The following is a 115,343-nucleotide window of genomic DNA, read 5'->3' as shown; positions in this document are numbered from 1 at the left end:
GATCGATGTAGAACAAGACCAAGCACCAACAGAAAAACACGCAGTGTCTGCTATTCTGAAACACATCAACCAATGGGCTGCAGACAAACTAGCATCTCATCCTGAGATTGAAACAGGCTCTATTGAAGCTGAAATCAATCTGAAAAAGTAATTTGATTTAAAGTAGGTCGCGAACTCAATCACTCGCGACTTGAGTCAAATATACCGACTGAATAGCCTCGAACCTCGACCGAGGCTATTCAAGTATCTTCATAAAAATGCGTTAATAACCCTCACCTAGCTAACAAATCTCTAACACAAACCAGTTTCTTGTATCAATCCACGAAAGCTATCGATAGAATTTCCGGTCTTATTCACGTCAGTTATACTAATCATTCGTAATTCTAAAGTCGTGAATCTAATAAGAATGAGAACAAAGGCTTTTCGATGGATACTTCAAATTACAATCAATCGCTAACGACTAAGTTATACGTCATTGCTGGCGTACTGTTTGGCACCTACGGCAGCCGGGTATGCCCTATGCTCGAGAGCTTAACGACGTTAGAGATTTTCACACAAGTCAGTATTGTGTTTGCCTTATTATGGATCGCGCGTCGTTATTTATTAGCGCAACATACATTAGTTAAACAAGGTCGATTCGCGCAGCTTGATACCCTTCTATTTTTTGCCGCAAGTATCCCGTTCGCGCTCTACTACAACTTAAGCTACGAATTCACTATAGATAGCAATTTGAAGGTGTTGTTTGGCATGAGTCTATTCGGCTTCTTTACCGGAAGCATTCTCCAATTGAACGCTAAGCTCAGCCAAATGGATAAAATGGAGACGACTGGACAATTTGACTTCCAACTGGTTGGTGAAAGGAGTTCGCTGGTCAAGCAAATGATTGGTTTAGTTATCGTGCTTCTGGTAACACTAACCACCATGCTAACTATGATTGCCGTCAAGGACATCTTTTGGCTAGAACATAACCCAGATCGCTTATTGGATGGCACAGGGAAGATCAGCGTGATCAAAGAGTTTATTTATTTGGCGGTGGTGCTGGGTGGATATGCGATAGCCATCATGACGCTTTGGAGCAAACTAATTAAGCGCATTCTCCTAAGCCAAGAGTGTGCCTTGAACAAGGTGACCAATGGCGAGCAAGGCGTTCGCTTACCTATTTTCGGCTACAACGAGCTTGGTTCAATGGCCTCAATGACCAACACTATGCTTGATAGCCTCGAAACCGCGCAAAACGAAGTTAAAACCACACGTGACGTTGCGATTGTTAGCCTATCTGCGCTGGCCGAATCGAGAGACAATGAAACGGGCGCACACATCCTTAGAACTCAAGAATACGTTAAGGTGCTCGCACAAGAACTCAGCAAATCAGAAATCCACTCAAGCTTGTTAACACCAAACTACATCGAGTTGCTCTACAAATCTGCGCCTTTGCACGACGTAGGCAAAGTGGGTGTGCCTGATAGCGTGTTATTGAAACCGGGTAAATTGACGGACGAAGAGTTTGAGATAATGAAAGGTCACCCCGCGATTGGTGCTGAAGCGTTATCTATTGCAGAAAAGCAGTTGGGAAGTAGCTCTTTCTTAAGAGTTGCAAAGGAGATATCTCTGACTCACCACGAGAAATGGAATGGCAGTGGTTATCCCAATCAGTTGTCTGGTGAAGATATCCCGTTATCTGGCCGTTTAATGGCATTGGCCGATGTTTATGATGCTCTCATTTCGAAGCGAGTCTATAAACCAGCCTTTACTCATGAGCAAGCTAAACAGATCATTTTAGAAGGCAATGGGACGCATTTTGATCCGCAAGTTGTCGACGCATTTCTAGCGGTTGAACAAGCGTTTATTTCGATCGCAGCAACCTACAAAGATGGCAAAAATATCGCTAGTGAACTCGAATGCGAAAGCCTTGTAGCTCAGCCCGCATAATCTATTCAAAAACCACTAACTTCTTGCACCCTATAGGTTAATCCGTAGGGTGTTTTGTTATCAAATACCCTCTTTAGTCAATAAATCTGATTGAAATGGATTTTTTTTAGCCTTTCTGTTCACTTCGTATTGTCTTAAAAATTCCATACAGGTATAACTACCCATAGATACTATCCCCTCTCAATTGACATGGATGAAGATTATGTTTGAAAAAGTGTTAGCTGCTCCCGCCGATCCTATCCTCGGCCTTACTGAAGAGTTTAAAAAAGACTCTCGTGCAGAGAAAATCAACCTTGGTGTTGGCATCTACAAAAATGAAGATGGTCAAACGCCTGTACTTAAAACAGTAAAGAAAGCAGAAGCTGCACTTCTTGAAAACGAAAAAACCAAATCTTACCTAACGATTGAAGGTACCGCTGAATACGGTCTAGCGGTTCAAAAACTGCTTTTCGGTTCAGACGCAGAGATCGTAACGTCTCAACGTGCTAAAACAGCACAAGCGCCAGGTGGTACAGGTGCACTTCGCGTAGCGGGTGAATTCATCAAGCGCCAACTGGGTGACGTAAAAATCTGGATAAGTAACCCAACTTGGGCTAACCACAACGGCGTTTTCGCTGCTGCGGGTATCGAGACGGCTCAATACAGCTACTACAACGCTGAAACAAAAGATAAAGACTTCGCAGGCATGTTTGCTGACCTAGAGAAAGCTTCTGCAGGCGACATCGTACTTCTTCACGGCTGCTGTCATAACCCAACAGGTATCGACCCAACGGCTGAAGAGTGGGAAGTACTGGCTAAGCTGGTTGCTGAAAAGAAACTACTTCCTCTATTCGACTTTGCTTACCAAGGTTTTGCGAAAGGCGTTGAAGAAGATGCTGCTGGCCTACGTGTTTTTGCTAAATACAACAAAGAAATCCTTGTTGCTAGCTCATTCTCTAAGAACTTCGGCTTGTACAACGAGCGTGTTGGTGCATTCACACTGGTTGCGGAATCTGCAGACGTAGCAACAACAGCGTTCTCTCAAGTTAAGAGCATTATCCGCTCTATCTACTCTAACCCACCAGCGCACGGTAGCGCTGTCGTTACTCACATCCTTGGTGATGCTGATCTACGTGCTGAATGGGAAGCAGAAGTAGCAGAAATGCGTGACCGTATCCAAGAGATGCGCGAGCTATTCGTAACAACACTAAAATCAGAAGGTGTTGATGCAGACTTCACATTCATCGAACGTCAAAACGGCATGTTCTCTTTCTCTGGTCTAAGCAAAGAGCAAGTAACTCGCCTAAAAGACGAATTCGCAATCTACATTGTTGGTTCTGGCCGTATCAGTGTTGCTGGTATGACTAAGTCAAACATGGGTCCTCTATGTAAAGGTATCGCTGCGGTTCTTTAATCGTAAAGTGAAACCTGTATTTGCAGACCAGAAACCTGCACTTACAGACCGATAGATATGCAAAAGCCAGCGATTAAGCTGGCTTTTTTGTATCTCGACTTTCAGTTTTAGATACTTTGTAAGTTAATACTCTAAGAAAAACTCCACGCCCAGCTCATTGGTTCGTTCGCTACGAATCTTACCTTCACCATCTCGATGTTGGTATGAGCCACCAATCGCAAACTTGTTGGTCACGAGATAACGTAAACCTAAGTGATAAATCTCTTCATCAAACAGATCACTTCGATTCACTTGCACACTACCGTTGGCAATCCAACGTTTCGCAAAACCATAGTTAAGCTCAGCTTTTACCCCTTGGATGACCTCAGTATCTGAAGATTCAGTTCGGTTGGTGTCATTATCTTCAACCTTACCTTTAGTGATACCAAGCAGGTAGTAAGCCACTATATCTAAATCTTTCTTGATGCTGTAACGGTAACCAACACCCGGCATAAGTGTATCAATTCGAGTCGTGGTGTCGTCAGGGTGAATGAAGCGTGCACTGTAGTCGCCCAGCAACAACCAATCATCCGTCATCGCGTAACTGACGCCTAATCCATACGACGAGGCATTGTTATTACTGCCTGCATCTTCATTTAAACTGCCCGAATGCGCTGTGGCATAAACGTGGTCATAATCAAGAATATCCACCGCGTTAGTGTCCGCCCACAAACTTGGAGAAAACGCTAAAACCGCAGAGACAAAACTAAGCTTCCACTTCGACATTCCTATCATCCTTAAACTGTCACTCCATTAATTGAAAGGTTAGTCTATCCATAAGACTTTAAAAAGGTTTTAGCTCACAGATTGATTTGTGACGGCAAAATATTATCAAATGTTGTACCATGAAATCATACAAACCAATGGATGATCATTATGGATGCTGAGTTATTAGAGATTCAAAACTTTCTGGCACAATACCCCCCTTTCACAGAACTCCCTGAAGAGATGTTGGCGAAAGTGACCAGTAGCGTGGAAATTTCTTATTACCGCCAAGATACCCCTATCATTCACTTTGGTGACCAAATTCATGATCTTTATATGGTTCGAAGCGGCGAAGTCGAAGTCTATCGTCGTAAAGGTGAACTGTATAACCGCCTTGATGAAGGCCATCTTTTTGGTCAAATGGGCCTACTGACCAACAACAAGGTGCGTTTCCCAGTCAAAGCGACTGAAGACACCCTGCTCTACTGCATTCCTGAACCTATCTTCCAAGAGCTTTACGACAACTACGATTCATTCGCCGACTTTGTCGAAGTAGAAGATAATGCGCGACTGCGCCAAGCCAATTCAGACAGCAACGACGCTAACGACCTGACCACATCAAAGGTAAAAACGCTGCTCACCAGCGAAGCGCCAATGATCGAAAAAACGCGCACCATTCAACAAGCCGCGACCATGATGGCAGAAGACAACGTCTCGTCCCTACTGATTATCGATCCAGATATCGTTGAAGATGATGAAGATGACTCAACACCCGTGATCGGCATCATCACCGACCGAGATTTATGTACGCGTGTTCTCGCCGAAGGTCTCGATCCATCGGATGAAGTGTCCAGCGTGATGACACCCGAGGTTATCTCACTCGATCACAACGCCTATGTATATGAAGCCATGATGACCATGCTTCGCTACAACGTGCACCACTTACCTGTGCTTAAAGATAAGAAGCCTATCGGTATTATCGAAGCGACTGATATTGTCCGTTACGAATCTCAAAACTCGCTGTTGCTTGTAAGTAGTATCTTCCAGCAACAAAGCATTGAAGATCTAAAGGTGCTTTCTGAGCAAGTAAAAGACAGCTTTGTACGCTTAGTTAACGAAGACGCCAACGCCCACATGGTGGGTACTGCAATGTCGGTAATTGGCCGTAGCTTTAAGCAACGTATTATCGAACTGGGTGAAGAGAAATTGGGTAAGGCGCCTATTCCTTACTGTTTCCTCGCACTTGGCTCGATGGGGCGTGATGAGCAGCTGCTCGTTACTGACCAAGATAACGCCATTATTCTTGATGATACTTACGACGAGAAAAAACACGGTAAATACTTTGAAGAGCTATCGACCTTCATTTGTGATGGCTTAGACCAATGTGGCTATGTGTACTGTACTGGCGACATCATGGCGACTAACCCAACGTGGCGTATGACTCGTCGCCAGTGGGAAGAGTGCTTTGCCGATTGGATTGATGATCCAAACCCGAAAGCACTGTTGAATGCTTCAATCTTCTTCGACTTAGATGGCGTTTATGGTCGTCTGAAATGGGCTGAGCAATTGAACAGCTTTATTGTTCGACGCGCACGCAAGAACAACCGCTTCTTGGCGTGTCTTGCACGTAACGCACTCAACCGCACACCGCCGCTCGGTTTCTTCAAAGATTTCGTGATGGAGAAAGATGGCCGTCACAACAACTCAATCAACCTTAAGCGTCGTGGTACTGCGCCTCTGGCCGATTTGATTCGTGTTCACTCGTTGGCGGTTGGCTCTCGCTCTAAGAACTCATTCGAACGTTTAGATGACATTATCGACGCAGGTATTCTGCCAAAAGGCCGAGCTCAAGATTTGAAAGATGCGATGGAGTTTATCTCTCTAGTTCGTATTCGCCACCAAGCACACGATGTCGACAACAACATCGAGCCTGATAACAACATCGAGCCTGAGAACCTGTCTGACTTCGAGCGACGTAACCTAAAGGATGCATTCCAAATATTAAGTAATGCGCAAAACTTCCTTAAGTTCCGTTATCAAGCCAGCAACAAGTTTAAGTAGGGCCTATGAACAAACTATTCAGATCACCTGCGGTCGATTGGCCATTTAAGTTTGCTCAGAAGCTAGAACGAGCGAAAGACGAGCGCTTAAAGCACTTTTATACCCAGCCTCTTCCAGCGCCTGATACGCCACTTTCAGAAGTGATGTTCTTGGCTGTCGACTTTGAGACAACGGGATTAAACCCAAACAAAGACGGCATTATTACTATTGGTTTAGTGCCATTTACGCTCAATCGCATCTACTTGCGACAAGCCAAACACTGGACTCTAAGACCAAAACAGAAGCTCGAAGAAGAGTCTGTCGTGATTCATGGTATCACTCACAATGACATCATTGATGCGCCAGACCTTAGCGAAGTGTTGGGTGAGATCTTAGAATCAATGGCAGGGCATATCCCAGTGGTTCACTATCGTCGAATCGAGCGTGACTTCTTGGACAATGCATTGAAGGTGCGACTCGGAGAAGGCATTGAGTTCCCAGTTCTCGATACGCTCGAGATTGAATCCCAGATCCAGAACAAACTGGCCGGTGGCCTATGGAATAAGCTAAAAGGCAAAAAACCAGCATCAGTGAGGCTTGGTCAGAGCCGTCGTCGATACCACCTACCCGACTACACGCCGCATCATGCATTAACTGACGCGATTGCGACCGCTGAGCTTCTCCAAGCGCAGATTGCTCATCACTTTGACGCAGAGATGCCTTTGAAGAATTTCTGGCTATAATTGAGTTTCGTAAGCTAAACATAAACACAAAGTCCACTAACTTCCATTAGTGGGCTTTGCTATTTTTTATCATCTAAGCTTATGCTGCTGTTGGCCCAACCAATCTCATTTCCCAATCTTCAACTTCACCCGTTTCTAGGCGTCGTTCAACCAACTTGCCCCAAGACTCTACGAGTGGCAGTTCAGCCATCTGACTCAGTTCTTCTCGATCCAGGCTTCCCGTAAAAACGGCACTCATAATACGAGCGAGCGACCAATCTGGGTATGGTCTTTCACAAAGAACAATCTCGTCACCTTCACCAATGTCGCCTTCCTCTAATACACGGAAGTACCAACCCGTTCGAAGCGTGTCTTGCAACCTTCTCGCCATGTCATTTTGGTCGAATCGTACGTTAAGCTTCCAACAAGGCATGCGCCCTTGTGAGACTTCCAACAATGTTGAGCCGATACGAATCTTATCTTTCAAGCAAATCGATTCTTCGGTTATGCCCATTGAGCTAATGTTCTCACCAAAGGCGCCTGCAGATTGGAAGATCGCTTTGTCGCCCAGTTCTTGTTTCCAAATTGGGTAGTGCTCACTTGGATAGATATGAAGCGCTTTTTGAATGCCACCATGAAAGCGAGGGTCGCCTTGTTCATCATTTGTGAAACCTAGCTCTGTGGCGTGCTGACGCTCTGAGAAAACCTGCTTATCAATGGCACTTTTTGCTCCATGTGCAAAAGCTACGGTCTTACCTGCCAAGACACTGTTTACTACGCCTAACTTCTTCATATCCCTTCCTTCTTACCTGAAACTTATTTGGTGTGTTATACAAGCTAAAGCCAACTTATTGCTCGCCTAGTGATTCAAATACCGGAATCGCCGCCAGTACTTCCATGGTGTGTTCTGTGCTTTTTAAGTAACGTGTTTCGCTGTCGGAAACCAATACATGACGCTGATAACCTTCAGTTTTCGGAAACTTAGTTAACACGGTTTCGAGCGATGTTTCGCACTTGCTTTGGTTAATGCCTTCAATATCAACTTTGAATAGTAGTTGGTTTTCTTTTGATATTTCAACTTGATATCGCATACGTGCCCCCTAATTACTTCATTCACTCTGCTGGGCATGATAGCCTAGTCCCGAAACGTCAGAATAGGGGCATAAAGACACTTAACCATGCTAACCCGCCAAATAGATTCTCACTCCGGAATCATCACCTCAAATGAGATGATGGTCGCTAATCCTAATTCACCAGCGTTAGTGAAGACCATCGATATGCCCAAGGGCTACGTCGATACAATGCACAAACATACGTGGCATCAAGTGATCTTCCCACTCAAAGGCCTATTGCAAACGAAAACCGAGCACTACCAGCATCTTGTGCCCCATACTTCTGCTTTGTTTGTGCCTGCAGGGATTCAACATGAATCTATCGCATTGAGCCATACGACGTTTGTCGGTATTTACCTTAATCCAGCCTTTGGTATTAAGTATGAGCCTCATGTGCGAACCATTACCCTGACGCCGTTTTTGAATGAGTTATTGCAGGAAATTCGCAGACAATGCGAAGGATTAGTGAGTGATGAAGAGGTATCGCGATTGCTCTCGGTATTGCACGATCAGATCATGAAAGACAACGTTCAGACCTATCAATTGTTGCTACCCGAAGACCGACGTTTGAAGCTTATATTTGAAGCGCTGACAGAGGCACCAACGTTGGACTTTTCGTTGAAGGAATGGGGAGAGAAAGTCGGTGCATCAGAGCGAACCTTATCGCGCTTATTCTCAAAAGAGTTCAACACGTCATTTCAGTTATGGCGACAACAAATCCGCCTGATTTACTCGTTGTCTTTGTTGGATGAAGAGTTCTCAATCCAAAGTATTGCTGACCAAGTCGGTTATCAAAACGACTCGTCTTACATTAAAGCCTTCAAGGCGTCTTTTGATGTAACGCCACAACAGTTTCGTTTTAATGGCCGAAGAAGGTAATTAGGTCTCTATATTTTCACCTTCTATGGGAAACAAAAAGAGGAGCCTAAGCTCCTCTTTTCATTGGTAAACATCGAACTCGCTTATTAAGCGTATTTCTCTTCGAAGTCTTTCATAAAGCTAACCAGTGCTTGAACGCCTTCCAAAGACATTGCGTTGTAAAGTGAAGCTCTCATTCCACCTACTGCTCTATGGCCTTTTAGTGATTTCAGACCTGCAGCATCAGCCAACTCTAAAAACTTACCATCTAACTCAGGTTTCACCAGTTGGAACGGCACGTTCATTCTAGAACGGTTTGCAGTGTGAACATCGTTTTTGTAGAAAGCTGAACTATCGATGGCGCCGTAAAGCAACGCTGCTTTCTCTTTATTCACCAATTCCATCGCTTCAACGCCACCTTGAGCTTTCAGCCACTTGAACACAAGGCCTGATAGGTACCAAGCGTACGTTGGCGGTGTGTTGAACATTGAGTCTTTTTCAGCAAGTACTTTGTAGTTGAGAATACTCGGCAACACATCGTTTGCGAGTTCAAGTAGGTCATCGCGCACGATGGCAATACAGATACCAGCCGGGCCGATATTCTTTTGCGCACCCGCATAGATAACACCGTACTGAGACACATCAATCTTACGAGACAGAATGTTAGATGACATATCCGCTACGATTGGCTTATCTGTTTGAGGAAGCTCGCTGATTTCAATGCCATCGATGGTTTCGTTTGGACAGAAATGTACATACGCTGCTTCTGGGTCAATTTTCCAATCTTTAGCCGGAACAACAGCCGCTTTGCCATCAACTGACGTCTTCGCGTTGAATACATCAATTTCGCAATATTTGCTCGCTTCAGTCACTGCGCTTTCTGCCCAGTAACCCGCATCGATGTAAGTCGCTTTTGTTGCGTCACCTAAAAGGTTTAGAGGAACAGCTGCGAATTGAGCACGAGCGCCCCCCTGACAAAAAAGAACTTTGTAGTTGTCTGGGATGTTCAGAAGATCACGTAAGTCCTGTTCGGACTCGTCAGCAACTTGAATAAATTCCTTACTGCGATGGCTGATTTCCATCACGGAAGTCCCTAAACCATTCCAATCAATGAAGTCCGCTTGAGCTTGTTTCATTACTGGTTTAGGCAGCGCAGCTGGGCCTGCACTGAAGTTGAATACGTTATCTAATGTAAGTTCCATGGGGATGATTGCTCCTGCTAAATAATAACTATGCAAGTAATACCATGTTTTACCCAACATAAAAACAACAAAAGAGGTCTTAAGACCTCTTTTGTTTTGTACCGTATAAAATGTTTAAGCTTAACCTGCTAAATCACCCTATCAGTATTCAAGCTTGCTCTGTTTATTGAACAAAAACCGGCATAAGTAGAGCGATTAATGGAATTTCTTGTCCATTTTCGAACACTAGGTTTCCATTTTCTAAGTCAGCGCTGATTTCATAACCACTTTCTGTTTCCTTGATCATTTCCATCACAAGCAATTCATCGATTCCTTCACGGATGAATGGGTACTCTTCAACAAGCTCATTTGAGAAGCTAGAGTGAACGTTGCCCGTTAATGCAGGCATGATCATCGAAGGGTTGCTGCTGATATTTTCTGTCCCTTCCGGTACGCTCACCAACCACTTAGATTCGAATTGGCCCTTACCCAGTTCTAGCGACATGTTGTTCATTGAAAGGTCAAAGCCTTTAGCAAACAGGATATCGATAAATGGAATGATCTCTGCGACGTCTTCTTGCGTCAACACTGGATTAGTTTGGTAAATCTCAAAGACTTTCTCGAACGATTCGCTATCGAGTTTCGATATTTCAAAATCAACGTTTAAGTTGTTCAACTGACCTTCATTAGTCTCGATATTTGCGATATCCAATTTGAGATTGCTGCGCAGACGCTTAGTCGCTTCATCTAGGTGCGATTCAAAATCGTACTTAGAGTTTTCAATGGTCATGAAAGGCTGCATTGCAGAATCTGAAACCAAGAAGCTATCGATAGTAAAATTCTGGGTTCCTAACCAGTAGCCTTTCGCTTGTTGGCCTGAACCTACACCTTTCAAGTTAGACAGCGTTACCTCTTCACCGGTTTCGAAATCAATTTGAACAGAAGGAATAGAAAGCTCGTAATCAACCTGCCCTAAAACAGTAGCATGGCCAGAAAGATTCGATTTAGTGATAGATACCGAAGTACCATTCTCATCAGAGCCTTGATGATTGAACTGGCTTAACTCGAAGTTGAAATCCGTGTTGCCGTTCAGCTCAGTGCTAGTCGTCAGAGTTAGAGGCAGAATATCGGTATTTTCAAACGTCGACAGAGCATTTAGGCTCACCAAGCCATGGCTAACCGCACTATTAATAACAAACTCACTCGGCAGCCCATCAATCGCAAGTTGCTCTTTCAGGTTTTCATCCGTCACAGTTACACGAGTGATTACGTTGGAAGAGAGGTAACCTCTATCGTATTCCACGATCTCAGCTTGAATGCTTGAATTGTTAAGCTTTGCAACGCCATCAGTAATCGCATTTTGTCCAATCTGCCCTACCGCTAACGGCCAACAAAGCGCCAATGAGATTGCTCCGCCAATTGCACCAATTTTTCTTAACTGTTCCATGAGTTCTCTTTCTACACGAGTCTATTTTTTTTAGTCTAACCCATCAGTAGCAAACAAGAAACATTGAGTTAAATCAGTCTATTGCTCGATACTTCGATTGCCTCAACAAATTAACGGTTAGCTCTCATCCTTATTCAGCGGTTCTTGCTAGGCTAGAAGCGTCGCTACTATTAAGGTTAAGCTGTGAATCAATACGCTGTTATCTGTTTGGACAATAATCCGGTTAGCATTGAAAGAATACGTTCGGAGCTGGCTCCGTTGGCTTCTGTATTCGATATTTATACTGCCGAGAACATAGAAGACGCACATCACGCATTAGAAGATATCCATGATCACCACCAAACTGTTGCCTTGGTGATCACTCATCATCATTCTCAATTTAATGGTGTGCAATTTCTAATTGAACTTGAACAGCTGCCCCATAGTAATACCGCAAGAACGATATTAGTCAGCGCTTCGTCAGACATTCAATCCATTCTAACCGCAGTGAATGAAGGTCGACTCAATCACTGCCTAACCAAACCAGTTCAAGATCAGGTTCTATTCAAGTCAGCGCAAAAAGAGCTAACGTCTTTTGTCATTCAATACGACTCAGAAAACCTACTCTCTTACAGTGATGCATTGGATCAACAGCGCTTACTCAGAGCACACATCGAGCAAAAGATTCATTCGTTCCAGTCTGGTTTCATTCATGATTACCATCAGCTTTCTGATAATGCTCTTGCCGAGCGTGTCGTCAATGCATTGCAGGAGGTATTCTCTAAAGATGACAAATCCAAGGCCATTCGAGATTACTCGCCAGAACACTTACTAACGGTTGAAGGTGAAGACAATCGCTTCCTATGGTTAATCATTGAAGGTGAAGTGGCACTCTACAAAAAGGATGAATTGGGGCAACAAAGAGAGGTAGTGCGTCACTCTAAAGGAAACATTGTTGGTGGGATGTCATTCGTAACAGGCGAGCCTTCATTCTCTACTGGTATCACTCTTACCCAAACGCGAGTGATTAAGCTGGATAAGGACAGTTTTGCGCAGGTAATGCATTCCAACAATACCTTGCTGCCGCTATTCACCAATCTACTGCTCCGTCATTTCAATCGACGTTTGCAACGTAGCATCACCAATAAGATCAAACTTCAGCAAACACTCGAGTCACTGGAATCAGCCCACCAGCAATTGATCGAAAAAGAAAAGATGGCGATGTTAGGTCAGCTGGTAGCTGGCGTTGCTCACGAACTGAATAATCCGATTGCAGCTATATTGCGTAGTATTGAAACTCTATCTGAACACCTAGACCAGATACTTGAGAACTCGTCACTCCCTGAATCAAACAAAGGGACTGACGTATTAGCGCATTCAAAACTAGCGAAGCCGCTATCCACGGCACAAGAAAGACAGCTGGTAAAACACCTTACATCGACCATCGATGATCGTGCTCTGGCCAAAAAAGCGGTGAGGCTCAACCTAAGCCAAGACGCTGCGGTTTTAGATACCTTAAAAGACTCCCCTGTCGCAGGCAAAGAGCTGCTCAATGACTTAGAGCATTACCATTATGTGGGGAACTCTATCTGCTCAATTCAAGTGTGCAGCAAGCGTATTGCCGATATGGTCAAAAGCCTAAAAAGCTATGCCCGAGAAGATGAAGAAGTTCGCCACTACACAGATATCCACGAAGGGCTTGAAGATACTTTAGTGATCTTTGAAAACAGACTCAAACATCACCAACTCGAGAAGCATTACGACACCAACTTACCGCCTTTATTGTGCCAGTCACTCTCTCTGCAACAAGTGTGGACCAATCTTCTTTCCAATGCGCTCGATGCCCTTTCTGAACGAGGCAAAGTGTCCATTACTACCTCTCAACATACAAAAGGTGACGACACGTTTCTTGTGGTGCAAATCTCCGATACTGGCCACGGCATTGCCAAAGAAGACATCAACACCATTTTCAACCCAAATTTCACGACCAAAAAAGAAGGTAACTTTGGTTTAGGGATTGGGCTATCCATTTCTCAACAAATCGTTTCGGCTCATCAAGGATTTATTTTGGTGGAGTCAGAGGTAGGCAGTCATACAAACATGCAAGTGTGGCTTCCATTCAAACAAGAAGGAGCACCTCATGAATAAGTACCTAATTTTATGTGTCGATGATGAACCTGAAGTTCTCAATAGTGTCCTTCAGGACTTGGCGATATTTGAAGAGAACTTTCTGGTTGAAGGTGCTGAATCGGTCGATGAAGCCATGCAAGTAATCAAAGAAATGGGACAAGATGGTATTAAGCTCGCGTTAATCTTGTGCGACCACATCATGCCAGAAAAAACCGGCATCGATTTTCTGATCGAACTCAACCAACACGACGCGACCAAGCCAACGCGTAAACTGCTACTCACAGGGCAAGCTGGGCTTGAAGATACCGTCACGGCCATTAACAACGCTGCACTTGATTTCTATATTTCAAAACCTTGGCAAGGCGACCAACTGAGAGACACGATTACTCAACAATTGACTGACTATGTCATTGCCAACGACAAACAATTGCTTAACTGGACTTCCATCTTAGATACCGAGCGTATACTGACTTCCATGGCGGATAAACGCACCAGTTTTGGTGAATAACACTAATTGCTGAATAGATACTGAGAAAAGCGGCATCCGATATAAGAACCGTCCGAAAACATACAAATTTTGGATAATTCGTTCATCTATTTTTCTCATTCGCTCTAAAACATGAGATCTCCGTTACAGACTGATCCTTAATTTGCTTGTTTTTTAACTAAATGAGTAAGGTTTTACATTTTAAAGGATTACTTTTCCGTGAGTTAGATTAAACTGTCTCAATGTTTATGGTTTGCCGATTTGTCTCAAACCAAAGGAATTAACACTAATATAGGTTTACGGTCGTTATGCGCAAAATTCTACTTACTACCGCTATGCTATTGGCTTCTGGTCAAGCACTAGCTGTTGATGAACAACCACAGGTAATGAGCAACTTTAACTATGATTACTTTGAAGCACGCATCGGTGCTAGCCCAGTAACATTTGGTGGTGCGTTCAGTAAGTCAATTCACCCGAACGCTCATGCTGTAGCACGTATCGATTCAGAATTTGAAGGCGATTACGACTCAGCTGTAGGTCTTGGTTTCCACGCTCCACTAAACAACTGGGCAGACCTAACAGGTGAAATGCTAGCTCGTATCGTTCAGCCAGAGAACTCAAGCTCTACTGATATCGGTATGGAAATCAACGTTGGTGTTCGCCAATGGCTTGGTCCACAACTAGAAGTTGGTGGTAAAGGTGGTTACGTTTCTATCGATGACAACGATGATTGGACAGGTTCTGTTTACGCGCGTTTCCACTCTACAGAGCTTTTCTCTCTAGGTGCTGAAGCTCGTATTAACGACTTCTACGGTGACCAACTTATGTTCACTGCTCGTTTCAAGTACTAGTACTTAACGTTAAAGCCCGAACAGATAAGCTCTTAGCCTCTCAAACTTGCTAAGACAAAAACAAAAAAACCGAGGACATTCCTCGGTTTTTATTTATTAACAGTAATCTTAAGCATATAAGGCAAACTTCTTTAGTGGCAGCTCTTTAGTAATTGCTGCTTGCGTGGCTCTTGTAATAGTTTCCAGTGAATACCATCAATTGCACCCGCAAATTTCCAAAGTAGTTTTAGGTCAACATCGTTTCCGTACGCTTCGCGAACCTTATTAAACACTTCAGGCGCGCCCAACTGCATAAACATTGAAACATCATCCACACCCGCCTTTTTAACCATGCGTTCTAACGTAAGTTGCATGTTTGGTAGATCTCTTAATCTGCGGCTAGCTGATGATTTCTTGAAGCTACGTTGCTGAATTGAGTTATCGATTGAAGTACGAATAATACTATCCAATTCAGGATGTTCACATGTAAACAGATCCGTAATATCGTAGTAATTTACGGTAGCTGTTGTCTGTTTTTTTACATGACGATACTTTTCACAATCAAGATCGGTCAGTTTTTTATCTAATGATTTTCCACCTCTAATGAATAAACAACCTTCACTCAATAAAGCGAACATAGCGTCATTTTGAAAGAGGCCAATACCTCCGAACATAGAACGTTTTTGATGCTCACCAAATTGATTCACGTAATTAATAAATGCTGTCTCGGTCATATCCGTTGATCCTTAATCAAATTACCCCGATTAGGTTGATCACCAGACAAGCAGCTTGTTATGCGAAAAATTTTAAATCTATTTTGTTATTCTATAGGTGAATATTATGGTTTTGTTTTCCACCTTTAAATAAATCATACTTCGAAAAGAAAAATAAGTCTGGACATAGTTCACATCAATCAATTGAGTATTCTGGTTTTTCATGATTGACGTCACAGTAAACTATCAAACCATGCTTGAATTTGGACACCTAGTGATACACCGGTTCAAATTATTAAAGGTTATGTGGACGGATGAGTATTGCCTCGCAGCATCGTGGCTTGTAAAATGGCAGGACATACATGTTTTTACTTTTTATATGAATCATTTATCGTTTTTCTGGCTACCACAAAATAAGACTCTTCTCTTAAAGGGTCTAGAATCAGAGTTTGCCCAACTTGTTGGCCATTCTATCTCAGCGGGAAAAATAACACTTCCTCCTATCCCTAACGTTGTACTGAAAATTCAAAAGCTCTGTACCCTTGAGTCAACCGGGATTGCCGAAGTTGCCGAGTGCCTACTCGAAGATCCAGGCCTCACTGCTATCGTCATTCGTGTGGCTAACTCTGTCGTCTTTAACCGACGTAATATTACTTGTGTTGATATCATGACAGCCGTGTCCCGCCTTGGCATATTAAGAGTTCGTGACATCGTGACAGCTCAAGCCATAGAGCAACTCAAACATTCAGTGAACCTAAGCAGAGAATGTAATGAGTTATTGATTAATAGCGCTTCTGTATCCAAAGAGCTGGGCGCCACCATGGTATTGGTTACCAACGGCTTCAAAGAGCTCTCTCCTATTGAATACCGCTACCTTGAACATGAAAAATCACTGCTTGTTGGATTGCTGGCTGATATTGGCTTGTTCTGTTTGGTTAGCGAATACCACCTCTACCTCGAAAATGGCAATTACCTAGACCACGACATTGCTCTACAAATCTTCCAAGGCCAATGTTCTGCTACCAGTAAATTGGTGCTTAATCGTTGGGGCTTCGACAGCGACTTTATTGATGTGTGCAGCAATACCATCAATAACCTCGAACAACGTGAAGTGTCTTACTTAGATATCGCTCGAATCGCTAACCACCTACTAATGTTCAGAAACAAGGATGAGAATATCGATGAACACGAAGTTGAACTTAATGTGACAGGTGCAGAGGTGCTCTATAAATTAAGCAACTTGAGCAAACATGATTTTAATGCAAAGCTAAGCGACGTGATCAATACTAGCGGCTTCTAAGTCACTGTTAAGTGACAAGTAAATGTAATATGAAGTAAATGCAATGGGGAAAGCATGTTTACAGGGATGATCTTTATATTTGCGCCACTCGTCGTGGGGTATCTTTTTTCTATTTCGAACGCTCAGACGCTAGAATTCATCAACCGCTCGACATCGCGGTTGATCTACGTGATTCTGGCGTTAATGGGACTCAGCTTAGCCGCTCTCGATAACTTAGGCAGTAATCTACAGACAATTCTTCTTTACACCGCCACTTTCTTCGTCTGTTTAAGCGTTTGTAACCTGATGGCGCTGCCCGCTATTGATAAGTTACTGCCACTCAAGACTGACAGCAGTAACAAGAAGCTTCCCCTTTCTTCTATGGCAATGGAATCTGCCAAGCTGATCCTAGTGGTGGGTTCAGGCCTTATCGCTGGCTTAGCACTGCCTATTGGCCTCGATTGGGTTGATACCGCAAGCGAATGGATTCTGTTTGTTCTTCTCTTCTTTATCGGTATTCAACTGCGTAATAGCGGGCTGACACTTCGTCAGATCCTGCTCAACAAACACGGCATGGTTATCGCAATCACGATCATCACGACCTCAATGTTAGGCGGTGTGATCGCTGCTTACATCCTTGATATCCCTCTTTTCAAAGCCCTAGCTATGTCTTCTGGATTTGGCTGGTACTCGCTGGCAGGTATCTTGATGGGTGACGCCTTTGGCCCTGTCTATGGCGGCGCATCGTTCATGCTTGAGCTATTAAGAGAGTTGGTTGCTTTGGTACTGATTCCAGTGCTGATCCGCAGCTATCCATGTACCTCTATTGGTTATGCTGGTGCTACTGCGATGGACTTCACCTTACCGGTTATTCAAACAACAGGCGGCGTTCGATGTGTGCCTATCGCTATCGTCAGTGGCTTTATCCTAAGCTTGCTTGTTCCGATATTGATGTTGTTCTTTGTATCTCTTGCTAACTAGATCGCAGGAATAGCGTTTGTTTTAGATTAGAATGCAACTCGAATACCAATGCCCAAGACACCGATACAGTTACCGAAATAAAAAGACACTAAGTGTCATTGCTCAACAAATAATGATCACGGTAATCTGTAACGACAAAGTTATAAAAAGAATAAACTTACAAAAGGAACCACTATGAAACGCCTTTGCGTCGCATTACTGCTAGCTTCAACTTCTACCTTCTCTTTTGCAGCAGATTCAATGTCTGAGACAAACCAATGCCAAGCAAAAAAATATGATGCGTACATTGATGCATCTTTGAATTGGTATGCCGACCTTGCTGCATTAACCTCTGAACAATATCCAGAGCTAACAGAAGTCAGTGAGTGGTTCCTAGAAGGCCGTAAACACCACTTTGAGCTTAACCGTGCAGCGGTAAACTACTACCTTGTGAACGATTCAAGTAAAGTAGCAACTGAACAACCGGTGGAAGCTTGGCTGCAACTTGAGCAACACGACATTAAAACGTTATCAACACGTGATGATGAGCTTGGCAAAATCGCGAAAACAACGTTCGACGACCGCCAATCAACGCCTCATGCTCAAAACTACGAGCTACGTTCTGCGTTTGCAGAGCTGCTTAGCCACCCTAAGCAAATCGACACAGCGCTGCAGCGTTACAACCAGTCGATTAGTAAACTTGAAGCGATTAAGTGTAAATAACCCTTGGTTTAATGCGCTTTTATGAGAAGTTGGATTTCATAATTAAGACGGGACATTGTTCCCGTTTTCGTTTAGATTGTCCCGCTCGCGTCAATATAAAAAAAAATAACTCGCTTGCTATGGTTACGGAACAAAAAACAGCAGATGTTAGCTTCGACAGTCTTTTACGTATCTTCACGGTACCGGAAGGCCCAGATTCAACACTCACTCAAATTGAAGACAAACTTTCACGAAACCTGAATCAATTCTTACGTGAACACATTGTGGCTGAAGAAAAGCCACTGCGTGAAATTGAGAAAGATTTTTCAAATGCTCATATCCCAGAGCAGCCTGAGTTTGTTTCTGAACATACTGAGCATCTCCTCGATTCTCTCGTGTCTCATTCGGTTCATACGTCTTCGCCAAGTTTTATTGGTCACATGACGTCTGCCCTGCCGTACTTTCTGATGCCGCTTTCTAAGATCATGATTGCGTTGAATCAGAATCTAGTAAAAATCGAGACTTCCAAAGCTTTCACTCCCTTAGAACGTCAAGTTCTGGGCATGTTACATCGCCTGATTTATCAAGATAGCGACCAGTTTTATTCTCGTTGGATGCACAGTGCAAACCACTCATTAGGTGCGTTTTGTTCTGGTGGTACCATTGCGAACATTACCGCGCTGTGGGTTGCACGCAACAATGCCCTAAAAGCCCAAGGTTCGTTCAAAGGTGTAGAAAAAGAGGGCTTGTTTAAAGCCATGAAGCACTACGACTACGAAGGCCTAGCCATCTTAGTCTCTGAACGTGGTCACTACTCTTTGAAAAAAGCCGCAGATGTCCTTGGCATTGGTCAAGAAGGTCTAGTGTCTGTTAAAACGGATAACGACAACCGCATTTGCACTGACGATCTAAGACTCAAAATCGAGCAGCTTAAGCAGAACAAGATTAAGCCTTTCGCCGTGATCGGTGTGGCTGGTACAACCGAAACCGGTAATATCGACCCGTTAAGGGACATTGCAAAGGTGTGTGCCGAAACAGATTGTCATTTCCACGTTGATGCAGCTTGGGGCGGTGCGACCTTGATGTCTAACAATCACCGTCACCTACTTGATGGTATTGAGCTAGCCGATTCAGTCACCATTGACGCACACAAACAGCTTTATATCCCTATGGGTGCGGGCATGGTTCTGTTTAAGAAGCCAGATGCGATGACAGCGATTGAACATCACGCTCAATACATACTTCGTAAAGGCTCAAAAGATTTAGGCAGTCATACGCTTGAAGGCTCTCGTTCAGGCATGGCAATGCTGGTTTACGCCGCAATGCACATCATTAGCCGTCCAGGCTATGAACTACTGATCGATCAGAGCATCAACAAAGCGCGCTACTTCGCCGACCTAATTAAAGATCAGAGCGACTTCGAACTGGTTTCTGAACCTGAGCTTTGCCTACTGACCTATCGCTACGTTCCTGAAGCTGTAAAGGCAGCATTGCTTAAGGCTGATCCTGAACAACGCGTAGAGCTAAATGAACTTCTTAACGAACTCACTAAGTTTATTCAGAAAAAACAGCGTGAAACGGGTAAGTCGTTCGTATCTCGTACTCGCTTAAACCCTGAAGCGTGGGCACATCAGCCAATCATCGTTTTCCGCGTGGTGTTAGCAAACCCACTAACGGGCAATGATATTCTCTCTTCAGTGCTTGAAGAACAGCGTGAGATCTCTAAACTAGCACCTAACTTGATGGGCAAAATCACCAAACTGGTTACGCAAATCAACGCATAGTCATTCAATTTTAGTTGCATCAAATTGAAAATTTCTTTCTTTTTGATGTAACTAAGCTGTCAGTTCATACTCAATTTGCATTCTTTTTGCTCAAACCCTCTTCCAGTTCTGTAGTTTTCTAAAATTTTGTTGAGGTTTGTCATATTCTTAAGCATTCATGCCGTGTTTTTGTATTAGTAAATAGTATGTTGGGTTTATACTGACTCTATGGTGCTAGTTAGCTTGATATCTATTTGATGCAGCAGTATTTACGATACCCAATCTAAGTTTGGTTTTGTACTTATTGATATTTGTTTCAGCCATACCCCCTGGTAAAAGATATTAACTAGCAAGTTGTTCTCTATACCCTTGTGAACACTATGAATACATTAGAAAAAATACAAAAAAACCTGGAAAATTTCAGCAAGTCTGAGCGTAAGGTAGCCGAAGTAATCATGGCTTCCCCTCAAACTGCAATTCATTCTAGCATTGCTACCTTAGCTAAAATGGCTGACGTGAGTGAGCCTACAGTTAACCGCTTCTGTCGTCGTTTAGACACAAAGGGCTTTCCTGACTTCAAACTTCACCTAGCTCAAAGCTTGGCGAACGGTACACCTTACGTGAACCGTAATGTTGAAGAAGATGATGGTCCGGATGCTTATACGCATAAGATTTTCGAATCAACTATGGCATGTCTAGACGTTGCAAAAAACAGTCTAGATGCGATGCAAGTGAACCGAGCGGTTGACTTGCTGACTCAAGCAAAACGCATTTCATTCTTCGGACTGGGTGCCTCTTCTGCTGTCGCCAAAGACGCTCAAAACAAGTTTATTCGTTTTAATATCCCAATCACGTGTTTCGAAGACATCGTGATGCAACGAATGAGCTGCATTAACTGCAGTGATAATGACGTTATTGTTCTTATCTCTCACACTGGTCGCACTAAGAGCCAAGTAGAGATTGCAAACCTAGCGCGTGAAAACGGCGCAACGGTTATCGCTATCACAGCAAAAGACTCTCCATTAGATAAAGCAAGTTCGCTTTCTATCTCATTGGATGTACCGGAAGACACAGACGTTTATATGCCAATGGCAAGCCGAGTTGTTCAAATGACGGTGATTGATGTGTTAGCGACAGGCTTTACACTGCGTCGTGGTTCTGGTTTCAGAGAGAACCTAAAGCGTGTTAAAGAGTCTCTTCGTGATTCACGTTACGAGAAATACTCTCAGTTCTAACCTTCTAGGGTTCGAACAAAGAGCCCTTAGGATACGAACCAAAATATAGCTATTAAAAAACGGAGCCTAGTGCTCCGTTTTTGTTTGTCTGTTTTAAATGCTTTATGCAGCGAACAGGTCGAAGGCCGTTAAATAGTCCAACTGTTGCCTTTCTCTACCACGCTGTTCTCGGACGCATAAGAGTTAATAATGGTAAAGCTAGACTCTACTGCAGATTCTTCAAATTGGTTCATTGAAGCCGCCTCATGATCCCCTTCTCCACAACTGCACTCCTCGCAAACCTGTTTCAGAATATGCACTAGCCTCTCTTGGTTTAACGGCAAAGGGTTTCCTTTGATAGCCACTGACTTGAGCGCATCGGCAGAAACCTCATCAAACTGAGCTTCACAGACGCCAAATTCCTGCAAATTGGGGAACTTAAGCGTATCCAGCACTTCAGATAACCAAGAAATCGCCTCTTCTTCTTTTGCTTCGGAGTTACCTATCACTATCTGAGCGATTTGCTGATAACGCGCTAAGATGTCTAATCTTTTCTCTTCTCTCGCAACCGCAATATTTTCCAGCATCACGAACGGGGCTAAGCGCGCGGTAATCACACTGTGAGGCGCTGAAATCTTGCCTCCTAATGCAGAAGCCAAACCATGGGCAGCACCAAGCTTGGCGTTTGTTATCGCCATACCACCAAGCATAGAAGCAAAAGCAAGATCAGAACGTGCTTGAGGCTCGTCATAAACACACGCCCGAACCACAGAACTACTCAACTTGCGCAGCCCTTCTTCACAGATCATATCGGTTAACGGGTTGGGTTCACCACACACGTAGGCTTCCATTAGATGAGTAAATGCATCCATCGCACCTCGTCCAGATAGATACAGATTAGTTCCATGAGTTAGGGTTGGGTCGACAATCGCAACGTCAGCCAGCATGTCTGGGTTTCTAAGGCTTACTTTCACTTGGTCTTGCCCTGATTTCAGCACCGCGTTTTTAGTGACCTCCGCGCCGGTGCTCGCAGTGGTTGGAATAGCAATAAATGGCAGAGGTTTAGTTTTAAGAGGTACATTACGCCCGACGACTTCAACATAGTCGTATAAATTGCCTTGATTAGGTAAAACCGCAGCTAACGCTTTTCCCATATCGATGGCACTGCCTCCACCCATCGCGACTACCATATCTGGCTTAAATCGACGGGCAGAAATAGCGGCCTCTTCGACCATTTTAATATTAGGTTCTCCGGAAACGGCAATGTGTTGATAACGCATACTCTGCGCATCGAGATAGTCAGTAACAACTGAAGTGCGCTCTAATGTATTGCCTGTAACCAATAGCACGCTATAGCCGTATTGATTAAAGAGAGACAATGAAGCGGAAAGTGCTCCATCACCAAAGATGATCTTTGTAGATGTCATAAATTGAAACATGGTGCCTCCTGCGCCTATGACTGAACAAAACTGCGAACTCTTGGTTGTTGGAATTTAGTCTTTGTATCGTGCATCAGTATTAAGATGCCTCGTTCTGTATGAGCTTTTTTTGACGAAGTGCAACTTGTCGCATTAAAGATGGATTAAAGTCGTATTCTTAGGGGTAATTCACACTCTTAAATTAAGGGTAATCAATCTAGATACCTATCAGAAATCAACATGGATCCTTTTTGTGACCATTATTTGCTCTGATAGACAAAACCTATTGTATTAAGAGGTAATTCCATCTTTATTTCCCCATGGCATTGAGGCATAGTTGGTTTTAAGAAATTTTGAGTGGCATTCACTAAAGAATAGTTAACATAATCGAGTTAACGAGCCTCATCCCGTATTTAGGAGAAATTAAATGTTTGTAGTTATTTTTGGTCGCCCTGCTTGCCCATTCTGTGTTCGTGCAAAAGAGCATGCTGAAACTCTTAAAGCTAAACGCGATGACTTCAACTACCGTTACGTTGACATCCACGCTGAAGGCATCAGCAAAGCTGACCTAGAAAAGACTGTTGGTAAGCCTGTAGACACAGTGCCACAAATCTTCATCGACCAAGACCACATCGGCGGCTGCACAGAATTTGAAGCATACGCAAAAGAAAACCTAGGTCTTTTCGACTAAGCTAGGATTTCTCACAAGAGAATCGAGGCTAAGACCTTAAACAACTGACCAATTTATGCGTTGGACTGTACGATTTATAGAAAGCCCGCTCATTGTAGCGGGCTTTTTTTATGACCAGTTTTCATACGGAATAAGAATAAGGTCAAAATCAAGTAAATTAGCAAAATATCGCTTATAATTTATTTATATTTAGATACAATTCACCTCTCAAACTTACCCTGTGTTTCACGCCAATTATTGAGCGACCACTGTGAATATCGACGTTGTTTTTCTGTTAGAACAAAACCCCATTCTCCTCATCTTTGTTGTTTTATCGATTGGATTAGCCATTGGTAAAATTCGTTTCGGTAGTCTCCAACTCGGCAATTCAATCGGTGTTCTGATTACTTCCCTCGTTATGGGACATCTTGGCTTCTCTTTTAATGCAGATGCACTCACCATTGGCTTCATGCTGTTTATTTACTGTGTTGGAATTGAAGCGGGTCCAAACTTCTTCGGTATCTTCTTCAGAGACGGTAAGCACTACCTCATTCTGAGCCTTGTGGTACTTTCTACAGCGATTGCCCTAACCTATTTCAGTAGTCATTACCTTGGTTTAGGCTTTGGCTTGTCTGCCGGCATGATGGCGGGTGCGCTTACAGCAACCCCAATTTTGGTAGGCGCACAAGACGCGCTCAACTCAGGCTTAGCAGAAGTACCAAGAAATATGGATTTGAGCCTGATTATCGAAAACCTATCGGTGGGTTACGCGATGGCTTACTTGGTTGGCTTAATCAGCATGATCATGTTCGCTCGCCTGATTCCAAAGCTGCAAAAAGTAAACCTGCACGACTCAGCTGAACAGATTGCTCAAGAACGCGGTTTAGGTGCTTCTGGTCAACGTAAGGTTTACCTTCCTATCATTCGTGCTTATCGTGTGGGACCAGAGCTTATCTCTTGGACTGACGGTAAGAACCTGCGTGAATTGGGTATCTATCGCCAAACAGGTTGTTACATCGAGCGTATTCGTCGTAATGGTATTCTTGCCCACCCAGATGGTGATGCTATTCTGCAAGAAGGCGATGAGATCGCATTGGTTGGTTTCCCAGATAGCCACGCTCGTCTAGACCCAAGCTTCCGTAACGGGAAAGAGGTTTTCGACCGTAACTTACTCGATCTACGCATAGTGGAAGAAGAGATTGTCGTTAAAAGTGACAATATCGCAGGTAAACGCCTTTCAGACTTAAACCTGTCTGAGTACGGCTGTTTTCTTAACCGCGTAGTACGTGCTCAGATTGAAATGCCGATGGACTTAAACATTGTGCTTTCTAAAGGTGATGTACTGCAAGTGAGTGGCGAAAAGAGCCGTGTCCACGGCCTAGCAGAAAAAATTGGTTTCATCTCAATTCACAGTCAAATGGCAGATTTGATGGCCTTCTGTAGCTTCTTCATTCTGGGTATTTTGTTTGGTTTGATCACCATGACATTCGGTCAGGTTTCATTTGGACTAGGTAACGCAGTTGGCCTGCTTCTATCGGGTATCATGCTGGGCTTCTTACGAGCAAACCACCCTACTTTCGGTTATGTACCTCAGGGTGCGTTGAATATGGTCAAAGACCTCGGCTTGATGTTCTTTATGGTCGGTATCGGATTAAGCGCCGGTGGTAAGATATTCGAGCACTTAACCCAAGTCGGCCCTCAGGTCATTGGTATTGCTCTCGTAGTGAGTGTGCTGCCTGTATTCTTCGCTTACTTGGTTGGTGCTTATGTTTTGAAGATGAACCGAGCGCTGCTGTTTGGTGCAATCATTGGTGCGCGAACCTGTGCTCCAGCAATGGACATCGTAAACGACCACGCTCGCTCAACCATTCCAGCACTAGGTTATGCGGGTACTTACGCGATAGCCAATATATTGATGACCCTAGCAGGTACTTTCATCATCATAATTAGCTAGCGCCTACTGCATTAAAAGCAGCCAAGCTTAGATATTTCGAATGCACTAATTCATCTTTGGATTAGTGCATTTTTTGTTAGTTCTTCTCTTCCGCTTGCTCTTAAATCTCTTCGAAACCGATACTCGCTTCTCGTATCCCGTATCCGCTCTTCAAACTCTTCGAATACCGCCACTCATATCCTGCATCTGCTCTTAATTTCTTCACTCAAATAACAGACAAAAAAATAGGCGCTCAATGAGCGCCTATTTCGTTTTGATTCGATTGTTTGAATTAGATGTCAGCTACATCAAATTCAACAGCTGGGTTAACGTCAGCTTCGTAATCAACGCCTTCAACACCGAAACCGAACAGCTTCAAGAACTCTTCTTTGTACTCTACGTAGTCAGTCAGTTCTTTTAGGTTCTCAGTTGTGATTTGAGGCCATAGGTTACGACAATGCTCTTGAATGTCGTCACGAAGTTCTAGGTCGTCTAGACGTAGACGGTTCACTTCATCGACTTCTGCTGCGCTGCCATCTTCTTTGTATAGACGTTGGCTGAACATACGGAAGATCTGTTCCATACAACCTTCATGAATACCTTCTTCACGCATCTTCTTGAACACCATAGCGATGTAAAGAGGCATAACAGGGATTGCAGAGCTTGCTTGAGTCACAACAGACTTAAGAACAGCAACGTTTGCAGTACCGCCAGTTTGACCTAGTTTCTCGTTAAGCGCTGACGCTGCACGGTCTAGATCCATCTTAGCTTTACCTAACGCGCCATCCCAGTAGATTGGCCACGTTAGCTCTGTACCGATGTAGCTGTAAGCAACTGTCTTACAACCATCAGCTAGAACACCGGCTTCAGATAGAGCGTTGATCCAAAGTTCCCAATCTTCACCGCCCATTACAGTAACAGTGTCTTTGATCTCTTCTTCAGATGCAGGCTCAACACTTGCTTCGATGATCATGTCTTTGTTTGTATCAACAGCTGTTGATGTGTACGTTTCACCGATAGGTTTCAGAGCTGAACGAATAACTTCGCCAGTCTCTGGCATTTTACGCACTGGAGACGCCAGTGAGTACACAACCATATCGATTTGACCTAGATCTTCTTTGATCAGGTCAATCGTTTTCTGTTTCGCTTCGTTAGAGAAAGCATCGCCGTTCAGGCTTTTTGAATACAGGCCTTCTTCTTTAGCTAGCTTGTCGAACGCTGCTGAGTTGTAAAAACCAGCTGTGCCCGGCTTTTTCTCAGTACCGGCTTTCTCGAAGAAAACACCGATAGTTGAAGCGCCGCCACCAAATGCAGCCGCAATACGTGAAGACAAGCCGTAGCCACTTGAAGAGCCAACAACTAGTACACGTTTAGGTGCGTTTGCGATTGGGCCTTGAGCTTTTGTGTAAGCAATTTGTTCTTTTACATTAGCTTCACAACCGACTGGATGTGTTGTAGTACAGATGAATCCGCGAATTCGAGGTTTGATGATCATATTCAACTTCCTTAAAAAATCAGGTTAAGGATAAAAGTTTCGTACGCAAATGGCATCTAATTTCTGTAAAAATGTGGTGAAAATGCAAGTGGTTGGAGCACTCAGCGAATATTTGCTGACTAAGTCACCATTTGTTAACGCGTCTATTGCGACTTCTACGACAAAAACAAAAAAAGGCACCTTATTAGGTGCCTTTTGTCATTTCTTTATCTAAGCAACGCTATTTAGCTTAGGTTTTAACTCTTTTCGCGTCAAAGTTTCGCTGAAGTCATGACTGAAGTGATCAACTTGAATCGCTGCGTAGCGTAGTTTGTCTGCTGCAATGATTTGGTCAACTTCGTCTTGAGTAAGAACGTCTGCCGCCAGAGCTTGGGCAAGTTTATCTTGCAGTAAGCCTTTACGAGCTACTTTGCCCTCTTTCACTGCTTTGAAGATCTTACGCTCAAGAGGCTTAATGCTGTACATCGCATTGAACGCATTCTCCATTAGGCCAACGCTATCCTCTTCTTCTTTACCGATGTAGCAAAGGTGAGTCAGACGTTCACGGTGTGCACCCGGAGTCATCAAGCTTTCCGCCAGTTGTACCGTTAGGTTGTCACTTGGTTTTTCAAAGTGGTTACCTACAGGGAACACTAGACCTTTAAGTACTTTACCAACCATCTTGTTCGGGAAGTTTCTGTACGCTTCTTGTAGCGATTTCGCCGCGTTATGGAAACAGTGTTGAACCGCGTAGTGTACGTAGTCTAGGTCAGCTTGTTGACGACCTTCGTCTTCATACTTTTTAAGTGCAGCAGAAGCCATGTAAAGGTAACTTAGACCATCACCTAAACGTGCAGAGATAAGCTCTTTACGTTTCAGCTCGCCACCTAGCGTCAGCATTGCGAAATCCGCACTTACTGCAAGCGCACGGCTCAAGCGAGTCAGGTCTTGGTAGTACGGCTTTGTTGGACCACTCATATCCGCTTTAATGAACTTAGAGCCTGTTAATGCCGCGCCAAACGCGCCGAACGTGTTCTTAGTCGCGTGACCAATATGCTTGAACAACAAATTATCGAAGTCCTTCGCACCTTGCTTCTCGTCTGGGTTTGCAGCCGCTTCCATCTCGCTTAGTACGTATGGGTGACAGCGTGTCGCACCTTGCCCGAAGATCATCAGGTTACGAGTTAAGATGTTCGCACCTTCTACTGTGATAGCAACTGGAATACCTAGGTAAGGCGCAGCCAAGTAGTTCATTGGACCATCTTGAATTGCACGACCTGAGTGGATATCCATTGAGTCATTCAGAATAGTACGCGCCATCTCTGTCATATGATATTTCGCGATAGCCGTTACGATACCCGGCTTCTCCTTCATATCAAGTGAAGTAGTTGTCAGTGTACGAGTTGCTTCTAGTAGATATGTTAAGCCACCAATACGGCCTAAACTCTCTGCAACACCTTCAAATTTACCAATCGACATGCCGAACTGCTTACGAACATAAGCATACGCGCCAGTTGTTTTCGCAGTTAGGTGACCCATCGCTGTGCCTAGGGCTGGTAGTGAAATACCACGACCTGCAGACAGACACTCCACCAGCATACGCCAGCCTTTACCTGCGTAATCTGCACCGCCAATTAGCCATTCCATAGGGATGAATACATCATGACCGCGTGTCGGACCATTCATGAATGCAAGGCCAAGTGGATCATGACGCTCACCAATCACAACACCTTCGTGGTCAGCAGGGATTAGCGCACAAGTGATACCGATGTCTTCTTTGTCGCCAAGTAGTTTCTCAGGATCGTGTAGTTTGAAAGCCAAACCAAGTACCGTCGCCACTGGCGCTAGCGTGATATAACGCTTGTTCCAGTTCAGCTTAATACCTAGCGTCTCTTTACCTTCGTGCATTCCCATACACACAGTTCCGACATCAGGGATACCACCCGCATCAGAACCCGCTTCTGGGCCTGTTAGTGCGAAACACGGAATATCGGTACCGTCAGCAAGACGAGGCAGCCAGTAGTCTTTTTGATCTTGAGTTCCGTAGTGAGAAAGCAGCTCACCAGGACCAAGAGAGTTTGGAACCATTACTGAAACCGCAGTACTGATACTACGCGTGGCAATCTTAGTTACGATAGTTGAGTTAGCGTGTGCTGAGAATTCACGACCGCCGTACTCTTTCGCAATAATAAGAGAAAAGAAACGCTCTTTACGTAAGAAGTTCCACACTTCTTCAGGAAGGTCTCGGTCTTCTTTTACAATTTGGTGGTCATCAAGCATAGCCAGCAAAGTTTCAAGCTCATTATCCATGAACGATTGCTCTTCTGCTGTCAGCTGAGGTTTAGGATATTGGTGCAGCTTAGTGAAATCTGGTTTGCCAGAAAACAGCTCTCCGTCCCACCACACGCTACCTGCTTCCATCGCTTCTTTCTCGGTGCTAGATAGTGGTGGTAGTACTTTTTTAAAGAGTTTAAAAGCTGGGTCACTTACCCATTTTTGTCTTAGAGAGCTCATAGTTCAGATCCTTTTGTTCACTATATTGGTTGTGAATGTTTCGCTTTTTATTGTTTTATTCTTCTGCTGACATGCCAGCGGCTAAATATGGAATAAGAATATCGACCACTGCCTTAGCATCTATCTTTCTGTCATAGTCATTCTCTGCAATTTCTACCAGAGCCTGACTTGATGCCATGGTGAATACACAAGTCCCTAGGGTGAAGTGTAATCGCCAAAATAACTGTTCTTGAGTGAGGTTCGGATTCGCCTTCATTACTGACGTTGTAAACAAAGAAAGTACTTCGCTATAACGGGTAGTAATGAACCAACGCAAGTGTCCTTGCACATCCGTATAGCCTCTGCCGATAAGTAACATGAACCGGCTTGTACCATTTGGCCTAACATCATTAAGTGCTCTTAGTGGTTGTCTCAAAGACTCAAACACGTCACTCATAGAATACGTTTCGTTCAAGTTTAAGTTCACTAATGCATCTTGCAGTGCTGGCATAAATGCTTCTAAGTAACGATTGAGTACCGCACGAACCAGAGTCTTCTTATCGCCAAAGTGATAGTTCACTGAAGCTAAGTTGACATTCGCTTTACTCGTAATCGTGCGTAAAGAGGTGTCATTAAAACCGTGCTCAGCAAATAAGCCTTCAGCCACATCTAAGATTTTGTCTTTGGTTGTACTTCTTGGTGCCATTTCAATCACTCGTATTAAACAACTGTTTGAAATATACGCTTAGTACATTTATTTAACAAGCAAGCAACATCACATTTTCACAAATTGGTCGTACCAGTTAGTAAAACTCAGCACTAACCGATTGAATCGCTGTGTGTTTACAAAAAAAGAAAAAAATAATGAATTTTCTTGGAACTGAAATGGAAATGGAGGGTCATAAATTAGGTAGAAAACAGCGTATTTAGAAGTTTAACAGGCCGTCAAACTTGTTCTTCTCACTGCTTTCTTAATTACTGCATTTTCCTTATTAACTCCTATACTTGTATCCGCCCAAACCACGTTGGTTTGGGCTTTTTTTTGTGTGTTATTCCGATACCTTTTCTTTGGCTGGTATTCGATACAAAAAAAAGCCCCCGAAAAATCGAGGGCTTTGCTTACATTGAGTGCTAGAACCTTTCACTTTATCTAATTAAGCTGCGTCATTTTTTATCAGCTCTCCCAGCACTGCTAGGTCATTACCTAGGTCAACCGAACCACCCAGTTCAGTCGCAATCCCCTCAACAACGATAGTTTGAACATCATCCCCTCCATTGATTGGAATGGACAACGCGATATCTTCTCCGTCGACAGAGACCTCTATCGCATCAAGTAACTCTGCCATTTGAGTCTCGTCTTGAGGATCTTCGACCAAATCATTGAGATCAATCAGGTCCCCAGAACCAGCAGTATAAAGCTCGAAATCTTTAATAATATCAGTACCGTTGTCGAGCGCGGAGTCTAGCCAAGTGAAGATATTATCTCCGCTATCTCCAATCAGCAGATCGTTACCTGACTGTGCATACAAGGGTTCATTACTCGCCGCACTAACAACGTTATATTGCTGCGGATCTTCGATATCTATCGTGACCGTCTCTACCGTGCTTTCTGCACCATTAGAATCGACTGCGACGTAATCAAACTGCGGGTCTTCGGTTACTGCCTCGTTACCTTGGACATAGCGTAACTCCCAACTGCCCCCTGTCGATGACAGCTCCATCCCAACAATCGGATTGTCTGGTGAAGAATAACTAAAATCATACAGAATTTGGCTATTCCCCGTATCCCCTGGATCTTTTTGATATTGCTCCGTCTGAGTCGTGCCATCAGCAAAGGTATAGAGCACTTCAACATAAACATTACTATCAGTGTTAAATGAACCACCCAAACCATCTAAACCAAAATCAACAACCTCTAATGGATTATTAGTAAAGTCGAGGACCAAGGTCTCCTGGCTGTTCATACCTCTACCATCAGTATCACCAATACCAAAACCAACATGAGATTGTTCGCCTTGATACTGTTTCAACGGTTTATCATTGTTATCTTCGATCGTTACTGTAATCGTATTACCGTTATCTAGCGTAATAAGTCTCTCTGTTGGTGAAACTTCTTCCCCCCAATTATAGAAACCATCAACAAGATCTGGCATATCCTCAGGATCACCACTGAAGCCCATTTCAAACATCTCTCCAGGTCCAGCAACAAAACTGATATTGTTCGGAACAAACAACACACCGTTATCAACATCAGACTGAACGATTTCTCTCGTGACGCCATTTTCGTCGGTATACAAAAGGCTGCCGTTGGTTGGCAAGCTTTCTATCCTAATATTAAGTGGAATGTCATCATGGTCATCTTCTATATCTGAGATGTAATCAGGCATACCACCATCTTCAGAATCGAAAAGGATTGGTATGACTGCGTCCTCATCATTGACGACCGTAAAGCTCGTCGCTTCAGGTGCATCATTGACACCATTGATTGTTATCTCGATAACATGTTCAACACCATCGATAGCGGTTACGACATATCGCTCTATAACTACGTCATCATCGTTCAAGTATTGAACCGCATCGTTATCAACGACATAACTCCATGCCCCCTCCGGAGTAATCGTTAACATACCCAGAGCAAGAGCATAAGTAGACCCAATCGGGGTAAACACACCATTAGGTTTAAAGGCTGGCATGTCACTCGTGTCGACATCAGTAATCGTTAAAGTACCTGACGCTGAAAGTTCGTTGGTATCAGGATCAACATCGACATCTTCCGTCACCTCACCCATATCAGAGTCACCTTCACCAACGGTGATCTCAGACGGATCATCGGCACCGTTAATGGTGATGGTCACTTCACTGGTGGTTCCGTCTATCGCAGTAACCGTGTAAACCTCGGTAACGAGCTCATCGTCATCAAGATATTGCACATCATCGTTGTCTACGACATACGTCCATGCTCCATCATCGGTTATGGTCAACATACCCAATGCGGTCTCATTGGTTGAGCCTTCTGGATTAAACGTACCATTGGGTTGAAAAGCAGCGACATCGTTAGCATCTACATCGGTTATTGTCAGTGTTCCCGTCGCCATCAAGTCATTACTCTCAGGATCAACATCGACATCTTCCGTCACCTCACCCATGTCAGAATCACCTTCACCAACGGTTATCTCAGACGGGTCATCGGCACCGTTGATGGTGATGGTCACTTCACTTGTGGTTCCGTCTATCGCAGTAACCGTATAAACCTCGGTAACGAACTCATCGTCATCAAGATATTGCACATCATCGTTGTCTACGACATACGTCCATGCTCCATCATCGGTTATGGTCAACATACCCAATGCGGTCTCATTGGTCGAACCTTCCGGATTAAACATTCCGTTGGGTTCAAAAGCCGCAACATCATTGGCATCAACATCAGTGATCGTCAATGTTCCCGTCGCCATCAAGTCGTTACTCTCAGGATCAACGTCGACATCTTCCGTCACCTCACCCATATCAGAGTCACCTTCTCCTACGGTAATCTCGGACGGATCATCGGCACCGTTAATAGTAATGGTCACTTCGCTCGTGGTTCCGTCTATTGCAGTAACCGTGTAAACCTCGGTAACGAACTCATTGTCGTCAAGGTATTGCACATCATCGTTATCTACGACGTACGTCCATTCGCCATCATCGGTTATGGTCAACATACCTAACGCGGTATCATTGGTTGAGCCTTCAGGATTAAACACACCGTTTGGTTGAAAAGCAGCGACATCGTTATCGTCGACATCGGTGATGGTCAGTGTCCCGGAAGTTATTAAGTTGTTGCTCTCTAGGTCAACATCCACATCCTCAGTCACTTCACCTGTGTCTGAATCACCTTCGCCAACGGTTATATCAGATGGATCATCTGCACCGTTAATAGTAATGGTCACTTCGCTCGTGGTACCGTCACTTGCTGTCACGGTATAAACCTCGGTTACGAACTCATCGTCATCCAAGTACTGAACATCATCGTTGTTAACTACGTAAGTCCACGCACCGTCGGGGTCGATGCTCAATATGCCTAGCTGTGAGTCGTTTGTTGAACCTACGAGGTTAAACTCACCATCAGCGGAAAAGGTGGGAGTGTCGCTGTCTACATCTGTAATCACGATCTGACCAGACGTCACCAATTGATTGGTGATGTCATCTACATCGATGTCCTCGGTCACACTGCCTGAGTCATCAGTGGCTACAGCCGCATCATCAGTACCGATTATCGTTACAGTGATGACTTGTTCGCCTCCATCGGAGGTTTGTACTGTTGTCGTGTCTTGAATTTGTTCGCCATCGGCAAGCTCATCATAAGGACTGTTGGCCACGAAAGTCCAAGTACCATCTTCGTTTACAACAAAGGTACCGAGATCATTATCTCCAACAACCTCTTTGCCAATAAAGGTAACGTCCGGATCATCGCTGATTAAGGCGCCGCCTGTCTCAATTGGTTCATCCTGCTCAAACTCAATAGCGTTAGTGTCACCTGAAATAAGCGCAAAAGCGATGATATCAAAAAGAGCATTACTTTGAGTTTCTGACAATCCTTGAGACTCAAACCCTTCAGTTTCAAAATTCGTGGCGGCTTGAGTTTCAGCTCCAGTACGTTCAATCCTACCGCTGTTGGTCAAACTCGAGCCTTCTTCACCAGCAGCAGTATCAAACTCATCTCCTAGTTCTGTTGGATCAAATCCTTCTTCAATAGCACGCTGAACTTGAGCGATCGCATCATCAGTGTCTAGCACATTTTGTTGGCCCTGGTTATCTACAAAACGTGCAGAAACACTTGGCACACTCTCTTCACTAGTATCAAAACTGATAATTACGTCGCTAGCGGCTGGTTGTTCGCCCGGAGACAAACGTCTAACTCGACCTTGAGCGTCGAGCACTACACTCCCGCTAGCAAGGCCTAGTATATTTAGGTTGATGTTTCCCATATCCATATTCCCACTTCTACCCAGAACACACCAAACGCGGATTCAATCCCACTCTGCGCTGTGGCTATTTCCTACAATAAATTTAGTAGCGGCACTATTGATAATCAACTCATTAAAGTGGTTCATATAAGGAACTTTGAAAATTAGTCAATAGCAATAGCGACTTACATTCAAAAAAAACCAACAAACTTCGCATTTTTTTGCAAATGTCCTAAGCTTCGTTTAATACCCTTCTCTCAATTCAGCGGTAAACGTAGGTTGGGAAACGGATGAGACATTGAAAGTAGAAGGAGAGCTACTTTGAAATTGTTTAAATTATCCATCATGTGCTGCTTAGTTACTGCAACACAGCTAACCGCTCAAACTCTGGAACAGTCTGTAGCTATTACTTTGGCAACGAATCCAGAGATAAAAAGCATCTTTAATGAATATGTGAGCGTGAAAAAACGTAATGATGCCTCTGGAGGCGCATACAAGCCCAGCATCGATCTTGATGCTGGTATTGGGTACGAAGGTATAAACCCTGCACCAAATAACGGCCCCGATACCGATCTAACAAGAAAGGAAGCGACGATTTCCCTCACTCAACTGCTGTGGGATGGTTCCGCGACACTGAACGACATTGATCGAACTGCCGCAGAAGCCGAGTCGGTTCGTTTGCAATTGATCGCGGATGCCGAAGACAAAGCGCTTGAGGTAACACAAATTTATCTAGACGCAGTAAAAGCCACTGAAGTGCTAGCACTGTCAGAAAGTAACCTTTCAATACACAAGAAAATCTATAAAGATATAAAGAAACGAGCGAATTCAGGCATAGGTTCAACAGCGGATGTATCTCAGGTAGAAGCTAGGATTGCAAAAGCTCATGGTAACTTGTTGGCCGCACAGAATAATTTGATCGATACCCACACCCAGTTCAGACGAGTAGTTGGTCAAGAACCCCTAGGCTTAATTTACCCAAGAGCCGATATTTCTAGAATTCCTTTGTCATTAACCGACGCCATTGTTGATGCATTAGACCAGCACCCTGTAATCAAAGTCGCAAACGCAGATGTCGATTCAGCCCACTTCCAATACAAACAATCAAAGGGCGTGAACTACCCTACCTTCTCCATCGAGGCTTCTCAGTCGTGGCGTGATGATGCAGGTGGCGATGAAGGCTCAAGTCAAGAAACCCTCGCGATGCTACGCATGCGATATAACTTGTACAACGGCGGAACAGACAGCGCTAATTCAGAAGCTGCGGCATACCAATTGAACAAAGCCAAAGATCTGAGAGATCGCGCTTATCGACAAGTGGAAGAAGGTCTTCGCCTCTCATGGAGTGCATTGGATCTAACGTTACAACAAAAGAATTTTCTATCCGACCATGTTGATTCAGCTTCGGAAACTGTTATCGCATATGAAAAACAATACCGAATAGGCAAGCGTACTCTGCTTGACTTACTCAACACTGAGAACGAACTATTTGAAGCCCGTAAAGATTACCTAGATGCCCACTATTCAGAGCAGTACGCTAAGTACCGTGTGATGAACGCGACAGGTTCTTTATTGAATGCTCTACTGGTCGACATTCCAGAAGAGTGGACTACGCCAGTGGAGTATTAATGATGAAAATACCTTACTTATTACTTCCCGTGTTAACGATGACTTTACTTGCCTGTTCGAACCAGCAGGAAGAGGCCTATATCGAGACACCTGAAGCTGAGCAGATTGCAGACCTGCAAGACGATGATAAAGATGGTGTGGTAAACGCTCGTGATATCTGCCCTGGTACGCCTGAAACGTCACAAGTCGACAATGATGGTTGTGGAGAAACGATTCGTGCGGAAGAAGTCAGACAGCTAAAAATACTCTTTGCTCATGACTCATTTGAAGTGAACCCAATTTTCTCAGACCAGATCAGCACGATGGCAGCGTTTCTTGAAACCTACAAAAGTGCCTCGATTGAAATACAAGGCTATGCGAGTAAAGTGGGTTCTAACGAGTACAACTTAGACCTGTCAAAAAAACGAGCAAACAATGTTCAAGACGAGTTACTGTCGAATGGTATCGAACCAGAGCGTGTGAGAATTGTCGGCTATGGTGAAGAACGATTAGAAAACGATGGTGATGACCCTACTTCACACGCACTGAACCGTAAGGTAACAGCGACAGTAGTAGGGTTAAGTGAGCAGATCGTAGAGGAATGGACCATTTTTACCACGCTAGAAAAATAGCGTGACATTGTCACTGAAGGTGTCACGTGGGTTATCTTACAAAGACTGCTTAGCGACAAGATCAATAAAGCCGTGATAGGATCGCCTATCACGGCTTTTTGTTTTTTGTAACCACTGAATCTCGGGAATGACTCAGTGGTTCTTCTTGCTACTCAGGAATCGGCTCGATAGTTAACCGAGCCAATTACCGGTTAAAGTTTTACTTCTTGGTGCTTAGTTTTCGGCAGAGAAATACTTAGCAGGAAGTAACCTAAGATAGCTGCTGTCGTAGATCCCATCAGGATGCCTAATCGAGCTAGCGTATCAAAATCTGCGTTCGTTGGACCAAATGCCAATGAAGAGATGAAGATAGACATCGTAAAGCCAATACCACACAGCACAGACACTGCGAAGATGTTCATGAAGTTCACACCTTCAGGAAGCTTAGCTACGCCCGTTTTCACAGCACCCCAGCTGAATAGGAAGATACCCAGTGGCTTACCAACCAATAGACCCATAGCAATACCAAGCGGTAGCATGCCTGTAAGGTTTGAAATTGAGATGCCTTCCAGTGAGATACCTGCGTTTGCAAATGCGAAGATTGGCAAAATTGCAAAAGCTACATATGGGTGCAAAGCATGCTCTAGGTGTTTCAGCGGAGAATGTTCTCCCTTATTGCCTTTTAGTGGGATAGCAAAACCAATTACTACACCAGCTAATGTTGCGTGAACACCAGATTTCAATACAGCGAACCACAGGATCGCACCAACAATTAAGTACACACTCAGCTTAGTTACATGCTTGTTATTTAGCATGAACAACACACCAGTCGCGATGAAGCCAACCGTCAGTGCAAGCGTTGATAGGTCACCTGAGTAGAACAGTGCAATGATAACAACAACACCTAGGTCATCGATAATTGCCAATGCTAGTAAGAATACCTTCAGGCTTACCGGTACACGGTTACCAAGAAGAGCCATGATACCCAGTGCGAATGCGATATCTGTTGCAGCCGGGATAGCCCAACCTTGAAGCGCTTCAGGGTTACTTGAGTTAAATAGCACGTAAATAAGTGCAGGAGCTAACATACCACCCACAGCTGCGATAGCTGGGAAAATTGCTGTCTCTTTAGACTTTAATGCGCCTTCCAAAAGTTCGCGCTTAACTTCTAAGCCGATTAGAAGGAAGAAGACAGCCATTAAGCCATCGTTAATCCAGTGAGACACAGACATACCAAGAACGTAACTGTGAAGTACACCTTGGTACATTTCGTTCAGTGGTGAGTTTGCTACAAACATTGCGATCGCCGCAGCGATTACTAGGATGATGCCGCCAGCAGATTCCATTTTAAAGAAGTCACGGATGACGTCGGTCATGATTTCGCCCTTATATTTATTATTTAAATAAACGAATAACAAAGAATAACCACGAGTTTATATCCAAGTCTAATTGATAGATAATCACTTCTTCGGATGTTTAACTTCGGTTTTTCCTACAAATACTAAACAATACGTCGTATATTCCATAATGTTGTTCTGCGCCATGAATTAAGTATAGATGAGATCATCGAACCTGTATGCACAATTCATTGGGGTTGGATAAAAGTCGCAGACATAAAAAAAGGCTATCAAATGATAGCCTTAGGTGTTTTTTAGTAGCCAGTTAATTGCATAAAGCCTGTCGCTTCATGGCTCCCGCTCGCCATAATCGGCCCTTCCCAATATGGTATGACAAAAGGAAGCCACATATCCCTGCGTATAATACGCGTCGTGAGGTTGATATCATGCTTAGGGACATTAATGATCCACTGCAGAGGCATCCGTCTTCTATTCATCAACGTTGTATTTTGCAATGGTTGAATTGAAATATCGGATTCCGTCAATTGGTAAACTTTGCCAGAGCGCGTTGCTAATGTACCAAATACGTAAGGCAACTGTTGGTTATGACGATAACGGTTAATACTCAACGCAGTGCCGTCATCGAGATTAAACACAAACCAATCCCAACCTTGTTGACCCACTCCAAGTAAGCCACTACCCCACTCTTTATGTACCCACGCAGTTCCCTCCACTTCCTTGGTAACGCCGTCTAAGTTCAACACACCACTCAAAGATAAAAATGGAGCGCTGAAGTTATAAGACGCGACAGGTAATAAGTCGTGTTTTTTCTGATAGCCATTATCGCCGTTGAGTACATATGGCCCTTTTGCAATAGTGTCGAGCTCAAGTCCAAAAGTGTCAGTTTGCACTTGAAGACGGCCTGGAAATGGTGTGTTGCCGAGTGCACGCCAGTTCCAGTTATCAATCCAAAGTCTGAATGGACGGTTAGTCATCCCCGCTTGGCCAATGCCGCCACGAGCCATGCGCTGTTCTTTCCATACTTTGGACTTAGAAGAGACCACTACATTTGAGATATAGACTTGAGGGCTTTGCCACCCAGGAGTTTCACGTTCGTCCGTTGCAATACGGAAAAAGCTCCACTGTACCGAATAGTCTTTGCCATCATCGCCTTTCAAAGACGCAAAGTAATGCCACCACTCATGTTGAAACTCTGGGTGGAACTTAAAATCTTGTGGTAGCGAAACATTGCGGTCTGGTAACACTGGCTCAAACACATTGAAATGTTCACTAACCAATACCGAGTTAACTTCATTCTCGCCCTTTTCACCGGGATCGATGAAATAGGAGTAATAGCCCCAAACACTTAAAAAGATGCTGAAGAAACTGATTAATAGAAGAGAAGACAGGATTCGATGTCTTAACTTAGTTGAGCTATTCCGTAAAAACATACTAAAGCGCATCCCTCAGTGACTTCATCGGAGTGTTCCGAATCATTCTCATCACTGGTAAAGCACCAGCGAGCATCAATGCTGCCATGGCCCACGCAAATGTCTGCAAATAATCCCAAGGAATCACTTGTAACTCGAGTGACCACCCAAAAGACTGCTTTATCACGATATCAACAATTAAGCTCGCTAGCGCCAAGCCAAGCGGAATCGCAATCAAGGAGGAAATAAGCCCAAATACAAACAGCTGCAAGCTACCTGTCAGAATCAGCTCTTTCGCCGAGACACCCAAACAGCGCTGCAAGGATATATGTCTTTGTCGAGACACTTCACCCGCTACAGTAGCAAAGAAGATACCGAAGACTGCAATAACCAAGGTGATGTTGCCTAATGTATCTGCAATCGCGAACGTTCTATCGAACACACGCATCGCTTGACTGTGAATATTGTTGTTATCGAATACACGCTCAGAGCCAAGCCTGAATACGCTTTCTAATCGGCTGCGAAGGCCTACCGAATTAACATCATCTTTGAGTATTACGCCAAGGCCTACATTACCCCGCCCTGCAAACCCATACAGCCAGTTTCGATGTGACATCATGACTTGATGGTAAGGGTTACCATAATCGTAATAAACTCCAACAACCTGCCAACCAGAGCCGAGGCTATCATAGAGGTCAATGTAGTCGCCAGGGCGAATCCCCAACTTGAGAGACATCGATTCGCTGATCAACACACCTTTAGAGTGGTGTAAGTGGTACCAGTAATTCGGAATACCTAATTTGATTGTCAGCGCTTCTAGTTCGCCTTCAGAAGGACCCGTACTGACAACCTGAATACTGCCGACTGGAGAAGCAACATCTTTCTCCCAACGCCACCAAACCGAATCTACTTCAGGTTGATCTGACAGCCAGTTACTCATACGAGCAGCGGCATTATTGGTTGGGTAGATATAAAGATCGGCGGCCAGGCGCTGTGTTAACCATTTATCAGTAGTATCTCTAAAGCTACCCACCATGGTTTCTACACCAATATTGGCTGTTAAGGCCAACATAAAGGCCATCGTCGCCACGCCACGGTAGCTCATACTTGAAGCTGCATCAGCAAAGAACCAGCGAGCACGAACCCAGCGCAATGAATAAGAGAGGCTGTTAAATAACTTCCACATCAAAAACGGGGTAAATAGCGCCACACTAATTAGCATCAATGCGATAATCGCAAAACCCGTTTCTTGAGTCTGAGGGGCTTGATACACAGCGACAGCTGCAACCAAGAAGCCACAGCCAATCAAAGCTTGCCAAGTAAACTCAGTACCCGCAAAACGCATCAAAGACAATCGAGAGGTCAAACGAATCGGTTGTGATCTAAGCAAACGTACCAATGGCCAAGCGCAGGCTAAGAACGCACCAAGTAACGCCATCAATAAGCTGTAGCCGCTCCAGCGCCAATTCCAGTCAATCGTTAAACCAACGTTGGCATCGTATAAATCACCTAAGCTTGAAGATACCGCAGGTAACAATTGATTGGCTAACATGACACCAAAAATATTACCGCAGATCCAGCTCAGTCCGACCAATAGCAGCAGCTCTAAGCAAAGTGCTTTAGCCAGTTGCCAGCCCGACACACCTGTTTGTCTTAAGATACCGACTAACGGTTGACGCTGAATAAACGACAGCGACATCGCTTGATAGAAAATGAATAAACCAACCACAAACGACAGCATGCCCATCGCTTTTAGATTTAAGTGAAAAGCGCTAGTCAGTGACTCTAATTCCGCTTTAGAGCTGCGAGAGATTGTCAAACCATTGGGTAGCATGTTTTTAAGACGCTCAAACTTCTCAGGCGACATGTCTGAGCATGCAATCACCGAGAGGCCAGCGCTGCGTTTCAGCATTCTCAGTAACGAGATATCAGCAATCAGCCTTGTACCATCAATAATGTTGTTTTGATCAACCATTAATGGGCCAAGCTCAGAGCCATCCATAAGATGGATATAGTCACCGTTTTTCCACTCCATGTGTTCGGCGAGATCGTCGCTCACAAGGATCGGATATGGCGGTTTCATTAGATTTAACGTATTGAGATCTTTTAACGCAACGCCCGGCTGCAGTTGAAGCATAGAGACTGGATCTATGCCAATCAGCATGAAATTTGAACCGTTTTCATCAGTGATACGGTGGTGATCAAAAGGAGAACACTGCTGAAAGCCTTCACGTCGAAGATGGATATAAAAGCCTTGTGGGATTTTATTGGCGTTGTGTTTTGGTCGAATACGGTAAGGAAGAGGATTCGAAAAGAGTTTTTCGCCATGTGCATAGCTTTGCTTGGCGTGTTGGTTAATGGCAGTAACACCAACCAAAAGTGATACGCCTAGGGTTAAACCAAGCCATACCAAGATAATCTGAAGTGGGTAACGTCGATAATGACCGAGTAGTGCCTTAACTACGGGCCATAACATGCAGTTGCCCTCCTTGTAGGCGGATCCTGCCATCCATATGCAGCGCTACTTTCTCACTGTGTGTTACCAACAGTAATGTACATTCTAATTGGCGAGCCAAAGAGGTCAGCAAACGCATTACCGCTTCAGCGTTGCGCTCATCTAAGCTACCTGTCGGCTCATCGGCCAGTAATATTTTGGGTTCCATATACAACGCACGAGCAATCGCTGCACGTTGCTGCTGCCCACCAGACGCTTCTTCAGGGTAACGACCAAGCAAAGGCATCAGATCTAAAGCAGAAAGGATCTGTCGCCAGAGCCCCTTGTCTTCGGGTAAGCCTTTTAATTGGCGGCAAAAACGAATGTTATCGGCAATGTTCAATGTCGGCAGTAAGTTGAACTGCTGAAAGATATGGCCGATGTTGTTTCTGCGATAAGCGGTGCGGTCACGCTCGGTAGAGTCGTGCATATTGAAGTGAGGGAAAGCAATTTCACCTGAATCAGCTAGGTCTAACCCCGCAATAAGGTTCAGTAAAGTACTTTTACCTGAACCACTTTCTCCCATTAATGCTAGCTGGTCACCTTGGTTTAATGTTAATTCAGCACCTTGCAAAACAGGGTGAAACTCCCCCCCATCGACGTAGCCTTTACATAGGTCTGACAGCTTTAACATTAAACAGCTCACATTAGTTAGAATTTGGAAGGAGAATCTACACTAATTCCCTGTTAGGAGGAAGTATTTTGAAAGATAGATCACACACCAACGATAAAGTGATCTGATTGGTGCGTCCTACTTCAACTTCCTATCAAGTTTTTAATCCATTTTCTTGTTTTCATGCGATGGAGCGACCCGCCCCACTTAATCACTTCTTCAGTAAGGAACAGTAGGTAAACCCACTCAGGTGGAAGCTTAAAGTAAATAGCGGCGATGGCTGCCAAAGGAATACCTATCACCCACTGAGCAATCAGATCTTGGTATAGACAAAACTTCACGTCACCACCAGCTCTGAGTACACCAACGATCACTGTCATTGGAATAGAGCGGATGACAATACCCACACTCAGAATCACAATAAACTTCTCTGAAAGCGCTCGGGTTTCTTCTGTCAAAGCACTAAAGGCATTCAATATTGGCGTTTGTATAAAGTAGAGGAAAATTGCCACCACAATACTGGTAAAGAAGCACAAAATCGTTAAGCCGAGAGCTTGGTAGTAAACCGCTTCATTGTTCTTCGCACCGAGTTGGTTACCCACTAAAACCGCGGCAGCATTCGACATGCCAATCAATAAACTCAACGAGATAGACTCAACTGGCGTCATCACCGAAAGCGCAGCTAAACCTTGCACGCCCGATTGCCCCATGATGGCGTGATAAGCGAATAAGCCACCAGCCCAAGCTAAAAAGTTGAAAGTTGTCGGCAGAGACAATTTCAAGAAGCGAACGACTTTCTCCACCGTTGCCGCAGCTTTGATATCACAAAGTTTGAAGGCTAATAAATGTTTAGAGAAATAGAGGTAACCAAACAAGGTCGCCACTTCAATTGCGCCACTCAGTACGGTCGCAATCGCCGCACCTTTGATGCCAAGAGCCGGAAATCCTAAGTTACCGAAAATCAGCACCCAGTTTAAGAACACGTTAGACAGGATACCAATACCACTGAAGAAGGTACTCAATCCAGGTTTGTGTATCGCTCTTAGGCCAACGGCCATACTGCTGACACACGATACGGCTAACATGCTAAATGAGGTGATAACGATGTATTCAACGCCCAAGCTGATGACTTCTTGAGAGTCAGTCGTCACGCCCATGATTTGTGCCGGGAAAGAGACAAAGAACACGATGGTCAACAGCGCAAACAACGTCGAAACCAGCCAGGTTAGTGCAGTGCTTTCTCTCACACCTTGTCTGTTGCCCGCTCCCCAATATTGAGCAGTAAGAAGAGCGCCGCCGGTGGTGACACCCACCAGCATAATGGTCGTCACGAACATCGCACGACTCGCCACACCCACAGCCGCAATGTCTGCTTCTCCAAGCTGACCTAGCATCAACACATCCACTAAGCCTCGACTCGAGAACATGATGCTTTGCAAGGTGATTGGCAAAGCTATGGCAATCAACCTGCGAACAAAATCACCGCGAGTGTGATGAATAATTGAAGAGAGCAACATAGAGAGACCTAAACGGAACGTATTGATGAATAAAGATAAATATCGCGCTATTATATCAATGTTCGGTTTTTAACCACAGATATAAATGGAGTAGTAATGAAGAAAGTACTGGTTTTAGGCGCTTCTGGATACGTAGGCTCACAACTCCTCCCTCTCCTGCTTGAGCAAGGCTATCAAGTCACGGCAGCAGCAAGGCATATCGACTATTTAAAGGCACGGACCGAGCCTCACGAAAACTTATCACTTGAGTATCTTGATTTGGCCGATCAAGCTGCGACACAAGCCTTAGTCCCCGATTTTGATCTTATCTTCTTCCTTGTCCATGGAATGGCAGAAGGCCACGACTTTATTGATTACGAGTTAAACCTAGCTCGCAACTTTGTCTCTGCACTTGGCCCTAAAAACCAGCACGTTATCTATCTAAGCTCGTTGCAGCCTCAAACTGGTGACTCAGAGCACCTTCAAGCGAGAAAGAAAACCGGTGAACTACTTCGTAAAGGGCCGGTACCGATAACCGAACTTCAAGCAGGCGTGATCATAGGCCCAGGCTCTGCGGCATTCGAGATCATGCGAGACTTTGTGTACAACTTGCCGATTATGATTGCGCCAAAGTGGGTCGATTCTAAAGCAAACCCTATCGCATTGCAGAACCTGAACCACTATTTGCTGAAGCTAGCACAAGACACGCCTATAGAAAGCCAAATCTTCGAAGTTGGTGGGCCGGATATTGTCTCTTATCGAAACCAATTTGCTCATATTGCCAAAACGGCCGATCGTCCACTCCGGCTGTGGGCTACATCACTGCTCACACCCAAGATTGCTTCATATTGGCTAGGCGTAGTGACATCTGTACCGTCCAACATAGGCAGAGCACTGCTTGCTGGCTTAAAGCATGACTTTATTGCCAGTTCGACCACTATCAGAGAAAAGTACCCTCAGAGGCTTATCTCGTTCGAGAATATGGTTGAGCAAGCTATTCATTCTGAAGGAAACTTCGTAAAGAGTAATGTGTGGGGCTTCGATAAAACTGCCTTCAAACGCTGGCAAGCGGGATACGGTTATTACCCGAAGAAAACAGGCGCAAGCATCATGTCTACTGCCTCACTAGAGTCTCTTTGCCAAGTAGCTCAACAGATAGGAAGCCCGAAACAAGGTTACTTCTTCGCTAACGCTTTATGGCGCACACGCGAATGGTTGGACCTTCTTTTCGGCGGCGGCGTACCTGTGCGACAAATGCCTGAAGGCCCCAAGCTAAAAGTGGGCGACAAAATCGATTCATGGAAAGTGATTCGCTGTGAAGAGAACCAATTCTTATCGCTACTGTTTGGCATGAAAGGTCCAGGCTTAGGACGACTGGAAATTACCGTTTCTGACAACGGCGATTCTCGTGAACTGAACATATCAGCTTGGTGGCACCCAAAAGGCTTTCTAGGTCTACTCTATTGGTTCGCAATGATGCCTGCTCACCTGTTTATCTTTAAAGGCATGGTGAAGGCGATTGAGAAGCAGGCTAAAGAGCAGATACGAGATTCGAGTGGCGAGATGCGAAAAGATTAAAAGCAGATACGGGATTCGAGTAGCGGGATGCCAAAAGACTAAAAGCAGATACGGGATTCGAGTGTCGAGATGAGAAAAGACTAAAAGCAGATTCGGGATTCGAGTGGCGGGATGCCAAAAGACTAAAAGCAGATTCGGGATTCGAGTGGCGGGATGCGAAAAGATTAAAAGCAGATACGGGATTCGAGTAGCGGGATGCCAAAAGACTAAAAGCAGATTCGGGATTCGAGTGGCGGGATGCCAAAAGACTAAAAGCAGATACGAGATTCGAGTGACGAGATTCGAAAAGACTAAAAGCAGTTGCGGGATTCGAGTGTCGAGATGAGAAAAGATTAAAAGCAGATTCGTATGTCAAGATGCGAAAAGACTTAACAGAAAATTTGCGACACGCGCTATGAGAGGCAAAAAAAGAGCGGATAATTCCGCTCTTCGTATCTCTCATCTCGTATCCCGAATCCGCTACTAGCCAATAACGCTAATCGGGATCTCAGCCAGTTGGTTGCCTTGGTTAGCAGGGTAAACGATGTATTCACCGTGATACTTCACTGCAGACTTATAGTCCGTCACTTTGTGAAGCATGAAGCCTGCTTCCATCGCTGCTTGAATAAACTCAGCGTGGTTGCCACGAACAAACCAGTTCATTGGCTTAACCATTAACTCACCATCGAAAGAGTCGTCACACTGTTTGCCACACAAGGCAAAAGAGTGCTCACCATCGGTGAAGAACTGAATCTTGCCGCCAGTCGTTAGCTCGTCTTCACTCGATACGCTCCAACCCATCTCGTACATTTTGTCCATGAACGCTTCAACATCACTGTCTTTTAGCGCTTTAGGCTCTTCGCCTTCAGGGAAAAAACGTCCGTAGAACGCAGAAATACGTTTAAAGGTAAAAGTTAAATCAGAGTTGTTGCCTTTTGAGCGACCCTGCTTCTGCCAACGAACTAAGTCAGGCACAATCACGCGATCATACGCTTGAGATTTAATCGCTTTTGTTACCCAGCGAACAAGGTAAAGATTGTTCGCGATAGGTGCGTCAATGGCTTTGCCAGACTTATGTAGAGCATATAGCTCGCCTAACGCATCGTTCACTAACTTCTGAATTTCAATATAGTATTTTGACATTATGCCTTCTTTCCTAATGTCCAATATAGTAATGCTGACAGTACTGCACACGCAGCCATTACCATAGCCATAGACCCTGCACTGTCACTTGGTAGCATCGCAACGATCGCACCAACGACAGAACCAGTACCAAATCTTAATGTTCCTGCAAGCGATGAAGCCGTTCCTGCCATGTTCGGATAACCACTCAACAGCAACCCCATAGAATTACTGCCAATAGTAGAAATGGTCCCAATAAATAGCATCACAAACGGCACAATTCCCCAAAGCCCGAGATCCAATGCCCAACCGACAAGTAAACCTACGCCAGCCAGTAATTGGATGACCAGCGCTGCCCTCAACATTGTATGAGAACCGACCTTCTTAACGATTCGACCATTGATTGTCGTCATCAGAATCATCGCAACAATGTTCAGACCAAATAGGTAACCAAACAGGTCAGGACGTACGCCATAGACATCAATGTAGACAAAAGAGCCTGCTGTTAAGAATGCGAACATCCCAGAGAACGAGAACGCACCAGAGAAAATCAGCCCCATAGCGGTCGGGTTTCTACATAAACGAGCGTAATTACGAATCGTGGTTTTAAAGCGCAATGGTTGACGATTGTCGACAGGCAGTGTCTCAGGAATTTTGACTATCACCGCGAGAATCACAATCACTGCAAAAATCGCCAATACCCAAAAAATTGAACGCCAACCGAACCACAACGCTAAATAACCACCAATCATAGGCGCGATAAGCGGTGCAACCGTCATTACTAAGGTAACGAACGACATGGTTCTTGCGAAATCTTCACGGTCAAACATGTCACGTACAACAGCTTGAATTATTACCGCTGCCGCTGCACCTGCGAAGCCTTGAGCGGTACGAACTAGTGTTAGAGCTTCAATACCATGAGTAGTGGCACTCACAACAGACGCGATCGCAAAGAAGAATACACCAATCAATAGAACAGGCTTGCGACCATAACTGTCGGCTAACGGACCATGTAACAACTGACCGAGTGCAAAACCTGCGGTATACGCTGTGAGTGTGATCTGCACTTCACCCGCTGTCACGCCAAGATCTTTGGCGATCGTTGGCATAGCGGGCAGGTACATATCAATGGCGAGTGGTGTCAGTGCACCAATCGCACCCAGAACCAAAAATAGCATCCAACCTAACTGAGGAGTTTGTGGTTGTGAGCTTGGTGTCTGTTGGGTAGATGTTTGCATAACTCTCCGACTAAGTACTAGGTTCTATGTGAGCACGAGCATCCACACAGTGATACACGAATACGCACAGTGATACACAAACATGCGTACAGCAATAATGGCTGAAACTGTCCTAGTACCAGTCAAAATAATCAGCCGACGCTATCCTTGGTCGGCTACATCTTCGATAGAAAGGGTTACTTCCAGATCGAGTCGACTTCTTCTTGTGTTAGGTAACGGTATTCACCTAACTCTAAAGATTCGTCCATCTCAATTTCGCCAATACGTTCACGGTGCAGTGCTTCTACTTTGTTACCAAGTGCTGCAAACATACGTTTAACTTGGTGGTATTTGCCTTCGTGAATCGTTAGCAGCACTTCACGCTCTGCACGAACTTCTAGGTGTGCAGGAAGTGTTAGGCCATCTTCGCTCTTAAGCTGGATGCCCTCTTTGAATTTCTCAACGTAATCGCCTTCAACAGGTTCAACCAACCACACACGGTACGTCTTCTCGCACTTGTGCTTTGGCGAAGTGATACGGTGAGACCACTTACCATCGTCGGTAATCAACACAAGACCTGTTGTATCAATATCTAAACGGCCAGCAAAGTGCAGCTTGTCCATTTTGATTTCATCGAGTAGTTCAAACGCGATACGATTTGCGCCATCTTCATGCGAGCAAACAAAGCCTTCTGGCTTATAAAGCATGATGTAACGTGGGCCATGAACATTCAATTCATTGCCTTGCCATTCCACGACACACTCTTCAGTTACCTTGAGTGAACCGCTTTTTTGAATGACATCATTTACTGTCACTGCCTTGGATTTTAATAAGTGTGTTGCTTCTCTTCGAGTGACGCCTAATGCATCGCACAGAAATTTATCTAAACGCATGAATACCTCAACTAATCTAAGTCGGGTATTATAGTCACCTTTGCTCAATTAGTTGAGCTATTTCACACTATTTGTTTTCCTTCTTACAAGACGCGATATGTATACACTCCGCCCGTACCAAGCTGATTCTGTAAAATCAGTGATTCATTACTTCAGAAAACACCAAACTCCGGCTGTGCTCGTGCTTCCGACTGGTGCAGGAAAAAGCCTTGTAATTGCAGAGTTGGCAAGGCTTGCGAAAGGTCGAGTGTTGGTACTTGCTCACGTAAAAGAGTTGGTTGAACAGAACCATGAAAAGTATGAGGGCTACGGGCTGAAGGGCTCGATTTTCTCTGCGGGTTTAGGCCGTAAAGAGACAGACCAACAAGTGGTCTTCGCATCCGTTCAATCTGTGGTTCGAAATCTCGATTCATTCTCTAACCAATTTTCACTGTTGGTGATCGATGAATGTCACCGTGTTCCCGATGAAAAGACCAGTAGCTATCAAAAAGTCATCACTCACTTGCGCGAGAATAATTCGGGTATCAAGGTGCTTGGCCTAACCGCGACCCCTTATCGTCTTGGTATGGGTTGGCTTTACCAGTATCACACCCGCGGCCAAGTACGATCTGAAGAACCCAGGTTTTTCAGAGATTGTATTTTCGAACTGCCGATTCGTTACCTACTCGACGAAGGTTTCTTAACTCCAGCGCGCATGATAGATGCGCCCGTATTGAGCTACGACTTTTCACAGTTAAAGCCAGCGAGCACTGGTCGCTACAAAGAAGCAGAGCTTGATATGGTGATCGAGCAGTCGAAACGCGCGACCCCGCAGATTGTCGACCAGATAATTGAACTGGCCCAAGACAAGCTAGGCATAATGGTATTTGCCGCCACAGTTCGACACGCGCAAGAGATTCTCGGCTTATTACCAGAAGGTGAAGCATCGATTGTGATTGGCGATACGCCAACACTCGAACGTGACCAAATCATCAATGATTTCAAAGAACGTAAAATCAAATTCTTGGTCAACGTATCGGTATTAACCACAGGCTTTGATGCGCCACATGTCGATTTAATCGCAATTTTACGCCCTACCGAATCCATCAGTTTGTATCAACAAATCGTCGGCCGTGGCTTACGCCTATCCCCAGGTAAGAAAGAGTGTCTGGTGCTCGACTATGCGGGTAATAGTTACGACCTTTACCAACCTGAGGTCGGCGATCCAAAACCCGATTCAGACAGTGAAATCATCACCATTCCTTGCCCGGCGTGCGGCTTCAATAATAACTTTTGGGGCAAACTAGACAGCAATGGCTTCTTGCTTGAGCACTTTGGTCGTAAATGCCAAGGCTACTTTACCGATGAAGACACGGGCGAACGCGAACACTGTAACTATCGTTTCCGAGCGAAATACTGCGGTGAATGCGGCGCTGACAACGACATTGCCGCACGCATTTGTCATGAGTGTGATGCAACTTTAGTCGACCCAGACAAAAAGCTTAAGGAAGCGTTAAACCTAAAAGATGCGTTGGTGTTTGAGTGTTTAGAAATGGACTTGAACATACTTAAGGACGACAAAGGTAAATCACAACTTAAAGTCACCTATCGCGGTGAAAACCAAGCGCAAGTGCATGAGTTTTGGTCATTAACCACCAAGAAACAGAAGCAGAACTTCAAAGACCAGTTTGTTCGCCCTCACCTAGCAGACAGACATCGCCCTTTTGAAGAAGCATCACCATCGAAAGTGGTTGCTCACCAACATAGGTTCCGCCCACCTCAGTTCGTGATTGCACGTAAAGTCGGACGCTTTTGGAAAATGAGAGACAAGATATTCGAAGACGAACTACAGCAGCGTTAAAGTTAAGAATAAAGGTAAGTCTTACGTTCTTAACACTCGGCAGTTAGTGTTATGTATTAAAGCCTACGCCATTTAAGCGTTAAGTTTTTCGGTATCAAATTCTCATTATTAATCAGGTTCACTTTCTGTTCAGAATTACTTTTTTATACTGAACGCTATCAACCTTCTCTAGGATTCGCTATGTTTAGTAAAGCTATGATTTCTTTGTTTTCTATAAGCTTAGGCTTATTTGTTTCTACTGGCGCATGGGCTGACTCACATCATAATGGTCATGAATTAGTGCAGGACGTTCATAAAGCAGGAACCAGCATCGAATTTGAAGAAGATCAAGACGAAGTCTACGAAGCCGTACGAGAAGGCTACATTCGCCCTTTCTCAGAAATGTATGCCGCGGTTGAAAACGATCTTCATGGCAGAATCATAAAAGTAGAACTAGAAGAAGATGACGACATTTGGGTGTATGAACTAAAAATCAATTACCAAAACAACATCATCAAAGTCGAATACAACGCTGAGACGTTAGAAATGCTTATGATCAAAGGCCGCAACTTTAAAGACGCAATTAAACACGGCGACTAATTAAGCACGACGAATAGTTAAGCACTACGAACAGTCATTACAAGAATTAAGAAGAACAATTATGAAAATTTTAGTCGTTGAAGACGAACCTCGTTTGGGCCAACAAATTATTGAAACACTTGAGGGAGCCGACTGGGTTCCGGAGCTTTCTCAAGATGGTATCGACGCACTCTACCGCGCAACGTCAGAAGAGTGGGACGCGATTGTCCTCGATTTAGGTTTACCTAAGCTTGACGGCCTAACCGTATTAAAAGGCATTCGAGACGAGAACATCAACACGCCAGTGATTATCTTAAGTGCTCGTGACACACTAACCCAACGTGTTGAGGGCTTAAACGCAGGTGCTGATGACTATCTAACTAAGCCATTTGAGATGGTCGAGCTGATTGCCCGTATTCGTGCTCAACTACGCCGAGCGTCAGGCAGTGCTGCCCCTATACTTCAAATCGGAGACCTAAGCCTAGACACACGCAGTTCTAAAGTATTATGGCAAGGCCAAGCGGTTAGCCTAACCGCGCTAGAATATAAAGTTGTCGCGTACTTCATGCATAACCAAAACAAGGTTATCTCGCGTACAGAACTGGTTGAACACATCTATAAACAAGACTTCGACCGTGACTCAAACACAGTTGAGGTGTTCATTGGTCGTATTCGCAAAAAAATCGCACCAAAGATCATTAAAACTGTTCGTGGCCTTGGCTACCAACTGAATGCTGAATAGCGCCCTATCTAATTACACTATAAGCAACCGTCAACAAAACTCAGTGTAATAGCCAATTAAATGGACAGCCTGTTCTGATCGTCGCAATACTGATAAGTCACGATGAGCAAAGGCAGGCTAGAAATGCATGAATCTAAAGAAACGAACACTTAAAAACATCAGTCTAAAAAGCCGCTTGCTCCTCGCTGCGGCTTTTTGGCTAGGTGCGATGATATTAGCGGCAGGTGTAGGGATTCCGAAACTGGTTAACGACTACCTCGTCGATGATATGAAGCAGCAGCTTGGCTTAACCATGGATGAGTTAACCGCCAATATCGAAACCAATGACAATGGCAATTTGATCATGGCAGAGCGTCTGTCTGATCCTAGGTTCAACCAGCCCTACAGTGGTATTTATTGGCGTGCCGCTACCCAAGAACAGATCATTCGATCTCGCTCGCTATGGGATAAAGACCTCACCATTAAGCGTTCGCCGATTCACACATCAGTCAAAGGGCCTGAGAAAGAAAAGCTGATTTACATCGAGCAGGATATCTACCTGCCTGAACTGAGCGACCCTGTCACGATTACTATTGGTATTGATGAAGATCCGCTAGAATCCACACTGACCGAGCTTACTGGCCAAGTCTGGTTAATCCTAATGCTGTTGTTTGTTGGCGTGCTTATGTTGATCGGCATACAAGTCAGTTGGTCGCTGCTACCGCTCAGTAAAATGCAGCGCGAACTGGTGATGCTAAGAAACGGCGAGCAGCAAGGGCTAAGCGATAACTACCCGAAAGAAGTTTCGCCATTAGTATCAGACCTCAATGCTCTTCTTTTTCATTACCAAGAATTACTGGAACGAGCTCGTAACCACGCTGGAAACCTATCTCACGCATTAAAAACGCCGCTGTCGGTTCTGAAAAATGAGATAGAACGACTTCCTGAGGATGACAAGGCACTGCTACAACAGCCTATTCATCAGATTCAAAGCCAAATAGACTATCATCTTGGCCGTGCGCGCATGGCGGGTGCCATGAACATTCTTTCGGTGAAGTCTTCACCTTGTGAGCGTGTTGAAGCTATCTCAATGGCGTTTGATAAGGTGTACGCTGCCAACGAAATTACCATGATTAACGAGCTAGACTCAGAGATTGAAGTGGCGGTCGAAAAAACCGACCTTGATGAAATGGTCGGCAACTTACTAGAGAACAGTTACAAGTGGGCGAACAATATAATTCGTGTCCATGCAAATGAACTCGACGATGGCAACATTGAATTGGTGATTGAAGATGATGGCCAAGGCATTCCTGAAGAGAAGCTTCAGCAAGTGACCAAACGTGGTGTTCGACTTGATGAAACCACACCAGGAACAGGCTTGGGGCTTAACATCGTGAATGAAATGGCACACAGCTACCGAGGCAGCCTAACGCTCAGCAAAAGCTCAATGGGCGGCTTAAAAGCTTCTCTGGTGTTTAAACTAAGCAAAGGCTAACCACGTTCAGTAAAAGTTAAACGCAATAAGCCCTAGCGCAATGCTAGGGCTTAGTTCAATCGACCTTATATACGACCCTATATATCGTTCACAGCAACATCCAAAGCTTACGAAGCATCACTCAGGGTCGTTGATCCAATCATTAAAATCCTACCATCTGTATAATAGTCATGATCTTCATTAATCACTTCCACCGTTGCCAATGGGTACTTGTCTAGCTCGATGTCAGGTAGTGACATTCGTATCTGATTAGCGAGCCTATCTCGCTCTTCATCAACATTAGGGTCAATGTTATGAAGTACGGTCACAATGCCTGAGTAAGGCGTGACTTTAAGGCCATCGTCATAGCTAATTGCGCCTAACCACTGAGGCTGGTTAGTTTTAATATCAACACCTGCACGCCACCAGCGAATATGGCTGCGCTTCATCAGGTTACCCGGCAATTGAAACGCCATATCTTGTGGCTTGTCTCGCCAATATAAATCAGACACAGGTGGCGTTTTGTCTCTAAGCAATGCGAGATAACCAGCCCATTCAATCTCATTTCGAGAGAATGTTTGATTCTCTATCCAGCCTAATTGCTTCATTAAGTCTCTTGGGGTTGCGCCAACATAAATGACGTTGATCGCTTGCGCTGAATAGAATGACGATTTGCCTGGGAATGCTTTATAGGTAACCGAATTCCAGTCGACTTTGTTTATTTGATCCGTCTCTGGTTGATTCTGAAAGTCATCAGCTTTCCAAAAAAAGTGAGCGTAGTTTGCAAACAATACCCATGCCAATAACAGCGCACTCGACTTAAGTACCAAACGTCGCCACTTCATTCGATAACCAATAATGGTGAAAACCAATACCGCGAATACCCCGACGATCAAACTATTATGCTCAGAGATAAATATCTTAAGGCTATTAAGCCACGGAAAGTTTTCAACGCCGTGTGCCAGTAACATACCCCAAGCAACAAACTGCCCGCCACCAAGGGCCAAGCCGATAACGGCTAATGCACTGAAGTTGCGCCACGGTACACGATGCGAGCCAGCTATAAATGGCACAACCCAAGCAATAGGCCCTAACAAACGAGCAAAAAGAATGATGTACGTGCCTTTGCGAACAACCAGATAGCGGCAGCGCGCAATTAATCTTTTGGTTTTAGGACGAAACTTAATGAGCCTTCGTTGCGCCTTAGCACCGTATTTATAACCAATGAAATAACTGAGTTGGTCACCAAGCAAACCACCTAGCATCACCAAAACCAACGCCATCCATGCACCTGAATACAGCTGAAAGCCCGCTGCGATAAAAAAGGGCTCTCCCGGTACAAATAGGTTTGGGCCAATGAGAGCATCACCCAATGCTCCCAGAAAAAGCCCTAGTCCATCAAACATAACAACCTCAATGCTTACTGTTCTTTGTAGTGACCAAACTTGTAGTTCATCTCGTTGTTACGCATTTCGCCTTTAAAGAAGCGTCTTACATTGGCTTTAAGATAAGTAGAGCCTGTCTTCACAACGCCATCTTGGTCTAAACGACGTGGGTCAAACCCAAAAGTCATATTCAGGAATCTAAATCGCCATGTTTTGCTCGCACGTTTTACGTAGTCACAGTCTTCACACAGTACGATCTCTTCATCGAACCCACCGATCTCATCATGCGCTCGTTTCGTCGAGAAAATACACGCACCAATCGCCGTCGGGAAAAAGAACTGGGTAGTAAACAAACCTGCGTTAAATAGCCCGTAACCAAGCTTGTGCACAAGCGGCAGACCTTTCGAACTCATGTACACTCCGGCCACTTCAAGCTTCTTCTCTTCTAGCTCGTAAAGCGCTTTCGCAAGGAAGTTTCGAGGCAAGCTCACATCAGCATCTAAGAAAAGGATCCTGTTGTATTGCGCCAATGACGCACCTGTGTTTCGGCCAAGGCTCACACCACGATTTTCCATATGATGAACAGTTAATTTTGGCAACGCGTTTTCATAAGCTTGTGCCACTTCTCTTGTGTTATCTTCACTGTTCGAGTCGACAACAATTACTTCAAACTCTTGGTGGGTTTGCACGCTCAGCTCTTCCATTAAGCGGCTAATGCGTTTCTCTTCGTTTAGCGTAATTACGACAATGCTTACCGGTTCCATATTTTCACCTATTCATTCTGCTGTTTAATTAACACTAAGATTAACGAACCAAGCCTTAACCAAGTCTTAGGCAAACATTCATTTTCCGTTCATTAACTTGATGATTTAGCAGTGATATAAATAGATGAGAGTGGTGCTGTAAAAGGGGTTAAAATACGCGAAACAAGCGTTAGCGAACATTTTATCTCCAAATGAACCCATTATCTAAGGAAATTCACTTTGAGATGGGCTTCTTACTTGCTCATATTGGAATGTGATGTTAGTATCCGCGCTCGCTTAAGCATGAACTCGTTTGTGTCTAAGCATTACCACACACTCAAGGTCGCATTGAGGTGTGAAGTTAATTTTTACTAATTTGAGAGTAAAACTATGAAATTTGAAGCAGTAGTACGTACTGAACTAGGTAAAGGTGCGAGCCGCCGCCTACGTCACGCTGGTAAATTCCCAGCTGTAATCTACGGTGGCGAAGCTGAAGCTGTAGCTATCGAACTTGTTCACGCTGACGTGATCAACCAAATGGACAAGCCTGAATTCTATGAAGCAATCACTCTACTGATTGACGGCGCAGAAGTTAAGGTTAAGCCACAAGACGTTCAACGTCACGCGTTCAAGCCAAAAGTTGAGCACATGGACTTCATCCGTATCTAATTCCCTACCAAGGAATAAGATTGGATTAATCCAGCCTTCTGCATAGAAAAGATAATCGATCTTACCAGTCGAGAAATCTAGAAATTCGAAACCCCGATGCTACCAACATCGGGGTTTCACCGTTTTTGAGCCCTCAAAAACGTCGTAAATCTCGCGCAATACACTGAAAATAATCAACTTTCCCCTTCCCCACTTTGTCCCAATCTTGCTTGGGTGGATTAAGGGTGGACGAAAGGTGGACTTATACAGTAGTTTTTCTAACAGTAAGACTAGACCGCTTTTTCGCTAGGTTCAACACACTACTCAAACAAAAAGGCAAAACCGACTAGCATCTAGAATGTTACTTGTATGGCCTTGTACGCACTTCAAAACGAATATCGTCATCAATAATGGGACGACTCCTTTGGCATAACTAAAAATCGCTGAGAGCCGCCTATTTACATTCCTGTGTATTGGACAAGACGTTACCACCACGTAATACACTCCAGGCTAATCAAACAACACTGAAAGGCGATCAAGAAAACACTTCTAGCCTTTCGTTCATTCTTAACAGCACCTTCCAACCTAATCCTTCAACTCTCATTTAATGACATAACATGCCTGAACTACCCACCAGCAAGTAAACCTACTCATCCAATATTAAGAGCTTTAAAGGCCTATAGGCACTCACTGATCCGCACACTCACTTTCAAAACATAACACTCGGCTTCTATGGCCAAAAATCATGGATTCGGAATCCGAATAATTGCTAGAACGTCTATGCAAACCAAAAATATTCAAGTATTTGGGTCCAAGAATTTGTGATGGTGGGGCTCTGGTCGCATCACAAGCATAAACTCCCGTAACCCCCACCCTCGTGCACTCTAGGTGACACTTTCAGCTCACCTAGAGCGCACGGATTTAAAGGGCTATTGAGAGGTTTTATTGACAAAGTAATGTTGACACTTTTTTGGAAGAAATCTCAATCCAGATTCTAGTGCTAATTCTTAAAAATCAACGGCATTTTGAAGGAGAAAAAACCGAGTAACTCTACGATTTTCAATACAACTCGTATAATAAACTCGTAAAAGTGAGGTTGCCGAAGCAAAAATGTAGCGGATATCCGAATTCGCGAATAAAAAGGAATAATATTGAGATGGTTGCAGCTATGAAAAAGAAGCGGCCTGATTAGCCAACTTTCCTTAGGCTCTTCTTTCTAGAATACTCGTAATGTCTTTTTTGAGTTCGTCTGAAAGGCGTTCAAATTGTTCTGGTGCAACCAAGCCTTCCTCACACATTTGCATGAGCTGAATAAATGCACGGCTTCGAGAGTGGCCATCAAAAATCAACTTCATTTGCTTTTGAGATTCTTTGGAATACTGACACATAAAGTTGAACCTTTCCCCTACAGGTTCTGACTCATCAGTAATCGTTTTGATGGCTTCATCTAGCTGTCGAGTACAAAACACTTTCGCTGCTTCACTCTTTATTTCACAAAAGATTTTCCAATCAGACTCTTTGATATTCATACCGCTCTCCATAAAGTGTTACTTCTTAGGGTAGAACATAGCGTCTTAGACACTTGTTATACCGTTGAGTTCTCAGTAACAAAACCTTCCGATTCAAGATCCAACTTTTCACCACAATGCTGACAATGAGCGAATAAAGGAACTGCTTGTTTCATTGTGATATGAGCAATATCGGTTTTATTGCATTTACCACAAGTAAACTTATGAGTTGATACCTTTGGTAGAGCTGGCAAGTTTCGTAGTGCTCTGTATGCGGAATACGCTAGTTCTTCAAAATCCTCTAATTCATGATTAGTTAGTGAAAAGCCGTCTTCGTGAACAAGCTTATTCCTTATCGTAGCAACGGCTCTCAATTCTTTGACGAGCTTAGTCGGTAATATGCCAGAAACTGAAGATGTTTTCTCATGTAAACCTTTACCTGTAGCCCCCATTTTTGCCAAGCGCCCTTCAAGGTCTTTACTGTTCTCAATAACAATTTCGTAAGAGCTTTTCTTATGCTGAACAAGTTCAGTGCTACGCGAGAACGATAGTGGACTCGATGCTTTAGTATCTGAACTTGATTTGGAGAAGAAATTATACGTGTTCGTTGCTAGCTTAACTTTGTAAAAAATTAAGCCTGCCCCCACCGACACCCCAATGCCCATGAGTGGGTTAACTGAAAATAATATTAGAAGGATGAAACCAAAGATTACTATTAGAGAAACATGTACTAACTTTTGGATTAAATCTAACACCTAAAAGTCCTTATGTAGAGAATACAACAAGTTGAATATCTTACACTTCCTTTTATACGTCTTCACTTAGATTTGTTAAATACTGTGCAGTAGCCCAACAAGGGGTATAACGCCGCACTAAGGTGTGAGCGGCGCTTGGCTATACTTGAGCGAAGCGAAACTGCCAACCGTTGCTGTCTTAAACAGATTGTTGAACGAAGCCGCTACGCGGCAGAGTAAAACGAGTGCAAACCATACTCTTGTAACACCATCACCCTGATGGTCGTTCACAGGAGTAACCCCATGAAACCCGATGACTTAAAACGCTACAACACCCTTTATGAACAACACCTTACCAACCTAAAGCTGCAAGGTAAACGACCTGCGACGATCGATGCCTATTCCCGTGCAGTTCGTCGGATCACCGCTCATTTCGATCGCGTACCCGATACGTTAACCACTGCCGACCTCAAACAGTTCTTCGCGTCTCTTATTCAAACCCACTCGTGGAGCACCATAAAACTCGATCGTAATGGCTTGCAGTTTTTCTATCGCTACACGCTCGATAAACAGTGGGAATGGCTCAATATCGTCAAGCCGCCACAAGTAAAACGACTGCCCGACATACTGACACCGCAACAAGTCAGCTCACTGATTAGCCACACTCGACAGACACGTTATCAGGTGTTTTTTCTTACTCTGTACAGCATGGGGTTGCGCCTTGGTGAAGGACTGAACCTAACGGTTCATGATATCGACAGCCAAACAATGCGCGTTCACATACGGGAAGGAAAAGGCGGAAAAGACCGAATGGTGCCGCTTCCGCTGCGAACGCTTAAAGCTCTTCGCGTACATTGGCTTACCCATAAGCACCCTTACTACTTATTTCCTGGCCTTGGTACCTGTCGCGACACCCTCATGGATCGTGGCGGTATTCAAAAAACCATGAAACTTGTGCTCAAAGAGTGCGGGATCCAAAAACACGCCAGCCCCCACTCACTTAGACATTGCTTCGCGACGCACTTACTTGAGCAAGGGTTAGACCTGCGTTCACTGCAAACGCTACTGGGTCATGCAAGCCTCAACACCACTGCCCGTTACACTCGAATGACTACGCTAAAACAACGCGATGCTGCGATGGCCATCAACCATTTAACTGATGCTCTAGACTTAACGTGGAGCATTACATGAGTACCTTTATTGAACTGCTTCGTCAACATCACTCTGCGCTTAAACGTCACTATTATGCGCAGATGAATGGCGATATGCATCGAGCCATTGGGGCGATGCTCCGTTGTAAAACAGAGCAACAAGGTCGCTCACAATGGTTCTGCAGTCACTGTCATCACGATGACCGATTACCGCTTTCTTGTGGTCATCGTCATTGCCCTCAATGCCAACAACGCACCACTTCTGACTGGCTTCAACGTCAGCAGCAAAAGCGGTTACCTGTTCACTATTTCATGGTGACTTTCACTTTACCGTATCAATTAAGAGCCTTAGCGAGGCATCAACCTAAAGCGATATATAACGGTATGTTTAAGGTGGCATCGGGGGTATTAAAGGATTTTGCCAACCGACAACGGCAAGGTGAACTTGGTTTTACCGCCGTGTTGCATACTCACAGTCGACAACGAAACTTGCACCCACATCTGCACATTATCGTGGCGGCAGGCCAATACGACGCGTCGAGGCAAACGTGGCACAAAGGCAACAAGCATTACCTTTTCAACGCGTTTGCTTTGGCCAAAGTATGGCGAGCAAGAATGCTGGATGCCATTAATCAGCATCCTATGCTGTGGCTTCCCAATGGTATACCCAAGGAATGGGTGGTCGATTGCAGACAAGTGGGGTACGGTCAGGCTGCGCTCAATTATTTGTCTCGCTACCTCTATCGCGGTGTTCTGCCTGATGAAGACATCATCCATATCACCGATGACACGGTCACCTTCCGCTATAAAAACAGTCAGACTAAAACATGGCAAACGCGCACCTTACCCACCCTCAAGTTCTTGTTGCTCATTTTGCAACACGTGCTGCCCAAAGGGTTACAGCGAGTAAGAGACTACGGTTTTTTGCGCGGTCAAGCACACGCCTTAAGAACCCGCATTCAACTGCTGCTGTTGAACCTCCTCTATAGGATGCCGCCACTCACCGCACCGATAAGGAGCAAAGCGATAAGAACCTGCCCTTGCTGTCAGCATCAGATGGCGTGCGTTGGAGTAAGCCGACCCATGTAGCCGAAAGGCATTGATAATAAGGAGAATGGCATTGACGAAATCAGAGGAGATGTGACGACGAAAGAAACGAAAAATAGCTAACTGGTTGATAAGATTGCTATCGCAACCTTATCTTGACCTCACTCGCCTTGAGAAAAGCCTCAAAGCGGTGCGCCCCTTCAAGTTCAATCGTACAATTCACTTAATAAAGTGGCTTCGGGCTTGTTCAACACTCGGGATTTAGTGTTGGCTGCGCAACACCTTAATCCTTATTTGTTATGATTTTCCTAAAGCATGTGTCGCAATATTTTTTCGTTGATTTTTCCATCTTTAGGGCTTGATTCACAACCTAATGCATGAATAACTGTCGTATTAATAACTCGACTCTGTGCATTATCTAGAACCACGCCAAATCCGTTCGCAAAGAAAAGCACGCTTTTCGTTTCACGCCCAACATATTGACGCATAATGTCTTTGTTTTTTGACACAAACTCACTTAACCGCATGTAGAAATAATTATTTAAAGATTCCACATTTGTAAATACAGCAGGTTCATCCTGACAATCAATAAGGTCAGTAACATCAAGCGCAATAAAACCAATTTTATTCCTCTTAGATATACCAAGCCTACTAACAAGCTGCTTTTCGGCTTTTTTAAACCGTTTTACAAGCTGTTTTGCTGACTTAATGCGCTTACACTCTATAAATATTTCTTTATCTCTGTATCTAACGACTACGTCACATTCACCAGAGATATCGACAACCAAACCACTATTTTTGAACCGTGCTGCAACTGCCAACTCATGTAAATAGTCTCTTGACGCATCATTTTCCTCCCGAGCAGCATCATATCGAAACATCTGACCAGAAATAACCGTTTGAATTTTACTTTTCAATGTCGGCTGTTCATCGTTAATAAAAGCTTGAAAAACTCTTAAAAGATCTTCAAGCTCTCTAGCGATCAAAGAGTATTTTTGTAGATCGGTAAGCGAGTCGAGCTTTTCTTTACCTTCAAGATATCTCAAATATTGACCCAGTCGAGTGTTTCGATAGTCAATACTCAAAGCTTCAGACATCCATTTTGTCGCCAGCAAAAGCTCAGATTCTACGTTGCCTTTAGTCTTCAACGATAAACCTGATTCTAGTGAATATGTCATTTGTTCCTCTAAATCATAACGCCGCGTTAAGTGGCGAGCAACGCCAACCACCCTACCTAAACCATTGTGATATAAACACTAAAAACGAAGTAAGCCGAAAACCCCAAGCGTTGGGAGTGATCTTCACCCGATAAAATGGACACCCTATTCTCTTTAACCCGTCACGACTTCATACTCATGTGGGGTTCGATATCCGAGACTTGAGTGCAGTCTATAACGGTTATAAAAATGCTGGATATAACCGGCAAGTTTATCTCTAAGCTGCTTCTCACTTTTAAAACTATTTTTCCTAATTATGTCGCCTTTGAGCGTATGGAAGAATGACTCCACCTCCGCATTATCGGTGCAATGACCTGGACGATTCATACTTGGGACAATTCCATTTTTTGATAATAAAGCTTGAACTTCATGGGCTCGATATTCAGAGCCTCTGTCGGTATGAAACAATAAGCGCTCTTGTGGCTTTCGATTTCTAATGGCCATTCTTAACGAACTCATCGTTAGCTGTGTACTCTTCTTACTACCAAGCGACCAACCGACGATTTTACGTGAGTAAAGGTCGATAACGACGGCTAGATACATCCAACGTTTACCTTGCTTTATATACGTTAGATCTCCAGACCATTGTTGATTAACTGCCGTTGGTTTTGGTGTGTCTTTTTTAATATTCTTAATCGATTGATAGAACCGATGTAGCTTGGCCATTTTCATGTAAATGCGATAACTTCGTGCTCTTAGCCCTTGCTCTCTCATGATCCGAGCCACACGCTTGCGGCTAACCAAAACGCCTTGGCGCCTCAGTTCTGCATGAACTCGTGGGCTGCCGTAAGTCTCTCGACTCTGGGTAAACACTTTAATTATACGCTTCTTCAAAGCCTGCTCTTCTTGATCGTAGCGGCTTGGTTCTCTATCAAGCCATGCGTAGTAACCCGACTTAGAAACAGATAGAAAACGGCACATCAATACAATGGAATAACGCGTTTTGTAATGGGCTATGAATCGGAATTTTGTCGATTTTCTTGGGCAACGAATCGTTGCCACTTTTTTAGCAAGTCATTCTCGAGCTTAAGTTGTTCATTCTGACGTTCGAGCTCTGCAATCCGACTAGACTCAGTTTTCTGGCTCGGGATCTGAGTCCTTTTCTTACGTTTATCTTCCATAATAACCCCTTCTCTATAGTCCTTTCGCCATTTAGAAAGCATATAAGGGTGGATATCTAATGATAGCGCCACGCTTTTAACTGTAGCTCCTTCTCGAAGCGAAAGTCGGACAGCAGTTACCTTAAATTCCGTAAGATATTGTTGAGTTTTTTTACCTGATTTATAAGCTGGCATAAACACCTCCAATTACTATTGAAGGTGTCCACTAGATCGGGTCAACTACAGAGTCCGTCTTAAACGCTTTGTATGGATAATAAGCATTCCAATCGGGTAAGGTGAGACCCAGACTTTAGCTGCAACTAAAGTTCTTCTATCTGGTAGTTCGATTAAACGATGGCTCCTCGATTGAGAGACCGGTAACAAGTACGAACGTCAGATAGAACTCCAAGCACCACACTCGAATAGTCTTCTGGGTCTCGAGCCCGCATTTGCAAGCAAGAGTTAGCTTATTATGAATACAAACACACTTCAAAACATTAATGTTGGCGTTGATACTGGTAAGTCACAATTAGACATCTATGTCCGTCCACTCGACATTTACTTCACCGTACCAAACACCGATAAAGGCATCAGCGATGCCATTAAAATCATTAAGAAACACAAACCTCAACGCGTCGTCATCGAGGCTACAGGTCGATTAGAAATGCCCTTCATACTCGCCTGTGATAAAGCCAAATTGCCTTATGTCGTTGCCAATCCACTGCGTATTAAAAGGTTTGCTGAAGCCATTGGTCAACGAGCTAAGAACGACCGTTTAGATGCCGAGCTCATCGCACATTATGCCGAACGAGTTCAGCCCGAACTTACCAAGCTAAAAAGCGAAAACATACGCCTTATGAGTGACTTAGTCACGAGGCGGAACCAACTACTCACCATGCAAACCATGGAAAGAAACCGACTACAAATATTACCCAAAAACATCTCATCGACTATTACTCCGATTCTAACCGCTCTAAAAAATCAGCTTGAAAAAGTAGAGGCAAAGATAGAAAAGCTGATTGAGAGCTGCCCTGAATATCAAGCTAAGAACACCATCCTTCAAAGCATGCCTGGCGTAGGAAAGATCCTAGCCGCCTCCCTAATTAGCAATGTACCCGAACTCGGTTTTATCACTAACAAGCAAGCCTCTTCTCTCATTGGCGTCGCACCTATAACAAGAGAGAGCGGACGCTTCAAAGGCAAACGGATGATAAAAGGAGGTCGGCCTCAAGTTAGAACAGTCATGTACATGGCAATGATGTCGGCTATCCAATGCAACCCTGTATTTAAGGCTACTTATGAACGATTACTTGCGGCAGGAAAACCTAAAAAAGTAGCGATAGTTGCCTGCATGAGAAAGATGGTTGTGACACTCAATTCAATGCTAAGAGACGGCGCAATGTGGGATAAAGATAGCGTCAAAAATTAACTATTGACGCCATAGTCTCTTGTTATGTGCGAAATATTATGACCGACTCGGCTACCTCAAAAATTTAGCACACCACCTTAAATCGAATAAAATACAAGCTATTTTCGACGGGGTAAATCTTGCGCAATATCCACTTGAGCATAAACACAAACGGTAAGTTCTCTGCTTTAGCATGCTCTCGGTTTAACTCTGCGAACTTTACAGGTTCTACGCTTAGAATCTCGATATCGCAGATTCTTCTACCTTCTTCATGAGTGCTCGCTTCAAGAAATTGTCCGACATAATAGTGACTCTCCGTTTTATCACGAATCGTAGCTACCTTTTTACCCGAGGTAATCTGTCGTTCCATACGTTCGAAAAAAGTTATTTTATCCAATAAGTTACCCTACTATCTTAAAACGCGCTTCTAGCACATAACGCTTAAGTATTTATCCGTTGTCGTAGCACAATGGATAAATACCTGTTGGACTTGGCTGCTTCTATCTATGGAATTTGCTTTTTAGGACTGACTTGCGTTCCACTCTTATCATTAAGACCGGTACCCCGTCAGCCGTCCATTTTCCACTTCTAGCCGCCAATTTATCTACAGCGACTATACCCGTTGCATAATCTTTTTAAAAGCGAACAATGCCCCTCTCTCGCCATAACACAACGATAATTTTATTCATTATAATCAGACAACTAGGTCAGTTGGTACTCTGAAACGACTATCCTAGGTCTAATATTGATGCACACGAGTACCATGCTGTTGCTATGGCAGTTCGGACAACAAGGTTTCTCTTTCAGCACTTCCGATTTCTCTGCGGGTCGCTTTCGTAAGCTTTGCCTAATTTCCGCTATCGCTTTTACCCGTACAGCATTAGCTAAAAAGCCATAGTAGCGTATTCGCATTAGCCCTTTAGGCAACACATGTAAAAGTAAGCGTCGAAGTAACTCGCCCGCATTACAACACATTCTTTGCGTCCCATTGGTTCGGTAGTCTTTGTAACTCATCGTGATACGGCCATCCACGTTATAACTTAATTGGTTGGGATTTAACCCGATACGATTGCAATACCGAGATAGATAACCCACTACCGCTGTAGGCTCGTGGAGTACAGGTTTACTGTACACAACCCATCTCTTACTAGCGGCTTCCTCTAATAAATTACTGTGCGTTGCTATCAACTCGCTTACTCGACATAACATCTCTTTCTTAAAACGAACGGATAAGGCTTTAACCGGAAGCAGGTAACTCTCTTTTCTTGTCGGTTGCCATTGCCGATCTTTTGTAAGCACCCCACTCGGTAGTAGGCAATGAATATGAGTATGTTGACTCAGATTTCTTCCCCAAGTGTGAAGAACCATTAATGCTCCAAGTTGACCGACAAGGTGATGCCGCTCATTAGCAAACGCGCATAATGTTGCCCACACTGAATGAAACAAGCATTGATAAACCACCTTAGGATGCGCTTTAACCAGAGCATTGAACTCGTGAGGTAAGGTAAAAACCATATGATGGTAGGCCACAGGTAAAATATCTTGGCTTCGCTTTGTTAGCCATTGCTGTCTCATCTGCTCTTGGCAATTGGGGCAATGACGATCTCGACAAGAGCAGTTCCAACGAGTTTCATGACCACATTGCTGACAACGCCAGTCGTAACTGCCCATACGCTCCGTTCGGCAGTCTCTTAAATGGTTAAGCACTTGCCACTGTCTCGGTGTGACTTTGCTTTTATCAAGCTCTTCTAAACCTTGTGTTAATACGGCTTGGTAAGGAGATAATGCGTTCATTCGCTCTCCTCCCATAGTTGAGCAACTAAGTCGAACTTACTTCCGTCCGAGCTTTCGTTGTGATGACCTATCCAATGGGTGTACCTCAATGTCGTTTTGATATTCGAATGTCCGAGGTAACGCTGCAGAACATTCAAAGGCATGCCCGATTCGAGCTGATGAGTCGCATAAGCGTGCCTCAAGGCGTGTATTCCTCCTAATTTTCTGACGTTTGCCTCAACTTTTGCTGCTTTGAAGCACTTCTGCAAAGAGCTAATACCCAATGGCTTTTCGGGCTCTAGGCTGGGAAACAGCACTACGGTTGGGTGATAATGACGCCAGTAATTTCGAAGATGATTCAGTTGGCTATCACCCAGTGGAACAAAGCGATCTTTTTTACCTTTACCACAATGAATGTGCAGTCGTTTCGCCGTACCATCGATGTCTTTCACGTACAAGCCGACGACCTCACTGACACGTAGGCCACACCCGTAACACATTTCAAGTGCGGTCTGATATTTAAGACTTCGACAATGACTAATGATACTTCTTACTTCCTCGCGATTAAGCAGCTCCGGTATTTTACTGGCACGTTTAATCGGGGGAACCAGTCGCTCTTCAAATTCTCTATTCAAAACGGCACGATAAAAGAACAAGATAGCATTCAAAGCTTGAGCACAAGTACTACTACTTAAGCTCCGCTCTGTGGTGAGCGTACGTAAATAAGCACTAATCTGTTGATCGGTGAGTAAATCAGGGGACAGATCGTAAGTAGTAGATAGATCTTTAACCCAACGTAAATAGCTTGCATGGGTTTTCGGAGAAAAACGGCGAACCGCCATTTCATCGATAAGTTGTTGTCTTAATGGGCTCATGATGTATTCCTTAATCTATGGATACATCATAAGTTTCGTCTATCGGATAGGTGAGAGGAAAGTCCTCCGCGAAGCGGCTTAGTTCAACAGCTATATTAGACAGAAAAATTCTGCACTTAAATACAGAATTATTCTGTCTAGTATCTTAATGACGTAAACGATACCCCGTTTTTATGAAAACTAACAGTAACTTAAGCACTACAGCCTCTTTCCTACATCCCAAAATACAGAATTTTTCTATATAGCATGAATTGATGTGCCAAACTGAAACTCATGTATGGATAACCAGTTACAGTTTAATGAAAAAATCACCATTTCTATCGTATATACAAGAATACATGCTTGGACGGCACTATGCCCTTCGTACAACGGAGGCGTACATTTATTGGATTCACCAATACATTCTTTATCATGATAAAAAGCACCCAAAGAGCTTAACTTCTAGACATGTAGAGGATTTCCTAACGCATCTGGTTGTTAACAAAAAGTCAGCGAGGAAAACGCAAAGTCTGGCTCTCAATGCGTTAGTCTTTTTATACAAAGAAATTATTCAAGAACCCATAGAACTTGATATGCAGTTTCGGCGCTCAGATAAATCAAGAAAATTGCCAACAGTCATGACTCCAGAAGAGATTGGAAGGCTATTCAATCACTGTTCACCTAACTACAAATTACCTTATCAATTAATGTATGGATCAGGGTTGCGTTTAATGGAGTGTCTACGCTTACGTGTACAAGATATCGATTATGCATATAAATCTGTACGTGTATGGCAAGGGAAAGGAGGTAAAAACCGTATAGTGACAATAGCACCAGAGCTTTTCCCCGCTATCAAACAACAGCAACAGAGATCCGCGAGTTACTATCATCAAGACATGAATGACACAGTTTTCTCTGGTGTATACATACCTGAAGCACTCGCTAGAAAATACCCGAGCGCAGAAAGGAGCCTAAATTGGCAATTCCTCTTTCCCTCTAGTCGTTTGTCGCCAGATTTACAAACAGGCGAGCTACGTAGACACCATATTCACCCAACAGCGCTTCAAAAACACATTAAGGTAGCAGGCCAAAAAGCCAACATTGAGAAAAACATCTCGTGTCATACTTTAAGGCACTCATTCGCTACGCACCTTCTTCAAAGCGGAGCGGATATCAGAACCGTTCAAGAACAACTTGGGCACACCGATTTGAAGACAACGCAAATCTATACTCACATCATTGATAGAGGCGCCAATGGCGTTGTTAGCCCACTATCAAGAATATTCGTGAAATAACGATAAATGAAATTCGGATTCCGAATTCTGAACTGACTTCATATTCACGAAACAAGGCACTATCACCTGCTCTTAGGGCTGAGGCCTCTAGTCACTCCAAAAGCTCACTAACAATTTATGTGTGTGTTTTTCTCTGCAGCAATGCCTGCGTATCACCTCTTATTGTTACGCCACCATTGCCTATTTACAACTTTCATGGCGCTCACAACGCCCTAACACGCACAATAACGGGATGCCTAACAAACACATTATTAAACAGCGGCTTGCAGGTTTCCTACTCTCTACTTCGAGCTTTCGAAAAGAGATATTTCACAATTTTCATCAATAACAGTGTTCGAAAAAGAACATATGTCTCAAAAACATACACACCATCAATATGAATAAGACTGCATGGTAAACTGCTTTTATAAAAAAGCAGGAATAAAGAATGATTACTAAGGATAGAGATTCAAAAATCGACAACAGTCTTCAACAGAAAGCTGGCGCAAAAGTAGAGCAAGACGTCGCGTTTTACTTACGCAGAGAGTTTGGAGATGCAAATGACATTTTCATTATCAATGACCTACGCATACAGTTTAAAAATGAAACTGCTCAGATCGATCACTTAGTCCTTTATAACAAAGGATTTATCATTATTGAGTCGAAATCAATTCGTGGTGAGGTTAAGGTCAACAATCAACTCGAATGGAGCCGAACCGTAAGAGGGAATTGGACAGGAATGCCCTCGCCTATCGAGCAAGCTAAGTTGCAAACCAAACTATTGAAAGCACTGTTAAATGACAACGCTAAGTCGTTGCTAGATCGAATTGCGTTTGTACAAGCTTACTTTGGTGGTCGCTGTTGGGATCAACTCTGTGCCGCGTCCAACGACGCGCTAATCGATCGAACTTCTATCCCTAAAGATATATCGAAGAAGCTCATTAAAGCCGAATCTATTGGTAGCTGCGTTAAGGGTCTCATCAAAAAGCACCGCGTAGGTTCAATACTAAATCCGAATCCTACGTTTAATCGTGATGAACTGTACCGCCTGGTTCACTTTCTAAACGAACAACATGTGCCTACGTCTTCTCCGGCTCCCAAAGTACATATCGCAGAATTGAGCGAAACTGAAAAGGTAGACTTGATTCCAGCTCAAGAAACAATTGAAGAGGCCAAAGTTCCACAAATAAGGCATGGTTTTAATTGTAAGAAGTGTCAAAGCCCTCAGACCGAGCCGAGGTATGGAAAGTATGGGTATTACGTCTACTGCCCACAATGTAAGGTGAACACTGCAATGCGTATTAGTTGCCATTCTTGCCAATCTAATTCAGCTAAAGTCAGTAAGAAAAAGAACACGTACTCAATTGCATGCTCTTGTGGTGAAGGAACTCAAGTCGTATTTCCATAACCCAATTATTCGGAATCCGAATTACAACGCAATTTAAAGCGATACGGATTCAAATTCGGATTCCGAATTCCTCCAAAACTAAACAACTAACACAAATCACTTCTGGCCACTTTTCGGCATCACCTCAACAGGTGGTACTTGGTGCCAAATAATGTCACTTGTACCTGTATAGATTTTTGTCGTTTTAGCGTTCGCATGTGCCATTCGCTCGGTAGCACTCTGCCCTTGCTGTTCAATCATTCGAGCAGCCAACCCTCGAATTTCATGATAGGTCGGTCTCAGCGATTTCTTTAGGTGGCTATAAAGCCCTAAAGAGTCTCGAACCTTACTGAACTCTTTACTTATATTGTGGTGATGGACTTGGTAAAGATGGTCGGTCTCTTTTGAAATGCCACGTTGCTGCTGTTTGGGTTTACGATGAACGATATAAGGACAAATCAGTCTCGATGTTTTAGAAAGATCGACAATGTCTTTAATCGTCTGAGTGACAGGAATGGCGACAGTGGAAGCATCAGACTTTTTTACCTTTTCTCGATGAACATAAAGCATTCCATACACTGCATGCCCATCCACATACTCCACCTCTTTGTCAGGGTTCCAAAGAATCCCACAAACGCCTTCCCGTGGTTTGTATATCCGATAACGAAGCCTATAGATCTCTCTCACAGCATGAGTCGTCTCAAGTGTTAAGCTCATTGCGACCTTAAGAAACAGTGGCGCTGCATCGTAGACCTTTTGGTAGTGTTCGATATCTAGGTCGTGGCGAGCTTTGGTGTAATCCTCTCTGGTTAATCGACGCTGTTTTTTATTGAGAACAAAATTACTCTCAATAGCACTTTCATCGGCAAGGTAGGAAAATACCTTTTTAAGATTACTGATCTTATTGTTGAGCTGACGATTACTTAACTCTGAATAGTATTTCGAAAGGAACTCATTGATGTGCTGTAACTTGATCGATTTGGTTGGCAACCGCCCCATGAACTCATCAAGGCGGTAACAGTCCCTTTCCAAATTTCGATAAACGTCTTTGGAAAGCCGTTCTTCTTTCTTCACACGAGACAACACTAATGGAAGCCACTCTTTTAAAGGCCGATTAAATTTGTCCTTACGGCCTTTGGAGACAGCTTTGCGAAATGGGGTCATCTCAGAAAGGGAAAACGCGCTTCCTAACTCAGGACGATATTGCAAGTTGTAAACATGCGCAGCTTGTATCGCTTCTTGCTCTACAGTCCCGATAGGAAATAGCTTCTTCACACCATCCACGGTCGTAAACCGAAATCGAGATTGCCCCCTATGGCTCATTTTCACCAAGAATGGAGGGTAATGAGCCGTTTCTTTGCTTCTAGCTCTACCAACCATTTATGACTCCAAGAATCTTAGAAGTTCACTCACCCTGTCTGCTGGGTTCCCTATCTCGTCGTCAACACAGACTAAATATCGGCCCGTTGGCGTTCTAGTGCCCTCGAGCTTGCCATGTTTAATCCAGTTTATGATGGTGGTATTGCATATCCCTGAATCAGGGTAAAACTCATCAATAAATTGTCTAGGTCTGATTTTACGCGTCGCCATGTCGTTCTCCTTACCTTTCTCACTACATGAAAATTAAGATTTTTCATCTACTGGTAGAAAAACTATGCACGATTTTTTCAGTGACATTCTATTTGCGCAGCAATTAACGAAAAGGATTCCCGAAGCGTAAAACGATTCAACGAATCGATTTCAAGCCCACTTTAGGGTGGACTAATACAGTAGTACCGAGTTGCTAATTTATTGATTTTATTTGACTATTTCATTGGCCTTTTTAAGCGTTTTTTAGGCCAATTAGAGCTTAACCACCAGCTCTAAATACATGAAATTCATATAAATCAATATCATACAGCTAAGATTACTACCAACATCGGGGTTTCACCGTTTTTGAGCCCTCAAAAACGTCGTAAAGCCTCTTAACACCACAGCTCTAAAGAAACATCCCCACTCGCTCCACTTCTTTCAAAGCGACACCATCGGCAGTGATGCCGGCAGACGCTGTATTCAATGGATACCACTCAATGCTATCGGCTTCTTGTGCGGTTATCTTCCCTGTCCATTGGCTCACAACAAAGTAATGAATCAACTGTAGCTCTGATGTTGGGTGATAGAGTGAACATAAGAAGGTGTAATGAGTTGGAGTAACGTTGAGCTCTTCTTTGAGCTCACGAAACAAAGCCTGCACCTGATTCTCACCGTGCTCAATATGACCACCTGGAATGGTAATTACGCCGGGATCCGTCTCCTTAGACTCACTGCGCTTTTCCAGCAATACTTGTGATTCGCTGAGCAAGATAAAAGAAACACACTCGTGTACATCCATCTGATTTTCCTAAAACCGTTACAACGGTAGTTAAGTTTGCTGTTCTAGCTTGTGTTAATCCTTAATTTACAACAAGCTTTTTGCTTAGCCTTTCATACAATTCAAAAGCCTCTGTTTTAGATATCAAGTTTCCAAGAGCATATTGATACGCCAACTCAATATCGTCGCTTTGATTTGGATAATAGCGCTTGGCTACTGAGGCACACTGGCTCAGGTCTGTGTACCAACTTCCGTCTTTCTCAGCAACAAAATAATACGCTGCTCGCACTAACTTCTTGCCAATCACCTTAGCGATATCCCCGTCAGCCATTGTTTTAAAACTCAGGCTCATTTGCTCAAGAAAAGTAGGCAAGTCGCCATTGAGAGCTTGGGCGATTTCAATACTGGGCTTATATAGCGGGAACTCTGTAGATAAATCCTTACCCCAAATACAACAGCAACAGTGCTTGAGCCAAAAGTGCCAGTGATACTTTTCTGTGGGTTGCAGAACATCGCGCAGGAAGCCGGGATCGATATCAAGCTTACTGACTTGGGGATATGCTTCAGGAATGGTGTCAGAGAGATGCTTAAATACTCGCCTCTCTTTTGGGCCAATAGGCGTAGTCAGTACGATAGAAACATCCAAATCTGAACGACCAACAATGGCCGTTCCTCTTGGTACACTTCCATACAAGTAGATGCCATAAATTTGCTCCGGAAGTTCACTTAACAACGAATCAATAAAAGCATTCACGACACCTTGAAATTCAGGAGCAATGTTCTTAGGTGAGTATAGGTTTTCGATAAACCCGTCTTTATCGAGGCCTCTAGTTTGATTCAGCATGCCACTTTCCTGCTATATTAAGATCCGTTTCACAGCCCGATATAGTACATAGAACAATGCCACTCTCTTTTGATTTTGCACTGATCACGCGTTCTCCTTGCGAATTCCAAACCGAACTCTTACCACACGTTCCCCAGCCTCCCGTCAAAGATATATGGTTACTCAGTAATACTGGTATACCGTGTTCCGACGCAATTCCAGCTAAGATTTTAGAATCCGGATCAAAGCCATTCTCAGAGATTAAAGCGCTCGCTAAATAGATATCAGCGCCTAGATGTTTGGCTCGTTGGGAGTGATCCGCCTCTATGAAGTCAGCACATATTGCTAGCGCGATTTTATGCCCATTCACATCAAATATATAATCAACATCGCCAGCGGAGCAGTAGTTGCCCTCTCCATCATGCAGGTGCTGTTTAGAGTAGAACTCGACTCTGCCGTCGGGAAAACAAACAACGGCGCCTATGGTGGGGTGGGATAAGTCTGGAACTCGCAGGGGACAACCAGCCACAATAATCGTCTCACTTTGAACCGAAGCTCGGGAGAGTTCTTCAAAGTTTGATGGCTCAAGAGACAACGCAAGTTCTTCCGCCAAATCAAGCTCATAGCCGGTTAGTGATAGCTCGGGGAAAACAACCACATCCGCATTGTACTTTGACGATTGCTCTATCATTTTTAGATGTTGCTTAAGGTTTTCTCTCCAGTTGCCTCTTACGACAGGAATTTGGGCCAAACTGATAGTGACACTCATTTCAAACTTCTCCCAAAAACAAATTTACCGTTTCGACCATACTCACTACAACAAACTCCTTGTCTATCTAAATTCAATATTGAAGTGAGATATCCGGCTCTTAAGTTATTTCTCGATTGGGTTTTATAAAATAAGGCCATGTAAATCACAACATTTATGATTGGTTTATAAAATCACCTCTGAAATATAGTAATTTCCTTTGGTAATAGTCACTTATGGTGCATACTTTCCGCCTTCAAAAGAGGTGCATAATGAAAAAGAGCGGTTTTACAATTATTGAGCTTGTTGTCGTTATTGTGATTCTTGGAATAATCGCCGTTACGGCAGCGCCCAGATTCCTGAATGTGAGTACAGATTCGCATATTGCAGCCGTAAAAGGTACTGGCGCTGCTTTCAAAGCAGGTGTCGATCTTGCCTACTCAAAAAATTTGACCTTAAACGGTGGCGGTCCATCTACGAACATCCCTATCTATGATGACTCTGCCACTGGCCAGCTTGACTTCAATGAATGGGGATACCCAGTACAGCAATGGCCTTACGCAGAAGATTTTCCAAGGTTGGATAATCCGGAAGACTGTATTTCGGTATGGGGAGCTCTCCTGCTTGATCCACCAAGCGTTTCTAGCTTCAACTCACCGACTGATACTGACTACATCGCTGAGTACATCCACACCGACCAATGCCGTTATCATTATCGAGTCGTACCGGGGATATCGATTTACTACAACTCGATGAATGGCGATGTCACCGTGGATGACGAACCAGACAGCTAAGCTCTAGTTTAATACTCAACGTGTTGGTACACACAAATAAACTTAGAGAATGCCACGCATCTATATTCAACCATCCCAGAAATTAAGATAAGCACGTTTTGGCATAAACCAGCGTGCTGTCTAACTCTCCAGAAGGTAAACACCTAGCATTAGCTAGACATGCTTCTTGCTTGTAGCCACATCGCTTCGCCACTGCCTGACTTTTCAAATTCGTTGCTGCCATTTTGATTTCAACCCGCTTTGCCCTTTTATTAAGGAAGGCAAACTCTTCGACGAGTTGAATGGCCTCGCTCACATAACCAAATCCAGTTTTCGAAGTTTGTAACCAATAACCGACTTCAAAACAAGGTACAGAATCGTCGCGGATAATAAAACCAATGGCGCCAATGAACGCCTCAGTGTTCTTTTCAATAATATTGAACCAAAACTCCCCCATAAAATTAGAGAAATTACTGGCGGCCTCTTGAGTATTGAGTTCAAGTTGTTGCCGAGTTAAGGATTCAGAAACCCAAGGCAGGAATTCGGACAACTCAGCCATACATTCCTGAACAACGTTAAACATTTCATCAGTATAGATTAATGAAGGAGGCGTTAATTTAAGTCGTTCACTTTCCATTACTCTCACCTTCCCACTCTGAGCGAAGCATCGCTAATACAACGGTATCCCACCACTTATTTTTGAAGAATCGGTGCTCTTTAAAGCAAGCTTCTTGTCTCATTCCAAGTGACTTGCACAGCCTTATCGCCGCTAGATTCTCACCAATGGTTTCTGCATAAATTCGATGAACCCCTAACTCTGAAAACCCAAAACCAGCCAGAGCTTTGGCCGCTGCTATGGGTAGCCCTTTCCCCTGAATTTCTCTCGCAAAAGCGCAGCCCATTGAAGCTTGCTGGTTATCTTCAAGGCGTAAACACACGGTTCCGATAAACTTCCCTGACTCTTTACTTTCAACAGCTAATTGATAGGACTGACGAGGATCTTCCTCAGCCTGTTCAACAAACGATTGGGTGAGTTGATAGTATTTACTAGGCTCACAATCAGTCTCATCATAGAAGCGCTGATATTTTGCGTCCTGTGACATAGCCACAAACGCGCTTTGATCCTCAAACGTCATGTCTCTTAGAACCAACCTGGCAGTGTCTATTTTGAACATAAAAATTCCTTTTTATCTGTCCCCTAAACTGCATTGCGTTACTGACAGTCAAGCCAATAACGAGCAACTGGGCCAGGAAAGACTTTACCAAAAACTATTTTTTCAAACTTACCCCCATTTGCCTCAATGACTTTTCGTGAAGATATATTGTCTTCGTCTGCGGTAATCAAAGCGTGTTTAATACCCAGAGAGCTCGCTTTTGGAATAGCGAATTTGAGCATTGCCTTGCCGTAGCCAGAACCTCTCTTTGAGGGCGATACTAGTTTCATTGTTATCTATTCCTCTTAAGATAAAATTAAAGGATCTTTCTAATAAGCACGATGAATCTGATAGGTTCCAATCGGACTGCAGGTAAGTTTGAGCTCATCAAACCCATTTACGATCAAATCTGCTGATTTTAATTCTTCTCTGGTATGGCTGGTTAATAGAGCGATCGTGAAACATCCTGCCTTCTTGGCCGATAGTACGCCAGATGGTGAATCTTCAACTGCAACGCAATCTTCTGGTTTTGCGCCTAAAGCTTCTGCGGCTTTAAGGAAAGGATCCGGTGCTGGCTTACCTCGTACCACATCTTCGGCACAAATCATGACCTTTGGCAACGTAAAACCGGAGGCTTCCAAGCTTGTTGTTGCGACCGCTCTAGGTCCACTCGTTGCGATTGACCAGCAATCCGGGCCTAATTTTGATAAAAAATCATGAGAATTTGGTATAGCCTTGGCGCGCTTCATCTCTTGGGTCGCAATAGTTTTGACTTTATTGACCTCAGTGACATTGGAGAATTCCATGCCAATACAGCTCAGTGTCTCTTCGATTTTTCGCCCGTGTATATACTCACTCATGGTTTCAAAACGAACACCAACAGTCTTGCACCATTTTTTCCAAATATTGTCGATAACCACTTGGGTATCAACCAGTGTTGCATCGACATCAAAAATAAACTTCTTACATTCAACCATGAACTCTACAACCTATAAAAATACTCAATTTACTCAAGCTCATTAATGATGTCGCACGCACTAATAGATTTACGTAGCTTGATTCAAAAAATTAGTGCGCCCGAACGTGGTGTGATGAGTGTCTTTCAACTCAGCATTAGAGTCCACATTTAGAACTAAAAAATGCCAAGCCATAAGATTCAACCAATCTATTAACGACCACTACTCTAGGCGCTTTACTACGTCATAAAGTTCCAGTAGTTGCCTACCATCACTAGGCATCCCTTCATAGGCACCAAACGCACTAGGGTAATAGATAGGCAATGCTGTCATCACAAACTGAGCCAATGAAAAATAGACACCAAAGTTAATGACGTAAGAAACGATGTAAGGGAGTTGATTGCTATTAATAAAATACAAAGATAGACACAGGAGTAATGAGGTAAGTGGCCCCATAACTAGAGACCATGCTTGCAAGGATTTACTGCCCTGCTGAGTTATTGAGGCAAAGCCAACATTCATTGAAAAGCTTGAAATTGAAAGTGTGAGATTGCCAATTTGAACAACCTTGGCCTTTTCGCTATTCCCGAGGGTCACCTCGGCTTTGTGACCCGCAATAAGCTGAGGGATTGCATGCCCCAATTCATGCAATAAGGTGGCGATAGGCATCACAAACAAAAAGCCTATCGCTAATCCAATCAAACTATTCAATCTCAATCTCCCTATTTAGAACGATAGCCACTGATAGAAAGAGGTAAATGGTTGGTAGAAAACCTACTGCCGCTTATATTGTGTTGGGCAATAACCTCTCGACACTTCAGAGCTACGAAGTTTTACATGTTTTGTCGCACGACCTGCGACGCGAGCGCGCCACAATTTGAAGCTACCCGGCTTCATATGGCTGCGCATAAAACGAATTACCTGTGATTCATTTAAACCAAATTGGTGTTCTATTGCCTCAAATGGCGTTCGGTCTTCCCACGCCATTTCAATAATTCTTGATTCATTCTCTTTAGATAATTTCATTGTCTACTCATCCTTTAAAATCTGAGTAGAAGTACGCTCACTCTCACTTTTTAGATCAGGGTGTTACTACTGAATCGATAAGGAATCATCAAACAAAAAACAGATATTTGTCGCTATCCTCTCTCCAGCCACTCGCTACGCAGCACCCCATACTTCAACGAGTCATAATACTCGCCTTGGTAATATCGCACCTTTCTCAGCCTCGCCTCTTGCTGGAAACCTAGCTTCAAAGCGAGAGACATCATGCGCGGGTTACCTGACCAAGTCGTTAGCCCCACACGCTCAATTTGTTTGTTTTCGAATAAGTAAGTAATCCAGAGCGGAAGTGCTAATGCTGCGATCCCCTTCCCCCAATAATCAGAGTTATAAATGACTACGCCAGCTTCGAGCCAACGTGTCTCTTCACACTCCCAGTAGCAACTCACGGTTCCAACAGGTACACCGTCGACGACCACCAGCTGCAGGTCATCGCCCTCAAGCAGTCGTTTAAACGAATGCGCTTCAAAACTTTCTAATGACGGATGAGAATACGAAAAATAAGGGCCATTAAACTTAGTCCACTCATCGTTTGAGATAACCAAAGCATAAATGGTAGCCAATTCGCTCGGCATTGCTGGTCTTATCGTTATGTCCATTCACTTTCCTTATCCTGTTTTCAAACGCCATCGTACTATTTGATTATTCTCGGCATTAGCTCGACTAATTTTTGTTGGAGTCTATTAGCTTTAAATGAGTATTTGCGAACTCTCTAAGCACTCTCGCATTATTGTGATGCGCGTTATCTCCACATTGCTGTCCGTTCACTCTAATTTCAGGGCTAGAGTAGGCAGGAATAATATCACGCTCATAAGACATTACAGTGCCTCTCTCTGCACATGTAGCACCGAATGAATATGCGGGCGCTTTCGGGTACCTGTCAGCGATAAAATGTTCGATAGTCGCGTAATCTTTTAACACCTCTTTATAGTCATGGTTAGCACCGCTCAAATGACCAATTTCATGTTCCATTGTCGAGTCTGGGCAATTTATAGCCAAAAAGAAAAAACGAGAGACCTGAGATGCGATACCACAATATCGAGACTCGAAAGCAGAATGATAATTAGAAAACACAACACCTGTAAAAACAGGACGACCGTCCTCTGTGATTTCTTCAATTGGCTCTTTCATTGATAATTTGAGTAGCCTCTCTGCCGCACTCAAATCTTGAAACCAAAGGCTATCGATAGCAGGTGTATAAGTAATTTGGGTTACCTTTCTCCTCATAGGAATACATGAGTTTTTCAAAACTAGGTTGGAGTAACTTTCCCATGTGGCAACTTTACTAGCGATAAACGCCTTCGAGTATTCCAACAACATAGACTCGTCAATGTAAAGGTGAACCTCGGTGTTCAACACTTCACCTTCAACACAAGCAGGGAACTCAATAGTGTCGGCATTAGTGTAAAGGCTGAAGCCGAGAAAAATGACACCCAAGGCTACTCGCATTTGCTTCATATCGTTTTTAATAAGTCCTTCCTTTCCAAAAATAAAAAGCTCGCCAATGATGACGAGCCTTGTTTAGGGTTGAACCATGCTAACTGCGAGGTCGCACTTAGCTTACAACTTGTTCTCGCAAATTCACTTCGACACTTTTTAAGATCTTAAACTCTTCACGAGTACAACCTCGAGCTACAGATACCCAGTGATCACCAGTTTCGTCTGATCCTTTAAACTCTGCACGAAGCTCGTATTTTCGCCACGAAACAAAAGCCAAAATAAAGGTCAGAGCGAGCATAGGTAACCCAAACTGAGGTACGAACGCCCAAGTTGCTGCAGATAGCATCAAGGCCAATGAAATGACGTTGATTGCGTTTTCTTTGATGCCCAGTTGTCGAGTTTCTAGCTGTTTGATTTTACGTAAACTATAAACATCTTTCTTGACTCGAAGTTCATCAGAACTCACTAGAAAGTCAGATATTTTGTATGGTCTACGCAGCCTCAATAAATTCGCTAACCTATTGCATGTTGGGTTCTTATTCATCGCCTTTCTCCATGTTATTAAAGGTTAGTAAAAACTAATATAATCATGAAGTTATCGGTGAATGCTTATTTTATAAATCAAGAGAATGTAAAAAGCAAGAATATGAAATTAATAACACTTATAACAACACTGCTTTGGCATGCGAGATTTCAATAAAAAGGTTCATTAAAAACTCTACATATCATAAATCGATGTACTTTAGTTAAGCTGGATATAGACCAACAATGATTCCAATCACCGACCTAACATACTAAACGGCGAGTATGATTCCCCCTGTTTTGTAACCACTTATTTCAACGCGATTATTACAAAAAATTTAGTTCTCGATTAATGCTGAACTGTGGTCACATAACACTCTACTTATCATAACTAACGCAATCGCACTCCCACTTACCCATTGTATTTTTGAATATCAAAATCATTCAATTGAACACATCAATACAGCTTATCTATTAGGCAATTGATCTCATAGAAAAGAGGCTGTACGCTTAAAAAATACACACGGTTACCTAATATGGAGATAACGATGAACGAACTACTGACATGCGCAATGGAACAGAAACAACGGACAACGGTAACAAGTTTATTTGCAAGGAATGGATTTAAAATCGCGGCTACTGACTTTGATGATGTAACTTTCGAACGTGAAAGTGTGTTGGTCAATGTTCGATTTGATGCCTCTTCAAACGTTGAATCTATTTCGGTAGTGAACAATTAAGTACTGACTTTAACCTCTTATATGGTGAATACATCCCAATATCATTCACCATTTAAGAGATGAGCGTTGCACCCTCCCTACATTACATCGACTTTCTCCGCGCATCCCTCAATTGTTGATAACAAAAGTTACATTTATCAAACTACCTAACCAGTACGATAAGCATTACTTATTACAAATATTCAAAATGCTACTTAGCCAATGATTCAGTTCACAAATATTATGTTCTCACCAAAGGAAAGGCGCCGATGAGCAATCGAAAAATAAAGCTTATCAACCTATTAGGATGCTTTTAATAAGAGTAGAGAGTAAATTCACAATGAAAAAATCAGCTTTATTTGTCGCATTGGTCGCAGTATTACTTAGCGGTTGCAACAGTTCAGATAGTTCAGACACCACTGGAGGTACAGCACCTCACAACCCGGGTAATCCAATATTGCCGCCTGGTGGGGGCGATGGTTCAGGAGATGATCAAACCAATCCAGACGAAGACACTGGCTTAAATCCACCTCAAACTGACTTGATCGCCGAAGCAGCAAAACGCTGGGGAACGACTTACGATCAAATGTACAATGCATGCCAATTATGGACATGTAACCTTGCAGATCTGCAAGAGAGAATCACTTTTACGATTGAGCGTGAAACACTATTGCTGGAAGGCACCAGTAAAGTAACCTTCACTCTTTCTCACAACAACGCAGATTTATGGCCTACTTACGTGTTTTACAGCGATTTAATTGGAAATACCGATATCGAAATTGAGCACGTTTCATCGACTTTTCATCATGTAGACACAGAAAAGGTAATCATTGAAGACTCAACGTTGCTAGGCTGGAAAACTGGATTTGATAGCTGGGCAACTCAAAGTCCACGCGATTGTGTTGAAGCGTACTGCGCTGAATTCAAGACGTCTTGGTTAGAAACCGGCACCTATTCTAGTGCAATGGCGGTATATCGTGAGAATGGGGAGGTAATCAAAACTCAACGTGGCTACCTTGCTCAAGATGAATTACAAGTGCTGTTCCCAATATTTGATCCAACATTTCCAGAGCAATATTAATTAACCATAACACGGTATAAACGATAAAACGGAGGGGCCAACGATAACTTAGCCCCTTCATTTTCATCTTACTTTAAATCGTTTCGCGCCCACCAATAATTAGCAATTCCGTGAGCTTGGCTTATATTTATTAGTACCTTTTGAACAAAATTCGAAGTGATGCCTATGCGCCTAACTCGGTTAATTTATGTCAGTACGCTTTGTGAAAGCTGCGACTCGAAGGCTTTAGATGAAATTCTCAAGATCTCACACGATCGCAATAAGCAGAGCCACTTAACTGGCCTTCTTAGTCACAACGATAAGTATTTCCTACAATGTATCGAAGGTTCACGAACTGCGGTTAACCATACCTACAATCATATTCTCAATGATAAGCGCCACAAAAACGTCATGATCTTGTATTTCAAGGAAATAGATTGTCGGCAATTTGGAGACTGGTCTATGGGCGACATTCCTCAGTCGAGCCTAACCGAGCTGGTAAACTTACAGTTTTCAACATCCAACCAATTCAACCCATATGAGATGTCCGGTGAAAGTGCTTATCAAATGCTTCTAGAATTGAAGCAGAATTTGCCTTCTGAGTAGATTAACGCCCCTTTTATCAGAAGAAGACATATCAAAAAGCCCCAACGGATGGGGCTTTTTCACATTATTTAAAAGATTGCTCTTTATTCATCGCCATGCTTCTGATCGCTTTCACTACGAAGAAAACCTTGCTCACTACCTGATAGTGTTTGCTGTTCCTGCTCGGCAGTAATATCCGACTCTTTGAACACAATAAACGCGCGGCGGTTTAATGCATCGGCTTTTTCAGATCGTTCATTAATCGCAGGCTGCAACTTACCAAATGACTTCGCTTCCCAGATGAACTGCTTAGGGTCGAGTTTGGTTTTGAGGTATTCAACCACCGTTTCTGCGCGGCGCTCTGCTAATTTCTCGTTGTAAGAGACCGAACCGGCTTGGTCTGTATGCCCTGCCACCATGATACTGCCTTGTAAGTCACTCAATTGAGCCGCAAAGTCATCTAACTGAGTTAAGTCCTCTGGTTTTAGCACTGACTTATCAAAATCAAAGTGTGGCGTCATCGCCATGTAAACCTTACGCTCAGGTTTTGGTGGCTCACAGAAAGGCATCTCTTCGTACTTCTGTGCCTCTTCAAACACGATAAACGCACGGCGGTTCTCTGCTCGGTCTTTATCGGTTTTACCCAGCAACAGAGGTTGAGTCTCACCAAGGTGCTTCACTTCCCAATCGTAATTCGTTGGGTCGAGGTGTGCTTTCAAATAGTCCGCGACCGATTTAGCACGGCGCTGTGAAAGGTGCTCATTATATTCGAGAGAACCTTTATAATCAGTATGGCCGACAATCGTGATGCGCCCTTTGAGGCCTCTGATCTCTTTAACAAAGGTATCCAAGTTGATCTTGTCGAGGTCGCGTAATTGGTATTTATCAAAGGCAAAATGCTCTGCGATGGCGATGTGCACCTCACGCTCTGGCGCCAAACACTCGCTGATTAAAAACTTAGACACGTCTATGCCAGCAAACTTGTCTCGGTTCTCCTGACTCACGTACGTGTCGGTTGCACAGCCAGAAAGCAACAAAGTACTCATCACTGCGTTTATTAGGAAAATAATTGTTTTCATCTTACTCTTAACTGTCACTTTGAATTCTCTACTCTTAACTTTCAACCCACTTTGGGGCAGGCTTAGATCTTACCGACTAAGTTAATGAACACACCGGATGCATCGTAGTCATCATCATTGGTTAGATCGCTATCAAACGCAGAGAAGTTATAGCCAATGCCCATTTTGAAGTTATCGCCGATGTGCTTATTCACCGAAACTAACGCGCCGTGCTCTAACTCATCGTTGAGTGTGTCCGTTTTCCAGTGATATTCACCCGTGATATCCCACTCTTTCATCACGCGGTAAGAAGCGCTCAGTCCGTATAGGTCGATATCGCTTTTAACCAGCTCATTCGAACCAGATGCTCGTTCAAAAGCTTGCTGTTTGTCTTTATGGGCGTACTTAGTACCGACGTCCAAGTGTTGGTCGATCGAATAGATCGCTTCAACTTCAATGATCTGGCTGGTTTCGTCTTGATAATCCACATCGCGATCCAGTTGGTCGAAGTCCGCAATATAGGTGTAACGGCTAAGTAGGTTTAATCGATCGTTGTAGATCGGACGATAAGCTAGGCCACCTGTTGCTTCGGTAAATTGAGCCATGGTTTCGCCAGTGGTTTCACTCTCTGTGATTGAGTAGTTGTACTTGCCAAACAGCGTGTACTCCTCCGTTAAATGGTGTGTGTAACGGTTGGTGGTCACGATTTGTTGCAGCTCCCTTCGAGCGATTTCTGGGTCGTCTTCACTCTTATCCAATCGGTATTCGAATTTGTGGCTTAGAGTGATGTCATCTAGGTCAATTGACGCATTGAAGCTGATGGACTCACGCTCTGTGGTGATGTTTTCGTCATCTTCAATTTCACCAAGCTGATAACCGATGCCCATCTCAACATCTTCCGTCACGTCGTAACCAAAGCCATACGAATCGATACGGCCGTGACCATCATTTTCATCAACGAACTGGTTCTCTTGGTAGAAATCGACACTGCTGGTGAGGTCTGCACGCTGACCGACAATCACGTTGTTTTGGCCTTCATAGTTGTCATCAACATAAGTTACGTAGGTGGAATGATCATCCGATACATCGTAACTCACCGTCGCTTCAGCAACTTGCCCACGATCACCATCGGTATATTCACCACCTAAAGACAAATCTTCCAAAACTTGGAATTCAGCACCGATCGAGGCGCTATCGTTTTCGTCGTAGTCATCCGACTGATCGACAGTCTTTTGCCCTTTAACGTAAACGCTATTGTCGCTGTCCCACATGTATTCCAAACGTACACCCGCTAAGGTCGCATCGCTGTGCTCGTCGTTTTGGTTAAGCTCTTCAGTTTGTTGCCCTGCCGCCGAAACTTTGATGTGCTCGGTGATTTTAACTTGAGTCTCTACCTCAATAGTCTCGGTGTCTGTTTCTAGATTGCCGTCAACATCGCGCTCTTCGTTGGTCGAGAAACGAGACAGAACCGCCAAACGATCGGTCGCTTGCAAACGAAGTTCGGCGCCATAGGCTTCTTGCTCTAGGTCATCGCTGCTGCTCGCGTAGCTATATCCTGCGTCTTTGTCTCGATACCAAAGCTTGAAGTCATTACCTACTGCACCAAAGATAGTTGGTGCAAGGTCATAAAGGCTGGTGACAGCTGTGATTTGGACACTGTCACCTTTACGGTCTTCCAATGTATCGCCAATTGGCGTAAAGATTAAACCACCATCAGTAGAGACGAAATTCGACTCGGTTTGCCTACCTTCACTGCGCGCGAACTCAGCCTTAATGTAGGTCCCCTCAGTAGCACGTAGCGTTAAGTCGGTACCGTAAGACTCGTAATCTTGATTGTCTTTCTCTTGGGTCGCGTACGTCACGCCAACGCCAATATAATCGTTGATCCAGCCTTTGGCACGACCACCGTAAGACATCGCATCTAATGAGTCAGAACCTTGTGGAACATACTCATAATCGACAACCAGAAAGTTTTCGTAGTCATCTCCGTTTTCAATCACGCTACCAAAGCTGTCGGATAGAATGTTATCGAGTGGCTTGGTCAAAATAATTCGACCTTGGTACGGGTCAAAGTCATAGTCGACGCCCGGCTCAAGCGGGATTTCATTTTGTACTAGGCCAGATTCATCTTTTACTTTGACGTAAACTTTGTCGCTTCCCGGTACCGCTTCACCGTGGCGAAGGAAATACAGAGAGCCGCCTGTACCCAAGAACTCATCGTGTGCATACAACGAATCTGCTTCTGCAGCAAAACCGACCACGTTCAAGCGATCTTCACCGTATTGTGTAGTATCGCGAGTACGATAATCGGCTTTGAAACCATAGAGGCTACGATTGTAATCGTTATTCTCGGTGCCTGTTAAACCCGTGTTGTAGTTACCCCACAAGTATTGAGACTTATCGTATTCGACATTGAGGTAAACCTTGCCCTTGGTGTTGACCACTTTTTCGATGTTTGAGCTATCGCCATAGTTGCCGTAATAAAGCTCATCGTCGTCTTCGAGGATATCGAACACATCCGAATCGTCCGAGGCGAACGGATGTTTGAACATGTCTTTGATTTCACTTTCTCGCGTATCAAAGTGAGTCGTAACGCGAAGCTTATCGCCAAATTTACCCTGACCAAAGTACGCCAAACGCCCTTGGTTATAGATGTCATCTTGATATTGGTCATCGACGCTCAGCGCACTGTTATTACCAGAAACATTGTTCTTACCAACATAAAGATCAGCCAAACCCGTTTGAGCGTAGTAGGTATCTGGAATACGGACGTAAAGCTTATAACGACGCTCATCGCCGTTATCAAACACAACCTTGGTTGGGAAAATGTAAGAGTCTGTCGGTAGATACTGTTCTGCGTATAAGTTGCCATCTTCAACGTCAAATTCGTCTTCACCGATGATGACTTTATCGACGCCTTTCAAACCGGTACCAATGAACTTGGCTAAGCCCGCATTGGTCGGGATGTTGTGACGCATCAACTTAGCTTGGCCGTAACTTTTGTCTTTGCTCTCTTCATCGTCGTTATCGTTGCGATCGATATCGACTTCAGAGTCTGGCTTCACCAAATCCGTCACACCAACGGTGGTCACGTCCATGTTGCCATCTTTGTCCCACGCTTTTAGACGGAACATCAGCTGCTCACCCACCTCAAACTGGTAGTCGACATCGGTTTGACCATCCCAGTTAATATCAGAATCGTTTGCTAGCTTTTCGCCACCAAGTACAGCGATGGGTTCAGACAGCCCAAAATCGCCGACACGGTACACTTCTAGCTGATACTTCTTGATGTAATAACCATAGTTAGTCGTGATGGTGAAACCTACGCTATCGCGCAGTGTACCTTGTTCGACTTCCAGCTCGTCACTGACACTGACATCTAGAACAGGGTCAAAGCGAGTGATATCACGGCTTGCCCAAATAGCACCTTGTTCAAGGTAAATACGCGAGCTGTCTTGGTCTTGGTTCGGCTTAGTGATTTCAATGCCCGTTGTCTCTGAACCAAGCTTTTCCAGCTTACCCGTGTCTTTCGCTACCGCCATCACAGGAATGGCAGTCAACACACACGTCGCTAAACGAGACTTACTAAATACTTTCATACAATTTCCAGATACGGTTCCAATGGCTTACTGCTGTTCACTTTCTTGCTCTTTGCGATGAACGCTAAAGTTGAACTTGGTGAGCTTATTCGGGGTAATTCGCAACACTTTCGGGTTTTCGCTCACCACTTCCATGGAGGTGGATAGCGAGTCAGTGTCCAACTTCACGAGGAAGTTCTTACCTTTCTTATTGAGTACCCATTGGTCGGGCACGTGGTAACGACCGTACTGGTCTGTGTAAATAACGATTCCATCAACCGTCATCAACTTAACGCCCGGAATACCATCTTCGTAAATGCCTTTGTTCTCGATAACGATTTCCCACAGGTAATCCTCGCCATCGCGATACAGGTTTCTTGTTACGTTGAGGTTTTCCGCGCTCAGTCCCTTCTTCTTATCGGATTCATGCTTAAACTGAATCTGACCTTGTGCATCAAACTCGATACGAGAGCCCGCATCGGTCGTGACATAGAAATCAAAGCTCTGCTGTGTTCGAGTCCTGAATTGAATCACCACTTTGCTGGTTTCTGGCAGTGTTCGGTTCACTGAGTGACCCCAAAGATCACCAAGATCCAAACCTTGCCCAAGTGCAGTGGTTATTGCACCATCTTCGACAGCAACGTCTTGCCCATCACGGATGATGTGTGTCGAATCAGCGATGTAGCCTTGTGTTGCTAGGTTCGCAGTTAACTCAACATCAAACGCAGTGGCATCCGCTTGGAACCCATCTTTGTTGTGATCTTCAAAGACTTTGCCGATGATCGATGAGGTATCGAACACCTTGTCCGGTTCTACGGTCACTTTGGCGGTGTCTTCATTAGAAACCGCTGAGCCATCCACTTTCGCGACTGCGGTGTTGATGTAGTCACCAAAGGTCGCACCTACCGATACTCGCAATAAGTAACGAATACGCAGTTTCTCGCCCGGGTCAAAGTTCAACGAAGTGAACATAAGCTTGCCTGTGTCCGATGGCTCTTGAGAAAGAACCTGATCGTCTTCCGTACCAAACTCACCATCAATACCACTCAACACGATTTCTGACATGTCCACGATGTATTTCAAGCCACCTGGGTAACGGTCTTCTACCGTCACGTTCTTAAAGTAAGATTCATTGTTGTTTTCAACGATGATCTCGTACTCAACCGCATCACCGACTTGCGCGGTATCTTGCAGCGCCGACTTGGTCAGCTCCAATTCCCCAGAGTTGTCAGGAATCTTCTTGATGTGAGTGGTTACGCTGTCGCTAGTTTCAGTACCGTCAGATTCAGTCGCCGTAAAGGTATTGGTGATGTCGTCATCTAAACCTTTACCTAATGTACCCACCACTTCGAACGCATAGGCATTTCGCTTTTGGGATTTTAGGTTAACGGTGGTATCTAGATCTTTACTCGACGGGAAGCTATGACGCTGAATCACCGCGCCTGTGTCATCGACTTCAACACCTTCAATCGTCCAGTCAGTAAACACTTTGTTGCCAACGCTATTTTGCAGTTCGCTGATCTCATCAGTGAGTCGCACGTTCGCTGCATTACCTAAACCATTGTTGGTCACAGCTAGGTAATAAGTGACACTGTCGTCGTCTTCGGTGTATTCAGGTTTGTCTGAACGCTTTTCGACAATCAGATCTGCGCCCACTGGAGGTAGATCCAGAGCTGATACTTGGTCTGCTACTGCCTGCATCGAGGTTTCTGATGCCAACATACCTTTAGATCGAGCACGCATCGTCGGGCTACCCGTTAGATCAAGGTAGTAGCCGAGTACATCGATGTTGGTCAACATGTCTTCGTTGACGGTCAATGTGAAGGTGTAGTCAATCTTGCCACCCGGCGCGATGTCGACCAAGGTGAAGAGGTCTTTATCGTTATCAAACGTACCCGGCTGCGTTTCAGCCCCTTCCGATGATGCTGTTAGGGTCCAATCATCAAAAGCATTGCTGCGGGAGCCATCTATGTAATCACCCATTGACTCAGAGAACTGGGTGTAAAGCGCCACATCTTTAGCGATACCACGGCCAATGTTTTGTACCACTAAGTGATACTCAACTTGGTCGCCCGGCACGTAATAAGGTGCGTCTGTATAGAGCTCAGCTTGAACAACCGCCACGACAGTGTTAACCGGAGGGCTAACCACATCGCCGCCGTCAACTTGCGCTGTATTGACGATACGTCCAGTCGCAGTATCGACCACGGTGCCTTTTGAGCGGAATACAACCGTACCGTGCGGTGCAATATCCACACTGTATTCAATCGGGCTAATTTGCTCTGTCGTCGTGCCTAGCGTGGTTGAGTCAACAATCAAAGAAGTGGTTCCGGCAACAAAGGCAGGGCCAGTGGTGCCATCGTAATAGCTCACCTCTATCGTGCTCATATCATCGACAACACTTAGGTCACTAATGTAGTTGTTTGAGGTGTTCTCAATAGTAATCAAGAACTCCAGCTCACCACCCGGCTCATACTCGGTTTGTACGTTGGTTTTCGTCGCAACAAACTCAGAGTCTTTCGGTGTCATGACTACCGTTGAGTCTTGTGGTGCGCCGTTGTAAGTGATGGTTGCCGTGTTACTGATATCGCCAATCGCCGTAGTACGAATCAACGCCTTAACATGGAATGTCACGGTACTTTGTGGCGCAACATCCATATTGACCTCGATGTCTTCACTCAATTCAAACGTCTTCGGCGTCACTACAGTGCGGTCATCTGAAGCTTCAATACTCACTTCCCACATCAGGAATGCCGACTCTTTTTTGTCTGCGGTCGTGTCGACTTGAATGTCACTGATGATGTCTTGAAGTTGAACACCAGATGCAAAAGCATCAGAGCTGTTGGTTACGGTGATGTCGTAGTTAATCAGCTTGGTTACTTCATACGATGGCGTATCAACCGTCTTCTTGACCGAAACCATCGCCAAAACTGGTGTACTGGTAGCACTGTCATCAAATGTTGTGCCGTCAAAGATCGCTGATGCGATATTAGTAATATCGCCTGTCGCCAACGGATTAGTCGTCACTTGAATAGTGAAAACAATGCCGTCTTGAGGCGCAATATCGAGCGTCTCATTAAGGTCTTCACCACTGGTTGCATCCGGTACTGGGGTCTCACCCGTTGTCGATACCGCAGATATTTGGATTGAAGCGGGGTCAAAGGCTTGCTTCGTCTCACCACCAGCAATCGTGGTTTCTACCGATCTCAACGCATCTTCAATCACAACATCTTCAGCCCAACCTAAACCGTTATTTTTAACGGTCACGGTGTATTGAAGTGTTTCTCCCGGAAGGTACTCCGCTTTATCAACGTCTTTTGTGATCTCAACTTGTGCGTCTTCTGGAATGTAGGTCGCGTCTGCGGTGTATTCACCATCATCGCCAACCACTTTAACAACGTTAGTGATCTCGCCTTTGGCTTTGTCATTCACGGTATTTGTGACAACAAACGAATAGCTGTCACCGGGATGAATGCTGTAAGTGGCGCGGTAACCTTGAGCAGTGTTAGACACATCTTTACGAGCATTCAATGCTGGGTCACCACTACCATCAATCTGTTCATCGCTGATGATCCAGTTGCCGGTAAGGGCTTGTTCTTGATCTGGGCTGTTCGCCACTTCTGTCATGATGGTATCGATACGATCCGTCAGGACTTGATCCACAAGATAGCCTTCACCTGTGTTAGCCACGGTGATCTTGTAGGAGATAGGTTGGCCCGGTTGGTATTTAGCATCAGGCTCAGCAATCGGGGTAGCTTCTTTGGTTAACACCAACTGTCCCGGTTGAGGCGTAATATAACCCTCTCTTAAGCGAGCTATTTTCGAATCGTCTAAGCCATGTCGTAGATATGCAGTATTGGTAAAGCGACCAATCGCATCATTACGGACCTTGCCTTCAACATGGATTCGAACAACCGTGTACTTATCACCGCCGCCAGTACCCGCATCATCACGCCCTGCCATCTTGACTGACTCAGCAGGCAAATCGATGTCTGGGCTGCTTTGCCCAACGAGCTTGTCTAACTCTGAGAAATCATTCGCGTCAGTATCCGATGGTGCTGAGTTGTATAAGACATCGTAATCAACGCTCCACTCAGTGAGTGCGGTTTGCATTGAACCATCGACAGTTTCGACTTCGAAGCCACTGATGATGTCGCGGATTGAGAACAGGCCAGAATCCACATCGTCATTGGTAATGTCGATGTAGTAATTCACCGTGCCACCCGGCACGTAAGTAGGTGTATCTGTCCACTTATCGATTAGGATATTAGAACGACCAGTGTGATCACCAAGCGATTCTGTCGTACCTTAATTACCAAGCGACTTTGTCATTACAATAACTACCGAGGGAAAATGTCGGGACTGATTTAGCTTACTTTTTAAAGTAATCAAATGAGCTTTAAAGGGTGCTAAGGATGTTCTATATGGATTCAAAATCACAGTTTACTGTCGATATCATTAGTAAAGTCATTGATGGCAAAATTACTATCAATAGTGCCACGCAATTACTGCAAAAATCACGAAGAACCGTTGAACGTTACTTGAGTCGCTATCGCAAGGAAGGCATTCGGTTCGTGGTTCATGGTAACACTGGTCGTGCTCCCATCAATAAAATCCCTGAGTCACTCAAGAAGGAGGTTCAAGCCCTCATTCAAACCAAGTACTACGACTTTAATCTTCAACATCTCTCGGAGCTTTTGAGCAAAAATGAAGGACTGTCGATTAAGCGTGAAACGTTGCGTTCTTGGGCTCATGACATTCACCATGTGAAGCGTTCTAAACGCCGTAGAAGTCGAGTAAGGAAGTATCGAGAGCGTATGCCGTTGCCTGGGCTTATGCTGCAAATGGATGGCAGCCCTCATCGCTGGTTTGGTGATGAGAAGTCTTGCTTGATTGCCATCATTGATGACGCTACTAGTGATATTCATGCGCAGTTCTTCCCTTCAGAGACCACCGAAGGCTGTATGAAGGTGATGCGAGCTTATATTGAAAAGCGAGGCATATTCAAAACTCTCTACGTGGATCGAGCAGGTATCTTTGGTGGGCCGAAACGCAGCAACTTCTCGCAAATGCAGCGAGCTTGTGATGAACTCGGTATCGAAATTATCTTCGCCAACTCACCTCAAGGGAAGGGACGAATCGAACGAGCCTTCGACACCTTCCAAGACCGCCTTGTCCCCGAACTGCGCCTCAATAACATCGCTGACATGGAGAGCGCAAACCGATACTTGCAAGAGGAGTTTATCCCCAAATACTGGGTGAATAATGTGATGGTTCAGGCGACTAAATCGAGCTCTGCGTTCAAGTCGTTGCCACCTGACCTAGACCTTAACAGCATCTGCGTACAGAAAGAATATCGAACGATACGACGTGACCACACGTTTAGCTTTGATAGCAAAATGTACGTTATCGACTCGCCAGTACGTTACTCCATAGAGAACCAAAAAGTAGAAATACGATGTCAGTTCGATGGTACCTTCTCTGCTTACTTCGGTCATCGACGGTTAGACATCACTGAGTTAGTAGAGCCACGTAAATGCAACGAATACGGCAAAGAGGTACAACGTAAAATAGAGGCTCTGGAGTTGGTTGCAGAGCTTGGTAGTGTCTCTAAAGCCGCTCGTATCTTAGGTTGCTCACGCCAAACCTTATATACCTATCAGCAAATAATGGAAGAGGAAGGGCCACTTGGCCTCAAACGGATTAATAAGCCACTGAAGCGCAGTAAAAACGCAATCCCAGAGAGCACCGAAGATAGGATTATCGAGTTGACGTTGCTCAACCCGCATAATACGTCGATACAAGTGATGAAACTACTCAAACAAGAAAACATTACCGTGAGTATCAGCACCATCCAGACTATATGGAAAAGAGAAAAGCTCAATACACGAGAGATGAGAATCAAGCAATCCCAATCAATGAGTATCGATGTGTGAGGCAGTTGAACGATATGAATACTAGAATATAAAGGCATGACAGAATCGGTTGGTACTTATCCCGTCATGTTCCCTCAGTAATGACAATATTAGAACGACCAGGGTCAAGTACGATGTCGTTGGTGTCATCACCGTTCACTTGTGCCGTATTGGTAATGGTACCTGTTGCCGATGTTGAAACTGTGCCTTTGACATCGAACACGATGCGTTCACCTGGGCGAAGATCGACAGTCGCATTCAATGGCACACTGCCATTGTAGTTGCCTTGCACGTCATAAGTTCCAACCGGTTCAACCGCAATCGCTGTTGCCCAATCAGAGAAAGCATCATCGCCATCTTCGGTTTTGAGGGTATGGATAGCATCAATAACACGTACATCATTGGCGATACTATCGCCGGTGTTATCTAACGTAACTTGATATTCAACATCACCACGCGGTGCATAGGTACAGCTGCTGCCATCGTTTGAAGGCACTGAACAGCCAGCTGATTCACCATCGGTGTATACCAAGGTTTTGAAGTAGTCGAGTTCAGCCGCTTGTGGCGGAATCGTTTCTGATGTTGCTGACTGATTACCTGCCGTCACTCGGTTGGCTTCGATAGTCCCCAAAGCATCATCACGGATAACACCTGTTAAGTTGAACGTCAGCACTTCACCTGCGGCAATATCGGTTTCGATATTCAGGTTATTGTTTGGGTTATAGCTCGGAACATAAGTATCGACGTTAGCATCAATACCATTGCTGACTTCGTGAGTGATATCGCCCGAAACAAAGGCGGATTCCATTGTTCCACCAATAGCCTCAACTTGAATATCCTTTACCGTGTCTTTGATCTGAATATCATTTGCCCAACCGTTTTCTGGGTTAGTGACCACGAATTCATACTCGACTTCGTCACCCGGCAGATAGGTATCCCCATCATTGAACGGGTTGCCGTTAATCGACACCACGCGTTTTTCAACACTGATATTACTTCCTAGTGGCATTAGAGTCGCAGTACGAACCATACCGTCATAATTCGCTTTGTTTTGAATATCGCCCAACGCATCCTCACGAATCTCAGCATGGATGGTGAACGTTAGGCTTTCTTGAGGCGCGATAACAATGTCGTTATCAATATCAACGTTGTTACCAGAAACAAAGTCAACCGCGTCCGTGATCGAACCTACCGCTGCCGTTTTTTCTAGCTGCACTTCCCAACCAGATAAAAATGGTTGCCCGACAGGGTCAGCGCCAGACGTCGAAGCATCTTCTGCAATGCGAGTCTGAATTGCAGAAATGGTATCTTCAAGGCGAGAACCATACTCAATTCCGTTGCCCGTGTTCTTAATTTGAACTCGGTAATAAACTTCACTCTCACCCGCAGCTTGAGAGTACTTTGTCTTTGCCGAAGAGAAGCCTGCGTCATAGAACGCCTTTTTCGAGAATGTTATCTCTGGCTCTGACATCGACGTTGGGGGAGAAACAGCAATTAACTGGTTGCCATCATCTTCATCGATATACGCTCGGTTAGTGAAAGAACCTACTGCTTTGGGACTGATTTTGGCTTTGATGACATAACGTACAAACGGTGACGATACTGCACGGCAAAAGTTATCTGCCGATATATCAAAGTGCGTATCGATCGGTTGATTGTCTTTGATCGAGTTATCAACATCAGGGTCAGAGATCCCTGAACTGTCTTCAGACGTTTCAATAGTCCAGCTATCAAACGCCGGACCGCGAGTTCCGTCGTAGTATTGAGTCGTTATCTGGTCGATGTCATCACGAAGGCTGATATCATCAACGTGCGCAGTTGCGATATTTTCGATATAGATTTCATACTCGATGTAACCACCAGGCATGTAGCTCGTTGCACCCGGAATCTTGTTTCCATCAGCATCGTAGTAGTCCAGAATATTTTTTTCGTAATCAATTTGACGACCAGCTTGCGAGATATCATGAGAGATCGTATCTCCATCAACAGTCAGTACATTGATAATATCGCCATTGGCTTTATCGTTAATGGTTGCCACTACTTGGTACTCAAGCGTTGCTCCCATCGGAATATCGGCTTCTTCGTTTAGGTTGTTGTCTGTTGATGTATAAACCTTACCTGCACCCGCACCTGCATCGACATACTCAGAATCAGTGCCCGTTGCGATAGAGGTAATGGTCCATGTTGAATACGCAGGTCCAGTTGTACCGTCTACGAGATCGACGGTAATATCTTTGAGGTTATCGACAATTGGAATGTCGTGAGCATTGCCTTTACCGTCATTCTCAATCACCAAGTGATAGGTCACGGTTTGAGCTGGCTCGTACACCACTTCATCAGTCGTTTTATCAAAATCTAAATGGTAATCATCGGGAATCACGACGGTATCTCGGTAATGAATATCACCGACCGCATCCGGTCTTACGGTACCTGTTACTGTGTAAATCACGTCTTCACCAGCATCGATATCAATCGAAGTCACAATGTCAGTGTCGTTCGCAACATCACCGTCTTTGGTACCATCGGTTGTACCCGCGTTTGCAGGATCGCTCTTAGCAACTACCACCGTAAACTTGTTGGTACCCACCGCATCGTCGAAGAATGGATTGCCTGATGTGCCATCTTGTAACTCAACAGAGATATCATTGATCAGTTCATTAACGTCAACGTTGTTGCGATAGCCGTGACCATCCTGAGAGTTGTATTTGATGGTGTAAGTCAGTTCATCGCCCGGAGAGTAGCGGTTGATGTTGGTTGTACGAACCACGGTACCGTTATTGTGAACTTGATGGTTTTCAGCCACGGCACGCTTAAAATATTCGCAATCTGTCATACACCCAGAGTCTCTACTATCGAGGAGTAAAGCTTCATTCCGAATAACATTTAGCCCATCCGCGTCAACCCCATTTGACACCGCATTATCTTTAACAAGGGCCTTAATCTTTATGGTTTTCAATTCACCGGGAGCAAGTGACAACGGAATCCTTACATCATGGGTAGATTGACTTCCATAGCCACTCCCAGTATCTATCAACCAATGCTCGAATGCAGACTGGTTTTCGACATCCTCAACATACGCATCTTTATCATTGGCAAGTGTTGTGAAGACCTTCGTCAGTTCGTCTTTGAGCTCAACTTCAGCGAAGCTTTCTTCATCATTGTTCTTAACCAAAATGGTGTATTCAACGTATTCACCTGGTGTATAGCGGACTACATCCGTCGTCTTTGTAAGGGAAACATTGATATCAAAAAGGCTATCTGCGTTATTAATTTGCGCGGAAGAACTGTGCTCTCTGTCTGTAATAGGGTCATAGACATCTACACGGTTGGATACTTGATCATGTGGATAATCAGCATTAACAATACCACTCACCTCATAACGAACCCAACCTCCTGGAGTGATATCAACATCAGTGTTGATGTCTGTATTATCAGTAATATCACCGTAGCGAGACCCCGGCTTATCGGTGTTAGTCGATCCGACAATCGTCCAGCTATCGAAGAACATGAGTGCTGAAATGCTGTCTTTTACCGTTGCGTCGTTCGCGTAACCAGCTCCGCGATTATAGATATCAATATCGAACGTAGCACGCTCTCCGACCACAAAGTCGGTATGTCGAGCAGTCTTAGCGACTACAAGATTCGGTTCGCTAGGATAGGTACGTACCGTATCCGATAGATTAGTATCTGGTCCCGTCACTGTTGCGGTATTGGTGAATGCTCCCCAAAGAATCTCACTGTCTACGTCGCGATCGAGTGTCCCAACAACGGTATAGGTGATAGTTGCACCTGGTGGAATTTGTGCCGTGGCATTCAGGTCAGTATTATCTGAGAATTCTCCAGGATCGGTGACCGCTTTGACCCAAGGAGAAGCCGCATCTCTGTCAGCAGTGATCGTCCAAGATTTAAACACAGGCTTGGTTTCACCCGGCTCATGCAGTAACTCAGCCTCTATCGTGCTGATTTCATCTTTAATATTGATGTTAGACGCGAAACCATTCCCTTCAGGGTTGGTAACGCTGATTGTATAAGTGACTTCCTTTGTCGTGTCGGTGTAAGCGCTTTGCTCGTTGTTGCCGTCGACACGCTTGTCCAAGACTAGATAGTAGTCTCTTGGGTATGAACCTCTGTCAGAATAAAGCACGCTATCTACCGTCACTTCATTTCGAATCTCATCATCGGCAATCGGGTTTACCACCGCTGCAATGCTATAGATGATTTTGTCGTGCGGGGCTAGCTTCGCCTTCACATCTAAGATGTTCTTATTACTCTGATTACCTGAAATTTCACCGCTAAAACCGGGATCACTGTTTATTGAGACTAAGTCATCAGAGCCATAAGATTTTGCCGTCACAACCCAGCTCAAGTACGCTTTAGTTGGCTCATCCGTGATTGATTTGGTCATGATTGATGCAATGTCATCATAAACAGGTACATCAATCGCGTAACCGTCACCGTTGTTTTCTACCGTAATTTCATAGTTGAGTGTGCCACCTGCAGAGTAGTAGCGAGAATCCACTTCCTTCTGTACTTTTAACTTGGAGTTTGGCATTTGCACGCCAGAACCCGCCTCACCCAGGTTATCTCCCAAACACAAACCTGCATCGGTACCATCATCAACAATTTGACCCACACTGGTATCTGCTACTTTGGCTGTCAGTTTGTAGTGAACAAAGCCCTCAGGAGCAAGATCGACTTTTAGGTTGATGTCGTTCGTAGTCCAAGCCCCATAATTAAATGAGCCATAGTTAGAACCCTCACCGCTGCTTTCATCCACTTCCAACTTCCACTCGGAAAACGCAGAATCGGTAGTACCATCGGCTTGCTCTGTCACGATACAAGAGAATTTGTCGATCACTTCAACATCGTTCGCGAAAAATTCAGTGTCTTTGTTGGAGATAACAATGTCGTAGACCACTTCATTTTCACCCGATATCCCAGGTACATAAGTGGTATCTGTTGTGTTCTTGTTGCGGGTAATCTGGCTTGATGAAGAGTTTAGGACTTCTTGTGTATCTAGAGGGTTAGTCACCACATCAGCAGAATCAGCCGTGCCTTCGGCATTCACTACACGTGCGATAACTTTAGGAATTTCGCCAATTGAAACAGGGCTTACATCGACTTCAACCGAGTAAAGGATCTCTTCGCCAGGGTAAATAGAGACTACATCATCCAGTGAATGGTTGGATTCTACGCCGCTATCAGCCAGTTGAGAGGTACTGTTAGGCCCAATAGTAATAACTTGATTGGTCCAAGATTCGTAAGGATTCCCCTTGGTATCGGTAGCATTTTTATCATTGCTGATGTCGTTACCTAAGTCGGTCTCTAAGTCAGCAAGTAACTGCTGAACAGAATAGCGATAAGCGATACCGGAATTTTCTTGGTTGGTTACAGTAACCGTGTAAGAGAACTCATCATCAACAACATAGTTCTCTGTTTGGTTCAAGGTATGTTTAAGAGTGACATTAGACGCTGTGGGGGGCGTAGTGATTTCATTCCCAGTGACTTGCGCATCTCGTGTTTCTACCGTTATGTTGTCATTAACAATATCGCCGACGAGTTTGTCGGCAACGGTCGTTCGAATTGTGTAGGTGATAGATCCACCAATATCTATCGACGCATCAGTGACGGACAAATCCCCTGAAGAGTTGAATTTACCTGCATCACTTTCACCGCCTTGTACCTCGGCTGAGTTCACATTGTTTGTGAAGGCCTGTTGAAGAACACCATCAATGTCGAGTGTCTTGATATATGAAATAGCATCTTGAACATCAAGGCTTCGAATCACCATATCGCCAGTATTTGATACCTTAATCGAGTACGTGAGTTCTTTATTCAGTTGGTAGTTTGTCTTATCTACCGACACCAGAATATCGTGTTCGTACAAACCTCGTTGAATAGATTCCGTATTTGATTCAGCAGATGAAAGAGGCCCAGCGCTCGCGCTTGCGACGTTATCAATCGTATCGGCTGCGTCACCAGAAACTTTGGCGGTCATGGTATAGGTCACCGAGCCACCCACAGTAATACGTACGTCAGTCGCCTCTAAACTACCAAGACGGTTGTAAGTACCCGGCGATGAAAGAATCGTCGCCTCCGCTTGGATCGATGCTTGAGTAAAGGCGTTAACATCATTCCCTTCATCGTCTGTCGTTAAGATATTTAACAGATCATCTTTAACATCCAACCCTGCAATGGTTTTATCCGACTCATTCGTAAGAACAAGCGTATAAACGACCTTTTGCCCATTGTCATAAGACGCACTATCAACGGACAGATCCATTTTTAGCCCCGCTGTTTCAGCTTGGACGGAGAATGGAAACAATAAAATAGATAAGAAAAAGGCAAGGTTGTATCTGAACATTAACGCGTACTTCACAGTAGATTGACAAGTCTCCAGGCTAAATGCCATAGATTTGACGTCACTATTTTGGCATCTCGCCTTTTTAGGGACATGCGCAACATACAGTTCAATCAACCCGAACAATTAACATCCGTAAAAAACAAATTACTGAAGATGTTAAATATAGAGTCTGATGTCTAAATTAAAATCAAGACATTGAGTTAATTATCATAAGGTTAATGTTTTAATGAGTGAGTTTTCACAGTTGTTACGTAACTTCAGAAAGGAACTTCAATTTACACAAACAGAGTTTGCAACCTACTTAAATCAGCTGGACGATGAGTTTAATGCGGTTGACGTCGTAACGATAAATCGTTGGGAAAACAGTAAGGTAAAGCCTAGTACATACAAAGCACTCAAGATCTTACAGTACCTTGGCGGAGATTTGTTTGAGACAATAAAGAGCTTCAAGTCCGAACAAAAAGATACACTAATCGAACCGTTTTTTAACGAATCCCATGGCTCATTTCAAAGTAGAATTTCAGCTCTATCAGGCCTGAATCAACAACAAGGCGAACGCAATTTTAAGTCACAGCCTTTAATGTCAGAGCCCTGTGACACTAGCGTTATCGACAGAATCAAACTACTTTCTAAGTTCACTAAAGTCGATATTTCGCCACTGGACCAAATTGATTTATATCTCTATTACTGTGAGAAAAAAGCACATGGCCACAAGCTCATCAATACAGATAGTGACATTGTGAGTCACAACGTAGGCTTTTTCTTTGAAGACCATCAATTTGAGACATTAAAAACTCAAGAGCTAGATCTAAGAATGGCCAGCTCTTTAAATTCAAGCAAAAGCATAAATTATTTTAATATAAGCTCACACTCAGAGACAAAAAATCATGTTATTGAGCATATAGTTTCAGATATAAAGTTACTTTCTCAGAACAAAAACATTAAAAAATATTCTGTTTTAGTTAAAGACCCCAACATGATGAAACTCTTGAAGGGCGTGGGGTTTGAAGTATTTAAATTTTCAGAACCTTCTGCTAAAAAATGTAATATCACATTCAAAAATAAACATTATAGCTACTGTATATTAACGATTGATAAAATAGACTATCTGACGAATCGGAACGTAATGTCACTAATCAAAGATGAATATTCTACCATGATGAAATTTCCGCAATTACTGCGCGAAGCGCGCAAGAAATTGAAGTTAACGCAAAAGGACTTTGCGGCATACATTAATCACTTAGATGATGAATTCAGCTCTGTAGATGTCGTAACGATAAATCGATGGGAAAATAGCAAAGTAAAGCCAAGTAATTACAAAGCCCTAAAGCTATTGGACTGCCTTGGTCTGGACTTGTATACAACGTTGAAATCCTTTGATTCAGAAGATAACGAAGACAGTGCACTACTTGAAGACTTCCTTCGTGAGAGGTTCTTTTCGTTTCAAAGCCGAGTATCGTCTATCACTAAAGGGGAGATAGAAGAAGGCTGCGACTGTCAGATCATGCCATTGATGACAGATCAGAATGACAAAGCAGTAATAGATAGAATTAAGCTGATTTCGCAATATACAAAGGTGGATCCTTCAGCTCTTGATACTATCGACCTGTTCCTCTATTGCAGTGAAAAAAAGGCGCATGGCAGAAAAATGGTCGATGTTAATGGCGATATTGTTAGTCATAGCCTAGGTTTTTTCTTCAACGAAGAGGTATTCGAGCAATACCAAAATAAGCAGCTGCATATTAAGCAAGCCTGCTCTTTAGATTCTAATCAGGACTTAAATTATCTAGTCGTTAGCGGTCACTCTGAGAAACGCGAACAATCTATTGCGAACCTGATTTCCGATATGAAGCTTCTTGCAAGAAATACTAAGATCAAGAAATTCTCTATGATGATCAAAAATCCAAATGCACTGGAGCTGATGAAAAACCTTGGGTTTGAAATCTATAAATTCTCAGAACCAACAAAAGAAAAATCGAACATTACCTTCAAGAAAAAAAACTACCGCTATTGCGTACTGACTATCGACAAGATTGAATTACTTAGCAATAAACATGTTATTTCTTTTATTAGTAAACATGGTTAAGCACCTGATTTTACTAACTATAGAAAGCTTATACTAAATTCTTCTTAAGCTTCTCTTCCAACGCTTGAATACATAGCTTAATGGCGATAGGCATATTTGAAGCGAATGGGTTTAGCGCATAAACCGTGTTAGTCGGTAGTTGGAAGCTTGGCATCATGTCGACGACTTCATTGGATAACTGAGAGAGGTAGAAATTTGGAATCACACCGATACCAGCGCCAGATTTGATCAAAGCAAGACAACTGTGAAACGAATTGGTGACGCAGTTAGCTTGTTGTTGATAGACAAAGCCCTCTTCAGTTTGGGAACTAAAATGGTGAGTCACCTGCTTTCCCTGCCAAGAGTTTGCAATATAAGGAATTGACTCAAGGTCGCGTTCCCGCATGCTTGTGAGGCCACACAACACATCTTTAAACTCACCTAATCGCTTCTGTTTTAGATTACTGTCACGTGAACTGCCAACTCGTACCGCAAGATCAATATCATGCTCCATGAAATCTAAGTGTTGATCATCACTGATCAATTCCGGCTTTAATTTTGGATACTGTTTCATCAGATCGGCAATAACAGGCGCAACCAGCAAATCCATCAACGCATTAGGAGCCGTGATGCGAATCCGTCCCTGTGGCTCTTCCAACTCCGATTTCGCCATATCCCATGCCGATTCAGCGATCACGTTAATATCCTTACAACTTAGATAGAAGCGCTCTCCCATACTAGTCAAGGTTTGTCTTCGCGTTGTTCGTTTAAGAAGCGAAGCACCAAGCTCTTGTTCCAGAATTTTTAGGTGCTGACTGACGACAGATTTAGACAACTCTAACTTTTCAGCCGCAGCCGATACTGAGCCTTGCTCTACAATATGAGCGAAAATCGACATCTGCTTTAGCTTACTCATTTTATTGTTCTCTTTTTACAAACAGTATTTTCTATTATCTCTGTTTTTCAAATTAATTTCCAAGACTAAACTGAATCCAACTTATCGAGATACCTAATCAAAGAAACAGTGTTTGAAAGAAGACTGCTATGGAGAGAAAACAATGTTAAACAACCAAGTATTAGAAGCATGTAAGCAAGGCATTAACGCGTGGCAAAAAGCATTCAATAGCCAAGATGCTAAAGGTTGTGCCGACCAATACACAGAGGCTTGTGTGATGGAAGCTCGTCCATTCGGCACTTTTGAAGGCCGTGAAGCGATTCAAGCATTTTGGCAAAACATCATTGACCAAGGCTTCAAAGACGTTGATTACACAGATGTTAAGTGGGAAGAGCACCCAGAAGGTGGTTACATTCTTACCGCTAGCTGGACAATGAACAAAGCGTTTGGTGTCGTACACCGTGAACACTGGGCATTAGAAGCGGATGGCTGTGCTCGCCTAGTAAGCGATGACTTCGAAGTTCAAGGCGAACGCTAGAGCTGTAATTAGAAGCTAAAAGCTCAAAAATGAAACAGAAAACAAAAAGCCAGCAATCCAAATGGACTGCTGGCTTTTTAATGTTCACTATTGTCGCCATTTCACTTGATTTGAAGGTGATTGAGTGACTCTACACAATCACTCAACACGCTCATCATTTCAAATCAAAATGTCTGGTAAGACAGAGCAAATCCAAGTCAAAATTACAGTGCAGCTTTCTTCGCTTCTGTAATCCAACCATCGAACGTGCTTTGGTTCGCTTTAATCCAACCGTTTACGTGCGCTTCGATATCCGCAGAGCTGTTCTTACCTTTACTCATCATCATGTTCTGAGCACTTACATCATTGATGTTAAGTTTGATGATCTCGAAAAGCTTCGCTGCTGATGGGTTATTCTTAGCAAACTCTTTGTTCGCAATAATGCGCATTGAGTTCATTTCGAAGCCGTAGTTTTTGCCGTTAGATAACGTCGTATCAACATCCGAACGCTCGCCAGGAAGTGAAGAGAATGGCACTTCTAGCAATACTACGTCTTCGTTAGGCACCAATACACCACTTACCCAGTACGGTGTCCACGTGTAGTAAAGGATTGATTCACCCTTTTGGTAACGTGAAATCGTGTCTGCGATGATAGCCGCATAGTTACCTTGGTTATGAGTTACTGTATCGTCCAGTTTGAATGCTGACAGTTGATGTTCAATTACCATCTCACAACCCCAACCTGGGTTACAGCCTGTTAGGTCGGCTTTGCCATCACCATCTGCATCAAACAGTTTTGCAATTTTTGGATCGGTTAACTGACCAATATTAGTGATGTTGTACTTTTCTGCCGTTTTCTTATCAATCAGGTAACCTTGCGCTGCACCACTTACATATTGGCCTTCTCGGTAGAACTTTTCATCGCCGCCCGCCATTGTGTATTTGTCTGCATGAAGCGGGAACCAACCTACCGTTAGGAACGTTGCGTCACCTTTTGCAATTGAGGTGTAGCCTACGTTGTAGTCCACTTCTTGCGTTGATTTCACGTCGTACCCAAGCTCTTCAAGAGCGCGGTTAACAATCAACGTTTGGAATGTTTCTTCTGCTACAGACGATTGAACAGGCTGAACAGATACACCTTCACCCGGTAGGCTTGCTGCCCATACGTTAGTTGATACAGCCAGTGTAGAAACGATGCTCACTGCAAGTTTGCTCTTCCATGAATTATTCATTGGTGTTTTTCCTTAATTGAAGTTCTGATTTGTTACCGCGATTTAAAGCATTAAGTACTAGGGAAACAGGTCCCATGCGGTACCAGCGTAATTTTGTATTGCCCGCATTCACACCCAACACTTGGGTGATACGATCCAATAAGATGGCGAGAATAACGATGCCTAAACCACCGACAGCAGCCAGTCCCATATCTAAACGGCCGATACCTCTCAGTACCATTTGACCGAGACCACCTACCGCAATCATTGACGCGATAACCACCATCGACAGTGACAGCATCAGTGTTTGGTTTACGCCCGCCATGATGGTTGGCAGTGCTAATGGCAATTGAATTCGATAAAGCATCTGCTTTTTGCTTGCGCCAAATGAGTGACCGGCTTCGATCAACTCTTCCGGTACTTGCTGAATACCTAAGATGGTTAAACGTACCACTGGCGGCAGTGCGAATATGATGGTTACAACAACACCCGGCACGTTACCGATACCAAACAACATGACGATTGGTACGAGATAAACAAAGGCAGGCGTGGTTTGCATGGCATCCAGAATTGGACGAACGAATTTAGCCGCCGTGTTGCTGCGGGCGAGCCATATCCCCATGGGTAAGCCAATCAACAGACAGAAGAAGACCGATGTCATCACCAACGAAAGCGTAGTCATGGCTTCAGACCAAGCGCCAATCAAGCCAATGAACGTCAAGGATACTGCGGTAGCAACACCAAGCTTCAAGTTTGAAAACTGCCATGCGACTAAAAACAAGATGATCAACATGAATGGTGCTGGCGTAGAAACCAGTGCTGTTTCAAATGAACTTAGGATGAAATCGATAGGCACACGTATCGCCTGAAACAGTGGGCGTCCGTGTTCAACCAACCAATTCAGACCAGACTCAACCCAAGTATCGACTGGTAGTACAGCTTCAGCAAAAGGGTTCAGTGGGTCAAAAGGCGTAACCTCAACGGTTTCGCTGCTTAGCCAATCCGCAGATGGTGCAGTTTCCGTTGTTTGGCCCCAAGGATCACTTGCTGGCTGAGTTGAAGGAGCTGCTTGCGACCATGGGTCATTATTTGTTTGTTCCGACGACATGATCTATCCCTTATCTAATGTTTGTAGCAGTCGTGACTTAGTCACAACGCCAAAGTAATTACCTTGCTCGTCCACAACAGGAACGGAATAAGGCACACCGCCAACAAGGCCAAGTACATCATTGATTGGTAAATCTGGATTGAGAGTTAAACCATCACTTAGCTGAGCGCTAACCAATGATTTATTCTCTTTGTGTGCTTTGCGAAGGGAGTCGATAGAAACAATGCCTGAGTAGTGACTGCTCTTCTCAACAACGATGCCGTATTCACGGTCGTTATCCATCAAGATTTGCAGAGCCGAGGCTGGACCATCGTGTTCAGATTTCTTAAATACCGCTGCAGGTTTCTTGCGTGCGATGTCTTTCACGGTAAGAACACTTGCGACATTCACACCACGGAAGAAGGCTTCAACATAGTCGTTCGCAGGGCTATTCAAGATTTCATTAGGAGTACCCACTTGAACCACTTCACCATTTTGCATAATCGCAATTCGGTCACCGATACGCATCGCTTCATCCAAATCATGCGAGATGAAAACAATCGTTCGTTTATCGTCATTTTGAAGTCGGATTAACTCGTCTTGCATCTCAGTACGAATCAGTGGATCGAGTGCAGAGAACGCTTCGTCCATTAACAGAATGTCAGGGTCACATGCTAAAGCGCGAGCCAAACCAACACGCTGCTTCATACCACCAGACAGTTCATCTGGGTAAGACTCTGAATACGCACCAAGACCTACTCGCTCTAACGCGGTCAGTGCTGACTCTTTTCGTTTATCAACATCGACACCCGCAAGCTCAAGGCCAAACGCTGCGTTTTCGATCACAGTCATGTGGGGCATCAATGCGAAATTTTGGAAAACCATGGAGATGTTGTTGCGGCGGACTTCGCGGAGTTCATCTTCTGAGATGTGGGCAATGTCTTTGCCTCGTAGAAGCACATTGCCTTTGGTAGGTTCAATCAAGCGGTTAAGAAGGCGTACTAGGGTTGATTTGCCAGATCCTGACAGTCCCATTATTACGAAAATCTCGCCTTCTTGAATACTAAGAGAAACATCGTTAACGCCGATCGTTAGACCTGTTTCTTCGAAAACTTTGTCTTTGTCCGCACCTTGATTAATCATCGTAAAAGCGCGGTCGGTGTCTTCACCAAACACCTTGTACAGTCCCTTAACTTCCAGTATGGGATCCATGTAGTCTAATCCTTTCTTAGTTATCTAAACTTATAGTTACTTAAGCTTAAAAACTGTTATTTAAACTTAAAAACGGTTATTTAAATTTAAATGATTACTTATTTAAACTCAAAAAATGATTAGCACTCTAAGTAATTAATCAATGTAAATCAAGGGAGCTCGTACTGTAACTCACCCACAAAACCACCAATCCCCTAGAAAAATTAATGATTAAAAACAAAGCAGCAAACACCCAACACACTGAAAAAAAAGATATTAAAACAACAAGACCGCTTGCAACATTATGTATTGTTTACTGATAGATTATTGAATATTTATTTTGCATTTGAGCAATTAATACGCGAAACAGACCAAGAATAGGACCAAATAGTTCGTGCACAAATAATTCGAACACAAACTATTTATTAAGATTTAATGACGTTTCAGAGTTGATCATCCACCCTGCTACAGGGACAAGATCCACACTCGGCATCGACATAAAATCCAAAGGTGAACTGGCTAAAGTCAGCGAGATAAAATCGATCTTTTTCAACCAAGAGTTTCAAAACATCACACCAACTGTGACACTTGCTACAAACTATTAAACGTCGATTACCCAAGCTAAAAGACAACTTGTAGAGTCCTCACTGCTGAGCCATTCTTTATAAAAGAAATTGACATTTCCCCGCGATGAATTAGAGAAAAAGACAAGGAATTCGAATGATAAAAATGCTGGTGTGTGACTTTGACGGGACGCTGGATGGAGGCTCTTCTCATGGGGTGAATCAGTTATTTAACTACCTAACCGAGCAACCTGATATCCGTTTTATCATTGCGACAGGAAGAACTCTGCCGTCAATTCGAGTTGGGTTGGCGTCTGATAACTACCCTAAACCACACAGCATTATCAGCGATGTTGGCACTAGAATTCATCACGTTCACTCCCAAAAACCCGATCATGTTTGGCACAATCAATTAGAAGCGTCGTGGAACAAATCCAAAGTAGAGACAGCACTCGCACCACTCGACTTTATGGGCGAACGCTTTGAAAATCATCAAGGAGATTACAAGATTACTTTTGAAGGGAAGCTGTCTGAACCTCAACATGAGTTGATTGAATCAAGCTTGGAGTCGCACGGGTTAGATGTACACCTCACCTACTCCCACGACTGGTATTTGGACATCACACCAAAGGGCGTCAATAAGGCTACTGCGATTCATCACCTGCTCAAGCAGCATGGTTTGAGCGTAGAAGAAGTGTGTGTCGCGGGCGACTCTGCAAACGACACATCCATGCTAACGATAGAGGGTGTAAATTCGATATTGGTTGCTAACCATTATCCAGAAGTGGCGCACCTATCCGACAGAGACAATGTGTACACCAGCACAGCAACGCACGCTGAGGGTGTGTTAGAGGGGCTCAAATACTGGCAAAAGCGAGCGTCGAGCATCCGATAAACGCTAGTTAGCCATTAACAACAAATTCTAATCAAACAGGCTTCCGGTCCTACTTCCAACCTGGGAGCCAATTTTGATTATCTGTAAGCTCTCGCCAATTGATGTCTTCTTCTCGTTTGGTCATTACCGCCTCTATCATGCAGCGCACTACCTCCCCTTCATCAAATTCGACTTCTGTGACCATAAAGTGCTTTTCTTTCTTCACGGGGCTAACGGCTGTCCATTTGCTACGAAATAACTTCTTTGGGTTGATCCGATTCATGGGCTTCTCTCTTGCTTTGACGTCGTTGATTATCATGAGTTGTCTACTCGACACAAAGTAATAGTCTTTCCATCGCAAAAAAGATCATAAAAAAGCCAGCGGTTAGGCTGGCTTCATTCGATTAGCTATTTCTCGTTAGAGATTAGCCATTTTTAGGTGGATCAAATGCCGTCAGTTCTAATACTGGGCCTGTGTATTTTTCAATTTTCACAAGCGCAGAGTTCGCTGCACAACCATTTGCCAAACGAGAGGTTGGAATATCCAACGTAAGCACGTTACAGCCACCGTTTTTACATAGACCTGTATCTTTATCCAAATCAGGCCAACCGCCTTCATGAATACATACAGCGCCCTGTTTGATGCCATCAGTCACTAATGCACCAACCAGTACTTGTCCACGATCGTTGTATGCACGAACCAAATCACCCGTTTTGATGCCACGAGCTTTCGCGTCTTCTACGTTAATAGAGATAGGCTCACGGTTACCAATCGCATACTCTTCGCGGATCTTCGCGTAGTTGAACTGACTGTGTAGACGATGCGCGGCGTGCGCTGTCATCAGCTGCAGTTCATCACTTTTCGCTTTACCGAAGAACTCAGTAGGCTCAATCCATGTTGGGTGAGCAGGGCAATCAGCAAGCTTGTAGCCTTCAATGGTTTTAGAGAAGATCTCAATTTTACCACTTGGCGTACCTAGCGGGTTCATCACTGGATCCTTACGGAAGTCAGCATGACGAACAAACTGTGCCGCCTTCTTGTTGTACTTCATTTCAATAAGCTGGTTATCATCCCAGAACTTACCAAATTTAGGCATACGAACACGTGCAGATTTACCTGCTTTTTGTGCCGCATCGTAGAAGCCTTTCAACCATGCCATTTCGTCTTTGCCTTCAGTGAAGACATCACGGCCACCCGCTTTGATCATCTCAGACATGTCTGCAAATACATCGAAGTCATTACGCGCTTCACCTTGAGGTTCAACCGCTTTCTTCATTGGCACTAAGTGTTGATTACTGTAGTCACCCGTCATCGTCATATCATTACGTTCAAATGACGTAGTAATTGGCAACACAATATCGGCGTGCTTGGCAGCGGCTGTCCAGTAGATTTCAGAGATAACCACAAGTTCAGGTTTTTGCCACGCTTTGATCAAACGGTTGGTGTCTTGATGGTGAGTGAAGTTACCACCGCCCGCCCACCAGATCATTTTCAGGTCAGGGAACGTCAGCTCATGACCATTATGCATGTATGTTTTGCCTGGGTTTTCCAGAGCTTCTGTAATACGAGCAACAGGGAAACTGTTCACCGCACCTGAAACAGCCCAGTCATTACCAGCAGAAGAACCGCCACCAATTGAAGCTGAGATTGCTGGTAATACACCCGCATCACGAGTTGGGTTACCGCCATTCGAGTAGTGGTAAGAAAGACCGAAACCACCACCTGGAAGGCCAATCTGACCAAGCATTGCTGCGAGAGTCACTACCATCCAGTGGCGTTGCTCACCGTATTGTTGACGCTGAATGCCCCAACCAGCCATAAGCATGGTGCGATTCTGACTAAAGATATCAGCAAGTAGCTCAAGTTGTTTCGCAGGAACGCCTGTGATCTCTTCAGCCCATGCTGGCGTCTTTTCAATACCGTCCTCTTTACCCATTAGGTACGCTTCAAACTTATCGTAACCACTGGTGTACTTATTTAGGAACTCTACGTCATGCTTACCCTTCTTAACTAAAGAGTGTGCGATACCCATCATCATTGCGACATCGGTCATTGGGCGCGGTGCAATCCACTGAACTGCGTCACCAAAGAAATCGATCGTTTCTGAGCGCATTGGGTCGATAGCGATGATTGTCTTGCCAGACTTCTTAAGTTTATGAAAGAACTCTAGGCCTGAACAGTCGGTTGAACTCCATGCAATCTTAAGCGTGTTCATTGGGTTCATACCCCACAACACAACAACGTCTGAGCTCTCTAGTACCACAGGGTGAGTGGTTTGTTGTTCATAAACTTCGATCGATCCCATTACGTGCGGCATGATCACTTGAGCAGCACCAGTTGAGTAGTCACCTAAGTGACCTGAGTAACCACCAGCCAAGCTCATGTAACGTTGTAGTAGCGTTTGTGCTTTGTGCAATACACCACTTGAACGCCAACCGTAAGAACCCGCGAATACAGATTCAGGGCCATTCTCTTTACGAATACGCATGTGTTGTTCGTGGATCAGCTTATAGGCTTCATCCCAAGACACTCGAACGTATTCATCTCCGCCACGAGTTCCTGTTGGATCGGATGGGTTATCTAGGAAGCCTTTACGTACCATTGGGTATTTGATACGAGCTTTAGTATGTACTTGGTCAGGGCCTGTAGTTTGTAGGCTGTTTGGAACAGTTTGTGCCAGTGCATTAGTAGTCGACACTAACTTGCCATCTTTTACTTCACACAGCATAGGTCCCATACGACCCGCTGTTAATACACCTTTACCACGCTTGTTTGCAGCCGACGCTGTCATTGGCGTTAGCGACGTAAATGCCAGCGCACCAGCAGCCATGCTTGTTCCTTTGAGGAATCCGCGACGAGTAATATCTGCCATAATTATTTCCCTTTTGTTTCTTAGTGGCCAGCCACATCTTTTGCGTGGTTCTGGAAGTATTTAGTAAGAAGTTCTAAATCTTGGTCTGAAATGTCAGTTCTTTCGCCCATGCCTTTTGCAACGGGGCCCCAAGCATTAACGGTGAAGTGGTTCGCGCCAATTTTTGCGTGGCATGTCGAGCAGTAAACGTTGTCGAGTTCTTCAGCGTAATCCCAGATTGGCTCGAGTGAATCCAGTACAGGAACATCAACGTTCGCGGTTAGCACCGCCGTTCGCCATTCATTGCCGTACGCATCCGTTTTAAAATCACCAACTTCAAGGCTCTGTTGCCCTTGGTCTGTCAGCATCGCAACGATTGAGCGTTGACCTTCGCCGTAGTAAAGCACCTGTTCTGCACCCTTCATTTGGTAAGCATGCAACTCGATTTTGCGCTCAGTACCTTCAACACTTTTCACATCTAGGCGTGCCGTTGGATTGATAGTGCCAAGGTCGCCAATACTGATAGTTTGAGCTGAGTACACGACGTTAGCATTTGGGTCTGTTTTCTCAGTGAATGCCATCAAGTTGTCGAACGCTTCACTGTCCATCTCTGGCTCTGGTGCAAAGTGAGCAACACCTTTGTGGCAGTCGATACACGTCTGATTATTCTCTTGCCCGTACTCATGCATTTTCGCCGCATCTGCAGATTGCTCGTAGCTATCCATCGCATCGAAGGTATGGCAAGAGCGACAAGTAGCAGAATCACTTTCACGTAGTTGAGCCCAAACGGTTTCAGCCATCGCCATACGGTGTTCTTCGTACTTGTCTTCGGTATCAATTTTGCCAGTCACAAACTCATGATAAATGTCTTTGGAGGCACGAATTTTAGTGATTACGTAATCAACTGGGTCGGAGGGAATATGGCAGTCTGCACATTCAGCACGAATGCCTTTAGCATTACTGAAGTGGATTGAACCTTCATATTCTTCGTAAGGTATTTGCATAGTGTGGCAAGAAGTACAGAACTCAGTACTCGATGTGTAGTGCATAACAGCAGCAGTGCCGCCCAGCGTTAACCAGCCAATACCTATACCCACTGCGGCAATAAGAGCGATATATCGTTTTTTAATAGACATATTTAGAAATCATCTTCAACAATTAGTAACAATTGCGATCAGAATAATACTTTAGGGGTAGTCACTATTGATTCACGTCATAAATTGTCTTTATTGATAATAAAGAAAGCGAGCAATGAGACCTAAATACAAATCACTTATAACCATGACTGCGCAACCATTTTGTTTTATATTCACAAAACAAATAAGGCCATATTGATTTATAAAATCCACACAAAATAACCGTGTGCTTCCCCACGTAAAAACGTACTAAAATCAAAATAAGGACTAGCGAACACATCTATAATGCTTGCAAATTTACGGCACTAAATTAGAGATGAGCCAAACAGAATTCCAGCAAAAAATAGCGAGTTTCACCTCCATCGAACAAGCGCTTGATTACTTTGAGATTGGGTTTGATAGCAAGTTCATCGAGCAAAACAGAATCGAACTCGTTAAGCGATTTAATGGTTATCTGATTCTTGCGAAACCTGATGATTGGTTTTCTGGACGAAGAGCGCTAAAAAACGCTTATTGCAAGGTGCAACGTAGTAAGTTAGATCGCCACACACGTTCTGCCTGCCGCGGGTGTACCACTTGCCAGCGCCGATAGTTGGAAAGTGGGTTGTTGAAAAATAGACAACTAAAAATGAGATAGTTGAAATAACATCTCATTACGATTTAGTTAGTGGTTTGCTCGAAAAAAAGTGTGCTAGTCTTACGGCAACTCAACTACGAGATAAAAACTACAATGAAAATTTTCAGCAATTTCGAAAGCGGCAACATTCACGTCGTTTCAGCAGATTCACCACAAAACATTCAACTGACTATCCCAGCAGACAACCAGACTGAAATCTCTCAGTGGTTCCACTTCCGCTTAGAAAGCGATGCTCAACAAGCACACCACTTCGAAATCGGTCAACTGGCAACATCGGCGTATCCTGAAGGCTGGAAAGATTATGATGTGGTTGCATCGTACGACCGTGAAGAGTGGTTCCGTATCCCATCTCAATTCGATGGCGACACACTAAGCTTCGACATCATTCCAGAGCACGATTCAATGTACTTCGCGTACTTCGCGCCTTACTCATACGATCGTCACCAAGATCTTCTGCACAGTGCTCAAACGCACCCGGCTTGTAAGCTTGAAACTCTGGGCCACACGCTAGACAACAATGACATCACTTTGCTAACCATTGGTGAGCCAAGTGAAGAGAAGAAAAACATTTGGGTTATAGGTCGCCAACACCCTGGCGAGACTATGGCTGAATGGTTGATCGAAGGTCTACTTCAACGTCTGCTTGATGAAACAGATACAGTAGGTCGTTCTCTGCTAGACAGCGTTGTTTTCCGCGTGGTTCCTAACATGAACCCAGATGGCAGCATCCGCGGTCACCTTCGTACTAATGCGATTGGCGTTAACCTGAACCGTGAATGGCAATCGCCTTCTATGGAACGTAGCCCAGAAGTATTCCTTGTTCGTGAGCGCATGCTAGAAACGGGCGTTGATCTGTGTCTAGACATTCACGGCGACGAAGCGATCCCATATAACTTTGTAGCAGGTAGCGAAGGCACGCCTTCATACAACGAGCGCATTGCTAAACTAGAAAATCACTTCAAGCAAGCACTGCTGACTATCACGCCAGAGTTCCAAGATGAGTTTGGTTACGATAAAGACGAACCGGGCAAAGCGAATATGACGGTTGGCACAAACTGGATTGGTGAGCAGTTCAAGTGTTTAGCTTACACAGTCGAGATGCCATTTAAAGATCACATCAGCCACGCAGACGAACTTTACGGTTGGTCTCCAGAACGCAGCGTTGCATTTGGTCACGACATGTTAGCCGCAGTTTGGGCGACAGTAGACGAGCTATAAAACGAACTATAGGCAGACTAAACTCCTTAGTTTGTCCGTATCGTTAGCTTGCTTACATATATAGTAAAGCCCAGCACTTGAAAAAGTGCTGGGCTTTTTAATATCGGTTTGAATGAGTGAATCTAACTTTAAAAGCTTTCTATGCCACTCTGAGGCTAGCAAAAAATACTGGGTATCGCTGTCTGATGTGGCGTTGTTCAGACACCATATCTTTAAAGCTCGGGCCTTGTGATAACTGAACGATCACTTCGTCACCTTCTTGTCGCAATACAGCACCGCTAATATCAACACTGTTGTTGTCATGTAACCTTAAAGTGCCTGCCATTGAAAAGCCGCGGTAAACCGGAATAATATTACGCATCATCAGGCGTACGCCCTTTTCAGAAACTTCACTGACATGAAAAAGCTCATCCTTAATTCGCATCACCGGACGTGCCTTTTGAGGGTACTTTAAGCGGTAATATTTGCGTTTCTGGGTGAATGAATCTTCACGCATTAGTGACTCCCTGTCTCTGTTATTCGGTCAAGCAATAGACTTTGGCTTCAATTGGTCTCAAACAAACACATTCACCAAATTGATAGCTGATAATTATATCGACTTTATAACCTAATGCTTTAGGCATTTATGCAGAGAGACAAGGATTCCCTAAGATTCAGTGAAAAGTGAGATATGAGTCGTATCGGTTAACGCTTCTATCAAGCTCTAAACCTAAAGCTGAAACAACGCCAACTGAATGCTGAAGCCCACAAATAGAACCCCACACACGATGTTCATCATTTGCGAGGTACGCTTTTGAACCAACAAGCGCTTAAACGTATCCGCCATTAAGATCACAACCAAAAACCACATCGACACCACTATCGCTTGAATCCCACCAAGCATTAGGCTGTCTGACACAATCGTATCTTTTGACACAAATTGAGGGAATATAGAAAGATAAAATAGGACGATTTTAGGATTCAGTAGATTAGTAAGGAGCCCTTTGAAAAATTGGTTATAAAGCTTACTTCCCGATGCGCCTACCACTGAAAGTACGCCCTCTTGAGCGCGCAGCGCCGCACGAAAATGGTTATACCCAAGCCAGACAAGGTACAAAACCCCAGCCCACTTAAGCCCTTCAAAGGCCATGGGAGTGTTCGACAATAACAGGCTTATGCCGTTGGCCGAGATAAATGCGTGAAAAAAGAAACCACATGACACGCCCAACACGTTCACAAATGCGAACAGCTTCCTTTGAGTTAATGCTGTGCTTAATACCAACAGCGCATTAGGGCCCGGAATAATGGCAATAAAAAACACGATAACAATAAACAGCCGGATACTGTCCAAACTCATTTCGATCTCATTTCATGAACATTTTTAGGGCGGACATTGTACGTCCATTCAGTGCCATTACAATATGATAAACGCTTAATTATCGCGTATGGCTAACATACATAATTCGCGCGTATAATGAATGTGTTTATCGTCTAACATACAAAACTGATTCTCTAACATTTGTAGCCCTGTTAGACTCCACCTCCCTTTTGATACTTGGTTCATTTATGTCATTTGCTAGCCTAACCCTTAACGCAAAAACCGTCTCCGCGCTCCCATCTCAATTCAATAAGCCGACAGAGATACAGCAAGCGGTAATTCCTACCATTATTGCGGGGAAAGACGTACTTGCATTGGCTCAAACGGGCAGCGGTAAAACATTGGCGTTCGGCTTACCTTTACTGAATAACATCAACCAAGATGTAAATGAACTGCAAGCACTGATCATTGTTCCAACCCGTGAACTTGCATCTCAAGTGACCAAATCTTTAGAACCGATCGCGACAACGCTCAATATCAAACTGGTAACACTAACGGGCGGCGTGAATACTGATGATCAACAGCAACAATTATCGACTAAACCACAATTAGCCATCGCCACACCGGGCCGCTTACTTGCTTTAATCAAAAGTGGTGAACTGGATGTAGCTCAATGTTCATCATTGGTTCTTGATGAAGCCGACCGCCTGATCGACATGGGCTTTTGGCCAGATATTCAAGCGATTACTGCAGCACTACCGAGCAAACGTCAGTCACTGTTGTTCTCTGCGACACTTCCGCCCGAATTAGTAGGTCAGGCTGAAGAGCTTCTTTCAAATCCAGTTAAAGTCACGACACACCAAGAAAACAGCGTGGTCGCGGCTATTGAAGAAACCCTGTATTTAGTGAACAAAGGCAGTAAAGCTCAAGCGCTCATTGCCCTACTCAATCAACACACATGGCCACAAGTATTGGTATTTATTGGCGCAAAAGACAATGCCGATGCATTAACCAAACGATTGAATAAAGCCAAAATCAGTGTGAGTGCATTACATGGAAATAAGAGCCAAGAAGAACGA

General features: G+C 44.1%; 93 protein-coding genes and 2 pseudogenes (2 of these 95 only partly in view). 40 read left to right on the top strand and 55 right to left on the bottom strand.

Annotation, left to right across the window (positions count from 1 at the left end; all coding sequences use genetic code 11):
- The 3 genes from BCU34_RS04585 to BCU34_RS04575 form a co-directional block, all read left to right on the top strand.
- Positions 1-151, top strand: partial view of a hypothetical protein gene (locus BCU34_RS04585; RefSeq protein WP_017060414.1) — the 3' portion only. 149 nt of this gene lie to the left of the window's left edge; 151 of the gene's 300 nt are visible here — the last part of the coding sequence; the start codon falls outside the window, past its left edge; its stop codon occupies positions 149-151.
- 275 nt (positions 152-426) lie between these two features.
- Positions 427-1,929: an HD-GYP domain-containing protein gene (locus BCU34_RS04580; protein WP_102478829.1), complete on the top strand. Its 1,503-nt coding sequence runs from the start codon at positions 427-429 to the stop codon at positions 1,927-1,929.
- A gap of 202 nt (positions 1,930-2,131) precedes the next feature.
- Positions 2,132-3,322 (top strand): amino acid aminotransferase, encoded by a 1,191-nt coding sequence (locus BCU34_RS04575; protein WP_102478828.1) that lies wholly within the window; start codon positions 2,132-2,134, stop codon positions 3,320-3,322.
- 123 nt (positions 3,323-3,445) lie between these two features.
- Here the strand turns inward: BCU34_RS04575 and BCU34_RS04570 are convergent, their stop codons facing one another.
- On the bottom strand, positions 3,446-4,087 hold the full coding sequence (locus BCU34_RS04570; protein WP_102478827.1) for an outer membrane beta-barrel protein: 642 nt from the start codon (positions 4,085-4,087) through the stop codon (positions 3,446-3,448).
- Positions 4,088-4,237: 150 nt separating this feature from the next.
- Between BCU34_RS04570 and BCU34_RS04565 the strand changes: the two genes are divergently transcribed.
- Positions 4,238-6,127 (top strand): DUF294 nucleotidyltransferase-like domain-containing protein, encoded by a 1,890-nt coding sequence (locus tag BCU34_RS04565; protein ID WP_048658410.1) that lies wholly within the window; start codon positions 4,238-4,240, stop codon positions 6,125-6,127.
- Between the two features lie 5 nt (positions 6,128-6,132).
- Positions 6,133-6,849, top strand: coding sequence for a 3'-5' exonuclease (locus tag BCU34_RS04560; RefSeq protein ID WP_102479859.1), 717 nt, complete (start codon positions 6,133-6,135; stop codon positions 6,847-6,849).
- A 79-nt stretch (positions 6,850-6,928) separates the two neighbouring features.
- Here the strand turns inward: BCU34_RS04560 and BCU34_RS04555 are convergent, their stop codons facing one another.
- Both BCU34_RS04555 and BCU34_RS04550 read right to left on the bottom strand, forming a co-directional pair.
- Positions 6,929-7,621 (bottom strand): MOSC domain-containing protein, encoded by a 693-nt coding sequence (locus BCU34_RS04555; protein WP_102478240.1) that lies wholly within the window; start codon positions 7,619-7,621, stop codon positions 6,929-6,931.
- A gap of 55 nt (positions 7,622-7,676) precedes the next feature.
- Entirely contained in the window at positions 7,677-7,919 is a 243-nt protein-coding gene (locus tag BCU34_RS04550) for a hypothetical protein (RefSeq protein ID WP_055318574.1), read from the bottom strand.
- Between the two features lie 87 nt (positions 7,920-8,006).
- Between BCU34_RS04550 and BCU34_RS04545 the strand changes: the two genes are divergently transcribed.
- Positions 8,007-8,819, top strand: a complete 813-nt coding sequence (locus BCU34_RS04545; RefSeq protein ID WP_055318573.1) for an AraC family transcriptional regulator — start codon at positions 8,007-8,009, stop codon at positions 8,817-8,819.
- Positions 8,820-8,905: 86 nt separating this feature from the next.
- On the opposite strand, the gene serC is transcribed toward BCU34_RS04545, so the two are convergent.
- Both serC and BCU34_RS04535 read right to left on the bottom strand, forming a co-directional pair.
- Entirely contained in the window at positions 8,906-10,000 is a 1,095-nt protein-coding gene (gene serC, locus BCU34_RS04540) for a 3-phosphoserine/phosphohydroxythreonine transaminase (protein ID WP_102478241.1), read from the bottom strand.
- 163 nt (positions 10,001-10,163) lie between these two features.
- On the bottom strand, positions 10,164-11,426 hold the full coding sequence (locus tag BCU34_RS04535; protein WP_102478242.1) for a DUF945 family protein: 1,263 nt from the start codon (positions 11,424-11,426) through the stop codon (positions 10,164-10,166).
- 183 nt (positions 11,427-11,609) lie between these two features.
- Between BCU34_RS04535 and BCU34_RS04530 the strand changes: the two genes are divergently transcribed.
- The 3 genes from BCU34_RS04530 (at position 11,610) to BCU34_RS04520 (ending at position 14,873) form a co-directional block, all read left to right on the top strand.
- Positions 11,610-13,553, top strand: a complete 1,944-nt coding sequence (locus BCU34_RS04530; protein WP_102478243.1) for an ATP-binding protein — start codon at positions 11,610-11,612, stop codon at positions 13,551-13,553.
- On the top strand, positions 13,546-14,043 hold the full coding sequence (locus tag BCU34_RS04525; protein WP_048664795.1) for a response regulator: 498 nt from the start codon (positions 13,546-13,548) through the stop codon (positions 14,041-14,043). Before BCU34_RS04530 ends, BCU34_RS04525 begins: the two co-directional genes overlap by 8 nt.
- Before the next feature lie 287 nt (positions 14,044-14,330).
- Entirely contained in the window at positions 14,331-14,873 is a 543-nt protein-coding gene (locus tag BCU34_RS04520) for a hypothetical protein (RefSeq protein WP_019822601.1), read from the top strand.
- A gap of 131 nt (positions 14,874-15,004) precedes the next feature.
- On the opposite strand, the gene BCU34_RS04515 is transcribed toward BCU34_RS04520, so the two are convergent.
- Entirely contained in the window at positions 15,005-15,586 is a 582-nt protein-coding gene (locus BCU34_RS04515; protein ID WP_017060401.1) for a TfoX/Sxy family DNA transformation protein, read from the bottom strand.
- Between the two features lie 358 nt (positions 15,587-15,944).
- Between BCU34_RS04515 and BCU34_RS04510 the strand changes: the two genes are divergently transcribed.
- The 5 genes from BCU34_RS04510 to BCU34_RS04490 all read left to right on the top strand — a co-directional run bounded on the left by BCU34_RS04510 (position 15,945) and on the right by BCU34_RS04490 (position 21,504).
- On the top strand, positions 15,945-16,865 hold the full coding sequence (locus tag BCU34_RS04510) for an HDOD domain-containing protein (protein ID WP_102480567.1): 921 nt from the start codon (positions 15,945-15,947) through the stop codon (positions 16,863-16,865).
- Positions 16,866-16,919: 54 nt separating this feature from the next.
- Positions 16,920-17,825: a lysine exporter LysO family protein gene (locus BCU34_RS04505; protein WP_102480568.1), complete on the top strand. Its 906-nt coding sequence runs from the start codon at positions 16,920-16,922 to the stop codon at positions 17,823-17,825.
- A gap of 174 nt (positions 17,826-17,999) precedes the next feature.
- Positions 18,000-18,527, top strand: a complete 528-nt coding sequence (locus BCU34_RS04500; RefSeq protein ID WP_048658401.1) for a hypothetical protein — start codon at positions 18,000-18,002, stop codon at positions 18,525-18,527.
- A gap of 119 nt (positions 18,528-18,646) precedes the next feature.
- Positions 18,647-20,290, top strand: a complete 1,644-nt coding sequence (panP, locus tag BCU34_RS04495; protein WP_102480569.1) for a pyridoxal-dependent aspartate 1-decarboxylase PanP — start codon at positions 18,647-18,649, stop codon at positions 20,288-20,290.
- 359 nt (positions 20,291-20,649) lie between these two features.
- Positions 20,650-21,504 (top strand): MurR/RpiR family transcriptional regulator, encoded by an 855-nt coding sequence (locus BCU34_RS04490; protein WP_004734686.1) that lies wholly within the window; start codon positions 20,650-20,652, stop codon positions 21,502-21,504.
- A 128-nt stretch (positions 21,505-21,632) separates the two neighbouring features.
- Here BCU34_RS04490 and BCU34_RS04485 read toward each other — a convergent pair whose 3' ends face one another.
- Positions 21,633-22,922, bottom strand: coding sequence for an iron-containing alcohol dehydrogenase (locus BCU34_RS04485; RefSeq protein WP_102480570.1), 1,290 nt, complete (start codon positions 22,920-22,922; stop codon positions 21,633-21,635).
- A gap of 406 nt (positions 22,923-23,328) precedes the next feature.
- On the opposite strand from BCU34_RS04485, the gene BCU34_RS04480 reads away from it, so the two are divergent.
- Together BCU34_RS04480 and BCU34_RS04475 are read left to right on the top strand one after the other, a co-directional pair.
- A complete protein-coding gene (locus BCU34_RS04480) occupies positions 23,329-23,592 on the top strand; it encodes a GrxA family glutaredoxin (protein ID WP_009847069.1) in 264 nt (87 codons plus the stop codon).
- 250 nt (positions 23,593-23,842) lie between these two features.
- Positions 23,843-25,525 (top strand): aspartate:alanine antiporter, encoded by a 1,683-nt coding sequence (locus tag BCU34_RS04475; protein ID WP_102480571.1) that lies wholly within the window; start codon positions 23,843-23,845, stop codon positions 25,523-25,525.
- A 271-nt stretch (positions 25,526-25,796) separates the two neighbouring features.
- Here BCU34_RS04475 and fabV read toward each other — a convergent pair whose 3' ends face one another.
- The 4 genes from fabV to BCU34_RS04455 all read right to left on the bottom strand — a co-directional run bounded on the left by fabV (position 25,797) and on the right by BCU34_RS04455 (position 34,435).
- Complete coding sequence (gene fabV / locus BCU34_RS04470; RefSeq protein WP_102480572.1) at positions 25,797-26,999, bottom strand: enoyl-ACP reductase FabV; 1,203 nt, start codon at positions 26,997-26,999, stop codon at positions 25,797-25,799.
- Positions 27,000-27,209: 210 nt separating this feature from the next.
- Entirely contained in the window at positions 27,210-29,492 is a 2,283-nt protein-coding gene (locus tag BCU34_RS04465; RefSeq protein WP_048658398.1) for an acyl-CoA dehydrogenase, read from the bottom strand.
- 55 nt (positions 29,493-29,547) lie between these two features.
- Positions 29,548-30,177, bottom strand: coding sequence for a TetR/AcrR family transcriptional regulator (locus BCU34_RS04460; RefSeq protein WP_017065403.1), 630 nt, complete (start codon positions 30,175-30,177; stop codon positions 29,548-29,550).
- 448 nt (positions 30,178-30,625) lie between these two features.
- A complete protein-coding gene (locus BCU34_RS04455) occupies positions 30,626-34,435 on the bottom strand; it encodes a VCBS domain-containing protein (RefSeq protein ID WP_102480573.1) in 3,810 nt (1,269 codons plus the stop codon).
- Positions 34,436-34,735: 300 nt separating this feature from the next.
- Here BCU34_RS04455 and BCU34_RS04450 point away from each other — a divergent pair, with 300 nt between their 5' ends.
- Both BCU34_RS04450 and BCU34_RS04445 read left to right on the top strand, forming a co-directional pair.
- Positions 34,736-36,043: a TolC family outer membrane protein gene (locus tag BCU34_RS04450; RefSeq protein ID WP_102480574.1), complete on the top strand. Its 1,308-nt coding sequence runs from the start codon at positions 34,736-34,738 to the stop codon at positions 36,041-36,043.
- Positions 36,043-36,654 carry an OmpA family protein gene (locus tag BCU34_RS04445; RefSeq protein WP_102480575.1) on the top strand — a complete coding sequence of 204 codons (612 nt, stop codon included), beginning with the start codon at positions 36,043-36,045 and terminating at the stop codon, positions 36,652-36,654. Before BCU34_RS04450 ends, BCU34_RS04445 begins: the two co-directional genes overlap by 1 nt.
- A 191-nt stretch (positions 36,655-36,845) precedes the next feature.
- Here the strand turns inward: BCU34_RS04445 and nhaA are convergent, their stop codons facing one another.
- The 5 genes from nhaA to BCU34_RS04420 form a co-directional block, all read right to left on the bottom strand.
- Positions 36,846-38,009 (bottom strand): Na+/H+ antiporter NhaA, encoded by a 1,164-nt coding sequence (nhaA, locus tag BCU34_RS04440; protein WP_048664785.1) that lies wholly within the window; start codon positions 38,007-38,009, stop codon positions 36,846-36,848.
- A 275-nt stretch (positions 38,010-38,284) separates the two neighbouring features.
- Positions 38,285-39,433, bottom strand: a complete 1,149-nt coding sequence (locus BCU34_RS04435; RefSeq protein WP_102432758.1) for a lipocalin-like domain-containing protein — start codon at positions 39,431-39,433, stop codon at positions 38,285-38,287.
- A complete protein-coding gene (locus tag BCU34_RS04430) occupies positions 39,423-41,876 on the bottom strand; it encodes an ABC transporter permease (protein ID WP_048658392.1) in 2,454 nt (817 codons plus the stop codon). Before BCU34_RS04430 ends, BCU34_RS04435 begins: the two co-directional genes overlap by 11 nt.
- Positions 41,857-42,528 carry an ABC transporter ATP-binding protein gene (locus tag BCU34_RS04425; RefSeq protein ID WP_017060385.1) on the bottom strand — a complete coding sequence of 224 codons (672 nt, stop codon included), beginning with the start codon at positions 42,526-42,528 and terminating at the stop codon, positions 41,857-41,859. Before BCU34_RS04425 ends, BCU34_RS04430 begins: the two co-directional genes overlap by 20 nt.
- A 122-nt stretch (positions 42,529-42,650) precedes the next feature.
- Positions 42,651-44,024 carry an MATE family efflux transporter gene (locus tag BCU34_RS04420; protein WP_102478254.1) on the bottom strand — a complete coding sequence of 458 codons (1,374 nt, stop codon included), beginning with the start codon at positions 44,022-44,024 and terminating at the stop codon, positions 42,651-42,653.
- Positions 44,025-44,120: 96 nt separating this feature from the next.
- On the opposite strand from BCU34_RS04420, the gene BCU34_RS04415 reads away from it, so the two are divergent.
- A complete protein-coding gene (locus BCU34_RS04415; protein ID WP_102478255.1) occupies positions 44,121-45,581 on the top strand; it encodes a DUF2867 domain-containing protein in 1,461 nt (486 codons plus the stop codon).
- Positions 45,582-46,043: 462 nt separating this feature from the next.
- On the opposite strand, the gene BCU34_RS04410 is transcribed toward BCU34_RS04415, so the two are convergent.
- The 3 genes from BCU34_RS04410 to rsuA form a co-directional block, all read right to left on the bottom strand.
- The gene (locus tag BCU34_RS04410; protein WP_010441495.1) at positions 46,044-46,703 is read right to left on the bottom strand and encodes a DUF2913 family protein; all 660 of its coding nucleotides are present in this window, start codon (positions 46,701-46,703) and stop codon (positions 46,044-46,046) included.
- Complete coding sequence (locus BCU34_RS04405) at positions 46,703-47,920, bottom strand: Bcr/CflA family multidrug efflux MFS transporter (protein WP_048664779.1); 1,218 nt, start codon at positions 47,918-47,920, stop codon at positions 46,703-46,705. Before BCU34_RS04405 ends, BCU34_RS04410 begins: the two co-directional genes overlap by 1 nt.
- Before the next feature lie 176 nt (positions 47,921-48,096).
- Positions 48,097-48,792, bottom strand: coding sequence for a 16S rRNA pseudouridine(516) synthase RsuA (gene rsuA, locus BCU34_RS04400; RefSeq protein WP_102478239.1), 696 nt, complete (start codon positions 48,790-48,792; stop codon positions 48,097-48,099).
- Positions 48,793-48,889: 97 nt separating this feature from the next.
- Here rsuA and BCU34_RS04395 point away from each other — a divergent pair, with 97 nt between their 5' ends.
- From BCU34_RS04395 to BCU34_RS04380, 4 genes are all read left to right on the top strand, one after another.
- The gene (locus BCU34_RS04395) at positions 48,890-50,632 is read left to right on the top strand and encodes a DEAD/DEAH box helicase (protein WP_102530235.1); all 1,743 of its coding nucleotides are present in this window, start codon (positions 48,890-48,892) and stop codon (positions 50,630-50,632) included.
- 180 nt (positions 50,633-50,812) lie between these two features.
- Positions 50,813-51,211 (top strand): PepSY domain-containing protein, encoded by a 399-nt coding sequence (locus BCU34_RS04390; RefSeq protein ID WP_048658387.1) that lies wholly within the window; start codon positions 50,813-50,815, stop codon positions 51,209-51,211.
- A gap of 61 nt (positions 51,212-51,272) precedes the next feature.
- Positions 51,273-51,932 carry a response regulator transcription factor gene (locus BCU34_RS04385; RefSeq protein ID WP_017060377.1) on the top strand — a complete coding sequence of 220 codons (660 nt, stop codon included), beginning with the start codon at positions 51,273-51,275 and terminating at the stop codon, positions 51,930-51,932.
- A gap of 127 nt (positions 51,933-52,059) precedes the next feature.
- A complete protein-coding gene (locus BCU34_RS04380) occupies positions 52,060-53,406 on the top strand; it encodes an ATP-binding protein (RefSeq protein WP_055318564.1) in 1,347 nt (448 codons plus the stop codon).
- A 107-nt stretch (positions 53,407-53,513) separates the two neighbouring features.
- Here the strand turns inward: BCU34_RS04380 and BCU34_RS04375 are convergent, their stop codons facing one another.
- Together BCU34_RS04375 and BCU34_RS04370 are read right to left on the bottom strand one after the other, a co-directional pair.
- A complete protein-coding gene (locus tag BCU34_RS04375; RefSeq protein WP_102479707.1) occupies positions 53,514-54,791 on the bottom strand; it encodes an LssY C-terminal domain-containing protein in 1,278 nt (425 codons plus the stop codon).
- Positions 54,792-54,805: 14 nt separating this feature from the next.
- Positions 54,806-55,534, bottom strand: coding sequence for a glycosyltransferase family 2 protein (locus tag BCU34_RS04370; protein ID WP_102479708.1), 729 nt, complete (start codon positions 55,532-55,534; stop codon positions 54,806-54,808).
- 369 nt (positions 55,535-55,903) lie between these two features.
- Between BCU34_RS04370 and rplY the strand changes: the two genes are divergently transcribed.
- A complete protein-coding gene (rplY, locus tag BCU34_RS04365) occupies positions 55,904-56,182 on the top strand; it encodes a 50S ribosomal protein L25 (RefSeq protein ID WP_017060373.1) in 279 nt (92 codons plus the stop codon).
- A 1,181-nt stretch (positions 56,183-57,363) separates the two neighbouring features.
- Here rplY and BCU34_RS04360 read toward each other — a convergent pair.
- Both BCU34_RS04360 and BCU34_RS04355 read right to left on the bottom strand, forming a co-directional pair.
- On the bottom strand, positions 57,364-57,690 hold the full coding sequence (locus BCU34_RS04360) for a hypothetical protein (protein WP_102479709.1): 327 nt from the start codon (positions 57,688-57,690) through the stop codon (positions 57,364-57,366).
- Between the two features lie 56 nt (positions 57,691-57,746).
- Positions 57,747-58,424, bottom strand: a complete 678-nt coding sequence (locus BCU34_RS04355; RefSeq protein WP_102479710.1) for a hypothetical protein — start codon at positions 58,422-58,424, stop codon at positions 57,747-57,749.
- 282 nt (positions 58,425-58,706) lie between these two features.
- Here BCU34_RS04355 and BCU34_RS04350 point away from each other — a divergent pair, with 282 nt between their 5' ends.
- Positions 58,707-59,594, top strand: a complete 888-nt coding sequence (locus BCU34_RS04350; protein ID WP_102478635.1) for a tyrosine-type recombinase/integrase — start codon at positions 58,707-58,709, stop codon at positions 59,592-59,594.
- The gene (locus tag BCU34_RS04345) at positions 59,591-60,643 is read left to right on the top strand and encodes a transposase (RefSeq protein WP_102478636.1); all 1,053 of its coding nucleotides are present in this window, start codon (positions 59,591-59,593) and stop codon (positions 60,641-60,643) included. The genes BCU34_RS04350 and BCU34_RS04345 overlap by 4 nt, the downstream gene beginning before the upstream one ends.
- 266 nt (positions 60,644-60,909) lie before the next feature.
- Here BCU34_RS04345 and BCU34_RS04340 read toward each other — a convergent pair whose 3' ends face one another.
- Together BCU34_RS04340 and BCU34_RS04335 are read right to left on the bottom strand one after the other, a co-directional pair.
- A complete protein-coding gene (locus tag BCU34_RS04340) occupies positions 60,910-61,779 on the bottom strand; it encodes a hypothetical protein (RefSeq protein WP_102480520.1) in 870 nt (289 codons plus the stop codon).
- Between the two features lie 153 nt (positions 61,780-61,932).
- A protein-coding gene (locus BCU34_RS04335) for an IS3-like element ISVisp1 family transposase (RefSeq protein WP_102479999.1) occupies positions 61,933-63,113 on the bottom strand; the annotation gives its coding sequence in 2 pieces (ribosomal slippage) (positions 61,933-62,828 and positions 62,828-63,113; 1,182 coding nt in all).
- Positions 63,114-63,390: 277 nt separating this feature from the next.
- Here BCU34_RS04335 and BCU34_RS04330 point away from each other — a divergent pair.
- Positions 63,391-64,347: an IS110 family transposase gene (locus BCU34_RS04330; RefSeq protein WP_102480197.1), complete on the top strand. Its 957-nt coding sequence runs from the start codon at positions 63,391-63,393 to the stop codon at positions 64,345-64,347.
- Between the two features lie 64 nt (positions 64,348-64,411).
- Here the strand turns inward: BCU34_RS04330 and yqfB are convergent, their stop codons facing one another.
- From yqfB to BCU34_RS04315, 3 genes are all read right to left on the bottom strand, one after another.
- Positions 64,412-64,723 carry a N(4)-acetylcytidine aminohydrolase gene (yqfB, locus tag BCU34_RS04325; protein ID WP_102480582.1) on the bottom strand — a complete coding sequence of 104 codons (312 nt, stop codon included), beginning with the start codon at positions 64,721-64,723 and terminating at the stop codon, positions 64,412-64,414.
- Between the two features lie 305 nt (positions 64,724-65,028).
- Positions 65,029-66,120, bottom strand: coding sequence for a transposase (locus tag BCU34_RS04320; RefSeq protein ID WP_102479488.1), 1,092 nt, complete (start codon positions 66,118-66,120; stop codon positions 65,029-65,031).
- On the bottom strand, positions 66,117-66,974 hold the full coding sequence (locus BCU34_RS04315; RefSeq protein ID WP_099166413.1) for a tyrosine-type recombinase/integrase: 858 nt from the start codon (positions 66,972-66,974) through the stop codon (positions 66,117-66,119). The genes BCU34_RS04320 and BCU34_RS04315 overlap by 4 nt, the downstream gene beginning before the upstream one ends.
- A 299-nt stretch (positions 66,975-67,273) precedes the next feature.
- On the opposite strand from BCU34_RS04315, the gene BCU34_RS04310 reads away from it, so the two are divergent.
- Entirely contained in the window at positions 67,274-68,248 is a 975-nt protein-coding gene (locus tag BCU34_RS04310; protein ID WP_048609554.1) for an integron integrase, read from the top strand.
- Between the two features lie 427 nt (positions 68,249-68,675).
- Positions 68,676-69,635, top strand: a complete 960-nt coding sequence (locus BCU34_RS04305) for a nuclease-related domain-containing protein (protein ID WP_017106003.1) — start codon at positions 68,676-68,678, stop codon at positions 69,633-69,635.
- A gap of 96 nt (positions 69,636-69,731) precedes the next feature.
- On the opposite strand, the gene BCU34_RS04300 is transcribed toward BCU34_RS04305, so the two are convergent.
- The 5 genes from BCU34_RS04300 to BCU34_RS04280 form a co-directional block, all read right to left on the bottom strand.
- Positions 69,732-70,994, bottom strand: a complete 1,263-nt coding sequence (locus tag BCU34_RS04300) for an integrase (protein ID WP_052879911.1) — start codon at positions 70,992-70,994, stop codon at positions 69,732-69,734.
- Entirely contained in the window at positions 70,995-71,204 is a 210-nt protein-coding gene (locus BCU34_RS04295) for a hypothetical protein (RefSeq protein WP_010434910.1), read from the bottom strand.
- Between the two features lie 388 nt (positions 71,205-71,592).
- Positions 71,593-71,985, bottom strand: coding sequence for an NUDIX hydrolase (locus BCU34_RS04290; protein ID WP_102431636.1), 393 nt, complete (start codon positions 71,983-71,985; stop codon positions 71,593-71,595).
- 61 nt (positions 71,986-72,046) lie between these two features.
- Complete coding sequence (locus BCU34_RS04285; RefSeq protein WP_102478306.1) at positions 72,047-72,808, bottom strand: nucleotidyltransferase domain-containing protein; 762 nt, start codon at positions 72,806-72,808, stop codon at positions 72,047-72,049.
- Positions 72,792-73,556 (bottom strand): carbon-nitrogen hydrolase family protein, encoded by a 765-nt coding sequence (locus tag BCU34_RS04280; protein ID WP_102478305.1) that lies wholly within the window; start codon positions 73,554-73,556, stop codon positions 72,792-72,794. The genes BCU34_RS04285 and BCU34_RS04280 overlap by 17 nt, the downstream gene beginning before the upstream one ends.
- A gap of 251 nt (positions 73,557-73,807) precedes the next feature.
- On the opposite strand from BCU34_RS04280, the gene BCU34_RS04275 reads away from it, so the two are divergent.
- Positions 73,808-74,329, top strand: a complete 522-nt coding sequence (locus BCU34_RS04275) for a prepilin-type N-terminal cleavage/methylation domain-containing protein (protein ID WP_102478304.1) — start codon at positions 73,808-73,810, stop codon at positions 74,327-74,329.
- Positions 74,330-74,411: 82 nt separating this feature from the next.
- Here the strand turns inward: BCU34_RS04275 and BCU34_RS04270 are convergent, their stop codons facing one another.
- The 9 genes and pseudogenes from BCU34_RS04270 to BCU34_RS04230 all read right to left on the bottom strand — a co-directional run bounded on the left by BCU34_RS04270 (position 74,412) and on the right by BCU34_RS04230 (position 79,464).
- Entirely contained in the window at positions 74,412-74,945 is a 534-nt protein-coding gene (locus BCU34_RS04270) for a GNAT family N-acetyltransferase (RefSeq protein WP_102478303.1), read from the bottom strand.
- Positions 74,935-75,483, bottom strand: coding sequence for a GNAT family N-acetyltransferase (locus BCU34_RS04265; protein WP_102478302.1), 549 nt, complete (start codon positions 75,481-75,483; stop codon positions 74,935-74,937). Before BCU34_RS04265 ends, BCU34_RS04270 begins: the two co-directional genes overlap by 11 nt.
- 38 nt (positions 75,484-75,521) lie before the next feature.
- A pseudogene (locus tag BCU34_RS04260) lies at positions 75,522-75,743 on the bottom strand (GNAT family N-acetyltransferase); the annotation flags it as partial.
- 48 nt (positions 75,744-75,791) lie between these two features.
- A complete protein-coding gene (locus tag BCU34_RS04255; RefSeq protein WP_102478301.1) occupies positions 75,792-76,439 on the bottom strand; it encodes an HAD-IA family hydrolase in 648 nt (215 codons plus the stop codon).
- 201 nt (positions 76,440-76,640) lie between these two features.
- Positions 76,641-77,129 carry a hypothetical protein gene (locus BCU34_RS04250; RefSeq protein ID WP_102478300.1) on the bottom strand — a complete coding sequence of 163 codons (489 nt, stop codon included), beginning with the start codon at positions 77,127-77,129 and terminating at the stop codon, positions 76,641-76,643.
- 63 nt (positions 77,130-77,192) lie between these two features.
- Positions 77,193-77,444, bottom strand: a complete 252-nt coding sequence (locus BCU34_RS04245; protein ID WP_063522405.1) for a TIGR03643 family protein — start codon at positions 77,442-77,444, stop codon at positions 77,193-77,195.
- A gap of 113 nt (positions 77,445-77,557) precedes the next feature.
- Positions 77,558-78,079, bottom strand: coding sequence for a GNAT family N-acetyltransferase (locus BCU34_RS04240; RefSeq protein WP_102441929.1), 522 nt, complete (start codon positions 78,077-78,079; stop codon positions 77,558-77,560).
- A 64-nt stretch (positions 78,080-78,143) separates the two neighbouring features.
- Positions 78,144-78,929, bottom strand: coding sequence for a hypothetical protein (locus tag BCU34_RS04235; RefSeq protein ID WP_102431641.1), 786 nt, complete (start codon positions 78,927-78,929; stop codon positions 78,144-78,146).
- Between the two features lie 106 nt (positions 78,930-79,035).
- Positions 79,036-79,464, bottom strand: a complete 429-nt coding sequence (locus tag BCU34_RS04230; protein ID WP_102431628.1) for a hypothetical protein — start codon at positions 79,462-79,464, stop codon at positions 79,036-79,038.
- A gap of 526 nt (positions 79,465-79,990) precedes the next feature.
- On the opposite strand from BCU34_RS04230, the gene BCU34_RS04225 reads away from it, so the two are divergent.
- The 3 genes from BCU34_RS04225 (at position 79,991) to BCU34_RS04215 (ending at position 81,827) form a co-directional block, all read left to right on the top strand.
- A complete protein-coding gene (locus BCU34_RS04225) occupies positions 79,991-80,182 on the top strand; it encodes a hypothetical protein (protein ID WP_240698015.1) in 192 nt (63 codons plus the stop codon).
- A gap of 319 nt (positions 80,183-80,501) precedes the next feature.
- Positions 80,502-81,242: a hypothetical protein gene (locus BCU34_RS04220; protein ID WP_102478574.1), complete on the top strand. Its 741-nt coding sequence runs from the start codon at positions 80,502-80,504 to the stop codon at positions 81,240-81,242.
- A gap of 165 nt (positions 81,243-81,407) precedes the next feature.
- A complete protein-coding gene (locus BCU34_RS04215; protein WP_102478575.1) occupies positions 81,408-81,827 on the top strand; it encodes a BLUF domain-containing protein in 420 nt (139 codons plus the stop codon).
- Between the two features lie 83 nt (positions 81,828-81,910).
- Here BCU34_RS04215 and BCU34_RS04210 read toward each other — a convergent pair whose 3' ends face one another.
- The 3 genes and pseudogenes from BCU34_RS04210 to BCU34_RS04200 all read right to left on the bottom strand — a co-directional run.
- Positions 81,911-82,885 carry an OmpA family protein gene (locus tag BCU34_RS04210; RefSeq protein ID WP_102478576.1) on the bottom strand — a complete coding sequence of 325 codons (975 nt, stop codon included), beginning with the start codon at positions 82,883-82,885 and terminating at the stop codon, positions 81,911-81,913.
- Between the two features lie 62 nt (positions 82,886-82,947).
- On the bottom strand, positions 82,948-86,463 hold the full coding sequence (locus tag BCU34_RS04205; protein ID WP_102478577.1) for a hypothetical protein: 3,516 nt from the start codon (positions 86,461-86,463) through the stop codon (positions 82,948-82,950).
- 27 nt (positions 86,464-86,490) lie between these two features.
- Positions 86,491-90,720, bottom strand: a pseudogene (locus BCU34_RS04200) (hypothetical protein); the annotation flags it as partial.
- A gap of 137 nt (positions 90,721-90,857) precedes the next feature.
- Here BCU34_RS04200 and BCU34_RS04195 point away from each other — a divergent pair.
- Positions 90,858-92,378, top strand: a complete 1,521-nt coding sequence (locus BCU34_RS04195; RefSeq protein ID WP_082040340.1) for an ISNCY family transposase — start codon at positions 90,858-90,860, stop codon at positions 92,376-92,378.
- A 64-nt stretch (positions 92,379-92,442) separates the two neighbouring features.
- Here the strand turns inward: BCU34_RS04195 and BCU34_RS04190 are convergent, their stop codons facing one another.
- A complete protein-coding gene (locus tag BCU34_RS04190) occupies positions 92,443-98,640 on the bottom strand; it encodes a hypothetical protein (RefSeq protein ID WP_258187984.1) in 6,198 nt (2,065 codons plus the stop codon).
- Between the two features lie 307 nt (positions 98,641-98,947).
- Between BCU34_RS04190 and BCU34_RS04185 the strand changes: the two genes are divergently transcribed.
- On the top strand, positions 98,948-100,807 hold the full coding sequence (locus BCU34_RS04185; RefSeq protein ID WP_102529909.1) for a helix-turn-helix domain-containing protein: 1,860 nt from the start codon (positions 98,948-98,950) through the stop codon (positions 100,805-100,807).
- A 28-nt stretch (positions 100,808-100,835) separates the two neighbouring features.
- Here the strand turns inward: BCU34_RS04185 and BCU34_RS04180 are convergent, their stop codons facing one another.
- Positions 100,836-101,702 carry a LysR family transcriptional regulator gene (locus BCU34_RS04180; protein ID WP_102479766.1) on the bottom strand — a complete coding sequence of 289 codons (867 nt, stop codon included), beginning with the start codon at positions 101,700-101,702 and terminating at the stop codon, positions 100,836-100,838.
- 142 nt (positions 101,703-101,844) lie between these two features.
- On the opposite strand from BCU34_RS04180, the gene BCU34_RS04175 reads away from it, so the two are divergent.
- A complete protein-coding gene (locus BCU34_RS04175) occupies positions 101,845-102,219 on the top strand; it encodes a YybH family protein (protein WP_017633307.1) in 375 nt (124 codons plus the stop codon).
- Between the two features lie 203 nt (positions 102,220-102,422).
- Here the strand turns inward: BCU34_RS04175 and proX are convergent, their stop codons facing one another.
- From proX to proV, 3 genes are read right to left on the bottom strand one after another with little or no spacing between them, the layout of a single operon-like run.
- Positions 102,423-103,430, bottom strand: a complete 1,008-nt coding sequence (gene proX, locus BCU34_RS04170) for a glycine betaine/L-proline ABC transporter substrate-binding protein ProX (protein ID WP_102479767.1) — start codon at positions 103,428-103,430, stop codon at positions 102,423-102,425.
- Positions 103,423-104,517 (bottom strand): glycine betaine/L-proline ABC transporter permease ProW, encoded by a 1,095-nt coding sequence (gene proW, locus BCU34_RS04165; RefSeq protein WP_019824227.1) that lies wholly within the window; start codon positions 104,515-104,517, stop codon positions 103,423-103,425. The genes proX and proW overlap by 8 nt, the downstream gene beginning before the upstream one ends.
- Positions 104,518-104,520: 3 nt before the next feature.
- Positions 104,521-105,708 (bottom strand): glycine betaine/L-proline ABC transporter ATP-binding protein ProV, encoded by a 1,188-nt coding sequence (gene proV / locus BCU34_RS04160; protein WP_102479768.1) that lies wholly within the window; start codon positions 105,706-105,708, stop codon positions 104,521-104,523.
- A gap of 699 nt (positions 105,709-106,407) precedes the next feature.
- On the opposite strand from proV, the gene BCU34_RS04155 reads away from it, so the two are divergent.
- Entirely contained in the window at positions 106,408-107,145 is a 738-nt protein-coding gene (locus BCU34_RS04155; protein WP_102480785.1) for an HAD-IIB family hydrolase, read from the top strand.
- A gap of 49 nt (positions 107,146-107,194) precedes the next feature.
- Here the strand turns inward: BCU34_RS04155 and BCU34_RS04150 are convergent, their stop codons facing one another.
- The 3 genes from BCU34_RS04150 to BCU34_RS04140 form a co-directional block, all read right to left on the bottom strand.
- The gene (locus tag BCU34_RS04150; RefSeq protein WP_026084164.1) at positions 107,195-107,407 is read right to left on the bottom strand and encodes a TIGR02450 family Trp-rich protein; all 213 of its coding nucleotides are present in this window, start codon (positions 107,405-107,407) and stop codon (positions 107,195-107,197) included.
- Positions 107,408-107,549: 142 nt separating this feature from the next.
- On the bottom strand, positions 107,550-109,997 hold the full coding sequence (locus BCU34_RS04145; RefSeq protein ID WP_048658355.1) for a molybdopterin guanine dinucleotide-containing S/N-oxide reductase: 2,448 nt from the start codon (positions 109,995-109,997) through the stop codon (positions 107,550-107,552).
- A 20-nt stretch (positions 109,998-110,017) separates the two neighbouring features.
- Complete coding sequence (locus tag BCU34_RS04140) at positions 110,018-111,112, bottom strand: NapC/NirT family cytochrome c (RefSeq protein WP_102480784.1); 1,095 nt, start codon at positions 111,110-111,112, stop codon at positions 110,018-110,020.
- Positions 111,113-111,428: 316 nt separating this feature from the next.
- Here BCU34_RS04140 and BCU34_RS04135 point away from each other — a divergent pair, with 316 nt between their 5' ends.
- Both BCU34_RS04135 and BCU34_RS04130 read left to right on the top strand, forming a co-directional pair.
- Complete coding sequence (locus tag BCU34_RS04135; protein WP_048658756.1) at positions 111,429-111,704, top strand: nitrogenase-stabilizing/protective protein NifW; 276 nt, start codon at positions 111,429-111,431, stop codon at positions 111,702-111,704.
- Positions 111,705-111,842: 138 nt separating this feature from the next.
- Positions 111,843-112,967 carry a M14-type cytosolic carboxypeptidase gene (locus BCU34_RS04130; RefSeq protein WP_048658353.1) on the top strand — a complete coding sequence of 375 codons (1,125 nt, stop codon included), beginning with the start codon at positions 111,843-111,845 and terminating at the stop codon, positions 112,965-112,967.
- A gap of 139 nt (positions 112,968-113,106) precedes the next feature.
- Here BCU34_RS04130 and BCU34_RS04125 read toward each other — a convergent pair whose 3' ends face one another.
- Positions 113,107-113,463, bottom strand: coding sequence for a hypothetical protein (locus BCU34_RS04125; RefSeq protein WP_048658352.1), 357 nt, complete (start codon positions 113,461-113,463; stop codon positions 113,107-113,109).
- A 213-nt stretch (positions 113,464-113,676) separates the two neighbouring features.
- On the bottom strand, positions 113,677-114,303 hold the full coding sequence (locus BCU34_RS04120; RefSeq protein WP_102480783.1) for a LysE family translocator: 627 nt from the start codon (positions 114,301-114,303) through the stop codon (positions 113,677-113,679).
- Between the two features lie 209 nt (positions 114,304-114,512).
- On the opposite strand from BCU34_RS04120, the gene BCU34_RS04115 reads away from it, so the two are divergent.
- A protein-coding gene (locus BCU34_RS04115) for a DEAD/DEAH box helicase (RefSeq protein ID WP_102480782.1) crosses the window boundary here: on the top strand, positions 114,513-115,343 show its 5' portion. 408 nt of this gene lie beyond the right edge of the window; only the first 831 of its 1,239 coding nucleotides appear in the window; the start codon lies at positions 114,513-114,515; its stop codon lies beyond the right edge, outside the window.

The sequence above is a fragment of the Vibrio sp. 10N.286.45.E10 genome (genome assembly GCF_002874195.2).
GTDB lineage: Bacteria > Pseudomonadota > Gammaproteobacteria > Enterobacterales > Vibrionaceae > Vibrio > Vibrio crassostreae.
Note: the sequence above shows the minus strand (reverse complement) of the source record. Positions and strands in the feature narration are given on the sequence as shown.

Excerpts from the sequence above, each read along its gene's own strand:
- proV (WP_102479768.1), bottom strand. The coding sequence starts at position 105,708 with ATGGATCCCATACTGGAAGTTAAGGGACTGTACAAGGTGTTTGGTGAA.
- BCU34_RS04345 (WP_102478636.1), top strand. The coding sequence starts at position 59,591 with ATGAGTACCTTTATTGAACTGCTTCGTCAACATCACTCTGCGCTTAAA.
- proX (WP_102479767.1), bottom strand. The coding sequence starts at position 103,430 with ATGAATAATTCATGGAAGAGCAAACTTGCAGTGAGCATCGTTTCTACA.
- BCU34_RS04185 (WP_102529909.1), top strand. The coding sequence starts at position 98,948 with ATGAGTGAGTTTTCACAGTTGTTACGTAACTTCAGAAAGGAACTTCAA.
- BCU34_RS04300 (WP_052879911.1), bottom strand. The coding sequence starts at position 70,994 with ATGGTTGGTAGAGCTAGAAGCAAAGAAACGGCTCATTACCCTCCATTC.
- BCU34_RS04210 (WP_102478576.1), bottom strand. The coding sequence starts at position 82,885 with ATGAAAACAATTATTTTCCTAATAAACGCAGTGATGAGTACTTTGTTG.
- BCU34_RS04135 (WP_048658756.1), top strand. The coding sequence starts at position 111,429 with ATGAGCCAAACAGAATTCCAGCAAAAAATAGCGAGTTTCACCTCCATC.
- BCU34_RS04520 (WP_019822601.1), top strand. The coding sequence starts at position 14,331 with ATGCGCAAAATTCTACTTACTACCGCTATGCTATTGGCTTCTGGTCAA.
- BCU34_RS04145 (WP_048658355.1), bottom strand. The coding sequence starts at position 109,997 with ATGGCAGATATTACTCGTCGCGGATTCCTCAAAGGAACAAGCATGGCT.
- BCU34_RS04130 (WP_048658353.1), top strand. The coding sequence starts at position 111,843 with ATGAAAATTTTCAGCAATTTCGAAAGCGGCAACATTCACGTCGTTTCA.
- BCU34_RS04545 (WP_055318573.1), top strand. The coding sequence starts at position 8,007 with ATGCTAACCCGCCAAATAGATTCTCACTCCGGAATCATCACCTCAAAT.
- BCU34_RS04140 (WP_102480784.1), bottom strand. The coding sequence starts at position 111,112 with ATGTCTATTAAAAAACGATATATCGCTCTTATTGCCGCAGTGGGTATA.
- BCU34_RS04415 (WP_102478255.1), top strand. The coding sequence starts at position 44,121 with ATGAAGAAAGTACTGGTTTTAGGCGCTTCTGGATACGTAGGCTCACAA.
- BCU34_RS04125 (WP_048658352.1), bottom strand. The coding sequence starts at position 113,463 with ATGCGTGAAGATTCATTCACCCAGAAACGCAAATATTACCGCTTAAAG.
- BCU34_RS04305 (WP_017106003.1), top strand. The coding sequence starts at position 68,676 with ATGATTACTAAGGATAGAGATTCAAAAATCGACAACAGTCTTCAACAG.
- BCU34_RS04195 (WP_082040340.1), top strand. The coding sequence starts at position 90,858 with ATGTTCTATATGGATTCAAAATCACAGTTTACTGTCGATATCATTAGT.
- BCU34_RS04255 (WP_102478301.1), bottom strand. The coding sequence starts at position 76,439 with ATGGTTGAATGTAAGAAGTTTATTTTTGATGTCGATGCAACACTGGTT.
- BCU34_RS04580 (WP_102478829.1), top strand. The coding sequence starts at position 427 with ATGGATACTTCAAATTACAATCAATCGCTAACGACTAAGTTATACGTC.
- BCU34_RS04420 (WP_102478254.1), bottom strand. The coding sequence starts at position 44,024 with ATGTTGCTCTCTTCAATTATTCATCACACTCGCGGTGATTTTGTTCGC.
- BCU34_RS04290 (WP_102431636.1), bottom strand. The coding sequence starts at position 71,985 with ATGGATGTACACGAGTGTGTTTCTTTTATCTTGCTCAGCGAATCACAA.
- BCU34_RS04310 (WP_048609554.1), top strand. The coding sequence starts at position 67,274 with ATGAAAAAATCACCATTTCTATCGTATATACAAGAATACATGCTTGGA.
- BCU34_RS04385 (WP_017060377.1), top strand. The coding sequence starts at position 51,273 with ATGAAAATTTTAGTCGTTGAAGACGAACCTCGTTTGGGCCAACAAATT.
- BCU34_RS04560 (WP_102479859.1), top strand. The coding sequence starts at position 6,133 with ATGAACAAACTATTCAGATCACCTGCGGTCGATTGGCCATTTAAGTTT.
- BCU34_RS04315 (WP_099166413.1), bottom strand. The coding sequence starts at position 66,974 with ATGAGCCCATTAAGACAACAACTTATCGATGAAATGGCGGTTCGCCGT.
- BCU34_RS04510 (WP_102480567.1), top strand. The coding sequence starts at position 15,945 with ATGAATCATTTATCGTTTTTCTGGCTACCACAAAATAAGACTCTTCTC.
- BCU34_RS04120 (WP_102480783.1), bottom strand. The coding sequence starts at position 114,303 with ATGAGTTTGGACAGTATCCGGCTGTTTATTGTTATCGTGTTTTTTATT.
- BCU34_RS04435 (WP_102432758.1), bottom strand. The coding sequence starts at position 39,433 with ATGCGCTTTAGTATGTTTTTACGGAATAGCTCAACTAAGTTAAGACAT.
- BCU34_RS04465 (WP_048658398.1), bottom strand. The coding sequence starts at position 29,492 with ATGAGCTCTCTAAGACAAAAATGGGTAAGTGACCCAGCTTTTAAACTC.
- BCU34_RS04190 (WP_258187984.1), bottom strand. The coding sequence starts at position 98,640 with ATGGATCTGTCCGTTGATAGTGCGTCTTATGACAATGGGCAAAAGGTC.
- BCU34_RS04295 (WP_010434910.1), bottom strand. The coding sequence starts at position 71,204 with ATGGCGACGCGTAAAATCAGACCTAGACAATTTATTGATGAGTTTTAC.
- BCU34_RS04445 (WP_102480575.1), top strand. The coding sequence starts at position 36,043 with ATGATGAAAATACCTTACTTATTACTTCCCGTGTTAACGATGACTTTA.
- BCU34_RS04215 (WP_102478575.1), top strand. The coding sequence starts at position 81,408 with ATGCGCCTAACTCGGTTAATTTATGTCAGTACGCTTTGTGAAAGCTGC.
- BCU34_RS04515 (WP_017060401.1), bottom strand. The coding sequence starts at position 15,586 with ATGACCGAGACAGCATTTATTAATTACGTGAATCAATTTGGTGAGCAT.
- BCU34_RS04390 (WP_048658387.1), top strand. The coding sequence starts at position 50,813 with ATGTTTAGTAAAGCTATGATTTCTTTGTTTTCTATAAGCTTAGGCTTA.
- BCU34_RS04275 (WP_102478304.1), top strand. The coding sequence starts at position 73,808 with ATGAAAAAGAGCGGTTTTACAATTATTGAGCTTGTTGTCGTTATTGTG.
- BCU34_RS04155 (WP_102480785.1), top strand. The coding sequence starts at position 106,408 with ATGATAAAAATGCTGGTGTGTGACTTTGACGGGACGCTGGATGGAGGC.
- BCU34_RS04550 (WP_055318574.1), bottom strand. The coding sequence starts at position 7,919 with ATGCGATATCAAGTTGAAATATCAAAAGAAAACCAACTACTATTCAAA.
- BCU34_RS04205 (WP_102478577.1), bottom strand. The coding sequence starts at position 86,463 with ATGAAAGTATTTAGTAAGTCTCGTTTAGCGACGTGTGTGTTGACTGCC.
- BCU34_RS04340 (WP_102480520.1), bottom strand. The coding sequence starts at position 61,779 with ATGACATATTCACTAGAATCAGGTTTATCGTTGAAGACTAAAGGCAAC.
- panP (WP_102480569.1), top strand. The coding sequence starts at position 18,647 with ATGGTTACGGAACAAAAAACAGCAGATGTTAGCTTCGACAGTCTTTTA.
- BCU34_RS04425 (WP_017060385.1), bottom strand. The coding sequence starts at position 42,528 with ATGTTAAAGCTGTCAGACCTATGTAAAGGCTACGTCGATGGGGGGGAG.
- BCU34_RS04175 (WP_017633307.1), top strand. The coding sequence starts at position 101,845 with ATGTTAAACAACCAAGTATTAGAAGCATGTAAGCAAGGCATTAACGCG.
- BCU34_RS04320 (WP_102479488.1), bottom strand. The coding sequence starts at position 66,120 with ATGAACGCATTATCTCCTTACCAAGCCGTATTAACACAAGGTTTAGAA.
- fabV (WP_102480572.1), bottom strand. The coding sequence starts at position 26,999 with ATGATCATCAAACCTCGAATTCGCGGATTCATCTGTACTACAACACAT.
- BCU34_RS04565 (WP_048658410.1), top strand. The coding sequence starts at position 4,238 with ATGGATGCTGAGTTATTAGAGATTCAAAACTTTCTGGCACAATACCCC.
- BCU34_RS04225 (WP_240698015.1), top strand. The coding sequence starts at position 79,991 with ATGAACGAACTACTGACATGCGCAATGGAACAGAAACAACGGACAACG.
- rplY (WP_017060373.1), top strand. The coding sequence starts at position 55,904 with ATGAAATTTGAAGCAGTAGTACGTACTGAACTAGGTAAAGGTGCGAGC.
- BCU34_RS04460 (WP_017065403.1), bottom strand. The coding sequence starts at position 30,177 with ATGGCACCAAGAAGTACAACCAAAGACAAAATCTTAGATGTGGCTGAA.
- BCU34_RS04240 (WP_102441929.1), bottom strand. The coding sequence starts at position 78,079 with ATGGACATAACGATAAGACCAGCAATGCCGAGCGAATTGGCTACCATT.
- BCU34_RS04360 (WP_102479709.1), bottom strand. The coding sequence starts at position 57,690 with ATGAATATCAAAGAGTCTGATTGGAAAATCTTTTGTGAAATAAAGAGT.
- BCU34_RS04370 (WP_102479708.1), bottom strand. The coding sequence starts at position 55,534 with ATGGAACCGGTAAGCATTGTCGTAATTACGCTAAACGAAGAGAAACGC.
- serC (WP_102478241.1), bottom strand. The coding sequence starts at position 10,000 with ATGGAACTTACATTAGATAACGTATTCAACTTCAGTGCAGGCCCAGCT.
- BCU34_RS04505 (WP_102480568.1), top strand. The coding sequence starts at position 16,920 with ATGTTTACAGGGATGATCTTTATATTTGCGCCACTCGTCGTGGGGTAT.
- BCU34_RS04180 (WP_102479766.1), bottom strand. The coding sequence starts at position 101,702 with ATGAGTAAGCTAAAGCAGATGTCGATTTTCGCTCATATTGTAGAGCAA.
- BCU34_RS04270 (WP_102478303.1), bottom strand. The coding sequence starts at position 74,945 with ATGGAAAGTGAACGACTTAAATTAACGCCTCCTTCATTAATCTATACT.
- BCU34_RS04480 (WP_009847069.1), top strand. The coding sequence starts at position 23,329 with ATGTTTGTAGTTATTTTTGGTCGCCCTGCTTGCCCATTCTGTGTTCGT.
- BCU34_RS04150 (WP_026084164.1), bottom strand. The coding sequence starts at position 107,407 with ATGAATCGGATCAACCCAAAGAAGTTATTTCGTAGCAAATGGACAGCC.
- BCU34_RS04220 (WP_102478574.1), top strand. The coding sequence starts at position 80,502 with ATGAAAAAATCAGCTTTATTTGTCGCATTGGTCGCAGTATTACTTAGC.
- rsuA (WP_102478239.1), bottom strand. The coding sequence starts at position 48,792 with ATGCGTTTAGATAAATTTCTGTGCGATGCATTAGGCGTCACTCGAAGA.
- BCU34_RS04265 (WP_102478302.1), bottom strand. The coding sequence starts at position 75,483 with ATGTTCAAAATAGACACTGCCAGGTTGGTTCTAAGAGACATGACGTTT.
- BCU34_RS04395 (WP_102530235.1), top strand. The coding sequence starts at position 48,890 with ATGTATACACTCCGCCCGTACCAAGCTGATTCTGTAAAATCAGTGATT.
- BCU34_RS04490 (WP_004734686.1), top strand. The coding sequence starts at position 20,650 with ATGAATACATTAGAAAAAATACAAAAAAACCTGGAAAATTTCAGCAAG.
- BCU34_RS04350 (WP_102478635.1), top strand. The coding sequence starts at position 58,707 with ATGAAACCCGATGACTTAAAACGCTACAACACCCTTTATGAACAACAC.
- BCU34_RS04570 (WP_102478827.1), bottom strand. The coding sequence starts at position 4,087 with ATGTCGAAGTGGAAGCTTAGTTTTGTCTCTGCGGTTTTAGCGTTTTCT.
- BCU34_RS04230 (WP_102431628.1), bottom strand. The coding sequence starts at position 79,464 with ATGAATAAGAACCCAACATGCAATAGGTTAGCGAATTTATTGAGGCTG.
- BCU34_RS04285 (WP_102478306.1), bottom strand. The coding sequence starts at position 72,808 with ATGCTGAATCAAACTAGAGGCCTCGATAAAGACGGGTTTATCGAAAAC.
- BCU34_RS04245 (WP_063522405.1), bottom strand. The coding sequence starts at position 77,444 with ATGAAATTATCTAAAGAGAATGAATCAAGAATTATTGAAATGGCGTGG.
- BCU34_RS04330 (WP_102480197.1), top strand. The coding sequence starts at position 63,391 with ATGAATACAAACACACTTCAAAACATTAATGTTGGCGTTGATACTGGT.
- proW (WP_019824227.1), bottom strand. The coding sequence starts at position 104,517 with ATGTCGTCGGAACAAACAAATAATGACCCATGGTCGCAAGCAGCTCCT.
- BCU34_RS04280 (WP_102478305.1), bottom strand. The coding sequence starts at position 73,556 with ATGAGTGTCACTATCAGTTTGGCCCAAATTCCTGTCGTAAGAGGCAAC.
- BCU34_RS04535 (WP_102478242.1), bottom strand. The coding sequence starts at position 11,426 with ATGGAACAGTTAAGAAAAATTGGTGCAATTGGCGGAGCAATCTCATTG.
- BCU34_RS04525 (WP_048664795.1), top strand. The coding sequence starts at position 13,546 with ATGAATAAGTACCTAATTTTATGTGTCGATGATGAACCTGAAGTTCTC.
- BCU34_RS04455 (WP_102480573.1), bottom strand. The coding sequence starts at position 34,435 with ATGGGAAACATCAACCTAAATATACTAGGCCTTGCTAGCGGGAGTGTA.
- BCU34_RS04430 (WP_048658392.1), bottom strand. The coding sequence starts at position 41,876 with ATGTTATGGCCCGTAGTTAAGGCACTACTCGGTCATTATCGACGTTAC.
- BCU34_RS04410 (WP_010441495.1), bottom strand. The coding sequence starts at position 46,703 with ATGTCAAAATACTATATTGAAATTCAGAAGTTAGTGAACGATGCGTTA.
- BCU34_RS04500 (WP_048658401.1), top strand. The coding sequence starts at position 18,000 with ATGAAACGCCTTTGCGTCGCATTACTGCTAGCTTCAACTTCTACCTTC.
- BCU34_RS04405 (WP_048664779.1), bottom strand. The coding sequence starts at position 47,920 with ATGCAAACATCTACCCAACAGACACCAAGCTCACAACCACAAACTCCT.
- nhaA (WP_048664785.1), bottom strand. The coding sequence starts at position 38,009 with ATGACCGACGTCATCCGTGACTTCTTTAAAATGGAATCTGCTGGCGGC.
- BCU34_RS04380 (WP_055318564.1), top strand. The coding sequence starts at position 52,060 with ATGAATCTAAAGAAACGAACACTTAAAAACATCAGTCTAAAAAGCCGC.
- BCU34_RS04485 (WP_102480570.1), bottom strand. The coding sequence starts at position 22,922 with ATGTTTCAATTTATGACATCTACAAAGATCATCTTTGGTGATGGAGCA.
- BCU34_RS04575 (WP_102478828.1), top strand. The coding sequence starts at position 2,132 with ATGTTTGAAAAAGTGTTAGCTGCTCCCGCCGATCCTATCCTCGGCCTT.
- BCU34_RS04375 (WP_102479707.1), bottom strand. The coding sequence starts at position 54,791 with ATGTTTGATGGACTAGGGCTTTTTCTGGGAGCATTGGGTGATGCTCTC.
- BCU34_RS04235 (WP_102431641.1), bottom strand. The coding sequence starts at position 78,929 with ATGCGAGTAGCCTTGGGTGTCATTTTTCTCGGCTTCAGCCTTTACACT.
- BCU34_RS04555 (WP_102478240.1), bottom strand. The coding sequence starts at position 7,621 with ATGAAGAAGTTAGGCGTAGTAAACAGTGTCTTGGCAGGTAAGACCGTA.